Raw genomic sequence first — 115,343 nt, 5'->3', positions numbered from 1 at the left:
GATCGCTGATCACGTTGTGCCCGGCGTAGCGGCCCATCGGCCGGCTGTGCTGGCAGGACATCACTGACTGATGCTGATCGTCCATCTTCGCGGTGGCGACGTCGCCGGCAGCGAACACGCCTGGCACACCGATCACCCGTAGATAGTCGTCGACGGGGAGCCGCCCGAGCCGATCACGCTCGACCGGGAACTGCGAGGTCAACGGGTTTGCCTTCATTCCAGCGCACCAGATGACCGTCGCGGCGGGCACCACCTCACCGGACGACAGCGTCACCCCGCCCTGGTCCACAGCGGCCACGCCCACCCCGGTCAGTGCCTCGACACCGGTGTTGGACAACGCGGCTTCGATGACCGGCCGCGCCGACTCGCCCATATCCGATCCGACGGTGGGGTTGTGGTCCACCAGCACCACGCGCGACGTCACGTCGGCGCCGAACAAGGCCGCGAGCCGGCCCGGCAGCTCGCATGCGGTCTCGATGCCCGTCAGACCGGCCCCGACCACCACCACGGTCGTTGCGGCGGGCGTGGCGGATCCGTCGGCCAGCGCGGCTAGATGGGCCTCGAGTTTCATTGCGCCGTCGTAGGTGTCGACGTCGAACCCGAACTCCCGCAGACCCGGGATATCGGGCCGCACTACACGGCTACCTGCTGCCAGTACGAGGCGGTCGTAGCTATACGCCTGCGCCTGACCACCAACGTTGGTGGAGACCGTCCGTGCATCGGTGTCGATCGTGGTCACGTCCGCGGCGACGTACGCGATCCCGACCGGGTCGAGGACATCGGCCAGTGGGATGCGGCAGGCGCTGAGATCGGCCTCATAGTTGCGCACCCGGATGTCGTGGAAGGGCCGGGCACTGAGCACCGTGATCGACACCTGCCCGGCCGGTATCCCGAGTTCGTCGAGCTGCCGGGCAGCGCCGAGCGCGGCCCACAATCCGGCGAAGCCGGAACCGATGATGATGACATCGCTCATACGTTGAGGGTCTCACGGATCGCGGCGACAACGGGTGCGTGCGGCGTTGGAAAACTGCCTCGACAATCCGCATTTTTCAAGGTCGGGTCGCCTTTTTGTCCGAATCAGGGTTTCGAAGCGCTCAGTGTGAAAGCACGAGGCTAATGAAGTGTGGCCAGTAAGGTACGAATACTTGAGCCAGTTGTGCCGGCGAACTCGGACATGGGTTCGACCAATCGCCGGCGCACGCAACCTCGAGGAGTACAGATGCCACAGCTGTTGCACATCGATTCGTCCGCGGAGTTGGAAACCTCGGTTTCCCGAACATTGACGGGGCTGTTCGCCCAGACCTGGCGTGAACAGGGGGCGGATCACCGTGTCGTCAGACGAGATTTGCACCGCGCGCAACTGCCCCACCTTCCTGATGCAGAGTTGCATTACGCGAAGCGACTTCGGAAGCCGGGCAGTGCGCCCGACGCCCGAGCCGAGGCGCTGCAAGCTGAGTTGATTGCCGAGGTCGCTGCCTCCGATGTTCTTGTCATCGGCGCTCCGATGTACAACTGGTCGTTGCCTTCGACGCTGAAAGCGTGGATCGACTACATCCATGTACTGGGCACGACGGTTCCCTTCGACGAACCGAATCGGCCCTTCTCCGGTAAACCTGTTGTCATCGTGTCGAGTCGAGGCAATACGTACGCGCCGGGAAGTCACAATGCGGGTCTCGATTTTACGATTCCGCCTCTGCGCGAGGTGCTGGGAAGCTCCCTGGGCATGCAGGTTTCGGTTGTCACTGCAGAATTGACGTTGGCCGGGCGCATCCCGCCGATGGCACCTCTGGCAGAACGCGCATCCGCTAGCCTCGAACAAGCTGAGAATGCGGTGCGCGAGTTGGCAATTGAGCTCGGATCCTGATTGGATTCCGCGACTTCCCTTGTCCAAGCCGATGATCCCGTTGTTTACGGGCGGCGTTGTTGCGGTAGACGCGACTGCGGAGAAGGCAGGATTCGGGATCGCTGAAGAACTTGAGTTGCATGCCGGGGATCTCGAATTTTAGTGCTGATTCCACCGAAGGTACGGTCCTGTCATGGCTGACATTGCACAGGAAATTATCATGACGTACTCCTACGGACCAGGCGCCGAGGTGTTCAGCGAGCGACGCGGGTTTATCTCGATTATCACCATTAACCGGCCTAGCGCACGTAATGCTGTCAATGCTGCTGTTGCGGAGGGCATCGGCGACGCACTGGCCGATGCCGAATCCGACCCTCGCATCCGGGTGATCGTTCTGACCGGATCCGGCGACCTGTCATTCTGCGGCGGTGGCGATCTCAAAGCGATGGCAGCAGGAGAGGACCTGGTGCCCAATGACCCCGTGAAGCGGGCACGTGGATTCGGCGGTGTTTGTGAGCATGTGATCGAGAAACCGATCATTGCTGCTGTCAACGGATTTGCGATCGGTGGAGGCGCCGAAATTGCCCTGGCGTGCGATTTGGTTGTCGCCGACCCGAAGGCAGAATTCTCGCTGCCCGAGGTTCGCAACGGATTTATCGCCTCGGCCGGTGGTGCAATCCGGCTGGCGCAGTGGTTGCCGAAAGCGATTGCCATGGAAGTGCTCCTGATCGGAGATCACTTCGGTGCGCACCAGGCCAAGGAATGGGGACTGGTCAATCGGATCAGTGAGCCGGGTGCATCTCTCGAATCGGCACTCGAACTGGCTGCGTCGGTGGCTGCAAACGCGCCGTTGGCGGTGCAGTCCACCAAGCGGCTGGTGGCCGGAATTGTCGATGGCAGTCTTGTTGGCGAACAAGCGGCCTGGGGGCGTTCGTACGCGGAAATGGCGAGGGTGGGAGCGACCCGCGATTCTCGAGAGGGTCCGCTGGCCTTCGCTCAGAAACGTGAGCCCGTCTGGGAAGGGCGATAGCTCTGGCGGGTCCGCATCCATCTTCGCGGGCGCAGGGTAACTCGTGGATGTTGACCGCGCTGCGCACAATGACGGCTACGGGGTCGGAACGATCAATCGCTGCGCCGCAGTAACCGCCATGGAACCCAGCACGTCCGGGGCGATGGGCGTCGGCGCCGTTGCTGAAAGCTGTGTCAGAGTAGTACCGACCGCAGCAACGACAACATCGGCAACAAGTGTGAATCCTTCACTGGTAGTGATGATTCGGTACGAGAAGGACGCGTCGCCGACGCTCGGCTGGTGTCCCGCGCCGACTCGATAGGACACCGTTGTGCCGTCGGCGTCGGTACCGGAATACTCCGCGCAGCCGGCCAGGATATCCTGCATCGTGCGGAAAGCTGTTGCGGCAGTGGCACCGTCGGTAAACGAGGCGCTGTCCTGATCGATGCTCGTGAAATCCGGTCCGGCGAACGTTTTCGTGATCGAAGCGACCGATCCGGGGATCTGGGTGGAGATCGGTGCGAGCACGGCCGCACATGCGGCGGGGTCGGTAGTGGACTTGTCGGAGTCCGACGTCGACGGTGCCGGCGCGAGGCCCAAGTCTTCGACCGGGTCCGGCACGATGTCGAAATCGGCGGGAAGATCACTCAATGTGAGGACGGTCCGTTGCAGTGTCTCCTTGTCCAGAGGAGTGCCGCTGAGATCACCCGACTCGGCTGGGGTGAACGGAACGAGCGAAACTTCGGGAACCGCTGAAGCAATTGCCGAAGAGGGTTCCGCCGTGTCGGAACCGCACCCGCTGACGACGAGGACCGCTGCAACACCGAGTCCGAGTGCGATACGACGCGCCATTACTGCGTCCACCGAATGGTGTTCGTGATGCTCTGTTTGATGACGGACGATCCGTCCGGGTCGCTGTACGCCTGGTCGCCGCCGATCGACATGTCCCCGCTGACGGGAAGGGGCAGTGTCATGTCGACAGTGACAGTCCCGGAACCGGCCATCACGTACTGATCGATGTTGAGTATCCCGGCGTTGCCGGCCAGATTCCAGACACTGCTCTGCGGAGTCTGAGAGACCTCGACGGCGAGAGTGAGACGGTCGCCGTCGCGTGCGGTCAATGTGACGGTGGTGGTCTGATCCAGGAGGATCTCGCTGCTGACCTCCTGCTTGACGGTCCATCGCGCCCCGACTCCGACGGGAGCGTCGGGTAGCGCAACGGTGCGGTAGACAGCCTGACCGAAAGCCTGCTCGATAGCGGCACGGGCGGCGTTCGCGGAATCGCCGGCCGGACGTAGTCGCAGTGCCGTGATGGATCCGGACTCCGTGATGCTCAATCCGGCTCCCGAACCGTCGGCGCCACCGAGCGCTGCTTGCAGTGTCGCGTCGGGAGTGCTCATGTCCGACAGGGTGAGGTCGACCACCGTCGTCGGAGTTTGTGCCGACGCAGCAGTCGTGACAACTGCGTTCAGGGGAATCGTGATTTCGGGTGAGGAGAAGTCTTTGACCGGTTGCTGATCGATCTGCTGACTAACGACGGCAGAGGTGATCAGCGTCGCGGCTTGAGTTGTTCCGACCGGCGGGCTCATTCGAAGGCTTTGACGTGGTTCGATGCCGGCATCGAGCACCTCGACGGTGGAGGCGGTTACCGGAACGGTGAACTCGCTGGGCGTCGCCGAGGAGGTGTTGGGAGGTTGCTCCGAGCCACTACAGGCGGTGAGCAGAGTAGCGAGAGTGAGGGCGGCTGCGAACGCATACGGAACGCGCCTGCCGGACGTAGACAACTGTGGCACGCGCTCCAGGTTAACCGGTTCCCCGAAGTGCCCGGTCGAGGTCGGGGAGTGAGTGCAGGCCGAGCGCCGAACATAGGGGATGATGGTGGCGTGAGTACAGACCACCCAGAACGAGATGTCAACGCGGAGGATCAGCCGATTACCGATTTATCGAAGCCTGACTCGCCGCAGCCCGATGCTCCCCAGCGCCCGCTGCGGTTGGTGATGCTGATCGTGATTGCGGCAGTAATCCTAGTCGCGGACATCCTGACCAAGGTGTGGGCTGTTGCAGCGATCACGCCCGGTCAGCCGATCGAAATCATCGGTGACGTTGTCACTTTCACGTTGGTCCGAAACCCGGGCGCAGCATTCTCGATGGCGACGTCCATGACGTGGATCCTCACACTGGTGGCGATCGGTGTGGTGATCGGCGTGATCAAGATCGGCCGCACACTCCGCTCGCCGTGGTGGGCTCTGGGCCTCGGTCTCGTACTCGGCGGCGCTCTCGGCAATTTGATGGACCGGTTGTTCCGGACACCGGGGTTCATGCAGGGACACGTTGTCGACTTCATGTCCATCGGCTGGTGGCCGGTGTTCAACATCGCTGATTCCGCAATCGTGTGCGGCGCGATTCTCCTGGTCGTCTTGACTCTGTTCGGGTTCGAGCCCAACGGGGAGCGACTCCACAGCGGCAAGTCCGGCAGTGGCAAGTCCGGCACCGACAAGACCGGCGACAGCAAGTCTGAATCCCAAGGGGAAAACAAATGAGGGAATCTCGGTCGATGCCAGTGCCGGACGGACTTGATGCGATGCGCGTCGACGCCGGTTTGGCTCGTCTACTCGGACTTTCCCGCACCGTCGCGGCGACTCTCGCCGAGGAGGGTTCGGTGCTGCTCGACGGCGTTGCCGTCGGTAAGTCCGATCGGTTGCCCGCGGGTTCGTGGCTCGAGGTCACGTTGCCGGAGCCGCCGCGTCCGCTGACCGTCGAGGCGACTCCGGTCGAGGGCATGGAGATCCTGTACTCGGACGACGATGTTGTTGCCGTGAACAAGCCCGTCGGAGTCGCGGCGCACGCCAGCGTCGGATGGACGGGGCCGACGGTGATCGGCGGACTTGCTGCAGCGGGCTACCGGATCTCGACGTCCGGCGCACACGAGCGTCAGGGCATCGTCCACCGGCTCGACGTCGGGACGTCGGGTGTCATGGTGGTCGCTACGTCCGAGCGGGCGTACACAGTGCTCAAGCGTGCTTTCAAGGAACGGACCATCGACAAGCGCTACCACGCGCTGGTGCAGGGCCATCCGGATCCGAGTAGCGGAACCATCGACGCTCCCATCGGCCGCCACCACGGAAACGACTGGCGTTTTGCTGTGCGAGCTGATGGCAAGGCGAGTGTCACGCACTACGACACCATCGAGGCGTTTCAGGCCGCGAGTCTGTTGGACGTTCATCTCGAAACCGGTCGGACACACCAGATTCGGGTCCACTTCTCCGCACTGCGACATCCATGTTGCGGCGACTTGACCTACGGGGCAGACCCGCGGCTGGCCGAGCGTCTGGGTCTCGAGCGCCAGTGGTTGCACGCAGTGTCGCTCGGTTTCGCTCACCCGGCCGACGGCCGGTGGGTCGAGATCAAGAGTGAGTACCCGAAGGATCTCGCGGACGCGCTCGAGGTCCTTCGATCGACGTGACGCTGCGCGGAATCGGTTCCGCGTTGGCCGGCGTGGCAGTTGTCGTGCTGGTGGTTGGCGCAGGACTGATGAATCCGGTGCCGACGGCCCCGATCGGAACGGATTCGCTCGGCCCTGACGGCGGGGAACTGGTTGTCGATTATCTTGATCGGGCACAGGCGACACTGTCGAATGTGGACGGGCCGACCTGGGCGTTGGCGTCTTTCGCGGCACCGATGACTGCCGACGAGGTGATTGCTGCGACGCCCGGAATCAGGGTGTCGGAGGTGCTGTGGCGGGTGCCGATCGACCGCGTCCAGACGCCGTTGGTCTCGATTGCCGTACCGGACAACGACGTGGCGATCAAGCAGTCGCCGGGTGCTGCGGCGACTCGGCTTGCCTCGATGTCCGGGGTGGACGACCGGCAGAAGCTGATTGCCGCTGCGTCAGTTCGATCTCTCTCCGCGGACTGCTCCTGCGCGGTCGGTGTGGTCGTTCGTGGCGATGCCGGTGACCTGGCAGTGCTGGCAACAAATCCTGCAGTGCGGGCTCTCGAGGCGATGCCGGTCGACGGAACGCCGTGGCGCGCGGCAGTTCGGCCGTTGTTGCCCGAGTATGTGGACGTGGTTGTTCCCGGCCCGGACGATGGTCCGATTCCGTGAGTCCGGTCTCGTAACTCTCGTCACTACTACCTCGGATACAGATGCTCGGCCGCCGACCTTGTCGGTAGCGGGGCCTACACTCGATCAAGCTCCCAGACCTTCAGAGAGGCGCACGTGGCTGACTCGTTCGTTCACCTTCACAATCACACCGAGTACTCGATGCTCGACGGTGCGGCCAAAGTCGGCGCCATGTTCGAGGAGGCCGCACGTCTCGACATGACGGCCGTCGGCATGACCGACCACGGAAACATGTACGGCGCCAGCCAGTTCTACAACGAGGCTAAAAAGGCCGGCATCAAGCCGATCATCGGTATCGAGGCGTACATCGCTCCCGAGTCACGGTTCAACACCAAGCGCGTGCTGTGGGGCGATCGTAGCCAGAAGTCCGACGACGTCTCGGGTAGCGGCGCGTACACGCACATGACGATGGTCGCGGAGAACGCGACGGGTCTGCGTAACCTCTTCAAACTTTCGTCGCTCGCCTCCATCGAAGGTCAGCTCGGCAAGTGGCCGCGGATGGACGAGGAGCTCATCGCGACTCATTCCGAGGGCATCATCGCCACCACAGGGTGCCCGTCGGGGGAGATTCAGACTCGTTTGCGACTCGGTCATGATCGCGAGGCTCTCGAGGCTGCCGCGAAGTGGCAGGAGATCTGGGGCCCCGACAACTTCTTCCTGGAACTGATGGATCACGGTCTTTCGATCGAGCGTCGGGTTCGTGAAGGCTTGCTCGATATCGGTAAGCAACTCGGCATTCCGCCCCTCGCTACCAACGACTGCCATTACGTCACTAAGGACGCTGCCGAAAACCACGAGGCACTGCTCTGCATCCAGACCGGTAAGACACTCTCGGATCCCACTCGCTTCAAGTTCGACGGCGATGGTTACTACCTCAAGTCGGCTGCCGAGATGCGGGCGATCTGGGACAAGGAAGTTCCCGGGGCCTGCGACAACACGGTGGCCATCGGTGAGCGTGTCCAGTCCTACGAGGACGTCTGGGCATTCCACGATCGGATGCCGATCTTCCCGGTTCCCGAGGGACATACGCAGCAGAGCTTCCTGCGCGAGGAGGTCATGCGAGGTTTGGACCGCCGATTCCCCAGTGGTCCGCCGCAGGAGTATCTGGCGCGCGCCGATTACGAGATCGGCGTCATCAACGAGATGGGCTTCCCGGCCTACTTCCTCGTGGTCGGTGACCTCATCAACCACGCTAAGGACGTCGGAATCCGCGTCGGCCCCGGCCGTGGATCCGCAGCCGGTTCGTTGGTTGCGTACGCGATGGGCATCACCAACATCGACCCCATTCCGTACGGTCTGCTGTTCGAGCGATTCCTCAACCCCGAGCGTGTGTCGATGCCCGATATCGATATCGACTTCGATGATCGCCGTCGCGGCGAGATGGTTCGCTACGCGACGGACAAGTGGGGAAGCGACCGCGTCGCGCAGGTCATCACGTTCGGAACCATCAAGACCAAGGCAGCCATCAAGGACTCCGCACGTGTGCAGTTCGGTAAGCCTGGTTTTGCAATCGCCGACCAGATCACCAAGGCGCTGCCGCCCCCGATCATGGCCAAGGACATCTCGGTGTCCGGTATCACCGATCCCAAGCACGAGCGGTACAAGGAAGCGGCCGAGGTTCGGGCGCTCATCGACTCGAGCCCCGACGTCGCAAAGATCTACAAGACCGCAAAGGGTCTCGAAGGTCTGATCCGTAACGCCGGTGTGCACGCGTGTGCCGTCATCATGTCGTCCGAGCCGCTGATGGACGCTATTCCGGTGTGGAAGCGCGCCCAGGACGGTGCCATCATCACCGGCTGGGATTACCCGTCGTGTGAAGACATCGGTCTGCTCAAGATGGACTTCTTGGGTCTGCGTAACCTCACGGTCATCGGTGACACGCTCGAGAACATCAAGGCCAACCGCGGTATCGACATCGACCTCGATACCTTGCCGATGGATGATCCGGCTACCTACGAACTCCTCGCGCGCGGCGACACCCTGGGCGTGTTCCAGCTCGACGGCGGCGGTATGCGTGAACTGCTGAAACTGATGCAGCCCACCGGTTTCGGCGACATCGTGGCCGCTCTGGCGCTGTACCGACCGGGTCCGATGGGTGTGGATGCCCACATCTCGTACGCGAAACGTAAGAATGCACTCGAAGTGGTCAGTCCGATTCACCCCGAACTGGAAGAGCCGCTCGCGGAGATCCTTTCGGAGACATACGGTTTGATCATCTACCAGGAGCAGATCATGCAGCTGGCACAGAAGGTCGCCGGCTACACCCTCGGACAGGCCGACTTGCTGCGCCGCGCCATGGGTAAGAAGAAGCTCTCCGAACTTGAAAAGGCGTACGCCGGTTTCCGTCAGGGCATGTTGGACAACAACTTCAGTGAAGCTGCCATCAAGGCTCTCTGGGATACCGTGTTGCCCTTCGCCGGCTACGCGTTCAACAAGTCGCACTCCGCTGGGTACGGGCTGGTCTCGTACTGGACCGGGTACCTCAAGGCGAACTATCCGGCCGAGTACATGGCCGGCCTGCTCACCTCTGTCGGTGACGACAAGGACAAGTCCGCTATCTATCTCGCAGACTGCCGCAGAATGGGCATCACGGTGCTACCGCCGGACGTCAACGAGTCGCGCGTCGACTTCGCGACTGTCGGTGAGGACATCCGTTTCGGTATGGGGTCCGTGCGCAACGTCGGTGCCAACGTGGTGGCGTCCATCATCAAGGCGCGAACCGAAAAATCGAAGTTCACCGACTTCTCCGATTATCTCGGCAAGATCGACGCGATGGCATGCAACAAGAAGGTCACTGAATCTCTCATCAAGGCAGGAGGATTCGACTCTCTCGGGCATCCGCGTAAGGGCTTGATGTTGGTGCATGCCGACGCTATCGACGCTGTCATGAGCACCAAGAAGGCAGAGGCGATCGGCCAGTTCGATCTGTTCGGCGGGGCTGAGGCAGACGAATCCATCGCGTCGGTATTCGACGTCAAGATTCCGGACGAGGAGTGGGAAACCAAGCATCGTCTTGCACTCGAGCGGGAAATGCTGGGGCTCTACGTTTCCGGGCACCCGCTCAACGGCGTCGAACATATTCTCAAGCAGCAGTCCGACACCTCTATCGCCTCGATTCTCGAGGGCGGGGTCCAGGACGGCGCGCAGGTCACCTTGGGCGGCATCATCGCCTCGGTTGACCGCCGGGTGAACAAGAACGGCCTGACCTGGTGCATCGTGACTCTGGAGGATCTGGTCGGTGGCATCGAGGTGCTGTTCTTCCCGCAGGCCTACGCCGTCTACGGGATGGACATCGCGGAGGACGCGATCGTTCTGGTCAAGGCGCGCGTCTCCATCCGTGACGATCGGATGTCGCTGATCGGCAATGACCTTGCAGTTCCGGATCTTTCGGCAATCGGAGTGGCGCGGCCGCTCTCGGTGTCATTGCCGTTGCGTCAGTGCACCAAGGACAAGCTCGGTGCTCTCAAGCAGATTTTGACCCGCCATCCCGGAACGTCGGATGTGCACGTTCGACTGATCGGTGGCACGGAGGTCACGTTGTGGAAGGTTGACGACGTACTACGGGTAGAACCGTCGTCGGCGCTGATGGGTGATCTCAAGGCACTACTCGGGCCGGCTTGCCTGGCGGTGTAGCCCTGAGCCGCTCCGGCTGACAGACCCCGACAAACCCCGTCGAATATGGGTGGTGGAATCTTCCATCGCCGTCATTCGGTGGGGTTTGTCGTTATTGGTTTGGAGTGTTTCGACCTGGATTCAGGCGTAGCGAACCTGGGGCATGCGAGCGGCAGTCGGGAGGCTGCGGAGCTGGCTGCGGCGTTGCAAAGTCGGAACAATGGATTGAGTGCCGGACATGTTCCGCATGATCGCGATAGCTGCCATTCTGACCGGAGCTGCGTGGTGATGGTCAAATTTGAGATGCTTAGTGGGTCCGCAGATCGAGATGGCCGCGATCGCGCCACCGATCGGGCCGATGGGCACGGCGATGCCGCCTATGCCCGTGACATTTTCACCGGTTGCGAAGGCCATACCCTGTTGGCGAATCTTGTCGAGCTCGTCTGCGAGGGCGGGCGAGCCTGCCGCCGGCGCTGTGGCCGAGCAGGCGAGGAGTGCCTTCCCGATCGGTGACTTGTCCGCGGGGAATCGACCCCCGGCGCGGGACGGTAGTGCGGATGCGACGCGCCCACCGATCTTCTCTAGATAGATCACGTCCGAGTCATGGAGGATGCCGAGATGCACGACGTGGCCGGTTACCCGATGCAATTCGTGGAGGAAGGGCAATGCTGCGTGATGTAGGCGATCCTGATGGATGGCAAGAGATCCGAGCTCCATGAGGCGGAGTCCGAGTTCGTAGTTGCGGCCGTCTCGCCGCAGCCATCGCATCTGCACCAGTCGTTCGAGTATTCGATGCGCCGACGATCGCGGTAGCCCGGTCAGTGTGACTACTTGGGTAAGCGTGAGGAGCCCGGGTCCGTCGAAGGCGTCAAGGACCAGCGAGACCCTGTCCAGAATTGCAGTGGGGGCGGAATCGGTACTCCGGACCTGACCGGTCATGTCTTCTCCCTGTTGTAACTGTGTGTTCAGCGAAGCTGTCGATAACTGCCAGCAATGCTCTGATATTGGTATTTCATGAGGAATCGTGACGGATATGCGTCCGGCCTGCGGGGCGCTGACACGTCCCGCGGGCCGGAAGGTCTATTGGTCGTCAGTGCCCCAGATACGTTTCGCCACTCAAGATTCGGTGTCCTGCAATTCGGATTCGCGGCGAGCAATGATCTCGGCAACTTCCTGTTCCCAAGCTGTGATGGCGCGAGTCGTATCGATTTCGAATTCGAAACGGCGAGTCATGTCCGGGGTGATATCCGCGACGTCGACGTAGAACTGCTGATACCAGCGTCGCAGCTGATAAACAGGTCCGTCTTCTTCGCAGAGCAGGGGATTGTCGATGGGAGCCTTGTTCTTCCAGATCTCGACATCCTGTAGGAAACCGCTCTCGACGCCCGTGACGAACTGGACCGCCATCGCGGCGGACTCTTCGTCGGTCATGCCCGGCAGCTTCTTCATCGAGACGCCGTACATCAGGACAAATGAATTCTCGTCGATCGGATAGTGGCAGTTGATCAGCGCCGTCTCGACCTCTGCGCCATTGGCGTTGATCCAGAGTTTGTCGACCATGTACGACGGGCCGAAGTAGGACGCATCCGAGCGCAAATGCTGGTTCGGATCGTTGTAGGACGCCTCGACGTCGAGGCGGGGTGTCGACTCCTGGTACTGCGTCGCGATGTGACCCTCGAAAACGTTCTTAAAAAATCGAGGGAATGACTTGTGGACATAGAAGAAGTGCGCCATGTCTACAACATTGTCGATAATCTCGCGGCAGTGAGAGCCCTTGATGATCTGTGCGTTCCACGTCCAGTCAGTCCACTCGTCAGTGCCGACCCCCTCGATCTGAGGGATGGTGACCTCGTCGGTGGGCATGGAGCCCTCCGGGTCGTGCCAGACAAAAAGTTGGCAGTTGCGTTCGAGAGTGGTCCAGGCGCGAGTGCGAGCGAGCGGAGGTACGCGTCGTGCGTAGGGAATGTCGGTGCATTTCCCGTTGCCGCCCCAGCGCCAGTCGTGGAAAGGACACGCGATCGAGTCGCCCTTTACTTCTCCGAGTGCCAAGTTGCCACCCATGTGTCGGCAGTAGGCATCCAGCACTTTGATGTCGCCCTTGCTGTCGGCGAAGACGACGAGGCTCGTTCCGAATGCTTCGATCTGGTGTGGCTTGCCGTCTCGGAACGTCTCGCTCAGGCCGAGGCAATGCCACCCGCGGGCGAACCGAGACGGTGCGGGTGCAGCCTCGATCAAGCGGATCGCTTCGTCGGTGTCGGTGTCGGTGTCGGTGTTGATGGTGGGGGCGGTGTCGAGCGTCATGTTTCCTCCGTGCCGCGTCGATGTTGCGTCGAGCGCTCAGTCGTTTCCATGTGATCCACCTCATAGAATCTTGAAGTGTGGATGCGGGGAAGATCATCTCCCGGTAGGCGGAACATGGCAGCTGGCCTGTGTCTTTTCAGCCGAAATATGGCATGGGTCAATTTTGTGAGTGCCAGCGCATTGTGGGCTGGCGGCACTGCTCACGACTCCCGTTCACTGGACCGTGTGAATTGGAAATTGTGGCGCCGGTCATAATCGGAGCGTGGACAGTGTCAGTGATTCCCTTGCCGAAGCAATTGCTTCCTTGCTTCCCGAGATCGCCGTGCGTGCTACCGAAGCGGATCGCCGCGGGCGGTTGCATGAGGACACTGTGGACGCTTTGAGTGAAGCCGGGGCATTTGCGCTGTGTATCCCGAATCGATTCGGGGGATCGCAGGCTGATCCGTCTGTATTTCTACGGACGGTGCGTGAACTGGCAACGTCCTGCACATCAGCGGGCTGGGTTACTGCATCCTTCGGGATTGCCGCTTGGCAATTGGCGCTGTTCACCGATGAGGCGCAAGCCGACGTGTGGGGCGGTCTGAGCGGTCCCCGTGCCAGGTTGTGTGGATCGCTCACCCCAGGCGGCACTCTGACTTCGACCGGCAGAGGCCTTGTTCTGCGAGGCCGATGGAAGTACGTCGTGGGAAGCCGCGGATCGGAGTGGGCAATCGTCGGGGCAGTGCTATCGGATCAGTCCGGCGCGCCCGTCGACTTCGTCCTCGTATTGGTGAATGCCAAGGACTATCGGATTGAGGCGGGCACCGATGCCCTCGGGTTGCGTGGGGCGGACATGAACGACCTCGTTGTCGCTGGCGCCTCCGTACCGCAGCATCGAGTGTTCGGAACGGCCGAGCGCGCGAAGGTAAATAGTCGTCACGAACTTCTCTACAGATTCCCACAATCAGTCTTGTACGTGCACGCACTGACGGAACCGATCATCGGTGCAGCGCAGAGTGCGTTGAGTCATCACATCGAGAGTGTTCGGTCGGCTCACGAAACAAGAACGGGCCCACTGTCTTCGGCCGACCGCGACGGCTATGCGTCGATCTCGCGTGCGGCCGGCGACATCGATACCGCTGCTTTGCTTCTGGACCGCAGTATCGAGGTAGCGACGACGGCCACCGAAGAGCATCGAGAACTCGAAACGGGCGAGTGGGTTCGAGGTCGCCGAGATCAGATCCTGGCATTCGAGCGTGTTGTCGCAGCAGTCGAACTGATTTTCGCGACCGCGGGCAACGGTGCGATCGCCGTGGACGATCCGCGTCAGCGAGTGTGGCGAGATGCCCGCACAGCCAGGGTGTACACCGTCCACAGTGCGGAGCGTCCTCTCGAAGTGTATGGACAGTGGGCGACCGGACTGGACGTGAGCGCTGGGTTCCTGGCCATCTGATCGAGGCGACAAACACAGTGAGATATCGGACCAGCAGAGATATTGACCAGCAGGCGAGGAGAAAATGACTACCGGATCTCCGTCGATGATCGAGCGGATGACTCTGATCATGAGTGTCTTCGATACCGACACGTCGATGTTGCGCCTCGTGGACGTTACCGAGCGCACGGGGCTGGCACGGTCGACCACCCATCGGATTCTCGAACAGTTGGTGGGTTACGGGTGGCTTCGACACACGGGCGACTTCTATCTTCTGGGTGCTCGCTCCAAGGAGCTTGGTGCCAAGGTGGTCAACCATTCCCGACTGAGAACCGCCGCTGCACCGATATTGCATACGCTGCACGCCGAGACCGGTTTGGTTGCGCATCTCGGCTACCTGGACGAAACCGACGTAGTGTATCTCGACAAGGTAGGGGGACAGGCGTTTCCGCGAGTGCCGACGCGAGTGGGCATCCGGATTCCCGCGCATGCCACCGCGCTGGGAAAATCGGTGTTGTCGTTTTGGTCGCCTGAGCAGGTGGACACGGTACTTCCTGCGACGCTGTCTGCCCGTACCGCGTCGACGATAGTCGACCGCAGCTTTTTGCATCATGAGCTTGCCCGAATCCGTGCTCGCAACGGACTTGCGTTCGACCGTCAGGAGGTCGCCTTCGGAATCGGTTGTGTGGCCGCGGCATTGCGGGCGCCAACCGGTGTGCACGCCGGCTTCTCACTTTCCGGTGACCTCAGGCCTGGGGTTTTCGAACGCGCGGCACCGGTATTGCTTGCCGCATCGCGCCGCGCGACAGAGACACTGTTCCCCGATGCACCCAGCGATTCTGTTGTGCGCGAAGGTAACGCGGCACCGGCGAGCAGCCGGGTGTTGTCGTGGATGCTCGATATGAGTCGCGGGACCGAACGACTCTGACCTGAGGTACTCCGTCAGCGTTCGTTCTCCCGTTCAGCGGGAGAATGGTGTGACTCCGGCGCGCGGGCGCCTCTATCCTCACGGCACTGCCCGCAGTTGCGGCTACCGGGAAATCTCCTCTGCGACGTTCAACTGACGTCGAGGTGACTCACAATGTGTCTAATCAGTTGCAATGCAACATTTTTCAGAACATTTCCTTCCATTCGTGAGCTCCGGTCAATGTTCATGTGTCGACCCGTCTGCCGATGTGCGCGCGGGTTTTCGAGGATGGTGAAGCTGATGGTGCGATTTATCAGGCAACGAGTGCTGCTTGCCATACCGACGATCCTCATCGTGACATTTCTAGTTTTTGTCCTGATGGAGTTGTCGCCTTCCGATCCTGCTCTGGCACTGGCCGGCGACAATCCGACGCCGGAGAAACTGGCAGAATCGCGAGCCGCGTTGGGACTGGATCGGCCCATGCTGGTCAGATACGTCGAATATCTGGGAAACGCCGTGCGTGGTGATTTCGGGACTTCGCCGATCACACACCAGTCGGTCCTGAGTGATCTGATGTTCCGCTTACCGATTACAGCCGCGTTGGTTCTGCTTTCGCTCATCTTTACGGTTGTCCTGGGTCTGACACTCGGAACCCTCGCTGCCGTCTACAAGGGAGGGGTCGTGGACTGGCTCGCAAATAGTGTTGCCGCGCTGTTGATGTCAGTCCCGCCGTTTGTCGCGGGAGTTCTACTCATCTTGTTTCTCGCAGTATCGTCGCAGATGTTCCCGGCAACCGGATACGCGACGCTGTCGGACGGACTGGTTCCTTGGCTCACGTACATGACCCTGCCTGCGTTGTCTCTCGCACTGATTCCTGCGGCATTGCTTACGCGCCAAGTGCGCAGCGCCATGGTCGACGCTCTCGAAGAGGATTACGTCCGAACCGCGCGGGCGAAAGGACTCCGGCGCGTCACCGTGGTCGGAAAACACGCGGCCAAGAATGCTGCCGTTCCAGTAGTGACTGTCTTGGGATTGGTAGTTACCCAAATGGTCGGTGGCGCAGTAGTGGTGGAGAAACTCTTTGCTATCCCCGGACTCGGGTCGGTGAGCGTAGACGCGGTACTGACTGGTGATCTGGTGACTTTGCAAGGCCTCGTGCTCTTCATTGCACTGGTGGTTACCGCGGTGAATCTACTTGTTGACGCCTCCTACGGCTACTTCAACCCGAGATTGAGAGTCCGATGACGATACCTGAGCTCGAAAAGTTCGAAGTTGTTGTGAATCGGCCGGATTCGCAGAAAGAGGCGCCGGTCGAGTCGAAGTCGTGGTTCCAGCGCAGCAGAGTCCTTCGAAGACTGCTCGCAGACAAGATCGCGATGACTGCCGTCGGAGTCATTACGCTCCTGATCGCAGTGGCGGTATGTGCGGATTGGCTTGCCCCGCAAGACCCGAACAAGGCGTCGATCGCGGATCGCCTGAAACCACCGTCGTCGGCGCACTGGCTGGGTACCGATGAACTCGGCCGGGACGTCCTCAGCCGGTTGATCGTGGCCACCCGACTCGATTTGCTCGCGTCCTTCGAAGCAGTGGGTATCGCACTGGCGATCGGCGTGCCACTCGGACTGTTGGCCGGGTACTTCGGCGGTGTCGGTGATGCCGTAACCAGTCGTGTCATCGATGCTCTGATGACCTTGCCGCCACTCATCCTGGCGGTGGTGATCATCGGCATTCTCGGCCCCGGACTGACTACGGCGATGCTGGCCATCGGCATCCTGATCATCCCGTCCATCTACCGAGTTGTCCGCGCGTCCACCCAGAGCACTCGGTCCGAGTTGTACATCGAAAGTGCCCGCGCCGCTGGATGCGGGCACGGTCGTATCATCTTCAGACACGTACTACCCGCAGTATCAGCGCCGTTGCTCGTCCAGGCTTCCTTCGCAGCTTCGGCAGCCATTGTCGCGGAGGCAAGTCTCTCGTACCTGGGCCTCGGAGCCCGTGCGCCGCAGGCGACCTGGGGTCTGATGCTCAAGGAAGCTGCGTCCTCGCTTGCTACCAGCAGCTACCTGCTGTTTCCTCCCGCAGTCATGATCTCGGTGACAATCTTGGCACTGTCACTGCTCGGTGACGGCCTGCGGGACGCCATGGGACGACAGAACAAGGAGGGAGGCAAGTGACTACTCTTGATCAGACGGTGGTCGTCGACAAGGCCGCCGGTTCGGACGTCGTTCTGCAGACCACCGGTCTCACAGTGGAAGTCAGTACTGAGCACGGTTGGGTTGAGGTCGTGTACGGCGTTGATCTGACGGTTCGGCGTAACGAGACCGTGGGACTGGTCGGTGAATCCGGATCCGGAAAGACACTGACCTCGCTCGCCGTCATGGGGTTGCTCCCGGAGAACGCACGAATCAGCCGCGGCGACGTCAGGCTGTCCGGACGAACCATCTCCGGGTTGTCGGAGAAGGCGCTCAGTGACATCCGCGGTGTTCAGGCCGCGATGATCTTCCAGGAGCCTCGGCGTTGTCTGAATCCGGCATTCACGGTGGGTGATCAAGTGGCTGAATCCTTACGTAGACACCGTGGTTGGTCACGCAAGCAGGCGAAGGCGCGAGTTATCGAACTGTTCGACCTTGTCGAGATCCCCGATGCGGCTCGTCGAATCGACCAATACCCGCACGAGTTCAGCGGTGGCATGTGCCAACGGGTCATGCTTGCAATGGCGTTGGCCTGTGATCCCGAACTGTTGATCGCAGACGAACCGACCACGGCTCTGGACGTGACCGTGCAGCGCCAGGTTCTCGAACTCATCCGAAGGTTGCAGGGAGAGTTGGGTCTGGGAGTCCTGCTCATCACCCACGATCTGAGTGTCGTTGCCGAGATGTGTGATCGGGTGACCGTCATGTACGCCGGACAAGTTGTGGAGTCGGCAGCAGTGGATCCCCTGTTCTATACGCCGAAGAACCCGTACACGAGTGCCTTGCTGCAATCGATGCTGGAGCCCTCCGGGCGCGGGGAACCGTTGGGCTACATCCCCGGATCCGTCCCGCCGCCCCATCTGTTTCCGTCGTCATGCCGTTTCCGAGAACGCTGCACACACGCAGTCGAATCCGTGTGTGGTCGAGAAGTGAATCTGGAAAATGTGAGTGCAGCGCACCTGACCCGGTGTGCCCGAGCTGCCGATCTGGCTTTACCAGGAGTGTCCGCATGACTGTGCAATCGAGCGAACGAGCAGTGTCGACGGGCCGGGCAACACTGTCCGTTCGGGGCCTGACAAAGACTTACGGGAACGGACCTACTCTGTTGCGTCGTAAGGGTTCTACCTTCACAGCTGTGGATTCGGTGGACCTCGAAATCGCGCCTGGCACAACTATGGGGTTGGTGGGGGAGAGCGGGGCCGGCAAATCCACAGTCGGGCGGTTGGTGCTTCGCCTCATCGAACCCGACTCGGGCTCGATCGAACTGCTCGGGACCGACATTGCAGAACTCGGGCGCCGCGAGCTCGAGAAGATGCGTTCGGATGCCACCATGATTTTCCAGGATCCGTACACTTCGCTCAATCCTCGTATGCTGATCAAGGATTCGGTGACCGAGCCGCTGTTGGTCAAGGGCGGAAGCTCTCGCGCCCAGCGATACGCCAAGGCCACGGACATGATCAAGCGAGTGGGTCTCACGGCGGCTCACCTCGAGCGTTACCCGTACGAAATGTCGGGTGGACAATTGCAGCGTGTGGCAATCGCACGGGCATTGATCACCGATCCGAGTTTCATGGTGTGTGATGAACCGGTGGCGGCTTTGGACGTCTCCACCCAGGCGCAGGTGATCAACCTGCTTCGAGACCTTCAAACCGAGCGAGGCTTGGCCTATCTGTTCATCTCACATGATCTTCGGTTGGTACGCCTTATTGCAGACAACGTTTCAGTGATGAAGCGGGGACGGATCATGGAGACGGGTGACGCGGTCGCGGTGTTCGATCACCCCAAGCACGAGTACACGCGAGAATTGCTCTCGGCGATTCCTGGTCGTAGTCCTCGTTTGAGACGCTTCTCGCGCTGAGCACGGGGTAGTAGGTACCGTCGACGAAATTGCAGGCGGTACCTACTACCTGGCTGAGATGTCGCTGCCCCGTCGGATGCCGCCGTCCAAGTAGACGGGTACTCTGCCAATGCCGCCGACCCGGTCCACAACTGGGGAACGGCTTCGATGCCCGACAATTCGCCGTCGAGTTGACGACCACCGTCGTTCGACACCACAATGCCGTCGGCCCCCAGTTCTACCGCTGCTGCAGCGTCCTCGGGATCGAGAATGCCTTTGAGTCGTTTCCCACCGTGGCCGGCGTGCTGCGTCGAGCACGCTGGTTGGTGTCAGGCTGGGCGGAATTCCCATGCCGCGCTTGCGTTCACCTTCTCGATTTCCGGGGACGGGTACGTCGACGGTGACAATCAATGCACTGTATCCGGCATTGCGTGCTCGGGCCACGAACTTCTTGGCCAAGGATTCTCCGGTACGGACGCCTGCCGACGGTCATTCCGTGGGGGAGAGGACGACCGGCAGGCTCAACGGTGTATTTCCTACCGTGACAGCGAGATCGGTTCCTTCTTTACCGGTGAGAACTCAAGGCTGCAGTGTCCACTGGTCGTGATCAGCTTCGTTCGCGACGAGCGGCTGAATTTAGAGACGAACATGGCAATACCCAGTGATCGAGGCGGTTGTTCGGCTTGCGCCGAACAACCGCCTCGATTCTTGCGGCAGAACTACCTACTTGGTGATGTACACGTTTCTGAGATCACTGACTCCGAACGGAGTGAAGGGAAGATTGCCCGTGCCGGTTCCGCCGACCTTCGGGGTGATCAGCATGCCCGTGACGCCCTGCATCAGCGGTGCATAGAGGGCATTATCGACCGAGAACTTGTTCACGGCTTCAGCTTTCGCCTTGCGCTCGGTGTCCGAGAGTGAAGAGTCGTCGACGCCGACAAGGAGCGGTTTCATGGCTTCGGGAGTGCCGCCGGGAAGGGTGAGCGGGCTGGTGTAGAGCCAGGTGAACCAGGCGGAAGGATCAAGAGACGCGGAGGTCATGTACGTGAACATGCCGGGTGCGTTGGACTTGCTGTATTCAGTGGTCAACTGCAGGATATCGACCGAGCGCAGTCCGATCTGGATGCCGATCTCTGCCAATCCTGCCTGGATGGCCTGAGCCTGGGCCGGCATCCTGCCGTTGTTGGCTACCAGGAACTCGCCGAGGTCCAGCCCGTTCGGGTATCCGGCCTCTGCGAGAAGTTTCTTGGCTGCGTCGACATCGTAGGCGTAGGACTTTTCGCCGGCCTCGTAGAATCCGGGCAAAGTGCTCGGGAAGGGTTGCACACGTGCTGCCTGGCCTTCGCCGAACGCCGCCACCAAAGCCTCCCGATCGAGGGCAGTGTTGATAGCCTGACGGACCTTGATGTTGGCCAGCGCGGGAATCGTGCTGTTCAAGAACATTCCGGAAACCGTCGAGGCAGTCGGTTGGCGTCGGACGATCACCTTGCCCGAGTCGATCTCACTCTGCAGCTGCGTGGTGCCGCCGCCGGCCTGCGCAACGTCCAACTGTCCGGTGCGAATGGCGTTGTTGCTGGCATCGGGCGCGTAGGCACCGATTTGTACTTCTGCGGGTTTTCCGGCATTGGTATCCCAGATATTCCCGTCGGAGCGCCGCTTGTAGGTGATCTTCTGTCCGGGCTCGAATGATTCGAGGACGTACGCACCGGTGCCAACCGGTTTTGTTGCGAGATCGGAGTTTCCGAGTGCTTTGGGACTGATCATCGCGCCACCGATCGGGATGGCGATGGTGTTGAGGATGGTTGTGGTGGGGCGGCTCAATCGAAGCTTCACTTCGTTGGGCGCCACTACGTCTACCGAACTGATGGCTGCGGTCGCGGTTGCGGAGGCAGATCCTGCTGCCGACCGATACCGGTCGATGTTCGCCTTTACCGCATCACCGTTGAACGGTGTGCCGTCGGTGAACGTAACCCCTTCTCGCAGTTTCAGATCCAGCGTTGACCCGTTGTCCGAGAAGGTCCACTCGGTGGCGAGCATCGGGGCATACTGGCCGTCTTCGGTGACTTGGAGAAGTCGGTCGTAGACGGGCCATGTCGACATCAGGGTCCGCACCGCCTCGGGGGCCGCGATTGGATCGAGCGACGTGGCGACAGTTGCCCCGACGCGCATCGTGGCGTTGGTATCGACTTCGCCGGTGCTGCCTTGACTTCCCGTGCCGGCCGCTGCGCCTCCGACAGCCGCACTCGGGCTGCCACAGCCGGTCAAGGCCACCGCTCCTGCAGCCGCGACGGCCGCCACAGACAGCCAACGCTGTTCACGTTTCGATCTCATGAGAGTTCCTTCCAGAGGTGACGCGAATGCGTCCGGATGGCGAAGTTCTGAGATGACCGTAGTGTGCGGTGTGCGTGGAGGTCGCTACGTCTTCCCGTTCACTGGGAGAAGTGTATTTCTTTGCAGCCCTATTGATTTGGCGCTCTGGATGCATCCATTCGGGTACTCAGAAGCGGGGGATGCTGAGCCTGGAGTGGGCGGCTCCGTCTACCGGAACCAGAGTGCCGTTGATGTACGCGGACTCGTCGCTCACCAGAAATGACGCTACCGACGCGATATCCTCGGCAGTGCCCAGACGCCCTGACGGGATCTGCGCCGCATAGGCTTCGGGACCGTCGGGATGGGTTTCGAGCCATCGACGTAGACCGGGGGTGTCCATTGATCCGGGTGAGATCACGTTTGCGCGAATGCCCAAGGCTCCGTATTCGACTGCGATACTTCGGGTGAGGCTGATCATCCCGGCTTTGGCTGCTCCGTATGCCGCCAGGCCCGGGACCGCTCCGATACCTGCTCCCGAGGTCGTCGAGAGGAATACTCCTGATTTCTGTTCGAGCATGAATGGCAGTGCAGCTGATATTCCGTAGTACATGGAATTCAGGTTGAGCACAACAGTATTGGCGAAGGCGGCGGGAGTGACCTCGAGGGTGGGTTTGGGTTGCTGCCCACCGGCATTGCTGTAGAGGATATCGAGCCGTCCGTAGCTCTCGACGGTACCGGTCACGAGGGATGAAACAGCCTCGGCGTCGGTGACGTCTGTCGTGACGGCTGTAGCTTTGCCGCCGGCGTCGGTGATCAGATCAGCTGTGGCAGTCGCAGAATCGCCGTTGATATCGCTGACCACGACGGTTGCTCCGTCGGCAGCGAACCGTATCGCAGATGCCCGTCCGATGCCGCTGCCGGCGCCGGTGATAACAGCAATTTTGTTGCTGAGCTTTCTGCCCATGGTCTTCTCGATTCTCTCTGGGATTGCAGGGTATTTACGTCGCTGACGACATCTTTCGGAATCGCTCGGCAGCTTCGAGAAGCAGTGCGCTGCGGTCGAAGCCGCTTTGCTTCTGTGCCGTCTCGAAGTGGCCGGTGGTAATCCAGATCGGGCCCTGATCGAGGTGCTCCAGGCCTTCGCGGGCTACCTCTTCGGGATCTGCCAGGACCAAGCCCGGCATGTCGAGATTCAATCCCAGACGGCCCAACGCCGGTGTTCGTGTTGCGCCGGGAATTACTTCGAGTACGTGAACACCGAGCGGAGCCAGTTCGAGCCACAAACCCTCGGCAAAAATTCTTCCGAAAGCTTTTGCTGCAGCATAGAAACTGATGTGCTCGGTTCCGAGGTACCCGGAGATCGACCCCATCAGGATGATGCCGCCACTACCGCGTTCTTTCATCCGGCCACCGAAGTGGTGGGTGAGGGCCAGTTGGCTCTTGATGTTCAGATCGATAGTGCGCTGCACAGCCGCGAGGTCACTGCTGACGAATTCGCTGGCATATGATCCTGCGCCGGCGTTGAATACGAGCAATCCCACGTCGAGTAGGTCCGTGACCGCTCGCAGGCGATCGAGCGCATCGTCTTCGAGTAGATCGAGTTCGAGTGTCGTGACCTCGACACCCAGGGCGCGCGCCTCGGATGCGGTCTCTTCGAGTGGGCCACTCTTGCGGGCCAGAAGTACGAGATTAATACCGACAGTGGCTAATTGGCGGGCGTATGCACTGCCCACGCCTTCGGATCCGCCGGCAATGACAGCCCAGGGGCCGTAGTAATTCTTGTCGATCATAGTGCACCTTTCGGGGGCGTATCAAACATTTGCTACATGGGAGAATGTAGACGGTGGTGTGAACTGTGCGGGGTCGGTTACTTTTGTGGTTCGATGCCTTCGAGGAAGACTGAGATCAAGGTGTCTCCGAACTGTTCGATCGAATAGTTCTTGGTGGGGGAGAACCACCGGAGCGACAACCAGACCGCGTCGCGCATCAATCCGTAGATGACGTCTGCGGGTAGATCCGCGCGCAGCTGTCCGGCTTCGATTCCGGAGGCGATCGCATCCATCCACGTTGCCTTGGTGGTGCGGGCAGCGGAACGAATAGTGTTGTTCCCCGGAAGTTTTCGAAGATACTCGGAATTGTTCTGATAGATCTCCGAGGCATGTGGGTGCGCAACGCTTGCGGCCAGTGAGGCGTGGACGATCGAGCTAAGCCGATCCCGCGGATCGGCGTCGGCAATCGCTTCGTATCGAGCAGTCAGATCGTCGAGATACCTCGACACGATCATGTACGCGATAGCATCCTTGGATTCGAAGTAGTGATAAAGGCTGCCGGAGAGGATGCCGACTCCGTCGGCGATATCCCGCACCGGGGTGCCTGCGATTCCCTTGGTGGCAAACAGCGATGCTGCCTGCCCGAGAATCAGGTCGTGGCGCTCAGACCACTCCATGCCTACCTCCGATGTTTGTGCAAGGATCGCGTCGCGAATTCTACGACAGTTGAACAAAGGTTTGATGCGCGCCCGGCGAAAAGGGCACCGCTGCGTTTCACGCGAGGTTCTGTGCGCACGACCAGGCCTGTGCCGCCAGACGCTGCGCCTGGACGCCGAACGATTCGGGGGTGCGGTCGGTGCGGCCCATCGACCCGCGCGATACGCGGGTGTAGACGCCTTCGACAATGCAGGCCGTTTTCCACCAGTTGAATGCCAGGTAGTACTCCAAGTCGTCGCCAGGCATACCGGTCGCGGTCAGGTAGCGATCAGCCAGTTCGTCTCGAGTGGGTAGACCGGCCGCGAACGTCGGGGGCGTCTCGAGCGCGGTTACCTCGTCGCCAGGTTGCGCCCAGTACATCAAGAACTGCCCCAGGTCCGCCAGTGGGTCACCGACTGTCGACAGTTCCCAGTCGAGGACTCCGAGCACCTGGCCCTGTGTACCCATCAGAGCGTTGTCGAGGCGATAGTCACCGTGTACGACGCTCGAGCGAAATTGGGGTGGGATCCGGCGACTCAATGCGTCACGGGTGCGACTGATGTCCTCGAGGACTCGCACACGATCTCCTTCCCAGCTGGCGGACCAGCGTGAGAGTTGCCGTTCGACATACCCTCCCGATGCCGAGCGCTGAGACCAACCATGAGCGGCGGGGTCCAACGAGTGCAGGCGCGCGAGAGTGTCGACGAGCGAATCGCCGAGTGCGCGGCGTTCGGCGAGAGGGAGGAAAGCCTCCACCGCGTCCGAGTCCCGCAGGATTTCTCCGTCCAGGAATTCCATGACGAAAAATGGAGATCCGTTGATCTCGAGATCGGTACAGACACCGACGACCGTTGGAACCGGAACCCCGGTATCTGAGAGTCGAGACAAGATGCCTGCCTCGCGGACGACGTCGTGGGCGGTGGCCACGATCTTTCCCAACGGGGGTCGGCGGAGTACCCAACGAGTACCCGCGGTGTCGGTGACCAGGTACGTCAGATTTGACCGGCCCCCGGCTATCTGTTCGAAGCTGAACGGAGCGAGAGCATTCGGGACGGCGCGCTCGAACCAGGCGGTGACCGCGAGACGCTCGATACCGAGCGTGGCCGTGGTTCTGGTAGCAGTGGATCTATCGGTCATGTGCGGTCCTTGTTCATGCGTAGGCCTACTTTGTCATCGCAAGATGGCGAAGATCGTAGATTCCGACGTTGACCCACGGGACGTCGTCGGCGCCGACCACTTTGTTGCTCGAGAGCGTGGCGTTGGTCTGGTTGCAGATCGGGACCCACAGGGCCTTCTCCAGCGTCTTCGCCGAGATCTTGTGGTACAGCTCGGCACGGTCGTTCTCGGACATCGTCGGATCGGCAGCCTGCTCGATCATGCCCAGGATTTCCGGGTCGTCGGCAGCGAACTTGAAGTTGTTGACCAAGTAGAAGTTCACGGTTTCCGCAGGATCGACTTTAGGTGTGAACGAGTTGGCGACCATCTGATCGAATTCACCGGCAATGTAGCGTGGTTCGAGTTGGTTGAGCGGAACGGGATTGAGCTCGGCATCGAAGCCCGAAGTGGACAGGGCAGACTGGATGACGTTGGTGGGCTTTTCGGTGTTGCTCCCGGCACCGAACGTTAGCGTGACCTTGGTGTTTCCATTCTTCTGGACCAATGCCTTGGCCGCCTCCGGATCGAAGGCGTACGGATACTTGTAGTCGGGATCGAATGCCGAGCTCGTCTTCGGGAACATCTGGTTGTGTGGTGTGCAGTTCCCGGAGAACAGCGCGTTGATCTCATCCGGATTGATCGACTGTGCAACCGCTTGACGTATTTCCTGATCGGCCAGCTGACCCGTCGGACGCAGATAGACACCGAGGGTGCTTCGGAATGGAACCTTGTCGATAGCGAAGGCGCCGCGGTCGGCAAGCGTATTTGCCTGCACCACTTCGCTGGCCGAACTGACCCACGTGAGATCCAGTGCTCCGGTCTGGATGGCATTCAGACGCGTCGACGCGTCGGGGACAAGCGTGATATCGATGCCGCCGAGGCGTCCGCCCTCCGCGTCCCAGTACGGACGATCGGACCGCTTCATTACAAGCGACTCTCCGGGAACGTATTTGGTGACGACGTAGGCGCCGGAACCTGCAAGTCCCGGATCGTTGCGGATATCGGTTCCGGCGGCGATCATTGCGGGACTGATCATCATGCCTACCGGAGTGGTGAATACTCCGGGTAGTTCGACACCGGCTCCCGGGGCCAGTTCGATGCGCGCGGTGTACATGTCAGTCGCAGTGATATCGATGACGCCCGCGAGCGCCGCAGCCGAGGTACTGCCCGCGAGTGTTTTGCCTCGTTTCAGGGTGGCGGCAACCGCCTCGGCGTCGAAGCGGGTGCCATCGTTGAAGGTGACGTCGTCACGCAGCTTCAGCTCCAGATACTTGCCGTCCGAGCTGAATTCCCACGACTTGGCAAGTCCGGGAACAATTTTGTCGTTGCTGTCGACGGTCATGAGTCGATCGAAGAGTGCCGTGAGATGGCTCCAGCCACCGATGGTCATCTGTTGCTGGGGGTCGAGATTGTTGGACGTGCCGGCGGAGGCAATCCGTATCACTGCAGCGGGGTCGACCTCACCGCCGACGCTTCCACTGTTCGTCGTGCCGCTTGCGCCTCCGCCACAGGCGGACAGTGACAGCGCTGCCACGGCAAGAGCAGTGACGAGCTTTCCCTTGCCGAACCGGGTGTGTGTCATGGTTTACCTCTCTTCGATTGCGTTCGAAGGAATGTTGTCGATCAGGCGTACGTGTATTTTCAGTCAAGCGTGACGGTGACTTTGTCGAGTACTCCGTCGAAGATGAACGGCAGCTGGTACTGCTCGGACACCGGGGTTCCGGTATCCCGCCCGACGCTCAGGCCTTCGATGTAGTTGAGGCGGAACGGGGCAGTGTTCGCCACCGTTCCGTATCCAACCTTCTCGTCATCGCAGAGCAGGGTTATCGCTGCCGATCCGCCGCGCTGCGTGGGATCGATATCGACCACGGCCGTGAGTTGGTGTCGACCGACCGGAAGCGCGAATTCAGAAGTGACCGTAGAGCGCTCGCGACCCAAGAGGTTGTAATGGTAGGTGAGGACACCGTCTGCCAGATACAGGGCATGGCCACCGAATCGTCCACCTTGGGACAGGAGCATGCCGTGTGCGTGGTTCGAAGTCAACACTACGTCCGCGGAAATGCTGAACGGCTTGTTGGTGACATCGGGTGCACTGCCGGGAGTCACTCGCGTCACCCCGTCGTAGTAGACGAACGTGGTCAGGCCGAAAGTCGGGTTCGGCTTGGGCGGGCCAGGATTGAGCGCTTTGACGATGACGGGAAGAACCTGGTTTGCTTCGGCCTCCCCCCAGAACAGGTCGACCAGCGCGCTGAGTTTGTCGGGGTACTGCGCCGACAGGTCGTCGGATTGGCTGTAGTCGTTCTCGACGTGGTACAACTCCCAGTTCGCATCGTCGAGAGAGTCTGCGCCGGTGGCGAATTCCCACGGCATTTCCCGGGGCGTAGTAGCGGCAACCCACCCGTCGGAATAGATTGCGAGGTTGCCCATCAATTCGAAGTATTGTGTCGTTCGGGTAGAAGGTGCAGCCGGATCAGCGAAGGTGTAGGTCATCGGGACTCCGCACAGCGGCATCTGTTCTACGCCCCGAATCTGTTTGGGTGCTTCTATTCCGATGGCATCGAGGATGGTGGGAACGACGTCGATGACGTGGTGGAATTGCGTGCGGATCCCGCCGGCGTCGGTGATTCGCGCAGTGTGAGAGAGCACCATCCCGTTGCGAGTGCCTCCGAAATGCGACGCGACCATCTTGAACCACTTGAACGGGGTGTCGGTCGCGTGGGCCCAACCGGCTGGAAAGTGGTTGTAGTGCAGGGGGCCGCCCAGTTCGTCGAGGTGTTCGAGGAGGGATTCGGTGCTGTCTTCCAGACGGTTGACGTAGCTCATCTCGTTGAGAGAGCCGTTGGCTCCACCTTCGGGACTGGCTCCGTTGTCGCCTTGGATGTAGAAGACCAGCGTGTTGTCGAGTTCGCCGATGCGTTCCAATTCTTCGAGAACACGGCCTATCTGGGAGTCGGCGTAAGCGAGAGCGCCGGCGTAGACCTCCATCATGCGGGCTGCCACTTTTTGATGGTCGGCGGTGAGGGAGTCCCATGATGCGATCTGTTCGGGACGTTCGGTCAGTTCGGTGTCTGTGGGTACAACACCGAGTTGTTTCTGCCGAGCGATCGTTTCTTCGCGAATGGCATCCCATCCTTGATCGAACTGCCCGCGGAATCGATCGATCCACTCTCGTGGTGCATGGTGCGGAGCGTGAGTGGCGGCATTGCTGTATTGGATGTAGACAGGCTTGTTCGGTGCTGCCGACTTTTGCCGACGAATCCAGGTAATTGCCTTGTCTGCCAGGTCTTTTTCGAGGTGGTAGGTGGCATCGTCCGTCGGTGGTTCCACCGGACTGGTGCCCTCGTACAGTGCGGGGGCCCAATTGTCGGTGCTGCCGCCGAGGTAGCCGTAGAAATGTTGGAATCCCATGTTCGTGGGCCAATGATCGAACGGTCCGGCCGGCCCGGTCTCGTAGACGGGGACGTTGTGGTACTTACCGAACTGTGCGGTGGAATATCCGTTGCACCGCAGCATTTCGGCAATCGTGGCAGCGCTGTCGGGGATGATGCTGGTGTATCCGTCGTAGGCAAGCGCCATCTCGGTGACGCGCCCCGCACCGACCTTGTGGTGGTTGCGACCGGTCATGAGTGCCGCGCGGGTCGGGGAACACATCGCAGTTGTATGGAACTGCGTGTAGCGCAAACCGGTTTCGGCGAGTCCGTCGAGCGCCGGAGTGGGAATCGGTCCACCGAAAGTGCTGCTTGCCCCGTAACCGACGTCATCGGTCATGATCACGAGAACGTTCGGTGCGCCTGCGGGCGCCGACACGGGAACCGGCCATTTCGGTGCATCGGATTCGCTGGGTTCGCGGCGCTGTGAACCCGAGGTACTCGTGCGGGTATCGACGTTCATATGTGCACTCCTGGAATGGATTCTGAAGGCAGTATGCACCGTATCAAGCATTTGCTACGCAATGTTTCAAATTGGGATTACGGTGTGATTCACGGTCAATCGAGGAAAGCAGGAGCGACTATGGATCACAACGACAAATCCCGCCAGATGGACCTGGTGCGAGGCCCATTTCCTTCCGTCAGTCTGATTACGACCGCGAGTTGGGCACTGCGTGACGAGTTGGCGCTCTGCCGACGTCTCGGGATTTCCGCCGTGGCACTGTCCGCGTACAAAGCGGGTCGAACCGGTTGGCCGGAAACGGTATCGCTGGCCCATGAGTTCGGCGTCGCGGTCGGCTGTATCGCGCACGGAATCACAGCCGATCCGGACGATGGAACTGCCTGGGAGAGGGAGATTGCGGCACTCGACGCAGCAGTGGTCGGCGCGGCAGGTCTGGGAGCATCGACGGTGCTGTTCACAACGGGACCGTCCGGACGTCTCAGCTGGGAAGCTGCAGCAGACCGATTGATCGATCGCGTGTCGCCAGTGGCCGAGCGGGCCAAACAGTTGGGGGTTCGGCTCGCCCTGGAGAACACCATGCAGATGCGTTCGGATCTGAGTTTCGTTCATACAGTTCGCGATGCGGCGGTAATCGCACGGCGTCTGGACATCGGAATGGTCGTCGACCTCTATTGCGCATTCCAGGAACCGGATCTACTCGGTACCTTGCGGGCTGAACTCGATCGGGTGCAGATCGTGCAGGTAAGCGATTTCCGGGTAGGAACGCTCGCGGTTCCCAACCGGTGGGTACCCGGCGACGGAGATCTTCCGATGGATCGACTGTTACGTGAAGTGCTCGGTCTCGGCTACTGCGGTGCTGTTGAGCTGGAGATACTCGGTCCTGCGATTGAGGAGGAAGGGCCGGAGAGTGCGCTCAGGCGAGCGTATTCCTGGCTCACCGCGCAGTTGGCGGTTGACGCGGAGATGAAACCATGATGATGTGAATCAAACGTTTGCTACGCGACGATGACGCGCCAGAGCAACGTTTCCCCGAATTCGAAAGGGTGGACCCATTGAGTGACAAGACGATGACCGAGGACGATGTCGTACGTCGGCTGCGGTCCGGTATGACGATCGGTATCGGTGGTTGGGGGTCACGGCGCAAGCCGATGTCCCTCGTGCGTGCAATTCTTCGATCCGACCTGAAGGATCTGACCATCGTGTCCTACGGTGGACCTGACGTCGGATTGCTCTGTGCAGCAGGGAAGGTCAAGAAGGTGATTTTCGGGTTCGTTTCGTTGGACTCGATTGCCCTCGATCCGCATTTCCGGGCCGTCCGTCAGGCCGGAGCGGTGGAAGTGGCCGAGTACGACGAGGGAATGCTGCAGTGGGGTTTGTATGCTGCCGGCATCCGGATGCCCTTCTTGCCGACCCGAGCTGGACTGGGATCGGACGTCATGACGGTCAACCCCGATATGCGTACCGTGTCCGACCCGTACGGAGACGAGATTTTTGCAGCGATGCCCGCATTGAATCTTGACGCGGCACTGGTGCACATGAACCGTGCAGACAGGCATGGCAATGCCCAATTCTTGGGCCCTGACCTGTATTTCGACGATCTGTTCTGCATGGCAGCCGAGGACGCCTATGTGTCGTGCGAGGAAATCGTGCCCACCAAGGACTTGACGGCCGATGCTCATCCGTCGACGCTGCGGATCGCCCGTCTCCTGGTCTCCGGTGTGGTCGAAGCACCGAACGGCGCACATTTCACCTCGTGCGTGCCGAACTACGAACGCGACGAATCCTTCCAGCGGGAATATGCGGCCGCCGCCCGCGATCCACAACAGTGGAAAGCCTTTGTCGGCGAGTACCTTTCCGGTAGCGAAGCGGACTACCAGCGCGCTGTCGCGATGCGCGATTCCCAGGCGGTGTCGGCATGAGCGAGTCGAGTGCGAACGTGGCTCCTGCTACCCGAGCCGAAGTGTGCGTCATTGCCTGCGCCGAAGCGTATCGCGGCAACGGTGAGGTCATCGCGAGTGCCTTCGGAACCATTCCGGCCATCGGAGTTCGGTTGGCACGACACACCTTCGAACAGGATCTGGTGATCTCCGACGGCGAGGCGCATGGAGTTCGTGGCACCTGGGCCGTCGGCGGGCCGGCAGAGGGGGAGATCGAAGCGTGGATGCCGTTCAGTGCGATCTTCAATCTGGTGTGGAACGGCAAGCGCCACATCATGATGATCCCCACCCAACTCGACGTCTACGGCAACAGCAATATCTCGGCGATCGGTGATCACGCGGCGCCCAAGGTGCAGCTTCTGGGTGTGCGGGGTGCACCGGGAAACAGTGTTTACCACCCCACCAGCTACTGGGTTCCCGCACACAGCACCCGTGTGTTCGTGCCTCGTGTAGATATGGTCTCGGGAGTCGGTAACGACAACGCGGCCAAGGCAGGTCCGGCTGCGAGCAAGCACCACGATCTGCGCCAAGTCGTAACAAACTTGGCGGTGCTCGATTACGCAGACTCGGGTCGACTTCGACTTGTGTCGGTGCATCCGGGGGTCAGCGTCGACGACGTGGTGGCAGCGACCGGATTCGATCTCGAGATTCCCCAGTCGGTTCCACAGACTCGGCTTCCGAGCGCCGAAGAGCTACAGCTCATTCGGGACGTCATCGATCCCAAGGGACTGCGTAACAAGGAGGTTTCGGCATGACTGACCTTGCTGCAGACCACCGGGCCCTGCACACGCGGGCCTGCGACCTCTTCGGGGTCAAATACCCGATCGTGCAGACCGGAATGGGCTACGTCTCCAACTCGACGCTGACCGCTGCCACAGCGGCGGCCGGCGGGCTCGGCATAATCGCCGGCGGAATGTTGACCTACGAGGAACTCGCTGCGGCGATCGCGGAAGTTCAAGCCCAGACCGATAATCCATTCGGGGTGAATCTGAGAGCAGATCAGGCGGACATCGACAAGCGAATCGATCTGCTGATCCGATCCGGTGTCAAGGTTGCGTCGTTCGCTCTGGCGCCCAAGCAGGCTCTCATCGGCCGATTGAAAGACGCCGGGCTGGTGGTGGTTCCGTCTATCGGGGCACGCCGTCACGCGGAAAAAGTTGCTTCGTGGGGCGTTGACGCGGTTATCGTTCAGGGTGGTGAGGGCGGCGGCCACACCGGTGCTGTGCCGACCTCATTGCTTCTGCCTCAGGTAGTAGATGCCGTGGACATCCCGGTGATCGCGGCGGGCGGTTACTTCGACGGCCGGGGCCTGGTCTCGGCACTGTCCTATGGCGCCGCCGGAATCGCGATGGGTACACGATTCATGATGACGAGCGATTCCCCGGTGGCGCAGCAAGTCAAGGATGTGTACCTGTCGAAGTCGGTCAACGACACCGTGGTCACACTCGAGATCGACGGTGTGCCGCAACGTGTTCTGCGCGCGGGGACCATTGATCAGCTGGAGTCCACAACGGGTCCGGGTCGGATGATCCGTGCGGGCCGCAACGCTCTGGCATTCCAGAAGCTCTCCGGCACACCGTGGCGCGACATGATCCGTGAGGGTCTCGCAATGAAGAAGAGTCACGAACTCGGCTGGAGTCAGGTGGTGATGGCTGCTAACGCTCCGATGCTGTACCGGTCCGCATTGGTGGACGGTCGCGTCGACGTCGGCGTCATGGCAACAGGGCAGGTAGTCGGGCTGATCGAGGACGTGCCCAGTTGCAGCGAATTGATCAACAGAATTGTGGCCGAGGCAAATTCGGTTCTCACTCGACTCTCTGCTTGACATGTTTGATACACGTATTCGAAAGGGACTTTGATGAATCAGCTTGAAGGTCGTGTTGTTGTCGTCACCGGAGCCGGCCGTGGAATCGGGCGCGAACACGCGCTCCTTGCTGCAGCGGAAGGCGCGCACGTCGTAGTCAACGACACCGGCGCCGCCGCCGACGGCTCGGGAACGGATGACGCTCTGGCCGCAGCGGTCACTGCTGAGATCACAGCTCTCGGTGGCAGCGCAATCGCCAGTACCGCGGACGTCACCACAGTCGCCGGAGCTCAGGCCCTTCTCGATCTGGCAGTGGAGAACTTCGGCGCAGTTCACGGACTGGTCAATAATGCGGGTGTTCTCCGCGACCGGATGTTCGTGAACATGAGTGAAGAAGAATGGGACACCGTGATCGCTGGTCAGCTTCGCGCGACGTTTGCTCCCTGCCGCGTGTTCGGCGCGCACTGGCGTGATCGTTCCAAGGCCGGCGACGCCGTCGCAGCATCCATCGTGAACGTCTCGTCCACGTCGGGGCTTCTCGGTGCAGTCGGGCAGAGCAACTACGGCGCCGCCAAAGCGGGGATTGCCGCGCTCACTGTGATTTTGGCGCAGGAAATCAGCCGCTATGGAGTGCGCGTCAATGCCATCACCCCGGTCGCGCGCACTCGAATGACAGAGAACGTCCCCGGAATCGCCGAGATGGTGGCGGTTCCGGCGGATCCGAACGACTTCGACGTCTACCACCCGGGCAACGTGTCTCCGGTGGTCGCGCACCTGCTCACCGCCGACTGCGACACCAACGGCTCGGTCTTCTATGCGAAGGGCGGCGAGATCAAGCAGTTCCTCGGCTGGTCGTACGGCAAGAGCATCGTGAAGGACGCACGCTGGACACTCGAAGAGCTGGCGACGGAAATGAAGACCTTCGCGTAAGCGACCCTACGACAAAGAAACTCGGAGTGAGCTATGGCAAACAAAGATGCCGTGGGTGTAACGGGAACACCGTTCCGGCTCGACGTGGAACGCGGAAAGGTCCGCGAATTCGCCCACGCGATCCGCAGCACCAATCCTGAGTACCTCGACTCGGAAAACCCGGTCAGTCCGCCGACCTTCTTGACCACCACGTTCTTCTGGCAGTCCGGCGATCAGAACCCTTGGAGCGCAGTCGAACTGAATCAGCAGCGAGGTCTGCATGCTGAACAGGAATACACCTTCTTCGGTCCGCCGCCGCGAGCGGGAACCAAACTCGAGGCCCGCTCACGGATCACCGACGTCTTCACCAAGGAAGGTCGACGAGGCGGCGAAATGACCTTCGCAGTCATGGTCACCGACTTCGTGGACGAAAACGGAACCTTGGTGGCGCAGGCGAAGATGACCGGCGTCGAGACCGGACGAGCACCGTCGGAGGAATCATGACCATGACAGCACAGCCCACCGCAATGACGGCACCGCGGCCGTGGACCATCGGACCGGTAACCCGCACGGACTTCGTTCGCTACCAAGGTGCGTCGGGGGATATGAACCCGATTCATCATGACGAGACCTTCGCCAAGGCCGCAGGATTCGAGAGTCCGTTCTCCGTGGGAATGTTCCAGGCCGGAGTGCTGGGCACCTATGCGACGGACTGGCTCGGTGCCGAGAACGTACGGTCCTTCCGTATTCGATTCCTCGAGCAAGTGTGGCCCGGAGACGTCCTGACGTGTACCGCCAAGGTTGTCAAGGAATATCAGGACAACACCGAGAGCAAGGTCGACGTGGAACTCGAGTGCGCCCGCCAGACGGGCGGCGTCGCGGTGCGGGTGTGGGCAACCTTCGTCATCGCTCCCGGTGTGGTGTCGGGGTGAAGGCGCACCAGTGCCACACGCTCGGTGAGCCGGATGTCCTCCGGCTTACCGATGTGCCGGACCCGGTTGCGGCACCGGGAACTGTGGTCGTGGATGTCCGGGCTTGCGGCATCAACTTCCCGGACGGACTGATGGTCGCCGGAAACTACCAGACTAAGCCGCCCCTGCCCTTCACTCCGGGATCCGAAGTGGCCGGCGTAATCCGGGCAGTCGGAGACGGTGTCGAAGGTTTGAACGTGGGGACTCGTGTCCTGGCGTTCTGTGGAATCGGCGGTTACGCCGAGCAGGTCCCGGTACCAGCGTCACAAGTATTCGCGATTCCCGACGCGATGCCCTTCCCTGACGCCGCAGGATTCTCCGTGACATACGGAACCTCCTACCACGGCCTCGTAGACCGAGCGGGACTTGCAGCCGGAGAACGACTTCTGGTGCTCGGTGCGGCTGGCGGTGTCGGGCTCACTGCTGTCGAGATCGGTCGAGCCTTGGGAGCCGAGGTCATTGCCGCGGCATCCACCGCCGAGAAGTTGGCGCTGTGCCAAGAGCACGGTGCGTCGACACTGATCAACTACGCAGAGTGTGATCTGGCATCCGAACTGAAGACACGCGAACGCGTCGACGTCGTCTACGACCCGGTCGGCGGCGACGCGGCGCAGGCTGCAATCAGGGCGCTCCAATGGGGCGGCCGGTACCTGACCGTCGGATACGCGAGTGGCGACATTCCGAAGGTGGGAATGAACCGTCTACTCATCTCGTCGGCCTCACTTCTCGGTGTGTTGTGGGGCGTGTGGGCGAAACGGAACCCGGCCGAGAATGCGAGCAACATGCGTCAGTTGCTGGACTGGTACGAGCAGGGGCTGCTGGTGCCGCACGTGTCTCGGACCTTGCCGTTCGACGACGCGTCCGAAGCCCTGAACATCGTGATGAATCGGCAGGCTGCCGGCAAGGTGATTTTGGTCCGCGACTGATCGGTTCGGAATCGATCTCCCGTGCATACACACGCATTCATATTGTGAGAACTGAGAGGACTTCTATCGTGGACCTAGCTCCCAGCCCGGCAGCCCAGGAGATCATGGACCGCTTGAACGCGTTCATGGTCGATCATGTGTATCCGGCCGAGTCGGTGTACGCGCAGCAGATGGAAGAGATGGGGCCGCGTAATCACACGTTGCCGCCTGTGGTCGAAGAACTGAAGGCCGAGGCTCGGCGTCAGGGGATGTGGAATCTGTTCCTTCCCTCGCTGTCCGGGCTCTCACACCTCGACTATGCGCACATCGCCGAGATCACCGGACGGTCGCCTTACATCGCGCCGGAAGCGCTGAATTGCGCGGCACCGGACACCGGCAACATGGAGATCCTTCATATGTTCGGCACGCCCGAGCAGAAGGAGCAGTGGCTCGAGCCTCTGCTGGACGGCCGTATGCGTTCCGGGTTCTCCATGACCGAGCCTGCTGTCGCGTCGTCGGATGCTCGAAACATCAGCACCTCCATCGTTCGTGACGGCGACGAATACGTCATCAACGGTCGCAAGTGGTGGACAACGGGCGCCGCCGACCCACGTTGCGAGATCTTGGTTTTGATGGGCAAGACCGACCCTGAGGCGGCGCCCCACCGCCAGCAGTCGATGGTCCTGGTACCGGTGAACACGCCGGGCGTCGAGATCATCCGGTCACTACCGATCTTCGGTTACCACGATCAGCACGGACACTGCGAAATTACGTTCACGGACGTGCGAGTGCCCGTAACCAACATTCTCGCTGGTGAAGGTGAAGGATTTGCCATTGCACAAGCTCGGTTGGGTCCGGGCCGAATCCATCACGCGATGCGTTGCATCGGAATGGCGGAACGTGGACTGGAATTGATGGTCCGGCGAACGTTGTCGCGCGACGCTTTCGGTGGTCCGATTTCTGACCAAGGTGTTGTTCGGACGTGGATTGCGGAGTCCCGCATGGAGATCGAGCAGGCGCGTCTGCTGGTTCTCAAGACCGCGTGGATCATCGACCAGATGGGTGTCAAGGAAGCCGCGATCGAAATTGCCGCGGTCAAGGTCATCGCTCCGCGAGTGGCACGCTCTGTTCTCGAACGGTCCATCCAATGCCACGGTGGCGGGGGAGTCACCGAGGATTTCCCCATTGCCCGGATGTGGGCCAGTGCCAGGATTTTGGGAATTGCCGACGGACCGGACGAAGTCCATATCCGCAGTGTCGCGCGGACCGAGATCCGCAAGTATCGCTGACAAGAACAGAGGCACTAGATGTTGGGTCGAAGTACGTTCGCAGACAACCCTGAAGCCTTTTCGGACGTCAGTATCAGCGAGGTCGTCCGTCACCGGGCCGCGAGCAAGCCCGACTCGGTAGCCTTCGTCACCGGGGACCGCCGCTACACCTGGCGCGACTACGATCTGACCGCCGACCGAATCGCCGCAGCACTCGCTGCCGCAGAATCGGTCGGCGGTTCCGGTGTGGCGATCTATCTCCCCGACACCATGGCAGTGCATGCCGCATTGTGTGGCGCCTATCGGGCCGGCCGGGTCGCAGCTGGAATCGGTTTTCGTTCCGGGACACGAGAAATCGCGCACCTGATGGTCAAAGCCGACTGCCGGGTTCTGATCACCACCGCAACAGTCCGCGGCCGCAGCTGTTACGACGTTGTCGATGACCTGCAGCGAAGTGGGGCGACGGTTCTCAGCGTCATTGTGGTCGATGACGACGGCGTGGTGGAGCTGGGTACCACCGATCGCACGGAGGCGCGCAGTAGCGTCGAGTCATCTGAGTCGTCCAACAGTGTCGGAGTCTTCACTACGTCCGACACCACGCTGCTGAACTCGACCTCGGGCACCACCGGACTGCCGAAAGTAGTGGCGCACAACGAGAAGAAGTGGATCGAATTCGCACGATTGGCGATGGTGGGTGCGCGGATCACCGACGTCGATGTTTTCTGCTCGGCAGTACCGGCGCCGTTCGGCTTCGGGCTGTGGTCTGCCCATTTTTTGCCCACTCTGCTCGGTGCACGCACCGCCGTCCTGGAGAAGTTCGACGTCGAGGTGATGATAGATCTGATCGAGCGCGAACGAGTCACCGTGCTGTGTTGTGTCAGTACACAATTCAAGATGTTGCTTCGATCGGAACGGGCGCGTAAAGCAGACCTGTCCAGTCTCCGAGTGCTCTACACGGGTGGCGAAGCGGTTCCCTACTCCGAGGCGCTGGCATTCGAACAGCGAACGGGTGCCAAGGTTTTGCAGTTCTACGGTTCGAACGAAGCCGGTGCTGTCAGTCAGACCACGCTCGATGACGACCGTGAGACTCGGTTGAGAACCTGCGGGCATGTCATCGAGTCCATGAACGTGCGGATTTTCTCTGACAATGGCGGTGAGGGTGAGCCTCGGCGTGGACAACCTGCTGTCCACGGGCCGCTCGAATCGCTGGGCTACTGGCAGGACGAAGACGCGAACGCCGAGCTTTACACGGTAGATGGATGGATGTTGCTCGGGGACATAGTGGATATCGACGCTGCCGGTCGGGTACGGGTTGTCGGACGCATTGCCGACATCATCATCCGCGGAGGTAAGAACATCTCCGCAGTCGACGTCGAAGAACTGATGTGCGCGCATCCGTCAGTTCGAGCTGTTTCCGTGGTCGGGGTGCGTGACGACGTTTTCGGGGAGCGGGTGTGCGCCGTGGTGGTCGCCGAATCCGGTGTCGAACTTTCCACGGCGATACTGTCGGAATGGATGCGCGCGAAGGGAATTAGCACCGAATACATTCCGGAATATGTGGTCTTTGTCGACGACCTTCCCACTGGGCCCGGTGGGAAAGTTGCCAAGGGCGAGGTGCGAAAGTTGGCCCTCTCGCGAGTGTGAGACGGCCAACTTCCACGCGACTTCTGATGTCATCTGGACAGCAGTGCCAATGCCTGCCGGGTGACGCCCTCGGCTGTAATGCCGTAGTGGGCAAGTAGGTCCGCAGGAACGCCGACCTCGAGATCCTCGTCTGGTAGTGCAACGATTCCGAGTCGGGTGGAGACGCCATTGCGGCCGAGTACTTCGGCCACCGCAGAACCCAGACCGCCGATTACGTTGTGCTCCTCCACCGTCAGGATCGCGCCGGTCCACGTCTACAACCGGGCGCTCGCGGAGCGCTCGCGGGCGTGGCAGCAGGAGCAACGACGTGTCTCGTATGCCGATACGTCGAAGATGCTGACCGGCTGGAAACGGGATCCTTCTCTGCACTAAGCAAGCCTTCTCGTCTGAAACAAGGCGGAACCGTTCGACAGTCTGGAGATTGTCGCCCGGCTACCGAGGCGGATTGTTTGTTGGCGTCGGAAACGTACGTGTCGGGGCGTGTCGGTAGGTTGTCGGGAGGTTTGTCGGGAGGTTTCGGAAACGGGGAGTGGTTGTGGCTGATGACGTTTGGACCAGTCTGTTTGAGGACATCCAACTGGTGCTGTACCCGGACTGGGATGACAACGAGACGCTGATTTCGCCGACGGATGGCGACAGCCTTCAACTGCGAGACACGTTGACCGGGCAGCGGATCCTGTTCCGAGAAGACGACAAAGGACTTGATATCAGGGTGACGGTGCCCGATGAACCAGTGACGGCTGCCCGATTACGGGCGGTGATCCAGTCGCAGCGGACCACCTTGTTTTCCCAGGTCCGTGACCGTGAGTCCGGTCGTTGGGTGCCACTCGACCAGCCGTTGTGGAAGTCTGTCGAAATCCGTATCGGCCGCGATCACGACGTCGAACACGGGGGCCGGCGTGTCGAGGAGTACGCGCGGGAGTGGAGAACGGGATGGCGCCACAATGCCGACGACCAACGATACGAGATCGCCGCTGCAATCGTCGCGGTGTTGCGCGACGGACTGGGTACGACTCCTGACCGGCTCCGTGTCAGCTCTTACAACAACTTCGGCCCCACCCGCACACAGCGGGTGGGCGAGGTCGCTTCCGACCGTCCGACGTTGTCCGGCCTTCCGGCACGGTGCTCAGGGTGGGACGAGTTCGTCACGCGGTTCGAGTGGGTTCTGGCCACTTTGCCGTGGCTGGGCAATGTCATCCTGGATGCCCCTCAAAAAGGATCGAACAACCAGGTTGACGTACAGTTCTACAACTCCGGTGGTGACATCGACAGCGAGTGTGGTTTCGGGGATGCTGCAAGATCGGACCTGAAGGAAATCAACCGGCTGATGAGCGTTCTCGGGTGGCAGTGGACGCCCGATCATCACGGGGCTGTCGACGCGCCGATCTGGCTGGGCCCGCCGACCGGAATGGACACGACGCATCCCACCATGCACGAACTGGCCGTTCGGACGATGGTGACCTTGCGCGATGTCGCGGGAGTGGCACATCCCAACGAGCTTGTTTTCCAGGCATTCTCGAATGCCCAGGGCGTCGACGACATGTCGTACGTGGGTGTGGAACTCGGTATCGCCCCGGCCTGAGGACGGCGCTCGCCGAGGTTTCTTCTGACGCAGCGGCGCACGTCGAAACTGAGGTACCTGGGCGAGCGGGCTGCGGTGTCCCAGCAAGCGTCGTACGTCGTCCATCGCGCACCCCTGTCGTTGGCGGCAGGATACCCATCTCTAGTGCAGTTAACTGGCCGGACACCACATGGTTGGCGGAGCCGTCGAAAGGCCCACTGCAGGAATCGTTACGGCAACTGCAGAGTGCGTTCGACAAGTTCTGGCGTAAGCAGACCCGGTATCCGACGTTCAAGAAGCGGGGTGTCTCGAAGGATTCGGCAACATATTTTTCGAACTGCTTCACCTACCGGGGCGGTGTCATTCGGTTGGCGAAGCAGTCGGAGCCGTTGGACATCCGATGGTCGCGACCATTGCCCCACGGTGCCATTCCTTCGCAGGTGACGGTGTCCCGTAATTCTCGTGGGCAGTACCATATTTCGATTCTCGTCGAGACCGAAATCGCTGCACTGACGCCGACGGACCACTGTCGGCGTGGATGCCGGGATCACGAGCCTGTTCACGTTGTCGTCGGGGGAGAAGATCGACAACCCGCGTCATGAGGCGAAGGATCGTGTCCGGTTGGCGAAAGCGCAACGGGCGCTGGCGAAAAAACAGAAGGGATCGGCGAACCGGGCGAAGGCCCGGTTGAAGGTAGCGAAAATCTATGGGCGTGTTGCTGATCGGCGGCGCGATCATTTGCATAAACTCTCCACTCGACTGGTACGCGAAAACCAAGTGATCGCCGTCGAGACTTTGAGTGTGCAGAACATGCTGAAGAACCGCAGTTTGTCGCGGGCGATTTCGGATGCGGCGTGGTCGGAGTTCCGGTCGATGCTCGACTACCAAGCCGATTGGTACGGGCGGCAGGTAATCGCGATCGACCGGTTTTATCCGTCGTCGAAAACCTGCTCGGTATGTGGTGTTGTGGTCGAGTCGTTGCCGTTGGACGTGCGGGTGTGGACGTGCCGGTGCGGTGCCCATCACGATCGGGATATCAATGCTGCGATCAACATTTTGGCCGTCGGACTGGCGGTTTCAGCCTGTGGAGATGGTGTGAGTCCTCTGCTCGCGTAAGCGTGTAGAGGCAACTGTCTGTGAAACAGGAACTCTGGGACGCGAGTTTCAGGGGCAACTACGGGGTGTGAGTCCTGTAGGGAATCTCGGTCGGTTCACGGCCGAGAGGAAGTCAAGTCACGCCACCACTGCTGGGTCGTTCTTCGAGTTGTTGTCGACAAGTCGTCCAGGCGCCAACACTAACCGGTGTATCAAACATTTGCTACATTTCGGCCGCTTGGCAATCTGTACCGTCGAGCACTGGGGGACAGGGGGATTCAGACCTCCCTGGGAAGCGGATCTGACCGCATCGCAGATCGAGTGAGCGCGTGTGCCGGGCTCAGTCACGATCGGGACCGAAGGTCCGCTAGGCGGGATGATTTCTTGCGGAATGCGGTTCGATCGGGTGATCTCGGCTGCACTTCAAGTAGCAAACATTTCATTAATGAACCAGAGGGAGATTCCATGAAATTCGGCGAAGCTGTAGCCCGAATTCTCGAAGCAGAAGGTATCGAGATCGTGTGCGGGTACCCACTGAACTACGTCTTCGAATATGCGGCGGATGCGGATATTCGGCCGGTCATCACGCGAGCTGAACGAACCGGCGGCCATATCGCAGATGCAATTTCACGGGTTACGAGCGGTCGAAAGATCGGCGTCTATGCCACACAGCACGGACCTGGAATCGAGAACGGTCTGGGAGCAGTTGCGCAAGCGTACGGTGAGTCCGTGCCGATTCTGGTTCTCCCGATGGGCTATCGGAGAGACGAAGCCCACCTCGCGCCGAATTTCAACTCCACGATCAGCCTGCGTTCAATTTCGAAGTCGGTCGAACCGATCAACGATCCCAACCAGGTCGTTCCTGTTTTCCGTCGAGCGTTCAGCCGATTGAAGAACGGAAGAGGCGGGCCGGTTGTGGTCGAGATTCCCCGCGACCTGTGGTTCGAAGACGTCACTGTGCCCTTCGATTATCAGCCAGTTGTCAGAACCCGATCCGGTCCGGACCCGGTCGCTGTGCGACGCGCGGCAGAACTGCTTGTCGCGGCTGAGCGTCCCGTCATCTATGTCGGTCAGGGTGTGCACTACGCGCAGGCCTGGTCGCAGCTGCAGCAGTGTGCAGAAATGCTGGCCATCCCGGTCCTGACGACCCAGGAAGGCAAGAGTGCATTCCCGGAGAACCACCCTCTGTCTCTCGGGACGGGCGGACGAGCAATGCCTCGTACTGTCCATCACTTCCTCGAGAAAGCGGATGTGATTCTCGGCGTCGGATGCAGTTTCACTCCAACCGATTTCGGCGTCGCGATTCCCAAGGGTAAGCGGGTGATTCATGCGACGCTGGATCCGGCACACCTCGATAATTCGGTCGTAACCGAGATCGGGTTGGTCGGCGACGCCGCGCTCACCCTCGACGCGCTGCTGGCGGCGGTGACAGAATTGACCGACGGCACCGTTCGAGACAGTGAAGCCGTCGTGAGCGAAATTCGTGAGGTGTACGACGCGTGGCTGGCGGAATGGATGCCACTTCTCACCTCCGACGAGAATCCTGTTTCCGCATATCGAGTGATCTGGGAACTCATCCAGGCGACTGATCCCGCAGACACCGTCATCACGCACGACGCGGGCTCGCCACGGGATCAGCTGTCACCGTTCTGGAAGTCTGTCGCGCCCCTGTCCTACCTCGGGTGGGGAAAGACCACTCAACTCGGTTACGGGCTCGGCCTCGCGATGGGCGCGAAACTGGTTCACCCCGAGAAGTTGTGCATCAATGTCTGGGGTGACGCTGCCATCGGATTCACCGGGCTCGAGCTGGAAACCTGCGTGCGAGAGCAGATCCCCATCTTGTCGATCCTCTTGAACAACTCGTACATGGCGATGGAGACCAACGCGATGGGGTTGTCCCAGAAGAAGTTCGGCACGATGAACATCTCGGGTGACTACACCGCGATGGCCCGCTCGTTGGGTGCATACGCCGAGCGTATCGACGATCCAAGTGAGATTGCCGGCGCCCTGAAGCGCGGAATCGCACAGACGGAGGCCGGTCGCCCCGTGCTCCTGGAGTTCATCACCTCGCGAGAGCTGCGCATCTCCACACACGGCGGCGACACGTACATATCGCCGGTACCCGACAACTTTCGCTGACGGCCTCCTGGTAGTTGAATGATTCTCACGTCCCGAGGTTGCGCTGCAATGGAGCCAGAGCCGCCATCTCGACATGGATGAGCGTCGGACCGTCGTGTCCGAGTGCCTCGGTGAACGCCGATTCGAACTGGCCGACATCGGAAACCCGACGGGCCTGGGCGCCGAATGCCGATGCCAGGGCAGTGAAGTCGGGGGTTGCCAGATCGACGTGATGATGTGAACCGTCGCCGATGGTGCTCTGGATTCCACGCAGCATTCCGTATCCGTGATCGTCGAAAAGGCACACGATCACCTTCGCGGAAGACTGTACGGCGGTGGCTAATTCGGCTACACCCAACATGAATCCGCCGTCGCCCTGTAACAGGACCGTGTGTTGGTCGGCGGCAAGAGCTGCGCCCACCGCCATCGCCATGCCAGGTCCGATGCCGGCTGCCGTCGAACGAACAGAGGTTCCGGCATCCGTGACGGGGACCAGTCGATCGCCCCACACGTACGCGGGAACTGTAGCGTCGCAGACCAACGCGCCGTCGTTGGGCTTCAGTCTCGTGATGATCTCACTGATCGCAAGGTGATCTGTGCCGGCCTGACGTGCCACCAGTTCGCGTGCTGCCGCCGCAGCGTCGCGGCCGGCCTCGAGGTGGGCGGCTCTGGTTGGGGCATCGACGGTCGACGGCATGGATTTTGTGAGACTGTCGAGTCCGGCCGCGGCGTCGGCAATCACGGAAGCTGCAGCCGGATAGTTCAATCCGATCATCGTTGGATCGATGTCGAGATGAACCACGGTGGGCGGTAGTTTCAGATTCCATTGCGCCGTCGGATACATCTGGAACCGTGTGCCCACTGCGAGCATCACATCGCACGTATCCAAGAACTCACGCATTGGCGGAAGTGTCGCATAGCCGCCGAGACTGCGAGGATCCAATTCCGAGATGGCGCCGCGACCCTCGCGGCTGGTGATCACCGGTGCATCCCAGCGCTCCGCGAAGAGCTTCAACGCAGCGCCGGCGTCGGAGCGGACCACGCCGCCTCCCGCCCAGATGATCGGCGTCTGTGCCTGGGACAGCAACGCCACGGCTTCCTCGATGCTGACTGCATCGGGGGCCTTGCGAACTAGCGGACGGATATCTGTGTCAAGGCAGTCGAGCGCGTGCGGGTCACCGATGACCGCGTCCTGAAGGTCCAACGGAATCTCGACACACGTCGGCCGTGGACGGCCCGAACGGGCGGCGCGGCCAAGTCTCAGGACAGTCGTCGCGATGTCATCCACTGATTCGACCGTCACCGTCTCCTTGGATGCGGTGCGCAACATCTCGCTCTGATGCTCGGCCTCGTGAACGTAGCCGCGCCCGCGGCCGAGATGGCCGGTTTCAACCTGGCTGGTGATCAGAAGGACGGGTGAAGACGCATGATGAGCCTCGTACAATCCGCCCATCGTATTGGCGGTGCCCGGACCCCCACTGACTATCGCCACGCCTAGTCCGCCACTGACCCGGGCGTAGGCGTCGGCGCTGTGAAGGACACCTTGTTCGTGGCGGCAACCGACAACCCTGATGGTCCCGAGGTCTTCGATCGATCGCAGAATCGTCATGTTGTGTGCGCTGGGAATGGTGAAGACGGTGGTGACGTCCATTGCTTGGAGCGCCAACGCGACACTCATTCCGCCGGTGATCTCATCTGTCGTCTCGAACATATTCATCGACAATCTCTTTCCCTGGGTGTATCTGCTGCGGATCTCGAGTAACCCACTGGCCGGGAGAATGCGTTCCGCATCGGGGCGCATCACTTGTAGCGTCCCGTCCATGAACTCGGCTGCCCCTGTGGCGGTCAGTGTGTTTCACACGAAAGGAATAAGGACTATGAGTAAACCGTCCCCGGGACATTCGCGAGAAGCTGCAACAGTCGACGTGGTGCTGGTCGGCGCCGGAGTTTCCGGTATGTACGCGATGCACAAGTTACGCCAAAGTGGCTTGACAGTCCAGGGTTTCGAAGCTGGATCCGATGTCGGTGGGACCTGGTACTTCAATCGCTACCCGGGCGCACGCTGCGATGTGGAGAGCGTCGACTACTCATTCTCGTTCTCCGAAGAGGTTCAGCAGGAATGGGATTGGAGCGAGAAGTACGCTACCCAGCCTGAGATTCTCTCGTACATCAACTTCGTTGCGGAGCGTTTCGATCTGCGCAGTGACTTCGCCTTCGACACCCGAGTTCTCAGCGCTGAATTCGACGAGGAGGCTTCACTGTGGCGCGTGACCACGGATCAAGGACACGACATCACTTCGAGGTTCTGCATCTTTGCCACGGGTTGCCTTTCGGCCGCGAATGTTCCGAACATCGAGGGGCGAGACACCTTTGCGGGCAACACTTATCACACCGGGCATTGGCCGCACGAGGGTGTGGACTTCACCGGACGACGAGTCGGGGTCATCGGAACAGGCTCGTCCGGAATTCAATCGATCCCGCTTCTGGCTGAGCAAGCTGATCAACTCTATGTTTTTCAGCGCAGCGCGAACTACAGCGTGCCGGCTGGGAACGCGGTACTCGACGAAGCAACCCGTCGGGAGCAGAAAGCCAATTACGCAGAGCGCCGACGGTTGTCGAGGCTCAGCGGCGGCGGGTCACCGTTCACGGCGGATCCCCGTAGTGCATTGGAAGTATCGGAAGAAGAACGCATCGAGGCCTACAACAAGCGTTGGACGCTCGGCGGTGTGCTGTTCGGCAAGACGTTCGCCGACCAAACCAGCAACATCGAAGCCAATGACACTGCTCGACGGTTTGCCGAGGACAAGATCCGCTCGGTGATCGACGATCCCGCGGTCGCGGAAGTGCTGATTCCCAAGGATCATCCGATCGGGACAAAGCGAATCGTCACCGACACCAACTATTACGAGACGTATAACCGGGACAACGTCACCCTGGTGGATCTCAAGTCCGATCCGATCGAGGCGATCGACGAGGCTGGGATCAAGACTATGTCCGAGCATTACGAACTCGACGACATAGTCTTTGCTACGGGCTTCGACGCCATGACGGGCGCATTGGAACGAATCTCCGTGACCGGCAGGGGTGGGGTAACCCTCAAGCAGGCTTGGGAAGCGGGTCCGAGAACGTATCTGGGACTGGGTGTTCCGGGATTTCCGAACCTGTTCATCATGACCGGGCCGGGTAGCCCCGGTGTGCTCGCGAACGTGATTCTGGCCGGTGAGCAGCATGCGGACTGGATCTCCGATTTCATCACCTACCTCGATGATCATGGCCTGCGCACAGTCGAAGCCACGACCTCCGCCACCGATGCGTGGGTGGAGGAGTGCTCCGAACGGGCCTCTCGTACCCTCTTCCCTTCGGCCAACTCGTGGTATCTGGGCGCGAACATTCCGGGTAAGCCGCGGGTGTTCATGCCGTTCATCGGCGGGTTCGGCACCTACCGGCAAATCTGTGAAGACGTCAGTGCTTCCGGGTACAAGGGGTTTGAAATGGTCGCATCAGACGACTGATCTACCGCCGGCTTCTCGATAGATGGCTGTACCCCGTCACCCAAGGTGGCGGGGTACAGCCATTTTGTTTCGAATCTGTGAGGGTGGAGTAAGCAACGACAAACGAATTGGCGCCCCGGTGAGGGCGCCAATTCATTTGAGCAGGTTGTGTGTGGAAGGTACCGTCGACCGCTAGTGTGCGAGTTGTGCTGCCGAGACCGAGTTTTCGGTCTGGTTCGAGCTGACACCACCGGTCGCCGGTGTGCGTCCGTGGCGCATGATAAGCGCGACGCCGATACCCACGACGAGCACGGCCGCGCAGATGAGATATCCGTATTCGAAGCCTTGCACGGAGGAAATCGGCTGCTGCGTAGTCGGATTGAGCATGAGGACGTAGTTTGCGGCCAAGGCTCCCAAGAATGCGCTCGAGAGTGCTCCGGAGACCTGCTCCGACGTGAACTTCATCGAACCGGTGACTGCTTGGGTGTTGGCAGGAACCGCTTCGATCAGGAGATTGGTGGAGGCGACGAAGTACAGTCCCATTCCGGTGCCGGCCACCATAGCGACCAGGATTGTCATGGAGGGGGTATCCACTGCGCCGACTCCGATAAGGACGGCGGTGAGCAGACACATGGTGAGCGCGAAGATCATCACGAAACGCGGTGAGTACCTACGGGCCAACCACCCGCCGAGGATGCCGCAGATCGCTGCGGCCAGTCCGGACGGTAAGCCGTAGTGCATAGCGTATCCGGTGGCAGTGAATCCCAGACCCGACTCGTCGTTGCCGGGAATAGCGGGGGTGCGGAGCATCTGGGGCATCAGCGCGCCGTTTGCGCCGTTGTACACGCCGTAGCAGGCGGCAATCAGCAGTGTCATCCAGACCCCGGGCCGTGAGAGGAGCCCCATCGAGATCAGAGGCTGGTCGATGCGGCGTTCGGCGACGATGAACGCGATGATCATCGCTACACCGACGGTGAAGGCGACCGCCCGATAATCAGGCCGGATCGCTCCGAAGATCAGTGAACTGGCACCGAGTCCGAGCAACGCTGCGCCGAGGTAGTCGATGGTGTGATTGATGCGGACCTTCGACTCGGGGACGAACACCGCAGTGGCGAGGATGACTACTGCGGAGTAGACGAAGAGAAACCAGAAGGCTGATCGGAAGCCGTGATTGTCGATGAGCCAGCCACCGATCAGTGGTCCGCCGAGGGACGATGCGCCAATTCCTACACCAATTCCGCCTACGCCCAAAGGGACCCAGCGAGCGGGGATCAAGTCGCGGATCAATCCGTAGCAGATAACCGCCGATGCCAGACCGACTGCCTGCAGGCCACGCCCGACGAGGAAGAAGTTGAAGTTGGTGACGGTTGCGCAGATTGCGGTGCCGAGGAGGAAGAACGCGCTCGCCCACATCAGCATCTTCTTCTTACCGTGGACATCGGCAAGTTTTCCGAGGATCGGAACGACCACACCACCGACGAGCAAGGGAACGGTCATGACCAGTCCCACTTGATTGGTCTTGAACGCGATGGCCATGTCAGTGAGCCCGGGACTGATGAGAGTGAATTCGAAGGCGACGATTTCGGTCATCAATGCGATGAGCGCGATGATGAGAATCGACTGTTTTTTGGAGCGCGATTCGGTATCGGAGTCAAAGCCCGAAGGTGTAGCTGCTGGCACGGCGTTTGCCATGGCATCTCCAAGGTTGGTAGGTGACGTGATGTCAGTCACTTTCCGTGTAGCACGCGATCTTCGTCTAGGAGTTCTCCCAGTCATCGGGAGGAATCGTACTCCGACGAATCCGGCGCCCAGGGCCTTCCTGTGGGTGCGGCCGTGTGCGATCTGTCAATCAAACCATTCGGTCCGGTTGGCGCCTGAAGTGTGCTGGGGGAGAAGGTGTTCGGGACCTGTGTGGTCAGTGTCGTCCACGTGTGGGGGGTTACGCCTCCGGTGTGATCGGTTGTGAGACGAGCCTGCCGACCAGGAGGGCAAGTCGTTCGTCGATGTCACTCTTGTTGTCCGGACTGTTTCCGAAGGCGTCGACAAGTTGTTCGCCGAAGACGGTCCATCCGTAGGTGAGGGCAAAAGCGCCGATCAGGTCGATGTGGGAACCGGCTCCGAGTCGGCGCTTGAGTTCTTCGATCGCCGGGAACTGGACCGGAAACTTGTCGCGGTCCTCGTCCGAAAGCAGTAGCCAGGCCAGCGTTCGAACGGACAAGCCGTTGGCGATGGTGGCACGAAAGATCTCCGACATCGCGTCGCTGGGATCGGCTGTCGATTCGACGATCTGAAGCCCGGATTGACTGCGGGATTCCAGTACTGCGCGCAACAAGTCGTCCTTGTTGCCGATGTGGCGGTGGATGAGTCCCAGGTTGACCCGTGCCTCGGCCGCGATGTCGCGTAGCGACGCTCTGGTGCCCACTTTTGCGAAATGCCGGCCCGCGACCTCGATTACGGCAGCTCTGACCTCTTCTGCGCCGGTCGGTTTCGGGATGGATTCAGGTGCCATTGGTCCACCCTATCGTGGGCGAGAAATGTTGGGTGGCAACAAACTTGCTCTTGACATGACCGACAGAATGCCTAATCTGTAGACATGCGTCTACAGTCACTGGTAAACCCAGCCGTCCGCCCGCTCACCTCTGTCATCGGTGCCGAAATTTCCGGGATCGATCTTGCCCGCACTTCCGCCGCGGACATCGAATTCGTGTCGATGGCACTGCTCGAACACAAAGTGCTGTTCTTCCGCGATCAAGAACTCGACGATCGCGCACATGCGGACTTCGCTGCACACTTCGGAGTTTCTCAGCATTTCGCCTTCCTGCCGCCGGTAGCCGAGGACGTACCCGAGGTTCACGCGCTCGCCAGTGGTGGAACCAAGCCGAAGCGCTCCAATGCCGATATCTGGCACTCCGACGCGACCTTCCAGGCCACTCCACCGATGGGATCGATTCTGCGTTCGCTGATCTCGCCGTCCACTGGCGGAGATACCTTGTGGGCCAACATGGAAGCTGCCTACGAAGCATTGTCACCTCGATTGCAGGAGATGCTCGACGGTATGACGGCGACACACGATTTCAAGAATTCGAGTACGCACCGTAACCATCCTCTCGGTGACGTCTACCCGCCGATCTCACAACCGGTAGTCCGGACGCATCCGGTAACGGGACGAAAGTCGTTGTACGTCAACCGGACGTTCACCACGCGAATCGACGGACTCAGTGAACGTGAGAACGAAATGCTGTTGCCCTTCCTGTGTGATCACGTTCGCGGCCCCGAGTTCCAGTGCCGATTCACCTGGACGGCAGGTTCCGTCGCTTTCTGGGACAACCGCTGCACCCAGCACTATGCGGTAGCGGACTACACGCAGCCGCGACTGATGCACCGCGTAGTGATCGACGGGGATCGACCGTTCTAGTCCAGCGGGTTCGACCGATCTGTTTGCCGATATTGCAATAAAACCTCCCGTCTCGTGAGACGGGGAGTAACGGCACGTGGTTCCCCCGGTCCATAGTGGAGCGACATCACAGACGGAGGAGCGAAATGACGGTGAACGAGCAAGGCACGCAGAGTTCAGTTGTGTTCACGCCGGGTCGAATTGGACCGCTGACTCTTCGAAACCGCATCATCAAAGCTGCGACGTTCGAGGGTCGAACGCCCGACGCATTGGTTACCGACGAGTTGATCGCTTTCCATGCCGAGGTGGCAGCAGGTGGCGCTGCAATGACCACTGTCGCCTACTGCGCCGTGCAGCCTGAGGGGCGCACGCAGGGGGGACAGATCTGGATGCGCCCGGATGCCGTTCCGGGCCTCCGAAAGCTCACCGATGCCGTGCACGCACAGGGCGCCGCAGCTCAGGCTCAGATCGGTCATGCGGGAATCGTCGCAAATTCGACGTCCACCGGGTTGCCGGCGCTGGGGCCCACGAACAGATGGGATCCGGCCAAGGCAAAATTCTCCCGTAGTGCAACGGTTGACGACATCGCCCGCATCGCGCGATCGCACGGGACTGCCGCCGAACTTGCACTGGAGTCGGGCTTCGATTCGGTCGAGGTCCACTTGGGGCACAACTATTTTGCGAGTTCGTTCCTCAGCCCCAAGATCAACAAGCGCAAGGATGAATACGGCGGATCCTTCGAAAATCGGTCGAAGGTAGCGCTCAACTCCTTGCGTGCGGTGCGGGACCGAGTCGGGGACCGCATGGCCGTCACCGCGAAAATGAACATGGATGACGGTGTCGCCGGCGGGTTCTGGATCGAAGAGGCCGTACGCCTGGCGCAGCTTCTCGAAGCGGAGGGGTTGGTCGACGCTCTGCAGATGACGGTGGGAAGTTCGCCTCTCAATCCGATGTACCTCTTCCGCGGCGAGGCGCCGATCCGAGAAATGGCAGCGTTGATGCCCCCGGTTCGTAAGCTCGGGCTCAAGGTGGTCGGTAAGTACATGCTGCACAGCTATCCGTACGAACCGCTGTTCATGCTCGAGCAGGCGCGTCAGATCAGGGCGGCAGTCAAGATTCCGCTCATTTTGCTCGGCGGTGTCACTGACCTGGCGGGAATGAACACCGCGATGGAGTCCGGCTTCGAGTTTGTCGCGATGGGTCGCGCGCTGCTTCGGGAACCCGACCTGGTTCGAAAACTGCAGGCAGACAATGCCACACGTTCACTGTGTATTCACTGCAACAAATGCATGCCGACCAATTTCTTCAATACCCACTGTGTACTGCGCCCGGAGTCGCCGTCGATGCCGACAATGCTTGCGATGCCGACAATGGCTGCAGCAGGCGAAGGAGCGATGGTTCCATGACTGTAAACCGTTTCACAATTCCGATCGTCAACAACGTGGCACAGCCCAAACCGGCTGTGTTTGTCCAAGATCAGGTTCCGAAATTCAATCGGGTGGATCCAGTGCGACCGCCGGAAGACGCACCCAACGTACTTCTCGTCATGATCGATGACGTGGGATTTGGTGCCGCGTCAACCTTCGGTGGACCGTGCCATACGCCGACTGCAGACCGGTTGGCCTCGGAGGGATTGAAGTACAACAAGTTTCACACAACAGCTCTGTGCTCACCGACCCGCGCCGCCACACTGACCGGTCGCAACCACCACAGTGTCGGCTTCGGCAATATTGCCGAGGTCTCCACGACGTCGCCCGGCTACAACGGAATGCGTCCCGCCAGTGCAGCGACCGTCGCACGGGTGTTGCAGGGCAACGGATATGCTACCGGCGCCTTCGGCAAGATGCACCAGACGCCGCCGTGGGAAACAACCGCAGCCGGCCCGTTCGACCACTGGCCGCTGCGTGAAGGCTTCGACAAGTTCTACGGATTCCTCGGAGCCGAGGCAGATCAGTTCGCGCCGGTACTCTACGACGGCTACACCATGATCGCCCCGCCGAAGACCGCGGCCGAGGGCTACCACCTCTCCGAAGACCTCGTGGACCAGTCGATCAAGTGGATCGACGGCGTCAATACGATGGACCCGGACAAGCCGTGGTTCTGCTACGTACCGTTCGGAGCGGTTCATGCGCCGTTGCAGATTCCCGACTCGTACCAGGAAAAATACCGCGGCAAGTTTGATCACGGTTGGGACGAGCAGCGCGAGATCACCCTCGCTCGGCAAAAGGAACTCGGCGTTGTCGGCGAGGACACCGAGTTGGCGCCGTGGGCACCGGGGGTGCCGCATTGGGACACATTGACCGACGTCCAACGCACGGTTTCCGCACGTCTGATGGAAACCTATGCGGCGTTCCTCGAGCACACCGACGATCAGGTCGGACGCCTCGTCGATCACCTCGAGAAGCGTGAATTGCTGGATAACACGCTGGTCATCTACATGATCGGCGACAACGGCGCGTCCGCGGAAGGCGGCCTGGACGGTTCGTTCAACTACATGGCCACTCTCAACGGGTATCCGCAGACGCCGGAGGAGATCAACGCGCGCCTCGACGACATCGGAACCGAGGACAGCTACGCGCACTATCCCGTGGGATGGGCGCTCGCGCTGGACACTCCGTACCAGTGGGCCAAGCAGGTTGCGTCGCACTACGGCGGAACGCGCAACGGGCTGGTTATGCATTGGCCCGACGGAATCGGGGCCAGAGGCGAGGTTCGCAATCAGTGGCATCACTGCGTGGACATCACTCCGACGATTCTCGAGGCGGTCGGCATCCCGTCGCCGACGATGGTGGACGGTGTTCCGCAGCAGCCGATCGAGGGCACCGCGATGAACTACACGTTCGACGACGCCGAAGCGGCAGATCAGCATGTGACCCAGTACTTCGAGATTTTCGGAAATCGAGGCCTCTACGATCACGGCTGGACGGCTGTGACAGCGCACCGCCGGCCGTGGGAGTTGGCGCTGCCCGGCCAGGACTACGCCGATGACACGTGGGAGCTGTACGACACCTCGGTAGACTGGTCGCAGGCCCGAAACCTTGCGGACGAGCGTCCGGCCAAACTGCGTGAGCTACAAGAGAAATTCCTTCTCGAAGGTGCTCGCTACCAGGTGTTCCCGATCGACGACCGCACCAGAACTCGAAACATCGACCCGGCAACACGCGCTCCGCACGTTTTGCGCGGCAGGACCGGACTGACCCTGTATCCACATATGAACGGGTTGGTCGAGACGGCAGCGCCGCGAGTATTCAGCAGTTCGTACACGATCACCGCGAAGATTGATGTCGGAGACAAGATTCTGAATGGCGTCCTGATGAGTTTCGGCGGACGCTTCGGCGGGTTGGCGCTGTACGTGCGCGATTCGGTTCCGGTGTTCTGCTACAACAACTCCTATGTTTCGCACACGTATCTTCGTGGTGCAACACAGCTCGAACCCGGGATGCGTGAGGTCACCATCGATTTCGACTACGACGGCGGCGGAATGGGCCTGGGCGGAATGTTCACCCTCCTTGTCGACGGACTACCCGTGAGCAAGGAACGAGTGTCGCAGACGACGCCGGCAATGTTCAGCCTGAACGAGCATCTCGATGTCGGGCTGAGTCGAGGAACGCCGGTAACGCCTGAAATTCCTGTTGGCGGTGACGCTTTCGACGGTGTGCTCGAGCACGTACGAATCGATGTCGAAGCTGCGCGTCCTCCACAGGAGGCGAAGGCGCTCGAGGATATCGTTCGAGCAACTCAGTAACAGAACAGATAAAGGAGCGCCCCGCGTGGATAACACGCGGGGCGCTCGGGTGTGTGAGGTCAGAACGGTTTGTCGCCGAGAATGGTGACGCGTTCCATGACCCGAGGGTCGGGGAAGTAGTCACCGCACGCGTAGTGCTGGGTGGCGCGGTTGTCCCAGAACGCCACGGACCCCGGCTTCCAGTGGAACCGGCACTGGTATTCCGGATGTGTGGCCTCGTGCATCAAGATCTTCAGCAGTTCGTCACTCTCGTCCTTGGGAATGTCGACGATGTGTGTGGTGAAAATTTTGTTGACGTAGATCAGCTTCTGCCCGGTCTCCGGATGAATCCGAACCACCGGGTGTTCCTGGGGCGGGTACTCCAAGGCCTTCTGTGCCTTGACATCTGGCGGCAGTCGGCGACCGAATGTCTGCATGAAGTCGTGCACCGCGACCTTGCCGTCGATGCGTGCCTTGACCTCGTCCGAGAGTCCGTCGTAGGCGACGGCCATATCGGACCAGAGCGTGTCGCCGCCGGTCGTGGGAACGCTGACGGCCTTCAGGATCGAGCCCATCGGCGGTGTCTGCTCGAAGGAGGCGTCACTGTGCCAGACGTTTTCGACCGGAATATCGGCGGGCCCGCGCGCGAGACGCACAACCTCCGGAATATCTGCTTTCGGGATGAAAGGGTGAATCTCGGGCGTGCCCCATAGCTGGGCCATATCACGATGAGCGTGAGAGTCGAGGCTCTGGTCGCGGAAGAAGATCACTTTCCATTCGAGCAGGCAGCGATGCAGTTCAGCTTGGAGTTCCGGGCCGATCGGCTTCGACAAATCCACGCCACTGATTTCGGCACCGATAGTTCGTGAGTACGGGGTGATGTCGAACATCGCGTACGGCTTCTGCGCCGAGTCGTCGGCGGTCCGATGCAGCGGACGAACATACACGGCGGACATCGGGTTTCGGGTTCCTTGTGGGACCGGAACAACAGCGCGGTCTTCGATCTCTGCAGTCATCGTGCCTCCTGAGTAGTTGTGAATGGAGTAGATAGTCGTGGAGTGTTTACTCAGCTGCCAGAGCCATCGCCCGCAGGCGCGCCACGGCGTCAGTGCCGATATTTCGCAGGGGAGTTCCGGGCAGGTACTGCACAGCAATCAAAGTTCCGGTGTAACCGAAGGTTCCGTCTGTGATGTGTCTGTCCCAGGAGACCGGCGAACGTCGGTCGATACCGATGTCGATTCCCTGGAAGAGTGCCTGACCGGCCATCGACGAGACCGAGCTGAGCTCACCGGCACACTCGCCGGCGACGTCGAGGTGCACCGTGAGTGTGGACGCGTCGTGCGCGCACACATCGATCGTCAGTTCCTGCCTACCGGGATTCAACGGCTCGGATGTGATCCGATGGACCGTTCCGTAAGCATTGTGCAGGTAGGTAACTCGGTCGTTGTCGATGTAGAGCGAGTATCCGCTGCTCTGTCCGCCGTGGGCTACCAGGGTCCCGCGGTCGCCCGGATGAAAATCGACTTCGACGACGATGTGATAGGAACGTAGAGCGACCAACTGGGCAGACCGATACCGCTCCAGGGTAGGAGTTCCGGGCAGTATCCGTACGGGGAGGGACAGGCGCTCTTCTCGCTGCGGACGCAATGCCCGCTTCAGCCCGGAGCCTTCATCGAGTGGAAACACTTGATTCTCCCAGGCAGCTTGCTCCCACCGTTTCGATAGTTCAGCCACCTTGTCGGGGTGCTCGGCAGCGAGGTTGCGACATTCAGTCGGATCTTCGTCGAGGTGATAGAGCTCGTACTCTGCGTCGTCGAACGGAGTGAGCGGAATATGTCGGCTGACGATCTCCCAGCCGTCCTCGTAATAGCCGCGATGACCGAACATTTCGTAGATTTGTCCACCGCGTTCGTGTGGTGCTTCAGCGTCGAGCATAGTTTGTGCGAAGCTGGAGCCGTCTTCAGGTTTGAGCGGAACTCCCTGTCGGTGAGTCGGATTCGCAATCCCGATCAGCTCGAGCAATGTGGGAAAGAGATCGGTGACGTGGACGTACTGCCGCCGGATCCCGCCGCCGAACTCACGAAGCCTGGCCGGCCACGACATCACTGCGGGCACGGAATGCCCTCCGGCGTGTGTGTTGACCTTGTACAGGCGGAACGGGGTATTAGATGCCATTGCCCACCCGCGCGGATAGTGCGGCATCGAGCGGGGTCCGCCTACCAGGTCGATAGTCTCGAGATCGCGAGCGAAGCCGTCGGTTCGGACTCCCTTGTCGTGGAATCGACGCAGCGCATCGAAGTACTGCATCGTACCGTCGGCCTCGCCCTCGCGGGACGCGCCGTTGTCGGACGTGAACAACACAATGGTGTTGTCCCATTCTCCCAAGTCCTCCAAAGTTTTCCGAATGCGGCCGAGGCTCTGATCGACGCTGTCGACCATCGCCGCGTAGACCTCCATGTATCGGGCGAAAACCATCTGCTCGTCCGCAGTGAGACTGTCCCAGGCGACAACGTTGTCGCCTTCCTCGGTATTGCGCGGCGCAAGTCGGGTTCCGTCACGTATGACACCGAGATGCAGTTGCTTCGCGAAACGCGATTCCCGCAGCGCATCCCAGCCCTGCGAATAGGTGCCGCGATACTTCTCGATATCTACAGGCTTGGCGTGCAACGGTGCATGAACTGCTCCGTGTGCGACGTAGAGAAACGCGGGCTTGGTGGGATCGGACGCTTTGACGGACTTCAGCATTCGGATTGCTTCGTCGGTGATGTCGTCGGTGAAGTAGTAACCGGGCGGGTACTCATCGGGGCTGACCTGCTCGTTTCCGCGCAAGATCGCCGGCGGGTTGTGTAGGTCGGTCATGCCGCCAAGAAATCCGTAGAAGCGCTCGAAACCTCGTTGTAGCGGCCATGACTGCATCGGTGCGCCGTCGTGATCGTCATTGTCCTTGCAGAGGTGCCACTTTCCCACCGCCATCGTTGCGTAGCCGGCGTCGCGGAGTGTCTCGGCAAGAGTGGGGACATCGTCACCGAGTTCCATTGCGAGCGAAGGGAATCCAGGATCTGCGTGTGCGACATAGCCGACTCCGGCAGCGTGAGCGTTACGGCCGGTCAGCAGTGCGGCACGAGTAGGAGAGCACATCGGGGTGACATGGAAATTGCTGTACCGCAGCCCTTCTTGCGCCAGTAGGTCGATGTTCGGTGTATCGATCTCGGATCCGAAACAGCCCACGTCGGAGAATCCGAGATCATCACACATGACAACGACGACGTTGGGTGCGCCGGCAGGGGAAGTGGCACGCTCCGGCCACCACGACTCGGATTCGGCCAGTGTGCGTCCGATACGGCCCCGGAAGTCTTGATAGGCGCGACGTTCCGGCGCGATATCGGTGGGGATCCCTCGTTCATCTGAGCTGGACATGGTGGCGACATTACGAGTGCTATGCAGATCGTGCCGAGGGGGAATCCCGCTCCCCGGGAGATGCCCTGATGATCGCGACGCGGAATCAATAGTGTCCCGAAGGACGAGACGGAGCAAAGGACAATGTATGTCACGAATGACTGACAAGGTCGTACTGATCACGGGTGCCGCCGCTGGTATGGGGCGAAGTCACGCAGTGCGACTGGCCGAAGAAGGCGCCGATATCATCGCTGTCGATCTGCCCGGTGCGGTTGGCGAACAAGGGTTGGCTGAGACGTCCAGATTGGTGCAGGCACTCGGCCGCCGCATTGTCACCGCAACCGCTGATGTGCGCGATCACGGTGCGCTCGATGATGCTGTGGCTACCGGTGTCGCACTACTGGGTTCAGTGGACGTGATTGTTGCCAACGCGGGCATCTGCGAGACACCAGGGCCTTCCTGGACCATAGATGAAGAGGTCTGGAACCGGGCGATCGACATCAATCTGACGGGAGCCTGGAATACGGTGAAAGCCGGAGTGTCCGCGTTGAGTCCGGCGGGAGGCTCGGTGATCATCATCAGTTCTACCGCCGGTATCTCCGGCGCAGCCGGCCGGTCTCAATACGCCGCATCCAAGCATGCCGTTGTCGGTCTTGCCCGCACATTGGCCAATGAACTCGGGCGACAATCCATCCGCGTCAATACCGTTCATCCCGGAGCCGTAGGAACTGACATGGTGCTCAACCCGGAAACCTTTGCCAGACTTCGACCAGACCTCGTAGCGCCCACAGCGGCTGATGCGGCCGAAGTGCTCCGAGCGAATACGTTGTTGCCCGTGCCTTGGGTCGAATCCGTCGATGTGAGCAACGCAGTACTGTTCCTCGCCTCGGACGAATCCCGTTACGTCACAGGCCTACAGATGGTTGTCGACGCCGGCCAGACCCAGAAGGTGGCGTGATGAGTGGGCGGTTGGCAGGCAAAGTTGCACTGATCACCGGTGGTGCGAGGGGAATCGGCCGCGCCCAAGCGGTTCGATTCGCCGAGGAAGGTGCCGACATCATCGTCGTGGATATCTGTGAGGCGGTGGAACATTCGACGACGCCCGGTTCCCGTAGTGCAGACCTGGCCGAGACCGTGAGTTTGGTAGAAGATCTCGGCCGCAAGATCGCCGCGTTCGAAGCGGACGTTCGCGATCAGAAGGCGCTGGACGCTGCAGTTGCCGAAGGTGTTGCTGCGCTTGGTCGGTTGGACATCATCTGCGGTACGGCCGGCGTCAGCTCCGCGGGAAAGGCTCTCGAACTGTCCGCAGAGCGTTGGCAGACCATGCTCGACGTCAACCTGACCGGCGTGTGGCGCACGTGCAAGGCTGGTATTCCACACGTGATCGACGGCGGCGCCGGTGGGTCCATCGTCTTGATCAGCTCGATCGCCGGATTGCGCGGTTTGGTGAGCGTCGGCCACTACACGGCCGCAAAGCACGGCGTCGTCGGATTGATGCGGTCCCTCTCGCAAGAACTTGCGCCGCACAGTATTCGGGTGAATACGGTTCACCCCGCCAACACACGTACGACGATGCTTCAGAACCCCGGAACCATGAAGACCGTGCGACCTGATCTGGAGAACCCCACGCAGGAAGACTTCGAGGCGGGTCTACAGTCCATGCACATGTTGCCGGTCGCGATGCTCGATCCCCGAGACATAGCGAATGCCAGCTTGTTCCTAGCTTCGGACGAGGCGCGATACATCACCGGCGTAACTCTGCCCGTTGACGCCGGTCACTGCCAAAAGTAGGAGAGCTGTGAAACTTGAAGAATTGCGCGGCGGAACAGCCGTCATCACCGGTGCCGGAAGCGGAATCGGTGAAGCGCTGGCACACGAAGCAGCGTCACTCGGAATGAATCTGGTACTTGCAGATATTTCGGCTGACCGGCTGGATGCGGTAGCGGTGAACCTGCGCGCGGACGGCCATCACGTGCTCGCCGTACCGACCGATGTCCGAGTGGCAGCCCAAGTGGATGCGCTCGCCGAAGCGGCGTATGCCGAATTCGGTTCTGTTGCACTGTTAGCCAATAACGCTGGTCTCGAATCGGTCGGATACACCTGGGACATTCCGGCAGACGAATGGCAACGTGTCATCGACGTCAATCTCACCGGGGTCTTTCACGGTATCCGTTCGTTCATTCCTCGAATGGGAGCGGATCCGCAGCGTTCGCATCTGGTCAACACTGTGTCGGTGGGCGGTGTCTCGATCACTCCACGGATGACGGCGTACGCGGCGTCGAAGCATGGAGTGCAGGCGCTCAGTGAGTGCGTGTATCTGGAATGCGCCGAGAAGTTTCCGCAGATACAGGTGTCGGTATTCAGTCCGGCGCAGGTGGCCACCAGAATCTTCGACGATATCGAAGTACGCCACGACTCCGATCAGGACACCGAATTCTGGCGAGAGAACATTCGCGGCGGAATGACACCGCAGACCGCTGCGAAGCTGTACTTCGACGGTCTCTCACGAGATGAATTCTGGATACTCACTCATCCCGAGGCTTTCGAACGACTTGCCGGCAAACGGGCGAAGGTCCTCGCCGGAAAGCTGCGTCCGGACGCGGTGTTCGACGGACGGAACTGAAGTGGAGGAGTGGCTCCTCTACAGGCGAGAGTAATGGAAGCGTCGTACCCACCAGGTTATGACCGCCACTGAAGCTGCGGTCAGTACAGCGACCTGCATGGACGTCGTCACAGCGAGGATGACCACGAACAGAATCAAGCCGAGGATCACGGCTTCGATCTTGTACAGCGGCCACGGTGTACCGGCGATGTCGACGCAGTTGTCGGTGGTCCGGCGTGATCCGCGGGTGGAGATTTCTGCGGTTGTCATGCCGTCACCTGCCTTTGCTGTGTCCTGTTGTGGACTTTCAGGGTATCCAGATACTTGGTTTCGGGCAAGCGAACTTTATTGATCGGCAGCTCACTTTCTCGATTCACCGGCAGATCTGTTCTTTCGGTGGCAATGGGATGGGAGTGGGTGTTCACTGGACCCATGCCAATTACAGGTGAATATGAACCCAGTCCCGCAACATGGGCTGCCGACCAGGTTGAACTCATCGAAAAGTCCGGCGGCACCGAGGGCAATGAACTGAACGGCATGGCCGTTGTCATTCTCACGACCGTGGGTGCAAAGTCTGGAAAGGTACGCAAGACGCCGTTGATGCGCGTCGAGCACGACGGAAAGTATGCCGTCGTCGCGTCTTTGGGTGGCGCTCCCAAGAACCCGGTCTGGTACTACAACGTCAAAGCGAATCCGAATGTCACCCTGCGTGACGCGACGCAGGTTTCCGACATGGTTGCGCGTGAAGTAACCGGTGACGAGAAGGCAATCTGGTGGGAACGCGCTGTTGCGGCGTTTCCCGACTACGCGGAATATCAGAAGAAGACCGATCGAGAGATTCCAGTATTCGTGCTCGAACCCAAGTAGCTCTACGGAGGCCGCATGAGTCCGAAAACCGTTGCAGATCAATTGGTTCAGCAGTTGCTTGATGCCGGCGTCAGTCGAATCTACGGCATCGTCGGAGACAGTCTCAACCCCATCGTGGACGCAGTGCGGCGCACCGGCGGATCTGCGAAGGATGGTATCGACTGGATTCATGTCCGGCATGAGGAAGCAGCAGCCTTTGCTGCAGCAGCGGATGCGCAGATCACGGGACGGTTGGCGGTCTGTGCCGGTTCGTGCGGCCCCGGAAACCTGCATCTGATCAACGGGCTTTACGACGCACATCGCTCGGGCGCGCCGGTCCTTGCGATTGCGTCGCACATTCCGAGTGCACAGATTGGGATGGGTTACTTTCAGGAAACCCATCCCGAGCGCATCTTCATCGAATGTTCGAGTTACACCGAGCTGATCAGCACGGCAGTGCAGTCGCCGCGCGTCGTGCAGTCTGCAATTCAACATTCGGTGGCCGGCAATGGTGTCTCGGTGATCGTCTTGCCGGGTGACATTGCGGATTGTCCTGCGGAAGGAACGCCGCCGACTCTGGTGGAAACGCGCAGGCCGGCACTGGTTCCGGATGCGGGCGACGTCACGGCGTTGGCCGAGGTGATCAACGCGTCGAAAAAGGTGGCGATCTTCGCCGGCGTCGGGGTGCGAGGTGCCCGCGACGAAGTCCTGGAATTGGCTGAAACTGTTGGCGCGCCCATCGGCCACACCTTGCGGGGCAAAGAGTGGATTCAATACGACAACCCGTACGACGTCGGGATGACGGGTCTTCTGGGTTACGGTGCTGCACACGACGGTATACACGGGGCTGATCTGTTGCTCCTGATCGGAACGGATTTTCCGTACGATCAGTTTCTGCCACACACTGTGCGGACCGCTCAGATCGATTCTGCAGCAGAGAAATTGGGCCGTCGAACCAGCTTGGATCTTGCGGTGCACGGAGATGTTGCAGCCACACTCGCGGCGTTGATTCCCCAATTGGACCGCAAGGAAGACCAGGTTTTCCTCGAGGACATGCTCGCTACGCACAACACACTCATGACCAAAGTTGTCGGGGCATATACCGATCCGGTAAAACAGCGAACGCCAATTCACCCCGAATATGCCGCATCGATCCTCGACGACCTTGCCGCCGACGACGCGATCTTCACCGCTGATACCGGCATGTGCAATGTGTGGACGGCACGCTATCTCAATCCCAACGGTTCCCGGCGATTTCTTTCGTCGGCCTTGCACGGTTCCATGGCCAATGCATTGCCACACGCTATGGGTGCGCAATGGGCAAGCCCAGGCCGGCAGGTCATTTCGGTCTCCGGAGACGGGGGACTGTCGATGTTGCTCGGCGAACTGGTGACGGTTGCGATGTACCGACTGCCGGTCAAGATCGTTGTGTTCAACAATTCAACCTTGGGAATGGTCAAACTCGAGATGTTGGTGGATGGTCTACCCGATTTCGGCGTCGACGTTCCACGAGTCGACTACGCAGCGGTTGCTGCGGCCTTGGGGATCTTCTCGCGTCGTATCGAAAACCCCGCTGATATCGAATCCGGTATTCGCGCTGCGCTCGGTCACGACGGTCCGGCATTGGTCGATCTTGTGACGGATCCGCTGGCATTGTCGTTGCCGCCCACCATCACCGGAGGCCAGGTCAAGGGGTTCGCGCTTGCTATGTCGAAGATGGTGATGAACGGCGGGGTAGGGGAGGCCGTGCAGATGGCGAAGTCCAATCTGCGGAATGTGCCGCGCCCGTCGCAATTCAACCCACGGGGCTGAGAAGGCGCAATCTCAGCTTTTCAGTTTCAGTACCTTGCGGGCGTTTTCGTGGAGGAACTTCGGCCACACGTCGGTGTTGAACGGAACCTGTTGCATGTCGTCGAAGATCCGGTCCAGCGTTAGTCCAGCCGGAAAGTATCCGGCGTAGATGATTTTGTCGGCGCCGCGAGTGTTGGCGTAGTCGACGATTGCCTTTGGGTAGTGCTTGGGCGCGAATGCCGAGGTGGAGTAGTACAGATTCGGCCATTTGAGCATCAGCTTGACGGCCAGATCCTCCCAGGGCTCGCAGCCGTGCCGGGTGACAAAAACCAGGTCCGGAAAATCGAACATCACATCGTCGATCAATTCGACGTGCTGGACCGCGGATTTGAGCCTGGGCCCGGCGATGCCCGCGCACGCGAAGATCGGGATATCCAGTTCGACGCACTTGGCGTAGATCGGGTACATCTGCGGCGCGTTGAGAGCCACCTGCGGGAACGTTCCAGCCGCAAAGGAACTCACCGAGACGATGCCGAATTCTTCGTACTCGCGGGTCATTCGGTTGAGTGTGCCCATGATGTCGTTGGGGTCGACCGCGGAACCCTGCGGAACGAACCGGTCCGGGAAGAGTGTGACCGCGCGCTTTCCCGACTCCTTTGCCATGCTGACCATGCCGATCTCGATGCCGTGCTTGTCCATCTCCTTCAGGGTCACGGAGACGGGATCGTCGGTGGAAAGGTTGTCGGGCACGCCCTTGAACATGTACTGCGCCGGCATGCTGAATTCGTTGAGGCTCTGCTGGTCCTTGGTCTGCCGCGTGATGAACGCGTACTCGTCGTAGCCGGACTCGCGAAATCCGATGTGTGTGTCGATGATCGGGACTCCGTCGTAGGGGGTCATTCGGTGCACTCCTCGGGTTTCGTTGCGTCTGATGCGCGTGAAGCTAGGTGTCGCGTTGAGGGCCGTGGACTATTGAACTTCGTTCTATTTTCGGCTTCTGATGAGCGTAGGTGAGTGCGCACCCAGCGTCTTCGAATCGGCGCGAACGTTCTGCGGTGACCGCGGTGGGAGGGTTGGCGTCGGACGTGCAAAAATGGCGGGGTGTCTAACTCGCCCGAGGTCGTAGCTACCAAGTCCACCCTGCCAGCGCTCGACGCGCGGGAAATTGACGCGGCTATCGAGCGAATTCAAGACGTTATTGCGGCGACGCCTTTGCAGTACAGCGAGAGGCTGTCAGCGCTGACCGGTGCCAAGGTGTACCTCAAGCGTGAAGACCTGCAAAGTGTTCGCTCGTACAAGATCCGTGGTGCGTTCAACCTGATCGCACAGTTGACCGACGAAGAACTTGCCGCGGGCGTCGTGGCTGCCAGTGCCGGAAACCACGCCCAGGGTGTCGCGTATGCCTGCCGACGGATGCAGATCCAGGGCCGGATCTACGTGCCGGCCAACACGCCGAAGCAGAAGCGCGACCGGATTCGCGCTCACGGCGGCGAATTTGTCGAACTTTTCATGATCGGTGAAACGTACGACGCGGCTGCTGCGGCCGCTGTGGAGGATGTCGCGCGAACGGGCGCCACCATGGTTGCTCCCTTTGACGACCCGCGTACCGCGGCCGGTCAGGGGACAATCGCCGCAGAGATCCTGCAGCAGCTGGATGCACCGCTCGACGCGATTGTTGTCCCGGTCGGCGGCGGCGGGTGCATCGCGGGAATCGCAACCTACCTGCATGAGCGTTCGCCGAAGACATCCATTGTCGGCATCGAGCCGTCCGGTGCGGCGTCGATGACGGCCGCCCTGGTGGCTGGCGCCCCCGTGACGCTGCCGGTGGTGGATCCGTTTGTGGACGGCGCTGCAGTCAAGCGAATCGGTGATCTTCCGTACGAAGTGGTCTCGCGCTTGGGTGCTGCCGTGGTTTCCCATGCGTCGTTGCCTTTGGTGGCCCGTCAGCTGTCCGGGCTTCCGGGTTCGGGCTCGTTTGTGGTGAACCAGATCGATGAAGGCGCTATCTGCACCGCGATGCTCGAGATCTATCAGAACGAAGGCATCATCGCTGAACCGGCAGGCGCGCTTTCTGTTGCAGCGCTTCAGAATTTGACTCTCGAGCCGGGGTCGACCGTCGTGTGCCTGATCTCCGGTGGAAACAACGACGTCTCGCGCTACGGAGAAATCCTCGAGCGTTCATTGGTGCATCTGGGGCTCAAGCATTACTTCCTGGTGGATTTCCCGCAGGAGCCGGGAGCGTTGCGCCGGTTCCTCTCCGAGGTGCTGGGCCCGGACGACGACATCTCGTTGTTCGAGTACGTCAAGCGCAACAACCGGGAGACTGGCGCTGCGTTGGTCGGTATCGAACTGGGCTCCGCCGACGGATTGTCGTCGTTGCTCGAACGTATGGAGCGCGCACCGATGAAGTCCGAGCGGCTCGAGCCGGGAAGCCCGGCGTACCGCTATCTGACGTAGGGAACATTCCGTCAGGTGGTCACGGCATCAGTCGCTCGATCACCTGACGGTGCAGTTCGGGATCCGGTTGGGGGAGTCCGAGCATTGCGGCGAGGTAGATGCCGTCGCCGACGAGGCGGATGATTTCGGCTTGGACGGGATCGGAATTCTCCGTCTGCAGACCCTGGTCCCAGCTGCGCATCACTTCGATGACCGCTTTCTGGATTTCGTCGTGCTGGCCGTCGACGGTACGTAGGGCGGCGATGATCGAGCGGAACAACACCATTTCTTCAGCTGTGCTCGAATCCGGAATCTGAAGATAGAACTCGGTTGCGGAAGTGCCACCGGCGACGGCGTCGGCCAGTTGCTGATCGGAGCGTTCGCCGAGCCGGCGGACCATCGCCGCAAGGAGAGCTTCCTTACTGGGGAAGTGGTACAGAAGTCCGCCTTTTGATACCCCGGCTTCGGTCGCAACACCTTCGAGCGTGACCTGTGCGACGCTGCTGACCAGCAGCAATTTCTCCAGTGCGTCGAGAATGCGATCACGTGTGCCTTGAGCCATGTGATGGAACTGTACCGGGAAATAACTTTACCGCCGAGACGGTTCACTGTTAGTGTCAAACAGTCACTGTACCGGCTGGACGGTTCAGTGAAATTCGTATACGACTCACGGAAAGTTGCAGAAGAGCAATGTCAGTGTCGGCAGATCAGACGTCTGCAATCAATCCCGAGGATGTTCGGGCAACCAAGCGCGACTGGGCGGGCCTGGTGGTCCTCGCGTTTGCGGTGTTGCTCATCGCGGTCGACGGCACGGTGCTCGATCTGGCCCTGCCGTTCATCAGCGCGGACCTGGAACCGAGCAGCACGCAGTTGCTCTGGATCATCGACGTCTACTCGTTCATTCTCGCGGGTCTCCTCATCACGATGGGCACGCTCGGTGACCGCATCGGTAGGCGAAAGCTCCTACTCATCGGCGCGGTGGGCTTCGGTCTCGCGTCGATCATCGCGGCTATGGCCACTACCCCGGAAATGTTGATCGCAGCCCGTGTGCTGCAAGGTATTTCCGGTGCGACGCTTATGCCCGCGACACTGGGTCTGATCCGCACCATCTTCGTCAACCCTCGTCAGCGCACCGAGGCCATCGGCGTCTGGGGCGCCATGGCCGGCGGCGGCACTGCAGCCGGCCCGCTGATCGGCGGTTGGATGCTCGAGCACTACTGGTGGGGTTCCGTGTTCCTCATCAACATCCCCGTCATGATCGCCTTGGTCGTCCTCGGCCCGATCCTGATCCCGGAGTCCAAGGACCCCAACCCCGGTCGATTCGACCTGATCAGTGCGGCTCTGTCGATGGCAGCCATGCTTCCGTTGGTCTACGCGATCAAGGAATCCGTTGTTCACGGTGTCAGCTTCACGCTGTTCGCTATCGCCCTGGTCGGCCTGGCAGCGGGTGTCGCGTTCGTTCGTCGCCAGCGGAGCCTGAAGGATCCGATGCTGGATCTGAAGCTGTTCTCCAATGCAGCCTTCTCCACAGCTGTTCTCACCAATCTGTTGTCGGTCTTCGCGCTTGCCGGTGTCCTGTTCTTCGGGTCGCAGTACCTGCAGTTGGTCCTTGGCAACGGCGCCTTCAACGCCGGCCTGTTGATGCTGCCCGGCATGTTGCTGAGCGCCTTGACTGCCGTCGCGGGTGCCTGGTTGATCCGCCGGTGGACGGTGTCACAGGTGCTCAGCGTCGGGTTGATTGTCGCCGGAATCGGTGCGGGTATGTTGCTGGCGCTCGGTGTCGACAGTGGTCCGGTGATGTTCGTGATCGGCTTCGGTTTAGTCGGCGCCGGAGTTGGCGTTGCACTGACTTTGACTAACGACCTCGTGGTCAGTGCGGTCGAGCCCGAGCGCGCCGGTGCCGCGTCGGCGGTGTCCGAGACTGCCTACGAACTCGGTATCGCGCTGGGCGTGGCAATCCTCGGTAGCGTCGTCATGGCGATCTTCCGAAAGGGAATCGACGTCTCTATGCTCGACGGCGATCAAGTACACGCAGCGCAGGGCACCCTCGGCGGCGCGCTCGAAGAAGCCAAGCACCTGCCCGCCGAGGCGGGGTCGGCGCTGGTGGATTCTGCGAAGTCGGCCTTTGTCGACGGTATGCACGTCGCCTCCGGTGCCACTGCTCTCGTGCTGTTCATCAGCGCTGCGTTGGTGCTGCGGATGCTGCGGAGTACACCGGAGAACGCGAAGCGTTAGTTAGTCAGTTCTCCAGCACTACAAATGAATGCCCGGGCACGACAGTTGCGGACGCGGTCTCGTCCTGCGTCGGTAGATCCCACCAGAGAATGGGGGTTCCGCCGGCCGGGACGTGGGCCGCGTTCGTTCCCAGATTGCAGACGATCTGTAATGCGCCGCGTCGCAGCGTGATCCACTGCTTGTCCTCGTCGTAGTCGACGTGCAGGTGCCCCAGCCAGGGGTCGGTGAGTTCGATTCGCTTCTTGCGCAATGCAAGTAGATCCCGGTAACAGGATAGAAGGCGTGGGTGGGGGCCCGCGTCGAGCTCATCCCAGTTCAACTTCGATCGCAGAAACGTCTGTGGGTCTTGGGGATCGGGGATGTCGTCGGTGTTCCAGCCGTGGGCCGCGAATTCGGCCTTACGTCCGCGTGCAGTAGCCGCGCCCAGTTCCGGTTCCGGATGTGACGTGAAGAATTGGAATGGCGTCGACGCGCCCCATTCCTCGCCCATGAACAGCATCGGCGTGTATGGAGAGAGCAGGACGAGGGCCGCTTTGACTGCCAGCTGCCCCGGCGTCAGATAGGCGCTGGGACGGTCGCCGATTGCACGGTTTCCGATCTGATCGTGAGTGCAGGTGTACGCCAGCAGAGCGCTGGCAGCCTGCTGCGAAACGTCGAGCGGACGGCCATGAACCCGTCCGCGGAACGACGAGTACGTGCCCGCATGAAAGAAGCCGCGCCGCAAAGTGTTCGCTAGTGATTCCAGAGATCCGAAGTCCGCGTAGTAACCCTGCCGCTCACCGGAAACCGCAGTATGGATCGCGTGGTGGATGTCGTCGTCCCATTGCGCGTGAAGACCGAATCCGCCCGCTGCTCGGGGAGTGATGAGAGTGGCGTCGTTGAGATCGCTTTCGGCGATCAGCGTCAGCGGCCGGCCGACATGGGCAGACAGTGTTTCGGTGCGGACTGCCAGTTCCTCGAGAATGTGCGTTCCGCTGTGGTCGACCAACGCATGGACGGCGTCGAGGCGCAGACCGTCGATGTGGAAATCACGCATCCAGCGCAACGCGTTTCCGATGATGTATTCACGTACTTCGCCGGACTGCGGACCGCCGATGTTGATGGTTCGGCCCCAGGTGTTTGCACCGTCGGCAATGTACGGACCGAATCGCTCGAGATAGTTTCCCGACGGACCGAGATGGTTGTAGACGACATCCAGGATTACTCCGAGTCCGCGATCGTGGGCGGCATTTACCAAGCGCTGCAACCCGTCCGGACCGCCGTACCCTTCGTGAACCGTGTACCAGAGCACGCCGTCGTAGCCCCAGTTGTGGGTGCCGTTGAAACCGTTGACCGGCATCAGTTCCACGAACCCGACACCGAGATCGACGAGGTGATCGAGGCGGGAGATTGCGGAGTCGAATGTTCCCTCGGGGGTGAATGTTCCGACGTGGAGTTCGTACACCGATGATCCGGCGAGTTGGCGGCCGGTCCACCTTGTATCCGTCCACACCGACTCATCGAGAACGTGGAGTTGGGAGACTTGGTGCACGCCTTCGGGTTGGCGCGGTGACCGCGGGTCGGGGAGTGTGTTGCCGTCGACCACAAATCCGTAGCGCGCGTCTTCACGGCATTCGATTTCGCTGCGCCACCAACCGTCGGCGGCTCGCGTCATCTCGTGAACTATGCCGTCGACGTCAACCTGAACTGATTCTGGCGTGGGCGCCCAGACCTCGAAAGTGTGCACCCGATCAGCATGCCTGGTTCAGTGCTGATGTGCATTCACGCGCGCGTCGGTGCAAGGGCTTCGTCGAGTGGAACGTTGAAGTCGACCGATGTCGATTGTGCAATCACGGCAATCTGTCGAGCCTGTGAACCCATACCGCCAGGTGCGAGAGCGGTGAGGATGTACCGCCCGGAAGCCGGCAGTGCAATTCCGTAGTACCCGGTCTCATCAGTGAGAGTCGAGGCGATGAATTCACCGGTCGGTTTGGTCAGCGTGATAACGGTTCCCGCGATGGAAAGTCCGTCGACGCTGACTGTGCCGGAGATCGTGAGCCGCTGGCCCAACGTCACGGTGTGCGTCGATTGTGAGTCTTCGAAGGTGAGGACCTGCGATGTGGGGGACCACCCGTCGGCGCTGGTGATCACGAGGTAGCGTCCGGCTTCCGGTAGGGCCAACGAGAACACGCCCTCGTTGTCGGCGCGGCTCCAATCCACGGGCTGACCGTCCATATCCATGACGGTGACCACGGCATGTTTGACCGGCCGCTGATCACTGCGGATTACACGACCGGCTACAACGATTTGATTCTCGGCGGAGGGGATTTCGAATCCCTCGGGCGTGACTGGCGGTAGTGCGGATTCAGGTTTGGCGCCGTACCGCGGAATGAATGCCGCTGCAATGACTGCGCCTACTGCGGCGAGGGCGGCGAGCCAGAAGATGTTCTTGAATGCGCCGAGCGCCGGCAACCCTTCGCCGGGCCCGGAGGGAATGACTATCGCGGTGAGCATGGCCGCGACCACGGCGCTGGACATGGAAGTACCGACCGAGCGGAGCAGTGAGTTGAGACCGTTGGCGGACGCTGTTTCGGTGATCGGCACAGATCGCATGATCAGCATCGGCATTGCCGAATATGCGATGGCGGTACCGATACTCACGACGGCAGCACTGATCACGATCAACGGAATCGAACCGGTGAGGAAAACACGGGCGACATACGCGAGGGCGAGGACTGCGCCGCCGACCATGAGCGTGATCTTCGCGCCGAACCCTTTGGTGATCTTGGCCGAGACAGGTGCAAAGAAGACCATCGCGAGGCCAGCGGGAATCATGCACAGACCGGCTGCCATGACGCCGAGTTCGAACCCGTAGCCGGAAATCTTGGGCATCTGCAACTGCTGCGTCGTCGAAAGGTTGTTGGCGTACATCGAGAATCCGACCAGAGCGGAGGCAAGGTTGGTCAGGAGGACCGGCCGTTTTGCCGATGTTCGTAGATCGACCATGGGTTGGGTCACGCGAAGTTCGTACGGGAACCATAGTGCCAGTACTGCGAACCCGAGGCCGAACATCAAGATTGTCGGCTCACTGGTCCAACCCCAGCGCGCACCTTTGGAGATCGCCAGAAGGAGGGCGGTCAGGGCAATGGAGAGCAGGATGGCACCCAGGAAATCGAATTTCCCACGGGTTCGGACACTCGATTCCGGGATGACCACGGCGACTGCGACTATGAGCAGTACACCGACCACGGCCGAGAGCCAGAAGATCGCTTCCCAGCCGAACTGTTCGAAGATGAAGCCGGACAGTGGTAGACCCAGGGCGCTACCGATTCCGAGAGTCGCACTCATCAAGGCGGTTGCCGACGCGACCTTTTCCTTGGGCAGTTCGTCGCGCATGATGCTGATACCGACGGGGATCATCGAGATCGCGAACCCTTGCAATCCGCGTCCGATCAGGAGCGTGACAAACGTGCCGCCGACGGCAGCGATCAGTGACCCGATGACGATCATCGTCATCGAGATCAACATCATTCGACGTTTCCCGAACATGTCCGCGAGTCGCGACACGATCGGTGTTGCCACGGCACTGGTCAACAGGGTCACGGTGACGAGCCACGACGCGTTGTCCGAGCTGACTCCGAGAATTTTCGGGAAGTCGGGGAGTAGCGGAATCACCATGGTCTGCTGCAGTGCAACGACAGTTCCGGCCAGGCAGAGAATGGCGGTGATGAGTCCGCTTGAACGACGAGTGGCCGGAGCGACGGGGGGTGTCGCCGGGGCGAGCGGAGCGACGGGGGGTGTCGCCGGGGCGAGCGGAGCGACGGGGGGTGTCTCAGGGGCTGAGTGCAGAGCCAAGAGGTGTGCCTTCCCTCCAGTGTGGTGAATGATTGTTCACCTCCAAGTGAACCACTGTTCACCACGTGGGCGCCATATCCGAGTGGTGTGGATTCAGTCACCGCTAGGTCGGCGGGTTATGTGGCGCCTCCGTGGGGAACACGCAAGGAGAGTGTTCGCTCGAGGGAGGAAATTCATGCATGCCCAGGTAGGTGATCGTCTACATGTTCAAGGTCGGGTTGTCGGTCAGGCTGAGACGTCGGCCGAAGTAATCGAAGTACACGGGGAGAACGGTGCTCCGCCGTATCTTGTGCGCTACGACGACGGCCATGAAGTTTTGGTGTTTCCGGGCAGTGACGGTTGGATAGATCATCCGAAGAAATAGCTACTGAACTGCAAGTTTCTTTCTTTGCGTCAAGACTGCATTGAATGCGTATAGAGTGCCCCGCGTGAGCGAGAAACGGCACTACAGTTCGCAAGTGAGGATCGATGCGGCCCGTCGGACGCGTGAGTTAATCCGTGACGCCGGGGCTGCACTCTTTGTCGAGAAGGGCTACGTCGGGGCGACAGCCAAGGACATTGCCTCGGTCGCGGGAGTTGCGCCGCGAACGGTGTTCACCGCGTATCCGGGTGGCAAGCTCGAGATTTTCGAAGCGGCGTTGGCGCATGCGCTCGACGCGGACTTGGACACATCGGGTTCCGGTGTGCGTACCAACGCGTCGGATCCCGATGATGTTCGCAGGCTGGTGTCGCAGATCGTCGAACAAGGCATCGGACTGCTCGAGCGTGCGGGCATGTTGATGATGGTGGCGGTGGAATCGTCGGGGGCCGATGCAGATATGCGTCGACTGGCTCTCGAGACGTCCGATCAGTCGTCGGTCAATGCGATGTCGATTGCCGAAGGGCTCGCAGAACACGGGTTGATCCGTCGTGACATCTCGGTGGAGAAGGCGGCCGGAGTACTCACGGCGCTGGTCTCGCCTCAACTGCATCAGCAACTTCGTCGCACTAGTGGGTGGGGTATCGACGACTATCGAAGCTGGCTCGAGTTCAATATTCGCGCCAATCTTATGTACTAATTGGTCTGTTCTCGTTAGCATGACGAGAGTTTTCGAACCCAGGAGGAAAAGAAGCGTGCCTTACGCATTATTCGGATTGATCACGATGTTGCTGTGGATCTTCTGCATCGTGGACGCCATCACTCGCGATGATGCGTACATCCAGCACTTGCCCAAAGTTGTATGGATTCTCGTGATTATCCTACTTCCCACATTGGGTTCGGTTCTGTGGCTGATCGTCGGGCGCGGGCACAACGCGCCGGCTGGATACGTCGGACCCACCGGATACGGCGAATACGAGCGTCCGGGACGGGCATTGGCACAGGATCCGGCTGCCGACGAAGAGTTCTTGCGCCAGTGCCGTGAGCGAGCTGAGGCGCAGCGTCGGATCGGCAAGCAGCAGCGCCTCGACGGCGAAGCCGGCGGAGCCTGACTCAGCGGTACTTCATCAGTCGATCCAACACGAGCCGAAGCGGTGGCCACGACGATCTTCCGCGTCGTGTCACGGCATAAGCCGTGAGGATGACGGGCGGGTCGGTGAGAGGCATGATCCGTACGCCCGGGCGGGTTTTGCGTTCGGCGGGCAGGAGTCCAACGCCGTGTCCGTCGAGGATCAATAGTTCGACCAGATCGAGGCTGTCGATCTGATGAGTGATCCTCGGTGTGAACCCGGCCAGAGATGCCAGAGTGCGGACGGCTCGCTCGTCGGCGGTGTTCCGCGAGTTCACGATCCACGGAGTCTCGGCATACGAGCCGAGTTCGACGTGTGACACCGTCGCGTTATCGGGAATGCCCAGGCCCCAGGGCGTCGACCACAGGGGGATGGCATCCAAGAGCGGACTCGGTGACGCGGGTGCGAGGTTGTAGTCGTAGGTCAAGGCGAGATCGAGATCGTCGCGTTCGAGTAGTGCAAATGCCTCCAGTGGTTCGAACTCGCTCATGACGACATCCACTGTGGGATGTGTGCGACCGAGCTCCCGAACGACGGGAAGAAGTGCTGTTCGGATCGCGGTCGCAAACCCGCCGACGCGCAAAGTTCCGACGGGTTCGGCGTCTGGATCGAGATCGAGCCACGCTGCTTCGAGCGCTGCAAGAATCGTGACCGCATGGTCGGCGAGCCGCTGACCCGCGGGAGTGAGACGAACGCGTCGACCTTGTGGTTCGATCAACTGAGTGCCGATTTCGGCCGTCAAAGCGGCCAGTTGTTGCGACACCGTCGACGTGGTCAGGTTGTGGGTTTCGGCAACCGCGCGCATGGATCCGAGGCGTGAAAGTTCGAGCAGAAGATGCAGCCGTCGAGTTTCCATCCGTTGATCATTCACGATTCCTGAACGTTATGTCGGTCAGAATCGCGTGGACGCGAACGGTTGCCGTCCCGTTCACTAGGGGGCATGGATCTTCGAGTGCGCGCGGGCGTCGGTTTGGCTGTTGTGTCGATGCTGTGTGTTCAGCTCGGCCTCGCTGTGTCGGTCGGTCTGATCGACCAGCTGGGCGCCGACGGAGCCGCGTGGCTGCGACTTGCGTGGGCGGGAGTCGTTCTTCTACTCATCGTCAGGCCGCGGCCGTCGGCATTCACTCGGAACGCTTTTCTAACCTGCCTGATTCTGGGTGTTGTTACCGCCGCCATGACGCTCTTGTTCATGGCTGCTGTCGAGCGCCTTCCCTTGGGTACCGCGAGTGCATTGGAGTTCCTGGGGCCACTGACGCTTGCGCTGATCCGGGGCCGCGGTCGAATCCTCTGGCCGGTACTGGCGGGCATCGGCGTGGTTTTTCTGACCGAACCGTGGGCGGGAGCCGTCGATCTGGTGGGTGTTGGCTACGCTCTCGGCGCCGCAGTGTGTTGGGCGCTGTACATTCTGCTCACACAACGTGTCGGCGACGAGGTGGCCGGGATTAACGGATTAGCCGTCTCGATGGCCGTGGCCGGGTTGGTTGCGACAGTTGCCGTCGGTCCGTCAGCCGTCGATCGTTTGACACCGCACCTCATCCTGGTGGGCCTTGGGCTCGCGATTTTGCTGCCCGTCGTCCCCTTTGCCTTGGAAATGGTTTCGCTGCGAAGGCTCTCAGCAGCGGCGTTCGGGACCCTGATGAGTCTGGAACCAGCCTTCGCGCAGTTGATCGGTTTTGTTGTGCTGCAGCAGGTGCCGAGCCTCTTGGCGGTGGCCGGAATTGGGTGCGTCGTCGTGGCCGGCGTCGGCGCAGCACGCGGCGGTGGGCGTAAGCAGGCCGAGGTTGCGCAGGCGGTGCAGCCACCCGAATCTGAGCGAACGTACCTTTCGTCGCCTTAGATAGAACGAAAGGCACGTTCGCTCAGCGGCGAGGCGTGCTCGCTGTCAGGATCCGAAAATTGGGCCGAGGAAATCGAGAGACCCGGTCGACGGAAGGGCGGCTTCGGTGATCTCGACGGTAACCGGCAAGGGATTGGCCTCGCCCTCGCTGTTGGAGGCCATGACGGTGAAGGTGAATGATCCTGTCTTGGTGGGGGTTCCGGACAGCACTCCGGCCTCGGTGAGTATCAGTCCTTCAGGCAATGTCCCGGTGGAGGTGACAGTGAAGGCGGGGTATCCGGTCACGGTAAAGGCGTAACTGTAAGGCTGGTCGATCGAACCGGCCGGCGGTGTCCCGGTGACGGTGGGAGCCGACAGCGGGTTCAGCGCGAGGGCATGTGCGCCGCCGGCAGAGATAGCGGTGTGGCCGATACCGGCGGCCGCCTGCCCGACGTCGTTGAGTCCCCAGGTGACGATCTGGCCGTCGGCGGTGAGCGCGGTGGAGTACCAGGTGCCAGCCGATATCGCGATGTAGCCGCCGTCAGTGGGTGCGTCCCAGCGCTGCCCCATGGTGACATCTCCCCAGATGGTGATGTGGCCGTCGTTGGTGAGTGCGAGGGAATGATTGCCGCCGGCGGAGATGGCGGTGTAGCCGCCGTTAGTCGGCATTCCATCGGCCTGTCTGTAGTCGTTGTTTCCCCATTGGCCGCTTCTGGCCACTATTTGATGCAAATCATGGTGGCCACAAATGCCCCTGTGACGAGGGGCCTCGTCACGACTTGGCGGGGATACTTACGGAATCAGGATGAATTTTTCCGGCTGGGTGTGAATTCTGCAATTCGGTATGTGCCTCTGCGGCATCGGAAAGCGGAAAAGTCTTAGCTATCTTCACATTCAAACGTCCGGATCCGGCAAGCTCGGCCAGCCCGGCTCGCGCATTCAGGCGGGCCTGCGCGCTCTCCGGCGTTCCTCCGCCGACGGAGAGGAAGCCATCTTCCTGGGCGCGTCCGAATGCCACGATCGTGACGATGCGAGATTTGTCCGCCACCAGCGCCAGGGAGGCGTCGACGGCTTCGTCCGTGCCCGCGGTATCGAAAGCGGCATCGACAGAACCCAATTCGCGAACCCGCGCTTCGAGTCCGTCGCCGTAGAGGACCGGCGTCGCGCCCAGAGAGCGGACGTACGCCTGATTGGCGGGTCCTGCTGTTCCGATCACGTTGGCACCGCGGGCCACCGCAAGTTGAACTGCTAGTGCTCCGACACCACCGGATGCGCCATGGATCAGGACGTTGTCGCCGGAGCCAACCCGGATCGTGTCGAGTGCGTCGACGGCTGTCCCGCCAACGAGGAGGAGGCCAGCGGCCTGTTCCCAACTGATCGAGGCAGGTTTCGGTGTGAGTGATGTGGCCGGGACAACTACCTGTTCGGCGTACAGGCCGTTCCCGGGGCTGACGATTACCCCGTCGCCGACGGCAACAGTGGTGACGTTTTCGCCGATCGCGGAGACGATTCCAGCAGCCTCACCGCCGAGGTGGATGGGCAACTTGCTCGGGTCGGTTCCGAATGCACCGCTGTAAAGCTTGTAGTCGAAAGGATTGACGCCGATTGCTTTGACGTCGACTAATACTTCCCCTGGCCCGGGCGACGGAACCTCCACGTCGATCAGCTTCAGAATTTCGGGCGTTCCGTATGTCTGCGCTACAACAGTTTTGGTCATGTGTTGTGCAACGAGCCTGGCGGGAAACGATATTCCCGTCAGGCTCGCAGCATTTCGCTTTGTTTCAGATCATCGAATCGCGTCTGTTTCAGATCATCGAATCGCGTCTGTTTCAGATCATCGAATCGCGTCTGTTTCAGATCATCGAATCAAGGTACCCAGATCGAGCGGCATGGCAATGCCGGTGATGTGGTGTGCCTCGTCGGATCCGAGGAAGGCGACAGCGGCAGCGATGTCCTCGGGCTGGCTGACGGGATCGGGAAGGGTTGCCATGAAGATGGGGCCGAGGGTTCCGGCGTTGGCAGCGATGAGGGGATTCATATCATTGACCAGCATGCCGGTTGCCACACCGTGGGGGTGAATGGTGTTGACACGAATGTTGTACTGCCCCAACTCCGATGCCATAGTCTTCGCGAGGCCGGTGACACCGTGCTTGCTGGCGACGTAGTGGCCGAGGAAGGGGAGGCCACGAAGGCCGGCGACGGAGCTGGTGAAAATAATCGATCCACCGGTGCCCTGCTTGATCAGGTGCGGAATCGCGGCCTTGGCCGTGTGGAAGGTGCCGGTTAGGTTGACATCCAGAGTTTCCTGCCACTGTTCGGGCGTGATCTCCCAGGACATGTTGGCGGAACAGATGCCGGCGTTGGCGACGACGACGTCGAGGCGGCCGAGCTCGGCGATACCGGCATCGAGCGCAGCTGACAGTGCCGCGAAGTCGCGGACGTCGGTCTTCGTGGCGACGATTCGACGGTCGAGCGCCTTGACCAGTTCGACAGTCTCAGCGAGGTCCTCCTCGGTGGCACCGTCATACGCAGTCGAGCCGAACGTGACGCACGCGTCGACGGCAATGATGTCGGCGCCTTCCTGGGCAAGGCGAACTGCTTCGGCGCGGCCCTGACCACGTGCAGCGCCCGTAATAAATGCAACCTTGCCGGTGTACCGATCTGCGGACATGTTCTGCAACCTCCGAGTTGGCGAAATGAATATGTCCTTGAAAGTTAGCGTGTCGAACGACGCTGCGGATGCGTTTTGCCCGTTCAGCGGGAAGGGGTTCGACTGACCTCGATGGCCGATCGGTCGTTCATCGGCGTCTCTGTATGCGTGCTCTGCTCGCCGAGCTGTCGCGGACTGGGTTGGGGCAGTGTGCAATTTAATCAATGCTTTGGGAATTACTGCACCGCTGCGGATTCGATGATTGAATCCAAAATTGTATGGGCCAGTGCCATCTCCGATGTTGGTATTTACAGGTAGGTCCATGCAGTGTGGAACCGGAGGATGAACTCGCGGTCCTTCCGGCAATGGCGGGGCGACCACATTTGAGATCCGGACGTTGCGGACTTGATCGACAGGAAGTTGACCGCGAGCCTTTTCAGGGGTGTTGAGGAACCGCCTCGAGGTATATCCGGAATCTTCTGCTTTGGTTTTGGCCTCGATGGCCTAGGGAATCTCTGGCTTCAGCCACAAATCGATGCCTCCCGAGGCCGGGTGGGATGGCGCAACATCCACGAGGTAATTCGCCGCACTTTCGGCACTTTCGGCACTTTCGGCGTAGGTGGTGGCGGTTGAACCTATCCCGCGGAACGGACGGAGGTAATTGCGGACGGTTCCGTAGCTGGCTCGATATCCCAATGCTCGAAGCTCTTCGTACAGTGCAGCAGCGGAGGTGTGTCCAGCCAATCTTCGCTGCATCTCGACAGCAGGGCGTTCGACTGATCAGGGCCCGTGGTCTGGTTAACCGGATGGCGGAACGGATCAGAGGGCTCGCCCAGGTTGTCGATCGGCCACCCCGACAAGGTGGGTGCGGAGGGCATCGGCAACGATCTCGGGATTCTCCAGCATCGGAATGTGGCCGACGCCCGAGAGGGTGACCTCTTCGACGTGACCGGGCAATTGATTGATCAGTCGCTGCATGCATTTTTTCCGGGTGAGGAAGGTGTCGAACTCGGACAGTATCAACGATGTCGGCGCGGTGACACGCCGGATGTCCTGGTCTGTGAGCGGTCCATCGCGGAGATAGGCGAGTTGCATAGGAAGGTAGATGGGACAGTGAGAGACTGCGCGGATCGTGTTTGCAGCGTCATCGGGGGTGACCGCAGTCATGTCATTGACGCAGTTTCGGATGATCGGGCGTTGAAAGATTTCGCGAGTCGCCACTCGATCACCGAACACGCGGGCAGCAGCGGCGAGCGGAAACTGTGCGACAAATATCAGGCCAAGTCTAAATTCGTTGTAGGAGAATCGTTTCCATCCTCCGCTGGGGTTTATTGCAGCGAGGGATCTTGCGCGGCCGCGACGTTCGAGTTCGAATCCGATCTCTCCGCCTAGTGAGCTTCCGGCTATATGGCAGGTTTCCCAACCGAGCTTGTCGAGTTCACGTTCGACGCCGTCGGCGATCCCGCGGACCCCTGTGTCGCGCAGTCGTAGACGAGGTCCGCCCCAGTGTCCTGGCATTGTCATCGCGAGGACGTCGTAGTCACGGGAAAGGTTGTCGACAACTCTGTGCCATGAATGGTGGGACAAGGTGTATCCGTGCAGCAGCAGTACAGGCTCACCCGATCCAGCCCGGTTCATGGATTTCACAAAGCCTCCGTCGTGTCTTTGCACTAGCTAGTAGTGACACGCAGGATACGGAAGTGTCTAGAGCCTGCGTGTGGGAATGGTGCGCGTTGACGCTGCCAGTTGGGTAGATCTGTGGCCGCCCTGCGGTGCCGGGCCGCCAGGCCTGTAGCGCGATCCTCCAGTAGGAAAGCCCCCAGCCTCCGTCGGGTAACACGATCCGCTGCTCGAACAGGCCGACTGGCCCCTGTCCGTTATCGGCTCCGGCGAGCCTCAGTCGGCATCCGGCATGTCAGAATCTGAGTGGAGATCGGTGAACAGGACGGAGTCTCAGCTGGTCTACGAGGAGTGATCGATTCCCGGTGGTCGATCCGTGCAACACCCAGCGTCTTCGGGTCCCTTCCGGCGTGCACACGACGTCGCGCGCGTGCGCAGCCTCAGTGGTGGGAGTTCGCCGACAGTTGGTCGAAGTAGATCTTTGTATCGTTCACGGTCCGGCGCAAGGCGCTCGTGATGATGGTGGAGCCAAGCGTGAGCGGCGCGCGGAGCGGGGGGTTTCGGTTCGATGGCGAATGTCCAGGTGAGTCTGCATCCTGTGGCGATTTCCTCGACGAGCATGTCCTCGGCGAACCGCTGCAGTCCTGGCACCGTGAACGCGGCGGCATAGAAAGTGTTGCGGTATCGGATGTTTGGTTCTTCTTCCCACCGGAAGTAGTGCTCTCGTGCTTTGATCGCGGAGGGTCGCATCGACAATTCCCTCACGGTATCGATGCCCTGTGGTGGTGTGAGGTAGCGCGATCCGGTGATGAGTGTGCACCACGACAGTGCTCCGGGGCGGGTGCATTCGGACCAGGCGGTGGCGGAGGTGACGGGTAGGTCGATCGAGAATCGGTTGAGCAGGGGTGCGGTGGTGAGGAAGGTGTCGTCGCAGGGCTGCATCTCGAACCATCTCGGCATCGCCGGATTGTATCTGTGTGCTCCTGCCGTGTGATCGACTTTCACTGCGAGGCCAATGACGTTGGGGCGGGTAGGTCAGTGAGTGTGATGTCTGGCGAAATCGGACCAGCCGTAGCCTGCCGGGTCGACGCCTGAGCCCACCTAACAAGATGCGCAGCACATGGGCAACGGAATGTGTCTGTCGCCATAGCGTTCTGGTGTGTGTGCTCTATACCGTCGGAAACAAGATCTTGCCTCTATCCGCGTCAACGGTGAAATGGGGAAGTATGGGCACGCATGTTGTCATTATCGGTGCAGGCTACGCAGGAGTGATGGCCGCAAAGCGTCTGCTGCGCGGATCGTCGGGAATCTCGGTGACCATCGTGAATCCACGGAATTGTTTCGTGCAGCGGATTCGGCTTCATCAGATGGTCGCGGGGGACTACGACGCGACGGTGTCCCTCGCTAGGGCGCTGCCACAGCGGGCAACCCTCGTCGTCGCAACTGTCGCTGATATCGACGCCGCCACAAAGCATCTCGTTCTCGATGGCGGCAGGACACTGCACTACGACTACCTGGTCTACGCCGTAGGAAGTCGCCAGAGTCGCAGTGCGATCGCGGGCGCTACTGAGTACGGTTTCGCCATCTCAGAATTCGAGGACGCGATACGTCTCAAATCGAAGCTCGCGACACTGGCACATGACGCCTCGATCAGCGTCGTCGGCGGTGGGCTCACAGGCATCGAGACCGCCGCCGAACTTGCCGAGAAGCGAGGTGGTCGAATCACGTTGCTCACCGGAGGTGTTCTTGCTCCGGAGCTTTCGGAGAAGGCACGATCGATGATCGTTCGCACATTGACGACTCTTGGCGTCGAGATCATCACCGGATCGCGGGTCACGCGGATCGGGAAGCGGTCGTGTGAGCTTTCCGACGGCCGTGCCATTCCAACTGATTGCGCGGTACTCACCACGGAATTCGGCGTCCCCGACCTTGCCCGACGGAGTGGTCTTCCTGTCGACGGTATCGGCCGACTGAAGGTGGACCGCCAATTGGAATGCATCACCCACCCCGACATCGTGGGAGCCGGCGACGCCGTCGCGATCAGCGATCTCTCGTTCCGGATGAGTTGCCAGGCCGCACGTCCTACGGGAGTTCATGCCGCAGAAACCATCAAGCGCAGACTAGACGGCTCCGCTCCGAAACCGGTTGCAGCGAAGTTTGTCGGGCAGTGTGTCAGTCTGGGACGACAAGCGGGGGTGTTTCAACGCACGACCAGCGCTGACCTGGTGACGAGGTTGGTCGTCGGCGGCCGGGTAGGTGCGTTCGTTAAGGAGCGAATCTGCTCGTCGACCACGGACTGGGGCATCCTGCCGCGCCGTCCGATCTTCTACAGTTGGACGTGAGTATCGTTGAGATTTAACGCAATTGATTTCGCGTGTCGGGTGAGGGTCTTCGAAATCCGTTGCTGCACTTTAAGGTCGGTAGTCGATGTGGGCGGATGTGTGACCAGTCATCGCTGGTACTCCCGCCGCCTCAGAGGAAGACGGACGTCCTCACCGGATCAACCGACAGACCAGGAGCATTTCATGCCCGACGAGCACGTTGTCGACGAGGGCGCAGCTCGTGGAGACAGGAATCCATGGACACGGTGACGGAATAGCGCACTATGACGACACCGAGACTCCGCTGATCCGGAGACCGAGCAGCAGCGCGTCTGCGGAAACGGGTCAGTGGGCATTCCCGTACCAGTGACGGCTCACGAACTCGAAGGCGACGATCGCGAGGATGCGTGGCAGCAGGTGTCCACCGCGCAACCCGCGAATCGCCAAGTATCAGAGCAAGTCCGATCGCGAGTACCCACTCATTCGTCTCACCGTGGTGTGAGCCGAACCAGATTGCGCGATCACACCTTGCCCGCGAATATGCCGTTGCCCGCGAATGCACGTTTGGCAAAGCGTTCGCCGATCAGACGATGGGTTGCGGCGTCCGGATGGAGTTGATCGGGAAGCGGCAACTCCGCGTTCTCGGCAGCACCGTAGAGATCACACCCGTCGACGTAATGCAGATTGGGATCATCGACGGCTCGCTGGGTTACGATGCGCGCCAACTCTTCCCGAACAATGCGCAGCGTCAACTTGCCGGCTGCGCGCTCGGCGGGATCTCCGGTGGCAACGAACCGCATTTCGCCTCTGGCGAGCGCTTCGAAATCGAAGGCGCCAGGTCCTGGCGTGTCCTCGTGGATAGGGCAATAGAGAGGCGAAACGACCAACAGTGGAGACGCCGGATGGCCGTCGCGGACCGTGTCGAGGAAACCGTGCACTGCTGATGTGAAGGCCCGCAGCCGCATCACGTCGGAGTTGACCAGATTGATGCCCATCTTGATGCTGATCAGGTCAGCTGGAGTGTCTCGCATCGCGCGGGCGGCGTACTGGTCGAGCAGAGCGCTGCCACTGAACCCGAGGTTGATCAGATCCACGCCGCCGAGGGAGGCGGCTAGAGCAGGCCAAGTACCGGAGGGACTTTCAGCGCCGGAGCCTTGGCTGATCGAGCTACCGTAATGGAGCCACACGCGGCGCGCCGTGTCGACCTCGAGTTCGAGTGGAGCATCGGTCCGCAATGCGACAAGTTCGGTGGTTTCGTTGTGCGGCAACCAGATCTCGACGGTCTTTGATCGAGCGGGCAGGTCCGCGAAACGGATGGTGCTGACGGGTCCGGACTCTCTCTGGGCGATACCGGTAGCCATGTCGATCGTCACCGTGTTTCCGCCCGTGGCACTTGCGTGCCCGGCTAGTTCGCCGTCGACGATCAGGTCGTACACCCCTTGTGGTCGTGGCGGGGCACCCGTGTAGATCATTTTCGTGGGCAAAGTGTCGAGTTCGATGGCCGTAGCGCTGGTGCGGAACACCAGTCGCACTCCGGATGGTTGTGATTGCGCCATTGCCATCCGCCCGTCAGCGAATTGTGTGCGAGCCCGGGCGGGTAAACGGTGTGTCAGCACACCGCGTTCGGTCCGCTCGAGCTCGAGGGCTCCGCGCACGATGTCCTCGGAAATTACGGTAGTAGTCCAGTTGCTCTGGCTGTGCATGTTGTTCACCTGTACATAGTTCGCGTAGGTTTTGCTACAGTGCACAGTAATTTGCCTATGCTCTATAGGCAAACGGATTTTTCTTTTCCACGAACAGGACCAACGGATATGCCTCGCGCAGGACTCACGCCCGAACGCCTCGCCATGGCGGGTGCCGAATTGGCCGACGAAGTCGGCTTCGAGCAGGTCACCGTATCGGCAGTCGCCAGAGTGTTCGACGTCAAGGGTGCAAGCCTGTACTCCCACGTGAAGAGTTCGCACGACCTCAAAACCAGAATCACGCTGCTCGCATTGGAAGAGATGGCCGACCAGGCTGCCGACGCCGTGGCCGGTCGGTCCGGCCGTGACGCCTTGACCGCTTTCGCGAACGTCTATCGCAACTACGCGAGGACGCACCCCGGTCGGTACGCCGCGTCACAGATGCGCCTTACCCCGGAGATTGCGGCCGCGAGTGCGGGCTTCAGACACTCGCAGATGATGCGGTCAATTCTGCGCGGGTACAACCTTACCGACCTTGACCAGATTCATGCAGTTCGTCTGTTGGGCAGCGTTTTCCATGGATATGCCAGCCTCGAGTTGGGCGGATCGTTCAGCCACAGTGCACCGGACAGCGCCGAAAGTTGGTCCAGGATCCTCGAGGCACTCGATTCGATGTTGGCCAATTGGTCCGCTCCGCAGAATCGAGATTCGGACGAAGTGAACACCTCCATCCGCGAGGAGTGAGGGGGCATCCTCGAGGTCAGGATTCAGTCAACAAATAAGGTCGAGTGCTCGCCGAGCGCGAACGGCGATCGTCTCGGGGGCTGACCGTCACTGATCCACTGCTCGTGGAATCGGCCGCCCGGTTGCGAGAGCAGTTCCAGAACCCGGCACCGACTGCCGGCGATGCGGACCAGTTGGTCGGGGATCTGGGCGACTACGATCGAGCGTCGGAGTTGAATTCTGCTGCGCTGCATCATGTAATGATGATTGGGTGCAGGATGGGTGCCGTGGATCCGGTCAAGGACATCGAGCACTACGCCCAGGTGATGAAGGCGCCGCGTATTCGGGAATCGGCAGTACGGCTCGCGGAGCAGTCCCGCAGCGATGGATGGCGCCACGAGGATTATCTCGCTGCCGTCTTGTCGAGAGAAGTCGCGGTGAGGGAATCATCGGTTACCCAGATCAGGATCCGATCAGCCCGATTTCCGAATATGCGGCGCCAGCGCGGTCCGTCGGCTCTGGATGTGCTTACTCCCTCGGTTCGTTGTGGTCTGTGATCGCTGGTGCGGTCGCGGTGGTCATGTTCGGTCGGTCCGTATCTCGCCCTGCATCAGGTGGGGTTGCTGTGAATCGGTGGACTCAACTCACCCTGGCACGCACGGACCTAGCAAATGAAAAGCTCCCCACTCCCATATTGGAGTGGGGAGCTTTTTGTCTGTCAGAGGTAGAACACACGCTGGCTAACGCTGCCAACGATCCGTCCACTCAGGTGCCCGGCGTGGGTGACCCACTTGCCGCGTGGCAGACTTGTCAAAGCTTGTGGGACAAGAGGATTGAGAAGAAGAAGTCCTGCAACCTCAGTGGCGACTGAGCGAAAGGATGATCGGCGGAATCCATGGTGGCGATGTTTTGCGTACAGGATCGCGTCTGCGGTGCCGTACGCCTGTGCTTGCTTCCATACTGCCTTCAACCCTTCGCGTAAGCGGTATGCCACCAGCGCGCTCGGTTCGTAGGCAAATGTCATTCCGGCCTGCTGCATCCGCCAGGAAATATCCACATCTTCGCCGATCAGCATGTCTTCATCGCAGCCGCCGACTGCCTGGTAGGACGACTTCCATACGCCGAAATTGCAGCCCATCGCGTGGGGCAAGTATGTCGCGTACGAGTACGGTTCGTCCCGAGGCTCAAGGCGTCGCCACATCTGAACCTCATCCGAATTGATCGACGCCGTTTCCAGCGCGCCACTGACGAGGTCCGCTCCGGGGGCGGCATCGACCAATGCGCTCAGCCATGTCGGGTGAACCCGATCGTCCGCATCGCAGAATGCGACAAAATCGCCGGACGCTGCGGCTACTCCGATATTTCGCGCATGGGAAATTCCTTGCTTACAGGAAGCCGACACCCACCGCAGGTTCAGTCGGCCTGCCTGCGGATGATCCTCAATGAAGTTCCGCAACCCGTCTGTGGAGTTGTTGTCGCTGACAATCACTTCCATCGAACCGTCGTATTGCTGTGAAGACAGCGCTTGAAGTTGTTCGTCGATGACATCGACGCCGTTGTACGTGGGAATGACGACCGAGACGAGACTGGGGGGCACTTGTCGAATATACCGTTCAGTCTAAAGTTTTGCTAACTACCTCCGTGTTGAGAATAGAAGGCGAGGTTAGGCGTCAACTGCGATCAGGAGCGATACTTCTCGCAATGGAAACAATTGCGATCGACAAAATTCAGACCGCCACGCTGACGGTCCTGCGAACCCTTTTCGAGCCCGGGCAGAGTGTTGCGCTTCTTGATTTTCCGGATCACTTCAACGCGGGCGATCATCTGATCTGGCTCGGGCAGTTGAAGTACCTCAAGCAGTTGAGTGTTCAAGTCGACTACACCGCGGATCCTTTAAGGTACGACGCCGCGATACTTCGCGACTTAGTACCAGACGGGCCCATCCTTCTGACCGGTGGCGGAAACCTCGGCGATCGGTGGACTGTCGACCAAGATTTTCGAGAGCGCGTCATTCAGGATTTCCCGGATCGACAGATCATCCAACTGCCCCAGAGCGTGGACTTTTCCGACGAGTCGCCTCGCCTCACGGCGGCGAAGTCGATTTTCGGCGCTCATCCGGATCTGACCATTCTGATCAGAGACACTGTAAGCCTGCGCAAGGCACGTGCCTGGTTCCCCACCTGCAGGGTTGTGTTCTGTCCTGACTTGGCATTCGGGGTTGGCGCACTGAAACCCGCAGGCAAAGCTTCAGTAGATGTGTTGTACCTCAAGCGCGCCGATTCGGAGTCGATCCCAGAGAACGGATACCTGCCGAGCAGTGGGGTCACCGTCAGGCAGCGAGACTGGGAGATCGGTAGCGCGCCTCAGTGGCACTACCTGCATATCCCCGCCGCGTTTGCGATGCAGTTCCCGAAACTTGGCAGACGATTGCAGCCTACCGTCGCAAAGTTTTACGAGAAGATTTCCGCCGCAGCGGTTAATCGTGCAATCGCTAATCTGTCGGACGGAACGGTAGTAGTTACCGACAGACTCCACGCAACAATCCTGGCCGTGCTGATCGGACGTGAAGTAGCCGCATTCGACAACGCGAACGGCAAGGTCCGGGCGATCTACGAGGATTACTTGAACATAGCTCCGGGAGTGACATTTCTTGAGTCCCAGGCCGAAGCGACCGCATTCGTGGAATCTTCGATTTCTTGATTGCTGCACGACGAAACCCCCAGCTTGTTAGACAGTATGAGGGGGGAGGTTTCCGAGCACGGATCGACCACAATCAGCGCTTGATTGCTTAACGTGACAGTGCCATCAGGACCCACCTCCAGCACAATTTCGACAAGACCGGCACGCACCGCCAAGCCGAACTTGTGCGGCTTCTCCTGTCGTGACCCTTCGAGAACGGCGGATCGGTGCGTTGGCGCTGCGCGCTGCGCTGTCGACGCGGTGTGCGTGGCTCCCGGTCGGGACATGTGGATCGACGACGAGGGCATGTATGCGGTCGACCCTGGGAACTGGGTGAGATTACAGGTTCGTGTAGGGAAGTTGTGCCGTTTCAGGCTTGTGACCCGGGGTGATGACATGTCCCGGTCGTGGGTGATCGTCGAGTCGGTTGGGTGCCGGCTGGGTTCGGGTCGATTGTTCGGCGAGTGCCGGCGGCGGGTGGGGAGCTGCTGTTGCTCGGCGATGTGGGCGTGTGGCGGACCAACAGAGCCGTCGGGCTACCGGCAAGGATGGCCAGCATCCGATTCGACGTGACCGGGCGTCCGTTCAAGATATCGGTCCAGTCACCGTCCGGAAGATTGAGCGTTGTGTCGCCCCATCCGTGATCGGCCAGAATCACCGAGTGGCGTGTCGTCACCGCGATGACTGTGGGTTCCTCTCCCACCGGTCCCCGCGAGAACGCGATGACGTGGCCGGATCTGGCACCTGACGCCAGAATCGGCCGATAGGTTCCGCCCACGAACCAGTCGGGGTTCTTACGTCTGAGCTGCAAAGCTGTCCGGACGAGGTGCAACTTCGCGCCGCCGGTGGCGTCGACGGGAGTCACCGGACTTTGCAGCATCGATCGCCGGATGTCGAAGTTGACCAGGCGTCGGTTGTCCGGGTCGACGAGGGAGTCTTCCCACAGTTCGGTGCCCTGGTAGATATCCGGGATTCCGGGACCGCAGATCTGAAGGAGCTTCTGGCCCAACGAGTCTGACCAGGCGTGACGTGCGATGTGCAATACCAGTTCTGTAATCGACTGTCCGACCGGGCCGTCGATGACGTTGTCGATCCAGTGGTGAACGGCAGCCTCGAACGTCGAATCAGGAGAGTTCCACGAGGTCCGCACTGCGGCTTCGCGAATCGCTTTCTCCGCGTAAGCGTGAAACCGTGATCGGAAATCGGGCGCAGGTTCACCCACCGGCCAGGACCCGACGAGGTTCTGCCACAGGAACAACCCCGTCAAAGCGTCAGGACTGGGGGCCGACTCTTCCCAATCCCGAATCAGCCGAGACCACAGTGTCGGCATCTGAGATAGCACACTGATGCGCGCGCGAACGTCTTCTCCGCGTTTGGTGTCGTGAGTAGAGAGGGCAGTCATAGCTTTGGGCCACAGGCGTGCACGATCGGCATTGGCGAGGTGGAATTCGGCAACGGACACGGCAAACGCGGCGGGATTGCTGCCGACTTCCTGACGGGAGATCAACCGTGCTGTCCGGTAAAACAATCGATCCTCGACGGATTTTGCCATCACCGCGCCGCATATCTGTTGGAAGCGGATGGCAGCTTCCCCGCCGCGGGAAAGTGCTTGTGCCAGAGCGTTGAACGGTTCCTCGTAGCCGGGAGCAAGCTCGTGGATCTCACCAAAAATGCGAGCAGTCAGGCCGGCCAGTGGACTGTAGTCGGAGCGATACACGGGCATGCGTGCAACGGCTACAACGACGGCGTCGTTCAACGCCTTGTTGCTGCACAGACTTCCGGTTTCGAGTTGGATCGCACGCACCAGTCGGCGGATTTCAGGCGCAAGATCACTTCGTGCGGTCTCCCGTTTCAACTGACGTTCCGTGTGGTGGAGCCAGGCACGATCGCCGTCGTTTCCAGTCAAGGCTGCGGACAGTTCGGAAAGTTCGTGTTCGGCACGCGAATCGACAAAAACGCCGCCGAGTTGATTCAGAGCGTCGTAGCCGGTGGTGCCGTCGACGGGGAGTAGTGGATCGAGCGGTTCGGTGTGCCCGAGAATTTTCTCGATCACGATCCATTGGTCCGGGCCGATAAGTTCACGTAGTTGTGCGAGATAGCTTGCGGGATTGGCCAGTCCGTCGGGATGGTCGATCCGAACTCCGTCGATCAATCCCTCGTCGACCCAGGTTTTCAGTTCGCGATGGCACAGTTCGAATACGCGGGGGTCTTCCTGACGTAGTGCAGCCAGTTCATTGACCGTGAAGAACCTTCGGTAGGTACTGATTCCGGCGTTCCACGGGACCAGCCGGTAGGCCTGTCGCTCGTGAACCTCGCTCGGCGAACCCGATTCGGTTCCCGGCATGATCGGGAACCGGTGCTCGTAGAACGTGAGTAGCGGTGCGCCGCTGCTGTAGTCGATCTGCAGGGCATCAAGATCCGCCGGTTGTCCCAGGACCGGGAGTGCGAGCTTTCCGTCAGCGCCGTTGTCATGGTTCCAGTCGATGTCGAAGAAGTGTACGTACTCCGAAGACTGCCCGTGTGCGAGAACATCCCACCACCAGGCATTTTCCTGCGGCTTGGCGACGCCGACGTGATTGGGTACCAGATCGACGATCAACCCCATGCCGCGTTCACCGGCGCGACGAGCAAGTTCGACCACCGCACCTCGGCCGCCGAGCCCTTCGGAAACCGTCGTCGGATCGGTGACGTCGTAGCCATGCGTCGATCCGGAGGTAGCAGTCAGAATGGGGGAGAGATAGAGGTGCGAGACGCCTAGTCCGTCAAGGTAATCGACCAACTCTGCTGCATCATGGAGGGTGAAGGCGTCGGGCCGCAACTGCAATCGGTATGTACTGGTGATCGGCGCCATTGTGCTCTCCTTAGGCTGTTCTGCGAAGGACCATCAATGCGCGGGCTTTGACGTCGAGAACTGTCCCAGCGGTGATCACGACGCCACTCTCGCCCGTCGGCGCCGAGGTATCGAGTGCAACAGTCCATTCCGATGCGTAGTCCGAGTTCGGAGTCGAGAACTCCATAGATTCGTAATGCGCGTTGAAGCACAAAAGAAATGAATCTCCGATGACCCGTTCGCCGCGATAGTTGGGTTCGGGGATTGCCTCGCCATTGAGAAATACCGCCAACGACTTTCCGAAACCGCTGTCCCAGTCGGCCGGCGTCATTTCTTCGCCGGCCGGAGTGAGCCAGGCGATGTCGCGACTCTGATCACCGCTCCGGATGGGTTGTCCTTCGAAGAAGCGTCGACGCCGGAACACGGGGTTCTTTGCGCGTAATGCGATGGCGCGCTTGGTGAACTCGATAAGATCGGCATTGGTCTCCGCGAGTGACCAGTCCATCCACGACAGTTCGGAATCCTGGCAGTAGACGTTATTGTTGCCTTGCTGGGTGCGGCCCATCTCGTCGCCGTGTGCGAGCATCGGAGTGCCCTGGCTCAGCATCAGAGTGGCGAGGATATTGCGGCTTTGGCGGCCACGCAGTTCGAGGATTTCGGGGTCGTCCGTCGGACCTTCGACGCCGCAATTCCAGGATCGGTTGTGAGATTCGCCGTCGTTGTTGTTCTCCCCGTTGGCCTCGTTGTGCTTGTCGTTGTACGAGACGAGATCGTGGAGCGTGAACCCGTCGTGGGCGATCACGAAGTTGATGCTTGCACCCGGCCGTCGGCCGGTCGCCTCGTAGAGGTCCGAAGATCCGGTGAGGCGGGAGGCGAATTCGCCGAGCGTCGCGGGTTCTCCTCTCCAGTAGTCGCGGACAGTGTCGCGGTACTTGCCGTTCCACTCGGTCCACAATCCGGGGAAGTTGCCCACCTGGTAGCCGCCTTCGCCGACGTCCCAGGGTTCGGCGATCAGTTTGACCTGGCTCACGATCGGATCTTGTTGCACCAGATCGAAGAACGCGGACAGGCGATCGACGTCGTGCAGTTCTCGGGCGAGAGTCGACGCAAGATCGAAGCGGAATCCGTCGACATGCATTTCGGTGACCCAGTACCGCAATGAGTCCATGATCAACTGCAGGGTGTGCGGATGGCGGGCGTTGAGGCTGTTGCCGGTGCCTGTGTAGTCCATGTAGTGGGCCTCGTCGCCGTCGACGAGCCGGTAGTAGGCGGCATTGTCGATTCCGCGAAAACTGATGGTGGGGCCCAGGTGATTGCCCTCGGCGGTGTGGTTGTAGACCACGTCGAGGATGACTTCGATTCCGGCCTGATGGAAGCTGCGCACCATTGCCTTGAATTCTGCCACTGCCGCATCGGGTTTCACGGCCGACGAATAGTCGATGTGCGGGGCCATAAATCCGAAGGTGTTGTAACCCCAGTAGTTTCGCAGTCCCTGATCGCGTAGGACCTGATCGTGCATGAACTGATGGACGGGCATCAGTTCGATGGCGGTGATTCCGAGGTTGGTCAAATGCTCGATGATCACCGGATGTGCAAGTCCGGCATACGTTCCTCGAAGTTCTTCCGGGACACCAGGGTGGGTGGCCGTCATGCCTTTGACGTGCGCTTCGTAAATGACGGTCTCGTGGTACGGGCGCCCGGGTGAACGATCCGACGCCCAGTCGAAGAACGGGTTGATGACCACCGTCGACATCGTGTGACCGAGTGAATCATGTTGAGGGAAAGAGATTGTCGTAGGTTCGTCTACCAGTGCGTCCGCGTCGTCGACGCTGGGAGGGTCGACAGGAACCACGGAGTCTTCAGCGTCGTCGCCGGGTTCTGGCTCCGGCTCCGCAACAGCCTCGACGTCGTACGAAAACAGCGACCGATCTCCGTCGAAGTCTCCGGCAAATGCCTTGCCGTAGGGATCGAGCAACAGTTTGCTGGGATCACAGCGGTGTCCGGCAGTGGGATCGTACGGCCCGTGCACCCGATAGCCGTATCGCTGGCCGGGGGATACGGACGGTAGGTACGCATGCCAGACATACCCGTCCACCTCGTCCAGACGGATTCGGGTTTCGGTCCCGTCCTTCGCGATCAAGCACAGTTCGACGGCATCCGCGACCTCGGAGAACAGCGAGAAGTTGGTGCCCGCACCGTCGTAGGTTGCGCCGAGGGGATACGCGCTGCCGGGCCACACAGCAAGGGGAGTGAGTTCGCTCGGCGGGTGATCCATGAACGAACCCTATCGCCCGACGAGAGAGCGTTCCTGTTGACTGCGCGCTACTTCGAGCATTCCGGCTGTGATCTGTTCCACCTCCACCCCGGAACACAGGTACGGCGGCATCGTGTAGACGAGATTGCGGAAGGGACGCAGCCAGACTCCGGACCGGACGGCGGCGTCGGTAGCGGTCTGCATGTCTACCGGGTGATCCAGTTCGATGACTCCGATTCCGCCGAGCACTCGAACGTCCGCAACGCCAGGGATCGAGATGGCTTCGGCCAATCCGTGAGTGAGCCTGCGCCTCAGATTCTGGACGTCGCGTCGCCAGTCCATTGCCACTACGAGTTCGGTTGATGCGACGGCTATTGCACAGGCCAGCGGATTACCCATGAATGTCGGTCCGTGCATCAGCCCGCCGCCGTCACCGGCTGTGATGGTTTCGGCCATCTCGGTGGTGCACAGAGTGGCGGCCAAACTCATGTAACCACCGGTCAGTGCTTTGCCGACGCACATGACGTCGGGACTGACGCTGACATGATCGGCAGCGAACAGTTCGCCCGTTCGGCCGAATCCGGTTGCGATTTCGTCGAACACGAGCAAGACGTCGTACTTGTCGCAGAGCGTTCTGAGGTCGACGAGGTACTCCGGGTCGTGGAATCGCATGCCGCCCGCGCCCTGCACCACCGGTTCGACGATGACCGCTGCGAGTTCATCGTGGTGCGCGGCCAGCAGCATTTCCAGATGCCGGACGTACTCGGTCCGGTAGTCAGTCGGGGGAGCGTCGGCAAAGATCTGTGCCCGGAGGACGTCGGTCCAGAGTGAGTGCATGCCGCCGTCGGGATCACACACGCTCATCGGGGTAAAGGTGTCGCCGTGGTAGCCGCCACGCCAGGTCATCAGGCGATTTTTCGACGGTTTTCCGAGACTGCGCCAGTACTGCAGGCACATCTTGACCGCGACTTCGACGGCCACGGAGCCGGAATCGGAGAGGAATACCTTGTCGAGGCCGTCGGGGGTGATCTCGACGAGCAATTGCGCCAATCGGGCCGCTGGTTCGTGGGTGAGACCGCCGAACATGACGTGGCTCATCTTGTTCAGCTGCCTTGTCGCGGCGGCGTCGAGTACCGGATTGCGGTACCCGTGAATTGCGGCCCACCATGAGCTCATGCCGTCGACGAGTTGGCGCCCGTCAGCCAGTGTCAGCGTCGCGCCCTGGGCGCTGTCGATGACGAGAGGCGCAGTAGTGGCAGGAAATGCCCCGTACGGATGCCAGAGGTGCTCGGCGTCGATGGCGGAGACAGTTGTCGATTCCAGTCCGATTGTGTGCACCCGTGCACCTTAGCTAGTGGCTTGAACGGTGTTCAAGTATGGTCGAAAAAATGAACACGTCGTTGGACTGGCTCACCGCCGTCGAATCGGATCGCCGAGCGGCCGGGCTACGCCGCGAGCTTCGCCCACGGCCGGCGGAGTTCCCGTTGATCGACCTTGCATCGAATGATTACCTCGGGTTGGTCCGCCATCCCGAGGTGGTCGCGGGTGCGATCGCGGCGCTGCAACGCTGGGGCGCCGGCGCTACCGGGTCGCGCCTGGTCACCGGAACCACCACTGAACACGAATTGCTCGAACTCGAGCTCGCGGAGTTTGTCGGCGCTGACGCCGGGTTGGTTTTCTCTTCCGGATATACCGCCAATCTCGGCGCTGTAACGGCACTTTCGGGTCCTGGATCGCTGATAATTTCCGACGCCGGATCGCACGCCTCGTTGGTCGACGCCTGCCGGTTGTCCCGCGCCCGTGTCGTTGTGGCCCCGCATTCCGATGTGGATTTTCTTGCGGAGCAGTTGAGAACCAGAACCGAGGAGCGAGCGCTCGTAGTCACGGACTCCGTGTTCAGCGCGGATGGTGACCTGGCGCCGTTGCGTGAGATGCATAAGGCTGCGCGTGAATATGGCGCTCTTCTTCTCGTCGACGAGGCGCATGGGGTTGGGGTACGCGGAAATGGTGGCCGCGGGTTAGTGCACGAGGTCGGATTGGCCGGCGAACCGGACGTCGTGGTGACGGCAACCTTGTCGAAATCCCTCGCCAGCCAGGGCGGGGTTGTTTTGGGGCACGACAAGATTCGTGCCCATCTGATCGACGCCGCTCGTACCTTCATCTTCGATACCGGACTGGCACCGGCAGCAGTGGGAGCGGCCCGGGCAGCATTGGCAATTCTCCGCAGGGAGTCGACGCGAGCCCGAGACGTATTGGATCGGGCGTCGGAACTGGCAACGATCACCGGCGTCGGAAAACCGGAATCTGCCGTTGTGTCAGTGATTCTCGGTGACCCGCAGCGGGCGTACGACGCGGCCGCCGAATGCCGACGGTTGGGTTTGCATGTGGGATGCTTCCGTCCACCATCCGTCCCCGCGGGGACGTCGCGACTGCGTCTGACGGCTCGGGCAACCATCTCCGAAACAGAGATGGCTGTGATCAGCAGTGTGCTCGGTGAGGTCTTGGAAGGCGTGCGGGTATGAGCATTCTGATCGTGACGGGCACATCGACTGATGTCGGAAAGACTGTGGTGACAGCGGCATTGGCGTCGGCTGCATTGCAGTCGGGCAAGTCGGTGGCTGTTCTCAAGCCCGCGCAAACCGGGGTCGCACCAGGTGAGGCCGGGGATCTTGCCGAGATCGATCGACTGACCGGCGGCGGGGCGAGCTTGGTCGAACTAGCGCGGTATCCGGATCCGCTAGCCCCCGATACCGCGGCGCGGCGAAGTGGTTTGCCGATGCTCACACTCGACGAGATAGTGGACAAGGCCCGAGAGTTGGATGCTGCGTACGATCTGACGCTGGTCGAAGGTGCCGGCGGCGTGCTGGTCCGGCTCGGCGTCGGCGGATTCACGATTCGCGATGTCGCGGTGGAACTGTCGGCTCCGGCGCTCCTGGTGGTTGCATCCAGATTGGGCACGCTCAACCACAGTGCCCTGAGCGTCGAGGCACTGGCAACCCGGGGAGTGAGGTGCGCTGGACTGGTGATCGGATCCTGGCCCGTCGACCCGGATTTGGCCGAACGCTGTAATCGCGAAGACCTCGTGTCGGTTACCGGTGTGCCGCTACTCGGCTCGATGCCCGCTGGTACCGGCCAGGTGGGTTCCGAGGAATTTGCGCGTCGGGCATTCGAGAACTTTGAAGGCGCGCACGCGCGCTAGCCGATCTGCTCGAACAGGGACACGATGATCCCTTCGGGTCCACGCACGTAGGCCATTCGCACGCTGTTCTCGTACTCACCGATGCCGCCGATGAGCCCGTACCCGTCCGCAGCAACCGCGTCGACGGCCGCCTGGAGGTCGCCGACCTCGAAGGACACGTTACGAAGCCCAAGCTCGTTGGCCATCGCTGTTGGCGACCCGGGCACGTGGTCTGGTGCGACGAAGGCCGAAAGCTCCAGCCGGGACCCTTCACCGGGCGGTCGCAGCATGACGATCTCACAGTGCGCGCCGGGGATGCCGCACACGGTTTCCACGAACTCGCCCTCCACAGATCCGGTGCCCTCTACCTCGAGACCCAGTCCGACGAAGAACGCCGTTGCCGACGCGAGGTCCGCGACGGTGATTCCGATGTGGTCGAAACGTTGTACGTGGGCCATGGGATCCATCCTCCACTTGGTGTGTTGCCGATTCGATGCCGGGCCGGAGCCGGGGCAGGGGCAGGGATTTCGGTGACCGGCTGTGCGCCCTCATCCATGCTGTTTATCTTGACACGGCAGTTGCCTGTATGAATCGCAACGGCCACGGGTTGTCTCATTTTGGCCGGTTCTGAGGCGCTGATTTGTGAAGACAAGTCCACGACTCAACGTGGTCAGTATGTCGGCGCAGGCAGAAATCAACTGCCGAAGATAAATCCGAGGGATCAGTGCCCGATGTCTTCCATCGTCCGATGATGGTCTCGAACGGGCGCATGGTTTCTTTTGTGGACACAGCGATCGACGGTTACCTCAGGTAGACCGGACGCCGCTCGAAAACTCATCGGTTTCCGACTCTGCATTAGTACTCCGTTTGTTGAGGTGGTCACGGCGTCGCACGCCGCAACGTCGCCCAGGCCCCAGCGAGGCACCCGATTGCCAAGGTCAGGGGCAGCAGCGTCATCGGCACCACTCGGGGGACATCGACAAACCACGATCCGATCGCCGGCCACCATCGAGCCCAGGTGATTACGATCGCGGACAAGCCGAGCGTGCCGAAAAGCACGGTCAGGGCGGTGAGTAGGCCGCTCGTCCGCCATCGCTGGTAGATCGCACCCGTCAGCATTGCGACCGAACTGGTCAGCAGTAGCGTCGCGAACAGGGCAAGTAGCTGCTCGGCCGCGTTGTCGGTGAAATAGCGGGCGATACCGAACATGCGCATGTGCACGCCCCAGCCGTTCGTGGCGGATTCCACTATCGACAGCAGGAACAAGACGGTGGCGAAGACTGCGGACTGTGCCACCGCCATCACTGCGGTTGCGGTGAAGAACTCGCGGCGGGTCACGCTCAGCCCGAGAGCGAACGGGAACGTCTGAGCCATCGACTGGAGGTAGAACGCGAGCACGAAGCCGTAGGCGGAGAACACGCTGCCGGTGAATCCCTCGTCCTGTTCGTTTCCGACGATCGCGTAGATGGTGAAACTGATCAGGAACGAGACCAGCAGGATGCCGACAGGCCAGGCGATCAGCAGTGGCCAGGCGACCGTGTGCAGTCGGAGGACGGAGCCGATCCGGGACTGGGTGGGCGCCTTCGGAACGGCGCGCGATTGTGTTGTTGTGGTGGTCATTTGGTCGTCTCCCTGCGCTGTGTGGTGGTCGCGATCACGAGTTCCTGCAAGGACGCCGGCTCCAGTTCGACCCCGGCCTCCCGAAGTCGGTTCCGTGTTGTATCGGTCACGGAGGCCTGCACCGTGGTGCGGGTACGGGTGCCGAGCGTTTCACGGTGCAGGACGGTGCCGGACGTGGCGAAGGCATCCACCGCAGCGACTGGGCCGGTTGCCACGACGGCGCGGCTGCGCAGGGTGTCCGCGTCCTCGTCGACCACGATCCTGCCGCGGTCGACGACGATCACGTGCTCGAGTAGATTGGCTACCTCGTCGATCAGGTGAGTCGAAAGTACTACGGTGCGGGGATGTTCGGCGTAGTCGGCGAGCAGTCGGTCGTAGAACAGTTGGCGCGCAACGGCATCGAGGCCGAGATACGGTTCGTCGAAGAGTGTCAGCGGTGCGCGGGATGCGAGGCCGATGATGACCCCCAATGACGACCGCATGCCGCGCGAAAGCTTCTTGACCTTGCGGCCCAAGGGAAGTTGGAAGTCGTCGAGCAGTGCCTCAGCGAACGTGTGGTCCCAGTTCGGCAGTAAATGGCCCGCAGCAGCGAGTACATGCTTGACTCGGAGATCTTCGGGGTAGGTCTGGCTTTCCTTGATGAAGCATACGTTTGTCAACACGTCCGAGTTTTCGAACGGGGCGGCGCCGAACACCTTGACGTCGCCGCTGGTTTGCAGGTCCTGGCCGGTCAGGATCTGCATGATCGTGGTCTTGCCTGCGCCGTTACGGCCGAGCAAGCCATAGATTTTGTTGCGTCCGATTTCGAACGAGACGTCCTAGAGCGCATCGACGTCCCCGTATGTCCTGTTCACTCCGTGCATCGACGCAGCGAGGTCGGGTTCGGTGAAACGCCTGGCGGATTCGGTCGTGGTCATGCTCCCGTTCATTGGGTCACCTTCGTGTCGTTCAGCATGGATTTGAGTTCATCGAGGGAAATCTGGAGGCGGTCGGCCTCCGCGACGAGTGGCTCGATGTATTGGCGTGCGAACGCTTCGCGGCGCCTGAACCGGAGCGCGTTGCGTGCGCCGACAGTGACGAACATTCCGATTCCCCGTTTCTTGTAGAGGATCCCTGCGGCGAAGAGCTGATTGAGGCCCTTGGCTGCTGTCGCGGGGTTGATCCGGTGGAATGCCGCGAGTTCATTGGTCGAGGGCACTTGTCCGTCCTCAGGGAGTGATCCGTCGATGATCGAACTCTCGATCTGGTCGGCGATCTGCTGAAACAGTGGCCTGCCGTCGTCGATCATGTGGATTGCCACCTGAGGCTCACTGGTTCATTACTCATGTAATGAACCATAGAACTTGCTGGGGTGGGTTGGCAACCCTGGCGGCAGCGCGGCTGTTCGGGTGCCTGGGCGGAACATCGGCGACGATCAGTTGGTCGTGATCGAGTCGGTGATGGACCTGGTTGCCGGTATGGGGCAGCTACTTTCGCATGAACTCGGTGCGATTCCGCACCCTGGGTAGTCGTTATCAGCGTGAAAGCGGCAGGCGCGCGGGGTTGTTCGACAGTAGAGGTAACGTCTCATCGCTCATGGCCGACAGTAGGGGTACTTGCGAGTGAGAGGATCTACATTGAGAAGCACAGTTATCGGTGCAACACGTACGGCGACAGTCGTATCGGGGTTGGCCTTCGCCGCGATCGTCGGCTCCGGTACCGCTCAGGCGGATGCCCAGGACTGCGTCATACAGCGGGATGTCTTCAGTGCGGCGGCAACCTGTCATGACGCCGATGCGTCGCCGGGGCGGGAGTACGTGCTGATTGTGGAATGTTGGGGCGTTCACGGTATTCCCAACGCTTTTCCGCTTTATGCGATCGGTCCTTACAGTCAGTCCAGTCGCTCGTTTGTGCCGACAGGTCAGGGTGCGGGGGGATGCAGCACAAATTGGGGTGCTCCTTCGTTGAATGCCGGAGTGATTGTCAATGCCCGCGTGGAGATCTACCGCCAGTAGTGGATATGCGATAGCCGCGGCGAATAGTGCGACCGCAGTTCCAACCATTTTGTGTGGCTGCCTATTTCGTGTTCATTCGCCTATGTCCGAGTGGTGAACCGGCGTCCCGTGATGGTGACACGGGCTACCTGACTCGGCTAGCTAGCGCGCGGGCGATCTCCGCCGCTGGCGCTGAATCATTCGCGACCGCATGATGATTCCCGAACGGAAGACCTAACAGCCTCCGTGACTACACCGAAGTGGAGTCGGACTATGTCAGGCGCTCGAGTTTGCAATGGTGGAGAAGTGCGTGAATGAGCAGTTCCGGGTAGGGCCGTCTCGAAGGCATGGAGTCTTACCTGGTGGCGCCGATCCCTTTCGTCCGTTCCGACAAAGAGCGGCAGCTGTCGCGCACTTACATCTACGGTAGGCTGGCAGATTTTCAAGCTGGTGGATTCAGGGGGCTTTGCAACCGGGTGAATTGGTTCACTGGTCGTAGTAGATAACGCAGACGCTCGGCTGGGATATCCCAGCCGAGCGTCTGCGTAGACGACCGTTTAGTTCCTGAACTCGGCATCGGAACAGCGCAGATGCTGCTCAACTGGATCCCACGAGAGTAACTGGGAGAATCCGTCCGAGTCGGCGGGGACGCTGATGGTCGAGAGCAAACCGGCGGTGGCGTCGAATACTGCACCGACGTGAACTTATTTGTGGGTGTCTGTCCCGACAACACCATCGCTAGGGCGGTGGGCAGCAAATCTGGTTCAGCAGGGCCAGTAGTCGATACGCCGGGTTGGGTCAGAACAGGTTGATCAGGGCGGGCACGCTGAACAGGGCCACGTAGTAACCCATGAACAGAACGCCGCCGTGAATCTTGAACAGACGTCCCAGCAGTCCGCCGACCAGTCCGACGGTCACGGTGATCAGGAGGCCGAGGATGCCGCCTTCCCAGATGCTGATGACGACGACGAGGCCCGTGAACACGGCGATGACGGCCTCATGGCTGATGTGTTTGACCACGGCTGAGGCTGCCCGGTACGCGTAGTTCATCGCGAAGGGGTAGGCGATGACGGTCGCGGTGATGACGGCGAGCAGGCCGTAGAGCAGGAACTCCCACTGCGTCAGGTACGTGGAGAGGTTATTGATAACTCCGGTTTCCTGATTGGTCTCGAAGACCGGCGGTGCGTTGAACAGGGGAGCTGCCGGTCCGGCGGCCAGTGGGCTCAGCGGCAGACCGAAGGCCACCAGCGGAATGAGGGTTTCCGCGATGTACGTGGATTCCGTGGTGCCGTTCTTGGCCGAGACCATGGTGGTGAGTCGGTGGTAGCCGTTCTTGATGCGGGCACCGACCAGTTCACCCATCAGGACCGTCATGGCGACGGGGCTGAAGACGAAGGTTGCACTGGAGACGGTCGCCGCGGCTGCCGTGTACGCGGTCTGCTTCTTGTCGAGGACCTTGAGCGGGTTGGGAAAGTAACCCTTCCAGCCCTTGATATCTGGAGCGAGCGCGACGGTCTTGGGTTCGCTGCGTTCCATTTCCTTACGGCTGGAGGGGCCGAGGGTCAGGGCGAGATCAGCGATCAGAGGTCCGACGGCGATGGCAAGGAAGTAGCTGATGTTGAGCGATACGTCGTAGCTCTTCGTGAGTGCACGAACGCCGAGAATCAGGACGACGAAGGGAACGAGTGCGACGACGCCTGCCCAGCGGCCGGGGGATGCGTAGGCGATACCTATCGCCGCGACCAGGAACAGCCATGGTGCTATCGACTGCACGGTATCTGCGAAGGGCGCCAGAATGGTTGCGAACAGTACAGCGACCGGCACTGCTACGAAGGCGGAGACGACTGCGCCGGAGATCGCCTTGCGGAGCGCGATGTGCGGGATGCCGAGCGAGCGCATCATTTGGGCTTCGGGCAGCAGCGGGATCGCCATCGTGTCACCGGGAATGCCGAGGAGCATCGTCGGGACAGCGTGGGTCATGTGCTTGGCGATGGCACCGGAGAGGAAGAACGTGAAGACGGCCGCCGGGGGTGCGCCGAGGAGAATCACGAGCAGGGTCAGCGGTGCAATAGTGGCAGTTTCGTCGGTGCCGGAGATCAGACCGATGAACGTGAAGGCGACTGCGCCGATGATACCGAACAGTACGGCGATCAGGATTTCGTTGGTGAGCACGGAACTCATGAGGTCTTGCCCTCCTTCTGCGACGCCGCAGCTTCGGCGGCGGCAAAGTGCTCGTAGAGTCCGAGTTCGTGAAGCTCCTTCTGGCTCTGCTCCGGGATGTCAGCGAGAGTGCCGAGGCCTTGGCGTTGTTCGCTCATCATCGTGATGACACCGTCGATGGATTCCACGTCCGCAGCGGCCAGAGCAACGATGCGTTTGGGCTTGATGAAGATGCCGCAGATGATTCCGGCAACGAGGCACGCTGCGATCCCGACGAGCAGGCTGTAGGCCTGGGCGAGCGACGCTTCGCTGACCACACGCTCGAAGAACGCTTGTGCGGCGAGTAGGGCGGATGCGCCGATGACGCTGCCGACGACGACGGCGATCGCGAGGTGGCGGCCGTTGACGGTGTCACCCCAGACTTCGAGGTACGTCTCTTTCGCGGTTGCGCCGTCGTCTGGCGGGGTGGTCGGCGTCGTTGCCGACTGTGGTTCTGCCATGGGGGTTTCTCCAGTATCGAGCGGTGTGCAGAAGAAGTATGGGTCAGGTGCGCTGGGCGGCGCGGAGAGCATTGACGACGCGCGACGGACTGGTGTGGCCGATGTGTTCGGCCATCCAGGTGCTGGCCTCGGTCAGTGCGTCGAGATCGATCCCCGTGTCGATGCCGAGGCCGTGCAGCATCCACACCAGATCTTCTGTGGCCAGGTTTCCGGTCGCGCCCTTTGCGTAAGGGCAACGTCCCAGACCACCTGCAGCGCTGTCGAACTCGGTTATCCCCGCTGTCAGTGAGGCGTACACATTCGACAGTGCTTGCCCGTAGGTGTCGTGGAAGTGCATCGCAATCATCTCGGTTCCGATTCCTCGGGCACGGATCGCGTCGAGCAGAGCGAGGACGTGTCCGGGGGTTGCGACGCCGATGGTGTCGCCGAGGGAGAGTGACGTGGCGCCGCTGTCGACGAGGGCTTTCGCGATATCAGCGACGCGCTCGACGCTGACTGCGCCTTCCCATGGATCGCCGAAGCACATCGAGATGTAGCCGCGGACGGGAAGTCCCAGTGCCCGAGCAGATTCGGTGACCTCGGTAGCCGCGGCGAGGGCGCCGTCGACAGTGTTGTTGAGATTGCGCTTGGCAAATTCCTCGGTGGCGCTGACGAAGACGGCCACCTCGGTGGCGCCGGCGGCGAGTGCCCGCTCCAAACCGGTGAGATTCGGCACCAGTACGACAGTGCGCACCGAATCTGGCAGATTCAACCGGCTCATCAAGTCGGCGGCATCTGCGAGTTGCGGGATCCACCGCGGCGAGACGAAGCTGGTCAGCTCCACCGTGCGCAGTCCGGCTGCGACCAGACGCTCGATGAATTCGACTTTGGTCTCGGTCGGAATCACCTTCGTTTCGGCTTGCAGTCCGTCACGCGGTCCGACTTCGTACACACGCACCGAGGTGGGCAGCCCTGGGGCCGGCACCCGATGGGGCGCCGGCTTCCAGACAGGCGAGCCCGCAACTGATTCAGTCATGGCAGGTCAGTTTCCCGTGCGAATCTCGGCGAGAACCGTTTCCGCATGTTCGACACGAATGCTCTTGTCCGCGATGAGACGGGCGACAACAGCGTCGATCTCGTGTTTTTCGGCGCCGGCGGAAGCGGCGATGTTGCGGGCGTGCAAGCCCATGTGCCCACGCTGGACGCCTTCGCTGGCGAGAACCCGGACGGCGGCAAGGTTCTGGGCCAGTCCGACGGCGAGGATGATTCCGGCCAGTTCGTCGGCGCTCTCGACTCCGAGCATCTTGATCGCTGCCTGAGCTGCGGGGTGAACCTTGGTGGCGCCGCCGACGAGGCCGACCGGCATCGGAAGCTCGAGGGTGCCGACGATGTTGCCGTCGGCGTTCTTCTCGAAGTGAGACAGTGAGGAATAGATGCCGTCAGCGTTGATCGCGTGCGAATGGCAGCCGGCTTCGACTGCGCGCGTGTCGTTTCCGGTGGCAAGCACAACAGAGCTGATGCCGTTCATGATGCCCTTGTTGTGTGTGGCGGCGCGGTACGGATCGAGTTCGGCCATGCGGGCGGCGTGGATGAGGTTGTCCACGACCTCCGGGCCACCGATCAGTTCGGCGTCGAAGACTGCACGTGCGCGGGTCAGGCGAAGATCGGCCTTGTTGGTGAGGATACGCAGTACGACGTGTCCGCCACCGATTTCGGCGACGCGGTCGGCGATGGCTTCAGCCATCGTGTTGACGGCGTTGGCGCCCATCGCATCTCGGACATCCACATGAAGGTGGAGAACGACGTAGGTGGCTTCGGGGGAGGAAATGATGCGGACGGAGATGTCCTTGACTCCGCCGCCGACACTGACGAGCTTCGGATCCTGCTCGTTGGCCAGGGCCATGATCTCGTCGCGAGCTTCGAGCAACCGGATTCGGGCCGCTGCCGGATCAACGACGTCGACCAGCTGGATCTGTGCCTGCATGATCGGCGCGGTGCTCGAGACGTGGAAGCCGCCGAGGCCGCGGGCGATGCGCGCTGCGTTGCTTGCTGCTGCGACAACCGAGGCTTCTTCGGTAGCGAGGGGGATCAGGTAGTCGCGACCGTTGATCGTGAAGTTGGTGGCCACGCCGACGGGGATGCCGATGACACCGAGGACGTTCTCGACCATGCGGTCGGCCTGGTCGATGCCGAGTCCGCCGTCGTCGTACACCGCGATGTCGGCGTCGGTCAGGTCGGTCTGGCGGACTACCTCGGCGCGCCGTGCGGCGACGTCGTAGGACCTGAAGTTCGCGATGCGGCTGTTGATTGCCCGGCTGTTGGCCACGGGGGTCATCCTCCTGAAGTGGGTTTGTGCTCCGCTTCACAGTAGGAAAGTCAATGCGTGTTGGGCCATGTGTCAATGACACATGAATTGAATCAAATCATGGGACTAGCCACCATTCGACTTGTCTGAGATGTCGTTCTGGCGAAGTTCTTGCAGCCTCACGGCCATGGAAACCCGAAAGAAGGTTTCCTCGTCACGCCACGAGTCGCCGAGAAGCGTTCGGATGCGTTCGAGGCGCTGCACGACGGTGTTGGGATGGTAGTTGAGGGCGCGGGCTGCTTTGGTCGGGCTGCCTTCGTTGTGTACCAACGCGCGCAGTGTTGCCGTCAGATCCGTCTCGCGCTCGCGGTCGTAGTCGAGTACCGGGCCGACCACGTCGTCGATGAAATCGTGCAGTAATTCGGGATGATCGCCGAAGAGAACCGTGTACGGCAGATACGACGCCGTAGTGACCGCGCCGTCCGTAGTTCCCAGCGCGACAAGGAGGCGGGCAGTCCGGAGTGCCGAAGTAAAGCGCTGGGGGAGATGCTCGGGAAGGTCGGCGACAGCCGGTGCGATCACAACGGCACGGGGACCGACTGATCCTGCGATCTGGCGGTAAACGATTGTCGCCGCTGCCGCCGGATTGCCCGACGCGGACACCACCGCGATCAGTCCCGCATGTTCGGCCGCAATAGCTCCGCTGGGCAAATTCTGTTGCACCGCACGGAGAGTGGCAGGACGCAGCTCCGGTGGGACCGAGACGACGAGGACGGTATCGAGTTCGGCGAGAGTCACGCCGTGGTTGCGAGTGCGGCGGCCCAGATCGCGGCGTCGTTCGGGCGCAGCACTCAGAAGATCGGCAACCAGCTCGTCTCGCGCATGGCGGTCGGCCGCTGCGGCCGCGGTGTGTTGGAGGACAAGAATGGCGGTGACCTGGGCTGCACGCTCGACCGTGCGTTGTTCTACGGGCCCGATAGGCCCTTCGGAGCGGTCGAGCAGGATTGCGCCCAGAAATAATTCGCCGGCAGTGATGGCACTGACCAGTTCGATGGTGTTGTTGCCGCCCTGGACAGTCGAGCAACGTCCGCTTCGCCGGCTCTCGTCCACTGCATCCGACACAGCCTTGGTCAGGGTGAGGGGAGCGGTCGTGATCTGTTCACTCGACGACGTGACGAGGGCGCGCAATTCTGCGTCGACGATGGTGGTGCGGCGTTCGAGTGCTTTGCTCAAGGTTCGGGCAACTTGTGAGTACCCGCCGCCGCGCAGCACCGCGTGAATCAGATCTTGGTGGACGATGTTGGATTTGTCGCGGGCCGCGACGTGCTCACGCAGTTCATCGAGTGCGCGGCCGGTCTCGGCGGCGGATTCTTCCGCTCGGTCTAGAGCGCGCGCCGTCTGCAGGACGACGGAGGCGTGGTCGGCCAGGGCCGACAGGAGTGCGATCTGATCTGCGGTGAAACGGCGCTCACGTCGATCGGCAGCAAACAGAACACCGAGAATCTGGCCGTCCGACAGCATCGGGACACCGAGAATCGAGACCAGTCCTTCGGCAACGATGGCTGCGTCGACGGCGTCGTCGTGCCGAGACGCGGTGTAGTCGCTGTAGTTCTGGACCCATTGCGCTGATCGGGATTCTGCGATGGCACTGACCAGCCCGGCTCCGGCGGGAACTTGGAGCTCACGCAATTCGGGAGAGACGGCACCGGCCGTCTTACGCACATTCAGATCCCGCGTGACGACGTCGAACTCGGAAAGATAGGTGACGTCGGTACCCATCATTTCGTGGGCTCGGTTCACCAGGCGTTGCAGGAGGGAGTCGACATCGCGGACCTGCGCAAGCTCGCGTGCACTGGAGTAGAGGACCGCGAGCTCGTTCTCACGCCGGCGTAGCCGCAGGATTTCCGAGCGGCTACCACGGATCCGAGTCATGACTTCCGTGATATCTGTTGTGTCAAGCCCTAATTCGATCAAAATCTGTTCGGCACGCTCATCGCCGACGTTGTCGGTGGTGACATCGAACAATGACGCAATGTCGAGTGGTTCGGTGTCGGTCACATCAAATAAACTACAGCGTCGGACGATCTGGGGTTCGCGCTATGGTTCCAGGCCGGTCAGATTGATTATCCTTGGTAGTGACGGACTTTCGGTTTTCAGCAAGCTGGTCGTTCAGTCTGGCCACCTCGGCCTCCAGTGCGAGTAGGCGTCGTTGCAGCGCTTGAATGCTTGCCATGCAGACACCGTTGGCGTCGACGACAGCGATCTGCCTATTGTTCGAACCCAATCCGAAAGTTGCCGCGAAGTCTTGGGCCATCGGTCCGAGATGGCGGACTGATTCGTGATCGAAACCGTATGTCCACGTGCTGATGTGCAGGGTGCAGAGTCTTTCCAGTACATCCTCGGCGCTCGTCGGCGCCGGCGCTTCGGATCTCACGCCGCGGTGAACCCCGACGTGCGAGTGCAACCACCGCCCGGGGTGCCGGATACCGGCCCGGATACGCGTTCTTCGAGTTCGATTGTCAGCGACTTCGGTGCGCTCAGGCGCTGAGGTCACGTTTGTGGGTCTTGATTGTCGAGTCGCTGATCAGGATTCCGATTCCCGCGCCCAGCAGTCCGATACCCACTCCGATCGCGGCGCCGCCCAGACCGAGTGCGATTCCTAACATGATTCCTCCAAGAAGTTTATGGGATGCCTGTTTTATGCGGGCAAACGGCGGTCGTGGAGCCAAGTTTCGCGCACATTCAACCCACTCTTCGATCACCTTTTACGCTCCTCCGGTGCACAGCGGATGACAACCCGTGGAGACCGTATTTTTCGGCAAACGCGCGGCATGCAAGACTGGTTCATGAACCGCTGAGTCATCCGTGCCGGATAGGCGCTGTTTCGACGGCAAACAGGGTGAAAATCGCGGCGGATGAAAATCACAAGGGTGGCAGATGTACGAATCGAATTTGTTCTCCGACTCCAGTGCAACGGAGTCGGCCGAGATTGAGAAGACACCAGAGGAATTGGCGTCCGAGCGCACAGCGTCTGTTGTGGAACGTTCCAACGAGGACACCGCTGAACAGCGCCAGTCGCAACTGTTCAGCGGCTAACTGCGGTCAGGGTTCTTTCAGGACAGAGATCACGTTGCCGGCGGGATCGGTGAACCAGGCGATATCTGGTCCGTTACCTCGCATGACGCCGTTCTCTTCCTGAGGGAATCCGTCGTATTTGATGAACTCCACTCCACGTGAGGTCAGTTCGTCGACCGTTCCGTCGATATCGTCCACGAGGAAATTCAGGATCGTGTACGTCGCGGGTTCGTGATTCGGCTTGGGATAGACAAGTATCTCGGTCCCGCCCGCGAGATGCAGACGAATGAGTCCCATTTCCTCATCGGTGACTTTTAGTCCGAGAGTTTCGCTGTAGAAATTCTTCGCGGAAGCAATGTCGTCCACCGAGAATCCGCTGATGGCTTTGGTTGCTCCGAGCATCATGCGCCGCCCTCACTCATCGCGGACTCCATCTCGGCATGCGCTGCTTCACTGAACTCGATGATCTGAATGTAATTGCCGTCGGGGTCGATTGCGGTAGCAAACCAACTTCCGTCGCGCTCTTCGAGCGGCGCAAACCAGGCTCCACCGAGTTCGTCGACGCGCTTTGCCACCGAGCGTGCGTCGTCGGTTTCGACGTTCAGGAACATCCTGCCGGGTTGGGGATTGGTATCGCCGATGTCGTCGCGCTTGTCGATCATCATGTAGAAACCGTTGAAGTCGAGAACGTCATAGCCAGGTTCGCCGGGAGTTCGATCGACTTTCGGTGCGAAGGCAGCGGCGTACCAGTCGCGTAGTCGGTCAGGGTTGGTGCTGGAAAGCAAGATGCTTCCGATGCTGGATCCGGACATGGTTCCTCCTGCGAGCAGTCTTTTCGGCGAAAAGGTGTTTCGCCACTGATCTATAGACTGCCCAGAACCGTGAAAGTAATCGCTATCGGTGTTGCGTGTTCGTTGTTGCACGCAACTCGCCTTCAAGTGGCGCGATGCGGCGCCCCACGCACGGTTGTGTGCATTCATGCGTGGTGCGCCTGACCTGTCTCAGGAATTGTGGAGCGCAACGTGCGGGCTTGCCAGGCGGGCGCGGATCCCGTCGATAAACAGGTCCAGGCCGAATTGGAAGCGCACCGTGGGATCGCCGGCGAAAAGGTCCTCGTCGGATCCGCTGCCGATGACCTCGGGGGAGTCGGGGGAGATAGGTGCTCTGGTCAGAGCCCCGAATTCCTCCATCTGGGCGCGAGACTGCTCGTCGACGGTGTGGCCGAGCACGTAGTACAGCAAGGCGTAGGCGGCCAGTTCGGAGTGCTCGCGGGACAGTCCGGAATCGGTGCCCGCTGCGACGAAGTGTTCACGAACCTTGCTGCTGGTCATGCGTGACGCGAAGGTCGCGCTGACCAACTCGGCGCCGTCGCGGTGTGCCAAAAGGGCAGCCCGAAGTCTGTGTGCCAGTTCGGAATACGCCTCTCCCCAGCTGTCGGTATCGCTGGGGGCGTCGAGGTCTTCGAGGATCTTGTCGACGACGGCGCCGAGCAGAGTCTGCTTGTTGGGGAAGTGCCAGTACAGTGCGCCGGGTTGAACCCCGAGTGATGTTGCGAGTCTGCGCATCGTGAGGTCGGCCAACCCGAACTCGTCGAGTATCGCCATGGCGCCGTCCAAAACGTCGCCGCGTCGCAACTGCACTTGTTTCCCTCGTTCCGGGTAGGTGTGGATCGATCCTGCCTTTGACAGTATTCCACCACGTCTCTAACGTGAACACCGTTCAACTTGTACGGTGTTCAATTTTGCTTAATCGAAGGAGTCTCCTGTGACCTCGGCATCCGTGACCGTCGACATTCTCGACCAAGCCCGCGAGCAAGTCCTCGAACGCGGCGAAGGACTGAGCGAAAGCCAGGTGCTCGACGTACTCCGGCTGGGCGACGACAGGCTCGAAGATCTCCTGGCCCTCGCCCACGATGTGCGTATGAAATGGTGTGGACCGGAAGTCGAGGTCGAAGGCATCATCAGCCTCAAGACCGGCGGCTGCCCCGAAGACTGCCACTTCTGCTCTCAGTCGGGGTTGTTCCAGTCGCCCGTCCGCGCAGCCTGGCTCGACATCCCCAGCCTCGTGGAAGCCGCCAAGCAGACCGCAAAGTCGGGAGCTACCGAGTTCTGCATCGTCGCCGCGGTCCGTGGGCCTGACGAGAAGCTGCTCGCACAGGTGGCAGCCGGTATCGAGGCCATCCGCAACGAGGTCGACATCCAGATCGCCTGCTCATTGGGCATGCTGACGCAGGAACAGGTCGACCAACTCGCTGCGATGGGTGTGCACCGCTACAACCACAATCTGGAAACCTCGAAGTCCCATTTCCCCAACGTCGTGACTACTCACACGTGGGAGGAGCGGTGGGACACTCTGCGGATGGTCCGCGAAGCAGGCATGGAAGTGTGCTGCGGTGGAATCCTCGGAATGGGCGAAACATTGGAGCAGCGAGCAGAATTCGCTGCCAATTTGGCTGAACTCGAACCCGACGAGGTGCCGCTCAACTTCCTCAATCCGCGTCCGGGCACGCCGTTCGGTGATCTGGAAGTACTGCCGGCCAGTGAGGCGCTCAAGTCTATTGCGGCATTCCGACTTGCCTTGCCGCGCACCATCTTGCGCTTCGCAGGCGGCCGCGAGATCACGCTCGGTGATCTGGGGGCGAAGCAGGGAATTCTCGGCGGCATCAACGCCGTGATCGTCGGCAACTACCTCACCACACTCGGCCGTCCGGCAGAGAGCGACCTCGATCTGTTGATCGATCTGCAGATGCCGATCAAAGCACTCAACGACACACTGTGAGTGAGTCATTGACCGAGGAGCGGTACAACCCGTTCACGGGGCGTCGGATCGTCGACGGTGTTGACGATCCGACGCCGGCCGCTGCCTCGATGGGGCTCGAGCCACCACGGTTCTGTGAACACTGCGGCCGACGCATGATCGTCCAGATCAGTCCCGATGGCTGGTGGGCCAAGTGCTCCCGGCACGGAGTGACCGACTCGATCGACGCGAGGCTCCGATAGGTCACTCTGGTGCGCCGTCGAAGTCAGTTTCGTTGCCGGTCACTGGCTGAACATCGACAGTAGCGAGGTCGCGCGCCAACTCTGACGCCGCAATGGGGGACAGTGCAGGAGGATTGCGCTCGCCGGTGACGAATACGTGGATGATCTTTTGTTCCTCCCACTGGAGTGCGTTGGCTGCATTGAAACCGGGGAACACCATCATGGTCGCCTGGCGGCCGGTATCGACTTGCTTGCTCAGCGAAATTTGCGCGCCGCGGTCTTGAGGCTCCTCCCGTATCCAGCCGAATGCCTTCAAAGCCAACAGCTGTCGGGTGGGGGTCTTCCTTCCCTCTAGCGCAGCAAGGATCGGCCCGATCTCGCCGTCGAAGGTCGCACGCTCGGTCTGCTCGAATGGCTGAACCAGCCCGAGTTCGTGCAGGACATCGGCCCAAATGGATCTTGCAGGTCCCAGGTTCACCGGATGCGGCAATGAGACCTCGGTAGCGTCGTCGATAGTCAATTCGATCCCGTCGGCAGCGATGGGCGTCCGGAACTGTGAGAAACGGAAGGTCCTGTTCGGTTGGTCGGCGTCGGCGACCGTGGACCAGATCAGGCGACTGGTGAGATGCCACATCAATGGATGCTCGACCAGATGCGTGCGTAGATTCGCCATTGTCCAGCGTCTCCCCGAGATCATCGCATGTTCGAGTCGGGTGATCAGTTCGGCGGAAACCGCACCCAGGTCCTTCTTCAGGATTGTGTAACGCTTGTATTCGGCGGCGGCATGGGCGGAGTCGGCCGGACCTGGGCGAGGCAACCGAGCATATTGCCGTTCGTCGGAATCGAACACGAGGGGCCGGAGTTTTTCGTCGAAGGTCAGGAGGAAGGATCGTGAACCGTAGTCGAAAACGGTGGTTCCGTTCGCATCCAGATCGAGGTCCGGGACCAGCCTATCGGCGAGTTCGAGAGGGCTGAGTCCGAGTTCGTCCGCGATTCTTCTGATCCACCCGTCAGCCTTCTCTCGGAGCGCAGGAAACCGTAGCCCTTGCGAGATGCGCCATAATGCTCCGAGTGCTGCGTCGGTGCCGATGTTCGCCAGCACCTCCAACCCTGCGGCCGCCCTCCGATGCGCCGATTGCAGTGGCCACGTAAGGATCAGCGGAGTCAGTTTCCTTGCGGTGTCGTCATTTCCGACGATTCCCAGTGCGTCCAGTACCCATCCCTGAGCGGTGGGGAAGCCGGCGCCGGACCATCGTTCGAACAAACTCCACGCCATGTCGGCCAACGAATCGGAGTCCACGAGCTCTCGCAGGATTTCGATCCCGGCGTACACGTCGTCAGGTCGCGATAGCGCAAACATCGTGCAGATATGTAATATCGATTCGTCCGGAACTGCTCTGTCGGTGTCGCGAATTGTGACGGGCTGCAACAGAATCGGATTCAACCAGTCGGGAAGCGTCGGCATTCGCGATGGAAGCTGGGCCAAAGGATCAGCGTCGAGCAATCCCGTTACTGCGACCTCGGCAGGTTTGCCGTAGGAACGGGCTGTTTCGAGCAAAACTCCGCGGTGGCCTGTGCGGTCCAGTTCTCGTAGTGTTGTCTCGGCTCGGGAACGATCCGCTCCCGGTGTGCCGAGCGCAGTGACGACAACATCGGCAGCCGCACTCTGAATATGTCTGTCGAACCACTGCTGGGCGGTCGGGCGAAGTGACTTCGATCCGAGCCACCGCATCATGTGTGCCGATATTTCGCTGCCGTCGATCGGAAGTAGTAGGTGTGCATTGCTCGCCGGCCGGGCGACGGAAATCTGAAGAATGTACGGAGCGGCGTCCGAGTCGAATCGGCCGAGAATGCGACGCAGGTGATGCTCGGAGTGCCAGTAGCGTTGGGGTAGTGATTGATCGGTCAGCAAAGGGCTCACCAGATCTTCCGGCGCGTAGGCGAGTGCATCGAAACAGTGGGTGGGTCGCTGGGCCATGATGTCGGCGACAATGTCCTCCCAGGATCGATTGACCCACGGACGGTGCATCTCGCCGTACTCTTTCCAGGCCTCGCGTTCCCCGCTCTTCCAGGCTGTCGAGAGTGGCCTCACAGGTGCCTGCAGTGTCAGAACTATCGGAGGGGTTCGGCGGCGTCGATGTTTCCAGGGAGGGTCGGCGAGTAGAGGTGGTAGTTCGCTCGACGGCACCCGCGGCGCAGACACTGGCGGCGTGGACGCCTCGGTGACTTTCACTTCGGGCAGGACGGAGGCGAGGGTTGGGTGAACCTTCACGTGGTCGCTCAGAAGTGTTGCGGTAGCTGTAGTCGGCTTTCTGCTCGCCAAGAGACGCGCAGTCCGTTCAGGTGATCCTGCCATAGCCTCGAGAACAGCAGGTTCGATGTACTTTTGCCCCAACCGGTCCAGCAACAGTTCGAACGCTGCGTCGGTGTCGAATTGGGCGAGAATGCTGACGGCCTTCTTCTTGTGCTGAGCTGAGACATTGCCTTCGAATATCTCGGCCACTAGGTATTCGGAGCCTGGGCCGATGTTCGCACACATGCTGTACACGAGGTTGATTCGTTGGCCGATCATCCAGATCGTGTGATCGCGTGACGGGCCGAGGTCGAAGAAGTGTTCTGCCTGTTCGAGAGCGGTGGTGCCGGCCAGGAGTGGCAGGCCTACCTGATAGTGGTGCTCGTCGACTGTCGACAGCGTTCCGACGTCTTCGCTCAGCCAGTCTTGTTCGGTCGGCAGGAGAAATGACGTTGTGAGATTCTGGGCGAACACGGAACCTCGATGCGTGCCCAGTGTGTGGGTAAGAGCGATGTACTCGGCATCGTCAAGCCCGGCGACCATCGAGCGTAATCGGCTGTGAGGCTCGTAGATTCCGAAGTTCATGGTGTCTGCCGGGGAACGAGGTCCGACGGAACTGGCGGCCACGGTAGGGGCTTCACGGGAGGGTTGGTGATAGCTGATGGTCAACCCGGCACCGAGCACGGCAGTCTCTGCTGCGAACGAGACACCGAATCTGTGAACCAGGTCGTCCACGAACGGCACCCGCATCATGTACTCGGCATAGTTAGGGGCGACAGCCCACAACACCGCAGCGCCCAGCACCGGGGGCGTTCCCCCGTTTGTCCGAGCGTCCAGAAACTCCCGTGCGGCTGACGTCAAGGCGGGCGGCGTCAGCGAATGCCCCAACGTGCTCGTGATGTAGCCGGCTTGCCGTTCGAGCAGTTTATCGATCTGTGCACCGACCGATGCCGCAGGCCTGAGGGTCGGCCGAGGTCCGCGACCACGGAATGCCTCTGCCCGTCGCCACCAGGACACGGGTACCTGCCAGTCGAAATTTTCTCTCCTCACTCAATCGACTCTATGCAAAGGAAAGTTCAACCGTGTTCGTCGTCCGCAACTTGCTCGTCGGTCATGTCGGTACCTGTGGAAACTTGCGGGCTTTGATCGGACCTGTCGAGGGCGGTGGCAGGAACAGATTTCCGCGAAGGCTGCCACGAACGGTGTGGACTGCGACCAGACCCCACGTTCCCAGCAGGCCGATGTAAGCGACCGCGGCGGCATAGCGAAACGCCGGGAGTTCTGTGTGCAAGGCCAATTGTGTTGTGCCGGTGACGAAGGTGCCAACAGGAAAGGTCAAACTCCACCAGGTCAGAGCGAACGGCATTCCGCTGCGTGCAGTGCGCACGGTGAGTGCTGTGGCCAATCCGATCCACAACACCGCGAAACCCCAGACCGGCACTCCGTACACGATCGCGAAAATTCCCATCCCTGAGGCCAATTGCGGTGACACGGCAAGATGTGCGTTGGCGCCGAGAAGCCCAACGGCGGTGATCGATTGACCGAGTGGCCCCAACACGATCCACAGTGTCGGGACTCGGGCGGTGCCGGAGGTGCCGAAATGCGCCAGGCGACTCCACACCATGGTGATGATGATGAATGACGCGAACAGTGATAGCCCGAACATGGCGTAACAGCCGTAGAGCATGGTCGTCCGACCGGTTCCCGGCGCCATGTGAGGGATGAGCAGTGCGCCGGTCGCGGCGGAGACCATCGGCGGTACGACGGGCATCAGCCACCCGCCGAAGGCAGCGTCCGATTCCACTTTGTGCTGAGTGAACATCAGATAGGGAATCGTCATGGCGGTGAAGAGTCCGCCGACGGTTCCGAGTGTCCAGAGTATCCAATCGAGGTTCACGGCAGCGCGTTCCCCGATGAGAGATTTTCCGGCCAGGAGTGCTCCGGCGCCGACGGTCAGAAACGCCATGGGCGCGGCGCCGTAGAAGTGCGCCATCTGCGGGTTGTAGGCATGGCTGCGGGCCACGGTCGGATTACGCACCCAGTGCGCTGCTACTGCAACAACCACGACTGCCAGCAACGCAGCAGCCATAACCCACACCACCCGTGCAAACACCTGCTGGCCCGGAATCTGCACGGGAAGTGTTGCGCCCGCAGTGGCTACAATCCCGGTGCCCATCACGGATGCAAACCAATTGGGGCCTATGTTTCCGAAGATTTGCCCTCGTGATTGCAGGGAGGACAGTAGCCAAGGCTGACGGGCTGCAACCACGATCGCTCCTTGCTTGGCGCGCCGATTGGTGCCGGTATCGGATACTCAGTCAGCGTAGCCGCGTCGGTACCCGCTCGAGGGGCAATTTTCGGTGCCGCCAAGAAGGTACCGTCACACAGTGTGATCTCTCTACGGCAGACCCGACTGCGCACCGCACTCCTGATCGCGGCGACGACCGTTGGCGTCAGTGGACTGTTCGGTGTGTTGTGGGCATTCCTGGCTCCGGCCGAACATCTGTTGGTGGTTTCCGAAGGCCGCGGAGTTGCGTTGACTGGAGAAAGCGTTCATCAATTCGACTCTGTCGCCATCTTCTTCTGGCTTGCGCTGATCGTCGGAGTGCTCTCGGCGGTAGCAGCCTGGCTCCCTCGATTGGGTCGCGGGCCGTACGCACTCGGCGGGTTGATCATCGGTTCGGCACTCGGCACCGCCATGATGGCGGCGGTCGGGATCGGCGTTGCAAAGTTGCGATTCCCGACCGTCGACAATCCGCCGGTGGGGGACATCATCGCCTTTGCCCCCGGAATCGGAACACTTTTGGTGCTGATAGTCCAACCGTTTGCGGCGTGCATCACGACGTTGGTTCTTACGGCACTCAGTCCGTATGACGATCTCGGTGTCGGCGACCATTCGGATGAGCCGGATGCCGAGGATGCTGGGCAGCCTGAACCTTCGACGCCTGCCTTGCCGTGAGCATCGCTCTATCCGGTGCTGGCGGACGGCTTCATACGGCCGGTGAAGCCGCCGGCGGCTTTGCGGCGGGCGTTGCCTTCCATCGCGCGCAGCCGGATCAGTTCGGTCTCGAACTTGCTGAATGTTTTGGAAAGCATGTCGAAGACCGTTCGCCCGTTCAGGTCCCGAGGGTCGTGGACCTTCATGTCGAACATCAACACCACGTCCCGTTCAACAAGGTCAGTGGCAATCTGACCCAGGTCCGCGACGGAGCGAGCCAAATCGGTCGAGGGTCGTGACAACCAGGGTGTCGCGGGCCGAGAGCGCTGTCAGCGTCGCTGTCAGTGCAGGTCTGGGTCGGTCTGTCCGGGTCAGGCCGTGGTCGATGTGGATCGAAGCGGCATCAACACCAAACGTTTGGCGAGAGCCTTGCGTTGGCCCTGTTCGTCGTCTGTAGACGAGGCGCACCATGCGTATCCGATCAACATTCCACTATCGGATTCTACGAATAGACCTCTGTATGTATTGCATGGTGAGTAGGGCCGATCGGGCAGAAGCTGACCGAAGTCATTCCGATGACCGTGCCCGAGGCCGCGAAACAGGTACGCTGATCGGAAAATGGCCTGGTCAACACCGGTACATCGAAGATAAAGGGAGCCGCAGATGTCTACGGTCCCGTTGAAAGTCGTCCGGAAGAAACTCGTCCACGAAGCGGTCCTGGACAAGATCGACCGCGAACACCTCTCGATCAACACCGCCGAGGTGCGCACCAGATTGCAGACCAACCGTGAGCACGTTCACGGGAACATGCTCCGCAAGTGCCTGGACCAGTGGGAACGCATCATCGCGGACAACGACATCGACACCGTTCGCAAGATCAGCGTCTCCGATACCGAGACCGACCGTGAGATGCGAAACATGTCGCCTCTGTCGGTGTTGTTGAGCGAGAGCGAACGCCTACATGTACTCGACCTTCTCAAGAGAACTCGCGAGTGAACCGAAGTGACCTCGATGAAGCGGTGATCGCTGCGTGCGGGTAGGTGGAGGAATCGCAGGTGGTGATCTTCGGATCTCAATCGGCACTCGGAAGCTACGACGAAGACTCGCTGCCGGAAGAAGCTATACGTTCGATGGAAGTCTGTCAACGGCATCTGAATTTTGACCCCTTTCCGGCATCTGAAAATTGACCCCTGCATGCGTTTATGCGATCAGGTCTCGGTGTTCCGGTCGGTCATCGGACGGCCGAGATCACGATCCTTGAGGCG

At 60.7% G+C, this 115,343-nt stretch carries 102 protein-coding genes and 4 pseudogenes (1 of these 106 running past the window's edge); 53 read left to right on the top strand and 53 right to left on the bottom strand.

Annotated elements, in window-relative coordinates:
- On the bottom strand, positions 1-973 hold the 5' portion of the coding sequence (locus MTX36_RS09955; protein WP_243619575.1) for an NAD(P)/FAD-dependent oxidoreductase. The gene continues 248 nt to the left of window position 1, outside the view; only the first 973 of its 1,221 coding nucleotides appear in the window; it begins with the start codon at positions 971-973; its stop codon lies beyond the left edge, outside the window.
- Between the two features lie 246 nt (positions 974-1,219).
- Here MTX36_RS09955 and MTX36_RS09950 point away from each other — a divergent pair, with 246 nt between their 5' ends.
- Positions 1,220-1,864, top strand: coding sequence for an FMN-dependent NADH-azoreductase (locus tag MTX36_RS09950; RefSeq protein ID WP_243619574.1), 645 nt, complete (start codon positions 1,220-1,222; stop codon positions 1,862-1,864).
- Positions 1,865-2,036: 172 nt separating this feature from the next.
- The gene (locus MTX36_RS09945; RefSeq protein WP_374230459.1) at positions 2,037-2,873 is read left to right on the top strand and encodes a crotonase/enoyl-CoA hydratase family protein; all 837 of its coding nucleotides are present in this window, start codon (positions 2,037-2,039) and stop codon (positions 2,871-2,873) included.
- Positions 2,874-2,948: 75 nt separating this feature from the next.
- Here the strand turns inward: MTX36_RS09945 and MTX36_RS09940 are convergent, their stop codons facing one another.
- Positions 2,949-3,704 (bottom strand): sensor domain-containing protein, encoded by a 756-nt coding sequence (locus MTX36_RS09940; RefSeq protein ID WP_243619573.1) that lies wholly within the window; start codon positions 3,702-3,704, stop codon positions 2,949-2,951.
- On the bottom strand, positions 3,704-4,645 hold the full coding sequence (locus MTX36_RS09935) for a hypothetical protein (RefSeq protein WP_243619572.1): 942 nt from the start codon (positions 4,643-4,645) through the stop codon (positions 3,704-3,706). Before MTX36_RS09935 ends, MTX36_RS09940 begins: the two co-directional genes overlap by 1 nt.
- 90 nt (positions 4,646-4,735) lie before the next feature.
- On the opposite strand from MTX36_RS09935, the gene lspA reads away from it, so the two are divergent.
- The 4 genes from lspA to dnaE all read left to right on the top strand — a co-directional run bounded on the left by lspA (position 4,736) and on the right by dnaE (position 10,607).
- Positions 4,736-5,392 (top strand): signal peptidase II, encoded by a 657-nt coding sequence (gene lspA / locus MTX36_RS09930; RefSeq protein WP_243619571.1) that lies wholly within the window; start codon positions 4,736-4,738, stop codon positions 5,390-5,392.
- The gene (locus MTX36_RS09925; protein ID WP_243619570.1) at positions 5,389-6,315 is read left to right on the top strand and encodes an RluA family pseudouridine synthase; all 927 of its coding nucleotides are present in this window, start codon (positions 5,389-5,391) and stop codon (positions 6,313-6,315) included. The genes lspA and MTX36_RS09925 overlap by 4 nt, the downstream gene beginning before the upstream one ends.
- Positions 6,312-6,956, top strand: coding sequence for a hypothetical protein (locus MTX36_RS09920; protein WP_243619568.1), 645 nt, complete (start codon positions 6,312-6,314; stop codon positions 6,954-6,956). Before MTX36_RS09925 ends, MTX36_RS09920 begins: the two co-directional genes overlap by 4 nt.
- 114 nt (positions 6,957-7,070) lie before the next feature.
- Positions 7,071-10,607 carry a DNA polymerase III subunit alpha gene (dnaE, locus tag MTX36_RS09915; RefSeq protein WP_243619566.1) on the top strand — a complete coding sequence of 1,179 codons (3,537 nt, stop codon included), beginning with the start codon at positions 7,071-7,073 and terminating at the stop codon, positions 10,605-10,607.
- A gap of 120 nt (positions 10,608-10,727) precedes the next feature.
- On the opposite strand, the gene MTX36_RS09910 is transcribed toward dnaE, so the two are convergent.
- Positions 10,728-11,525 (bottom strand): IclR family transcriptional regulator, encoded by a 798-nt coding sequence (locus MTX36_RS09910; protein WP_243619564.1) that lies wholly within the window; start codon positions 11,523-11,525, stop codon positions 10,728-10,730.
- Between the two features lie 177 nt (positions 11,526-11,702).
- Positions 11,703-12,887, bottom strand: a complete 1,185-nt coding sequence (locus MTX36_RS09905) for a Rieske 2Fe-2S domain-containing protein (protein WP_279394421.1) — start codon at positions 12,885-12,887, stop codon at positions 11,703-11,705.
- A gap of 262 nt (positions 12,888-13,149) precedes the next feature.
- Between MTX36_RS09905 and MTX36_RS09900 the strand changes: the two genes are divergently transcribed.
- The 6 genes from MTX36_RS09900 to MTX36_RS09875 all read left to right on the top strand — a co-directional run bounded on the left by MTX36_RS09900 (position 13,150) and on the right by MTX36_RS09875 (position 19,255).
- Positions 13,150-14,319: an acyl-CoA dehydrogenase family protein gene (locus tag MTX36_RS09900; RefSeq protein ID WP_243619561.1), complete on the top strand. Its 1,170-nt coding sequence runs from the start codon at positions 13,150-13,152 to the stop codon at positions 14,317-14,319.
- Between the two features lie 64 nt (positions 14,320-14,383).
- A complete protein-coding gene (locus MTX36_RS09895) occupies positions 14,384-15,226 on the top strand; it encodes an IclR family transcriptional regulator (protein WP_243619560.1) in 843 nt (280 codons plus the stop codon).
- Positions 15,227-15,505: 279 nt separating this feature from the next.
- Positions 15,506-16,450 (top strand): ABC transporter permease, encoded by a 945-nt coding sequence (locus MTX36_RS09890; RefSeq protein ID WP_176459649.1) that lies wholly within the window; start codon positions 15,506-15,508, stop codon positions 16,448-16,450.
- Positions 16,447-17,379 carry an ABC transporter permease gene (locus MTX36_RS09885; protein WP_243619558.1) on the top strand — a complete coding sequence of 311 codons (933 nt, stop codon included), beginning with the start codon at positions 16,447-16,449 and terminating at the stop codon, positions 17,377-17,379. Before MTX36_RS09890 ends, MTX36_RS09885 begins: the two co-directional genes overlap by 4 nt.
- Positions 17,376-18,410 (top strand): ABC transporter ATP-binding protein, encoded by a 1,035-nt coding sequence (locus MTX36_RS09880; RefSeq protein ID WP_243619556.1) that lies wholly within the window; start codon positions 17,376-17,378, stop codon positions 18,408-18,410. The genes MTX36_RS09885 and MTX36_RS09880 overlap by 4 nt, the downstream gene beginning before the upstream one ends.
- Positions 18,407-19,255 carry an ATP-binding cassette domain-containing protein gene (locus MTX36_RS09875; protein WP_243619554.1) on the top strand — a complete coding sequence of 283 codons (849 nt, stop codon included), beginning with the start codon at positions 18,407-18,409 and terminating at the stop codon, positions 19,253-19,255. The genes MTX36_RS09880 and MTX36_RS09875 overlap by 4 nt, the downstream gene beginning before the upstream one ends.
- On the opposite strand, the pseudogene MTX36_RS09870 reads toward MTX36_RS09875, so the two are convergent.
- From MTX36_RS09870 to MTX36_RS09835, 8 genes and pseudogenes are all read right to left on the bottom strand, one after another.
- Positions 19,174-19,693, bottom strand: a pseudogene (locus MTX36_RS09870) (alpha-hydroxy-acid oxidizing protein). The gene MTX36_RS09875 and the pseudogene MTX36_RS09870 sit on opposite strands and share 82 nt — an antisense overlap.
- A 264-nt stretch (positions 19,694-19,957) precedes the next feature.
- Entirely contained in the window at positions 19,958-21,565 is a 1,608-nt protein-coding gene (locus tag MTX36_RS09865) for an ABC transporter substrate-binding protein (RefSeq protein WP_243619552.1), read from the bottom strand.
- A 166-nt stretch (positions 21,566-21,731) separates the two neighbouring features.
- Positions 21,732-22,508: an SDR family NAD(P)-dependent oxidoreductase gene (locus MTX36_RS09860; protein ID WP_243619551.1), complete on the bottom strand. Its 777-nt coding sequence runs from the start codon at positions 22,506-22,508 to the stop codon at positions 21,732-21,734.
- Between the two features lie 34 nt (positions 22,509-22,542).
- Positions 22,543-23,334, bottom strand: a complete 792-nt coding sequence (locus MTX36_RS09855) for an SDR family oxidoreductase (RefSeq protein WP_243619549.1) — start codon at positions 23,332-23,334, stop codon at positions 22,543-22,545.
- 77 nt (positions 23,335-23,411) lie between these two features.
- Positions 23,412-23,990, bottom strand: a complete 579-nt coding sequence (locus MTX36_RS09850; RefSeq protein ID WP_243619548.1) for a TetR/AcrR family transcriptional regulator — start codon at positions 23,988-23,990, stop codon at positions 23,412-23,414.
- A gap of 97 nt (positions 23,991-24,087) precedes the next feature.
- Positions 24,088-25,146 carry a phosphotransferase family protein gene (locus tag MTX36_RS09845; protein ID WP_243619547.1) on the bottom strand — a complete coding sequence of 353 codons (1,059 nt, stop codon included), beginning with the start codon at positions 25,144-25,146 and terminating at the stop codon, positions 24,088-24,090.
- A 25-nt stretch (positions 25,147-25,171) separates the two neighbouring features.
- Positions 25,172-26,746: an ABC transporter substrate-binding protein gene (locus MTX36_RS09840; protein ID WP_243619545.1), complete on the bottom strand. Its 1,575-nt coding sequence runs from the start codon at positions 26,744-26,746 to the stop codon at positions 25,172-25,174.
- A 59-nt stretch (positions 26,747-26,805) separates the two neighbouring features.
- Positions 26,806-29,055: an arylsulfatase gene (locus tag MTX36_RS09835; RefSeq protein ID WP_243619543.1), complete on the bottom strand. Its 2,250-nt coding sequence runs from the start codon at positions 29,053-29,055 to the stop codon at positions 26,806-26,808.
- A 120-nt stretch (positions 29,056-29,175) separates the two neighbouring features.
- Between MTX36_RS09835 and MTX36_RS09830 the strand changes: the two genes are divergently transcribed.
- The 10 genes from MTX36_RS09830 (at position 29,176) to MTX36_RS09785 (ending at position 38,493) form a co-directional block, all read left to right on the top strand.
- Positions 29,176-30,030 (top strand): sugar phosphate isomerase/epimerase, encoded by an 855-nt coding sequence (locus MTX36_RS09830; protein ID WP_243619542.1) that lies wholly within the window; start codon positions 29,176-29,178, stop codon positions 30,028-30,030.
- Positions 30,031-30,107: 77 nt separating this feature from the next.
- Positions 30,108-30,974, top strand: a complete 867-nt coding sequence (locus MTX36_RS09825) for a CoA transferase subunit A (RefSeq protein ID WP_243619541.1) — start codon at positions 30,108-30,110, stop codon at positions 30,972-30,974.
- A gap of 17 nt (positions 30,975-30,991) precedes the next feature.
- On the top strand, positions 30,992-31,747 hold the full coding sequence (locus MTX36_RS09820; protein WP_243619681.1) for a CoA-transferase subunit beta: 756 nt from the start codon (positions 30,992-30,994) through the stop codon (positions 31,745-31,747).
- Positions 31,744-32,817 (top strand): nitronate monooxygenase family protein, encoded by a 1,074-nt coding sequence (locus MTX36_RS09815; protein ID WP_243619540.1) that lies wholly within the window; start codon positions 31,744-31,746, stop codon positions 32,815-32,817. The genes MTX36_RS09820 and MTX36_RS09815 overlap by 4 nt, the downstream gene beginning before the upstream one ends.
- A 33-nt stretch (positions 32,818-32,850) precedes the next feature.
- Positions 32,851-33,726: an SDR family NAD(P)-dependent oxidoreductase gene (locus tag MTX36_RS09810; protein ID WP_243619538.1), complete on the top strand. Its 876-nt coding sequence runs from the start codon at positions 32,851-32,853 to the stop codon at positions 33,724-33,726.
- Between the two features lie 33 nt (positions 33,727-33,759).
- Entirely contained in the window at positions 33,760-34,209 is a 450-nt protein-coding gene (locus MTX36_RS09805) for a MaoC family dehydratase N-terminal domain-containing protein (protein WP_243619536.1), read from the top strand.
- On the top strand, positions 34,206-34,637 hold the full coding sequence (locus MTX36_RS09800; protein WP_243619534.1) for a MaoC/PaaZ C-terminal domain-containing protein: 432 nt from the start codon (positions 34,206-34,208) through the stop codon (positions 34,635-34,637). The genes MTX36_RS09805 and MTX36_RS09800 overlap by 4 nt, the downstream gene beginning before the upstream one ends.
- Entirely contained in the window at positions 34,634-35,602 is a 969-nt protein-coding gene (locus MTX36_RS09795) for an NADPH:quinone oxidoreductase family protein (RefSeq protein WP_243619532.1), read from the top strand. Before MTX36_RS09800 ends, MTX36_RS09795 begins: the two co-directional genes overlap by 4 nt.
- A 68-nt stretch (positions 35,603-35,670) precedes the next feature.
- On the top strand, positions 35,671-36,870 hold the full coding sequence (locus MTX36_RS09790) for an acyl-CoA dehydrogenase family protein (protein WP_243619531.1): 1,200 nt from the start codon (positions 35,671-35,673) through the stop codon (positions 36,868-36,870).
- 18 nt (positions 36,871-36,888) lie between these two features.
- Positions 36,889-38,493 (top strand): class I adenylate-forming enzyme family protein, encoded by a 1,605-nt coding sequence (locus MTX36_RS09785; protein ID WP_243619530.1) that lies wholly within the window; start codon positions 36,889-36,891, stop codon positions 38,491-38,493.
- A 29-nt stretch (positions 38,494-38,522) separates the two neighbouring features.
- On the opposite strand, the gene MTX36_RS09780 is transcribed toward MTX36_RS09785, so the two are convergent.
- Positions 38,523-38,729 (bottom strand): transketolase C-terminal domain-containing protein, encoded by a 207-nt coding sequence (locus MTX36_RS09780; protein ID WP_279394436.1) that lies wholly within the window; start codon positions 38,727-38,729, stop codon positions 38,523-38,525.
- 299 nt (positions 38,730-39,028) lie between these two features.
- Between MTX36_RS09780 and MTX36_RS09775 the strand changes: the two genes are divergently transcribed.
- The 3 genes and pseudogenes from MTX36_RS09775 (at position 39,029) to MTX36_RS09765 (ending at position 43,288) form a co-directional block, all read left to right on the top strand.
- A complete protein-coding gene (locus MTX36_RS09775) occupies positions 39,029-40,075 on the top strand; it encodes a hypothetical protein (protein ID WP_243619528.1) in 1,047 nt (348 codons plus the stop codon).
- Positions 40,076-40,236: 161 nt separating this feature from the next.
- Positions 40,237-41,170 (top strand): annotated as a pseudogene (locus tag MTX36_RS30235) (RNA-guided endonuclease InsQ/TnpB family protein); the annotation flags it as partial.
- A gap of 186 nt (positions 41,171-41,356) precedes the next feature.
- On the top strand, positions 41,357-43,288 hold the full coding sequence (locus MTX36_RS09765) for a thiamine pyrophosphate-requiring protein (RefSeq protein WP_308198211.1): 1,932 nt from the start codon (positions 41,357-41,359) through the stop codon (positions 43,286-43,288).
- 25 nt (positions 43,289-43,313) lie between these two features.
- On the opposite strand, the gene MTX36_RS09760 is transcribed toward MTX36_RS09765, so the two are convergent.
- Entirely contained in the window at positions 43,314-45,089 is a 1,776-nt protein-coding gene (locus MTX36_RS09760) for a thiamine pyrophosphate-binding protein (RefSeq protein ID WP_243619525.1), read from the bottom strand.
- A gap of 55 nt (positions 45,090-45,144) precedes the next feature.
- On the opposite strand from MTX36_RS09760, the gene MTX36_RS09755 reads away from it, so the two are divergent.
- Positions 45,145-46,779, top strand: coding sequence for an NAD(P)/FAD-dependent oxidoreductase (locus MTX36_RS09755; protein ID WP_243619524.1), 1,635 nt, complete (start codon positions 45,145-45,147; stop codon positions 46,777-46,779).
- Positions 46,780-46,950: 171 nt separating this feature from the next.
- Here the strand turns inward: MTX36_RS09755 and MTX36_RS09750 are convergent, their stop codons facing one another.
- Entirely contained in the window at positions 46,951-48,450 is a 1,500-nt protein-coding gene (locus tag MTX36_RS09750) for an MFS transporter (protein ID WP_243619523.1), read from the bottom strand.
- 247 nt (positions 48,451-48,697) lie between these two features.
- Positions 48,698-49,267 carry a TetR/AcrR family transcriptional regulator gene (locus MTX36_RS09745; protein WP_243619522.1) on the bottom strand — a complete coding sequence of 190 codons (570 nt, stop codon included), beginning with the start codon at positions 49,265-49,267 and terminating at the stop codon, positions 48,698-48,700.
- 84 nt (positions 49,268-49,351) lie between these two features.
- Here MTX36_RS09745 and MTX36_RS09740 point away from each other — a divergent pair, with 84 nt between their 5' ends.
- From MTX36_RS09740 to MTX36_RS09730, 3 genes are all read left to right on the top strand, one after another.
- On the top strand, positions 49,352-50,173 hold the full coding sequence (locus MTX36_RS09740; protein WP_243619521.1) for a TauD/TfdA family dioxygenase: 822 nt from the start codon (positions 49,352-49,354) through the stop codon (positions 50,171-50,173).
- 125 nt (positions 50,174-50,298) lie between these two features.
- A complete protein-coding gene (locus tag MTX36_RS09735) occupies positions 50,299-51,558 on the top strand; it encodes an NADH:flavin oxidoreductase (protein WP_243619520.1) in 1,260 nt (419 codons plus the stop codon).
- Positions 51,555-53,897 carry an arylsulfatase gene (locus MTX36_RS09730; protein WP_243619519.1) on the top strand — a complete coding sequence of 781 codons (2,343 nt, stop codon included), beginning with the start codon at positions 51,555-51,557 and terminating at the stop codon, positions 53,895-53,897. Before MTX36_RS09735 ends, MTX36_RS09730 begins: the two co-directional genes overlap by 4 nt.
- Positions 53,898-53,956: 59 nt before the next feature.
- On the opposite strand, the gene MTX36_RS09725 is transcribed toward MTX36_RS09730, so the two are convergent.
- Positions 53,957-54,892, bottom strand: coding sequence for a TauD/TfdA family dioxygenase (locus MTX36_RS09725; protein ID WP_243619518.1), 936 nt, complete (start codon positions 54,890-54,892; stop codon positions 53,957-53,959).
- Positions 54,893-54,938: 46 nt separating this feature from the next.
- Complete coding sequence (locus MTX36_RS09720; protein ID WP_243619517.1) at positions 54,939-57,293, bottom strand: arylsulfatase; 2,355 nt, start codon at positions 57,291-57,293, stop codon at positions 54,939-54,941.
- Between the two features lie 127 nt (positions 57,294-57,420).
- Here MTX36_RS09720 and MTX36_RS09715 point away from each other — a divergent pair, with 127 nt between their 5' ends.
- The 3 genes from MTX36_RS09715 to MTX36_RS09705 are packed head-to-tail and all read left to right on the top strand — an operon-like array spanning position 57,421 to position 59,895.
- Positions 57,421-58,230, top strand: a complete 810-nt coding sequence (locus MTX36_RS09715; RefSeq protein WP_243619516.1) for a mycofactocin-coupled SDR family oxidoreductase — start codon at positions 57,421-57,423, stop codon at positions 58,228-58,230.
- Entirely contained in the window at positions 58,230-59,063 is an 834-nt protein-coding gene (locus MTX36_RS09710) for a mycofactocin-coupled SDR family oxidoreductase (protein ID WP_243619515.1), read from the top strand. Before MTX36_RS09715 ends, MTX36_RS09710 begins: the two co-directional genes overlap by 1 nt.
- A gap of 7 nt (positions 59,064-59,070) precedes the next feature.
- Complete coding sequence (locus MTX36_RS09705; RefSeq protein ID WP_243619514.1) at positions 59,071-59,895, top strand: SDR family NAD(P)-dependent oxidoreductase; 825 nt, start codon at positions 59,071-59,073, stop codon at positions 59,893-59,895.
- Between the two features lie 18 nt (positions 59,896-59,913).
- On the opposite strand, the gene MTX36_RS09700 is transcribed toward MTX36_RS09705, so the two are convergent.
- A complete protein-coding gene (locus tag MTX36_RS09700) occupies positions 59,914-60,144 on the bottom strand; it encodes a hypothetical protein (protein ID WP_243619513.1) in 231 nt (76 codons plus the stop codon).
- A gap of 162 nt (positions 60,145-60,306) precedes the next feature.
- Here MTX36_RS09700 and MTX36_RS09695 point away from each other — a divergent pair, with 162 nt between their 5' ends.
- The gene (locus tag MTX36_RS09695; protein ID WP_094275091.1) at positions 60,307-60,741 is read left to right on the top strand and encodes a nitroreductase family deazaflavin-dependent oxidoreductase; all 435 of its coding nucleotides are present in this window, start codon (positions 60,307-60,309) and stop codon (positions 60,739-60,741) included.
- A 15-nt stretch (positions 60,742-60,756) separates the two neighbouring features.
- Entirely contained in the window at positions 60,757-62,532 is a 1,776-nt protein-coding gene (locus tag MTX36_RS09690; RefSeq protein WP_243619512.1) for a pyruvate dehydrogenase, read from the top strand.
- 12 nt (positions 62,533-62,544) lie between these two features.
- Here MTX36_RS09690 and MTX36_RS09685 read toward each other — a convergent pair whose 3' ends face one another.
- Positions 62,545-63,411: an amidohydrolase family protein gene (locus MTX36_RS09685; protein ID WP_243619511.1), complete on the bottom strand. Its 867-nt coding sequence runs from the start codon at positions 63,409-63,411 to the stop codon at positions 62,545-62,547.
- A 201-nt stretch (positions 63,412-63,612) separates the two neighbouring features.
- Between MTX36_RS09685 and ilvA the strand changes: the two genes are divergently transcribed.
- Positions 63,613-64,968 (top strand): threonine ammonia-lyase IlvA, encoded by a 1,356-nt coding sequence (gene ilvA / locus MTX36_RS09680; RefSeq protein WP_094273631.1) that lies wholly within the window; start codon positions 63,613-63,615, stop codon positions 64,966-64,968.
- A gap of 19 nt (positions 64,969-64,987) precedes the next feature.
- Here ilvA and MTX36_RS09675 read toward each other — a convergent pair whose 3' ends face one another.
- Positions 64,988-65,509 (bottom strand): TetR/AcrR family transcriptional regulator, encoded by a 522-nt coding sequence (locus MTX36_RS09675; RefSeq protein ID WP_243619510.1) that lies wholly within the window; start codon positions 65,507-65,509, stop codon positions 64,988-64,990.
- 128 nt (positions 65,510-65,637) lie between these two features.
- Here MTX36_RS09675 and MTX36_RS09670 point away from each other — a divergent pair, with 128 nt between their 5' ends.
- Positions 65,638-67,182, top strand: coding sequence for an MFS transporter (locus tag MTX36_RS09670; protein ID WP_243619509.1), 1,545 nt, complete (start codon positions 65,638-65,640; stop codon positions 67,180-67,182).
- Positions 67,183-67,186: 4 nt separating this feature from the next.
- On the opposite strand, the gene treZ is transcribed toward MTX36_RS09670, so the two are convergent.
- Positions 67,187-68,908: a malto-oligosyltrehalose trehalohydrolase gene (gene treZ / locus MTX36_RS09665; protein ID WP_243619508.1), complete on the bottom strand. Its 1,722-nt coding sequence runs from the start codon at positions 68,906-68,908 to the stop codon at positions 67,187-67,189.
- A gap of 35 nt (positions 68,909-68,943) precedes the next feature.
- Positions 68,944-71,016, bottom strand: a complete 2,073-nt coding sequence (locus MTX36_RS09660; RefSeq protein ID WP_243619507.1) for an MFS transporter — start codon at positions 71,014-71,016, stop codon at positions 68,944-68,946.
- A 175-nt stretch (positions 71,017-71,191) separates the two neighbouring features.
- Between MTX36_RS09660 and MTX36_RS09655 the strand changes: the two genes are divergently transcribed.
- Genes MTX36_RS09655 through MTX36_RS09645 form a run of 3 tightly spaced genes read left to right on the top strand, consistent with a single transcriptional unit; the run spans position 71,192 to position 72,486 of the window.
- The gene (locus tag MTX36_RS09655; RefSeq protein ID WP_094273627.1) at positions 71,192-71,380 is read left to right on the top strand and encodes a DUF1918 domain-containing protein; all 189 of its coding nucleotides are present in this window, start codon (positions 71,192-71,194) and stop codon (positions 71,378-71,380) included.
- 55 nt (positions 71,381-71,435) lie between these two features.
- On the top strand, positions 71,436-72,074 hold the full coding sequence (locus MTX36_RS09650; RefSeq protein ID WP_374230458.1) for a TetR/AcrR family transcriptional regulator: 639 nt from the start codon (positions 71,436-71,438) through the stop codon (positions 72,072-72,074).
- Between the two features lie 55 nt (positions 72,075-72,129).
- On the top strand, positions 72,130-72,486 hold the full coding sequence (locus tag MTX36_RS09645; protein WP_243619505.1) for a PLD nuclease N-terminal domain-containing protein: 357 nt from the start codon (positions 72,130-72,132) through the stop codon (positions 72,484-72,486).
- A gap of 1 nt (position 72,487) precedes the next feature.
- Here MTX36_RS09645 and MTX36_RS09640 read toward each other — a convergent pair whose 3' ends face one another.
- Complete coding sequence (locus MTX36_RS09640) at positions 72,488-73,360, bottom strand: LysR family transcriptional regulator (protein ID WP_243619504.1); 873 nt, start codon at positions 73,358-73,360, stop codon at positions 72,488-72,490.
- A gap of 84 nt (positions 73,361-73,444) precedes the next feature.
- On the opposite strand from MTX36_RS09640, the gene MTX36_RS09635 reads away from it, so the two are divergent.
- A complete protein-coding gene (locus MTX36_RS09635; protein WP_243619503.1) occupies positions 73,445-74,341 on the top strand; it encodes a DMT family transporter in 897 nt (298 codons plus the stop codon).
- 45 nt (positions 74,342-74,386) lie between these two features.
- Here the strand turns inward: MTX36_RS09635 and MTX36_RS09630 are convergent, their stop codons facing one another.
- From MTX36_RS09630 to MTX36_RS09605, 6 genes and pseudogenes are all read right to left on the bottom strand, one after another.
- Entirely contained in the window at positions 74,387-74,989 is a 603-nt protein-coding gene (locus MTX36_RS09630) for a putative Ig domain-containing protein (protein ID WP_243619502.1), read from the bottom strand.
- A 123-nt stretch (positions 74,990-75,112) separates the two neighbouring features.
- Positions 75,113-76,037: pseudogene (locus tag MTX36_RS09625) on the bottom strand (NADP-dependent oxidoreductase).
- A gap of 141 nt (positions 76,038-76,178) precedes the next feature.
- A complete protein-coding gene (locus MTX36_RS09620) occupies positions 76,179-76,991 on the bottom strand; it encodes a mycofactocin-coupled SDR family oxidoreductase (RefSeq protein ID WP_243619500.1) in 813 nt (270 codons plus the stop codon).
- A gap of 483 nt (positions 76,992-77,474) precedes the next feature.
- The gene (locus MTX36_RS09615; RefSeq protein WP_243619499.1) at positions 77,475-77,714 is read right to left on the bottom strand and encodes a hypothetical protein; all 240 of its coding nucleotides are present in this window, start codon (positions 77,712-77,714) and stop codon (positions 77,475-77,477) included.
- A 75-nt stretch (positions 77,715-77,789) separates the two neighbouring features.
- Entirely contained in the window at positions 77,790-78,608 is an 819-nt protein-coding gene (locus MTX36_RS09610; protein WP_243619680.1) for an alpha/beta fold hydrolase, read from the bottom strand.
- 324 nt (positions 78,609-78,932) lie between these two features.
- Positions 78,933-79,550, bottom strand: coding sequence for an SRPBCC family protein (locus MTX36_RS09605; protein WP_243619498.1), 618 nt, complete (start codon positions 79,548-79,550; stop codon positions 78,933-78,935).
- A 266-nt stretch (positions 79,551-79,816) separates the two neighbouring features.
- Here MTX36_RS09605 and MTX36_RS09600 point away from each other — a divergent pair, with 266 nt between their 5' ends.
- Positions 79,817-80,932, top strand: coding sequence for an NAD(P)/FAD-dependent oxidoreductase (locus MTX36_RS09600; protein ID WP_243619497.1), 1,116 nt, complete (start codon positions 79,817-79,819; stop codon positions 80,930-80,932).
- A gap of 500 nt (positions 80,933-81,432) precedes the next feature.
- Here MTX36_RS09600 and MTX36_RS09595 read toward each other — a convergent pair whose 3' ends face one another.
- On the bottom strand, positions 81,433-82,614 hold the full coding sequence (locus tag MTX36_RS09595) for a GDSL-type esterase/lipase family protein (protein ID WP_243619496.1): 1,182 nt from the start codon (positions 82,612-82,614) through the stop codon (positions 81,433-81,435).
- A gap of 108 nt (positions 82,615-82,722) precedes the next feature.
- Between MTX36_RS09595 and MTX36_RS09590 the strand changes: the two genes are divergently transcribed.
- Both MTX36_RS09590 and MTX36_RS09585 read left to right on the top strand, forming a co-directional pair.
- Positions 82,723-83,337: a TetR/AcrR family transcriptional regulator gene (locus tag MTX36_RS09590; protein ID WP_243619495.1), complete on the top strand. Its 615-nt coding sequence runs from the start codon at positions 82,723-82,725 to the stop codon at positions 83,335-83,337.
- 44 nt (positions 83,338-83,381) lie between these two features.
- A complete protein-coding gene (locus tag MTX36_RS09585) occupies positions 83,382-83,873 on the top strand; it encodes a hypothetical protein (protein ID WP_243619494.1) in 492 nt (163 codons plus the stop codon).
- 161 nt (positions 83,874-84,034) lie between these two features.
- Here the strand turns inward: MTX36_RS09585 and MTX36_RS09580 are convergent, their stop codons facing one another.
- Positions 84,035-84,913, bottom strand: a complete 879-nt coding sequence (locus tag MTX36_RS09580; protein ID WP_243619493.1) for a glycosyltransferase family 2 protein — start codon at positions 84,911-84,913, stop codon at positions 84,035-84,037.
- A 104-nt stretch (positions 84,914-85,017) separates the two neighbouring features.
- Here MTX36_RS09580 and MTX36_RS09575 point away from each other — a divergent pair, with 104 nt between their 5' ends.
- Entirely contained in the window at positions 85,018-86,016 is a 999-nt protein-coding gene (locus MTX36_RS09575) for a polysaccharide pyruvyl transferase family protein (RefSeq protein ID WP_243619492.1), read from the top strand.
- A gap of 349 nt (positions 86,017-86,365) precedes the next feature.
- On the opposite strand, the gene treY is transcribed toward MTX36_RS09575, so the two are convergent.
- From treY to MTX36_RS09560, 3 genes are read right to left on the bottom strand one after another with little or no spacing between them, the layout of a single operon-like run.
- Positions 86,366-88,846 carry a malto-oligosyltrehalose synthase gene (gene treY / locus MTX36_RS09570; RefSeq protein ID WP_243619491.1) on the bottom strand — a complete coding sequence of 827 codons (2,481 nt, stop codon included), beginning with the start codon at positions 88,844-88,846 and terminating at the stop codon, positions 86,366-86,368.
- A 10-nt stretch (positions 88,847-88,856) separates the two neighbouring features.
- Positions 88,857-91,100: a glycogen debranching protein GlgX gene (gene glgX, locus MTX36_RS09565; RefSeq protein WP_243619490.1), complete on the bottom strand. Its 2,244-nt coding sequence runs from the start codon at positions 91,098-91,100 to the stop codon at positions 88,857-88,859.
- A 9-nt stretch (positions 91,101-91,109) separates the two neighbouring features.
- A complete protein-coding gene (locus MTX36_RS09560; protein WP_374230460.1) occupies positions 91,110-92,408 on the bottom strand; it encodes an adenosylmethionine--8-amino-7-oxononanoate transaminase in 1,299 nt (432 codons plus the stop codon).
- A 47-nt stretch (positions 92,409-92,455) separates the two neighbouring features.
- On the opposite strand from MTX36_RS09560, the gene MTX36_RS09555 reads away from it, so the two are divergent.
- Together MTX36_RS09555 and bioD are read left to right on the top strand one after the other, a co-directional pair.
- Positions 92,456-93,601, top strand: coding sequence for an 8-amino-7-oxononanoate synthase (locus tag MTX36_RS09555; protein ID WP_243619488.1), 1,146 nt, complete (start codon positions 92,456-92,458; stop codon positions 93,599-93,601).
- Positions 93,598-94,278, top strand: a complete 681-nt coding sequence (gene bioD, locus MTX36_RS09550; protein ID WP_243619487.1) for a dethiobiotin synthase — start codon at positions 93,598-93,600, stop codon at positions 94,276-94,278. Before MTX36_RS09555 ends, bioD begins: the two co-directional genes overlap by 4 nt.
- Here bioD and MTX36_RS09545 read toward each other — a convergent pair.
- From MTX36_RS09545 to MTX36_RS09530, 4 genes and pseudogenes are all read right to left on the bottom strand, one after another.
- Positions 94,275-94,715 (bottom strand): VOC family protein, encoded by a 441-nt coding sequence (locus MTX36_RS09545; RefSeq protein ID WP_243619486.1) that lies wholly within the window; start codon positions 94,713-94,715, stop codon positions 94,275-94,277. The genes bioD and MTX36_RS09545 overlap by 4 nt on opposite strands.
- 421 nt (positions 94,716-95,136) lie before the next feature.
- Positions 95,137-95,877 (bottom strand): ABC transporter permease, encoded by a 741-nt coding sequence (locus MTX36_RS09540; protein ID WP_243619485.1) that lies wholly within the window; start codon positions 95,875-95,877, stop codon positions 95,137-95,139.
- A pseudogene (locus MTX36_RS09535) lies at positions 95,874-96,806 on the bottom strand (ABC transporter ATP-binding protein). The gene MTX36_RS09540 and the pseudogene MTX36_RS09535 overlap by 4 nt, the downstream one beginning before the upstream one ends.
- Positions 96,803-97,165, bottom strand: coding sequence for a GntR family transcriptional regulator (locus MTX36_RS09530; protein ID WP_243619679.1), 363 nt, complete (start codon positions 97,163-97,165; stop codon positions 96,803-96,805). Before MTX36_RS09530 ends, MTX36_RS09535 begins: the two are co-directional and overlap by 4 nt.
- Positions 97,166-97,220: 55 nt before the next feature.
- On the opposite strand from MTX36_RS09530, the gene MTX36_RS09525 reads away from it, so the two are divergent.
- Together MTX36_RS09525 and MTX36_RS09520 are read left to right on the top strand one after the other, a co-directional pair.
- Positions 97,221-97,385, top strand: a complete 165-nt coding sequence (locus tag MTX36_RS09525; RefSeq protein ID WP_243619484.1) for a hypothetical protein — start codon at positions 97,221-97,223, stop codon at positions 97,383-97,385.
- Between the two features lie 108 nt (positions 97,386-97,493).
- A complete protein-coding gene (locus tag MTX36_RS09520; RefSeq protein WP_243619483.1) occupies positions 97,494-97,871 on the top strand; it encodes a hypothetical protein in 378 nt (125 codons plus the stop codon).
- 777 nt (positions 97,872-98,648) lie between these two features.
- Here the strand turns inward: MTX36_RS09520 and MTX36_RS09515 are convergent.
- From MTX36_RS09515 to MTX36_RS29815, 7 genes are all read right to left on the bottom strand, one after another.
- The gene (locus tag MTX36_RS09515) at positions 98,649-100,031 is read right to left on the bottom strand and encodes a tripartite tricarboxylate transporter permease (RefSeq protein WP_243619482.1); all 1,383 of its coding nucleotides are present in this window, start codon (positions 100,029-100,031) and stop codon (positions 98,649-98,651) included.
- Positions 100,028-100,510: a hypothetical protein gene (locus tag MTX36_RS09510; RefSeq protein WP_243619481.1), complete on the bottom strand. Its 483-nt coding sequence runs from the start codon at positions 100,508-100,510 to the stop codon at positions 100,028-100,030. Before MTX36_RS09510 ends, MTX36_RS09515 begins: the two co-directional genes overlap by 4 nt.
- Before the next feature lie 43 nt (positions 100,511-100,553).
- Positions 100,554-101,525, bottom strand: a complete 972-nt coding sequence (locus MTX36_RS09505; RefSeq protein WP_243619480.1) for a hydroxymethylglutaryl-CoA lyase — start codon at positions 101,523-101,525, stop codon at positions 100,554-100,556.
- 6 nt (positions 101,526-101,531) lie between these two features.
- A complete protein-coding gene (locus tag MTX36_RS09500) occupies positions 101,532-102,815 on the bottom strand; it encodes a hydroxymethylglutaryl-CoA reductase, degradative (RefSeq protein ID WP_243619479.1) in 1,284 nt (427 codons plus the stop codon).
- Positions 102,816-102,920: 105 nt separating this feature from the next.
- Complete coding sequence (locus tag MTX36_RS09495) at positions 102,921-104,852, bottom strand: GAF domain-containing protein (protein WP_243619478.1); 1,932 nt, start codon at positions 104,850-104,852, stop codon at positions 102,921-102,923.
- Positions 104,853-104,862: 10 nt separating this feature from the next.
- A complete protein-coding gene (locus MTX36_RS09490; protein ID WP_243619477.1) occupies positions 104,863-105,228 on the bottom strand; it encodes a tail fiber domain-containing protein in 366 nt (121 codons plus the stop codon).
- Between the two features lie 103 nt (positions 105,229-105,331).
- Positions 105,332-105,460, bottom strand: a complete 129-nt coding sequence (locus tag MTX36_RS29815) for a hypothetical protein (RefSeq protein WP_279394416.1) — start codon at positions 105,458-105,460, stop codon at positions 105,332-105,334.
- Between the two features lie 271 nt (positions 105,461-105,731).
- On the opposite strand from MTX36_RS29815, the gene MTX36_RS09485 reads away from it, so the two are divergent.
- Complete coding sequence (locus MTX36_RS09485; protein ID WP_169632206.1) at positions 105,732-105,890, top strand: hypothetical protein; 159 nt, start codon at positions 105,732-105,734, stop codon at positions 105,888-105,890.
- A gap of 6 nt (positions 105,891-105,896) precedes the next feature.
- Here MTX36_RS09485 and MTX36_RS09480 read toward each other — a convergent pair whose 3' ends face one another.
- The 3 genes from MTX36_RS09480 to MTX36_RS09470 all read right to left on the bottom strand — a co-directional run bounded on the left by MTX36_RS09480 (position 105,897) and on the right by MTX36_RS09470 (position 107,509).
- A complete protein-coding gene (locus tag MTX36_RS09480; RefSeq protein WP_243619678.1) occupies positions 105,897-106,271 on the bottom strand; it encodes a VOC family protein in 375 nt (124 codons plus the stop codon).
- Positions 106,271-106,681 (bottom strand): VOC family protein, encoded by a 411-nt coding sequence (locus MTX36_RS09475; RefSeq protein WP_243619476.1) that lies wholly within the window; start codon positions 106,679-106,681, stop codon positions 106,271-106,273. The genes MTX36_RS09480 and MTX36_RS09475 overlap by 1 nt, the downstream gene beginning before the upstream one ends.
- A 189-nt stretch (positions 106,682-106,870) precedes the next feature.
- Positions 106,871-107,509, bottom strand: coding sequence for a TetR/AcrR family transcriptional regulator C-terminal domain-containing protein (locus tag MTX36_RS09470; RefSeq protein WP_243619475.1), 639 nt, complete (start codon positions 107,507-107,509; stop codon positions 106,871-106,873).
- A gap of 124 nt (positions 107,510-107,633) precedes the next feature.
- Here MTX36_RS09470 and bioB point away from each other — a divergent pair, with 124 nt between their 5' ends.
- Positions 107,634-108,647, top strand: a complete 1,014-nt coding sequence (gene bioB / locus MTX36_RS09465; protein WP_243619474.1) for a biotin synthase BioB — start codon at positions 107,634-107,636, stop codon at positions 108,645-108,647.
- The gene (locus MTX36_RS09460; RefSeq protein WP_243619473.1) at positions 108,644-108,868 is read left to right on the top strand and encodes a hypothetical protein; all 225 of its coding nucleotides are present in this window, start codon (positions 108,644-108,646) and stop codon (positions 108,866-108,868) included. The genes bioB and MTX36_RS09460 overlap by 4 nt, the downstream gene beginning before the upstream one ends.
- 1 nt (position 108,869) lies before the next feature.
- Here MTX36_RS09460 and MTX36_RS30230 read toward each other — a convergent pair whose 3' ends face one another.
- On the bottom strand, positions 108,870-112,190 hold the full coding sequence (locus MTX36_RS30230) for a DUF4132 domain-containing protein (RefSeq protein ID WP_243619472.1): 3,321 nt from the start codon (positions 112,188-112,190) through the stop codon (positions 108,870-108,872).
- A gap of 61 nt (positions 112,191-112,251) precedes the next feature.
- Positions 112,252-113,409 (bottom strand): TDT family transporter, encoded by a 1,158-nt coding sequence (locus tag MTX36_RS09450; RefSeq protein WP_308198210.1) that lies wholly within the window; start codon positions 113,407-113,409, stop codon positions 112,252-112,254.
- A 120-nt stretch (positions 113,410-113,529) separates the two neighbouring features.
- On the opposite strand from MTX36_RS09450, the gene MTX36_RS09445 reads away from it, so the two are divergent.
- The gene (locus MTX36_RS09445; RefSeq protein ID WP_243619471.1) at positions 113,530-114,099 is read left to right on the top strand and encodes a DUF2567 domain-containing protein; all 570 of its coding nucleotides are present in this window, start codon (positions 113,530-113,532) and stop codon (positions 114,097-114,099) included.
- Between the two features lie 8 nt (positions 114,100-114,107).
- On the opposite strand, the gene MTX36_RS09440 is transcribed toward MTX36_RS09445, so the two are convergent.
- A complete protein-coding gene (locus MTX36_RS09440) occupies positions 114,108-114,299 on the bottom strand; it encodes a recombinase family protein (RefSeq protein ID WP_243619676.1) in 192 nt (63 codons plus the stop codon).
- Between the two features lie 442 nt (positions 114,300-114,741).
- On the opposite strand from MTX36_RS09440, the gene MTX36_RS09435 reads away from it, so the two are divergent.
- The gene (locus tag MTX36_RS09435) at positions 114,742-115,074 is read left to right on the top strand and encodes a hypothetical protein (protein WP_243619470.1); all 333 of its coding nucleotides are present in this window, start codon (positions 114,742-114,744) and stop codon (positions 115,072-115,074) included.
- Positions 115,075-115,343 lie beyond the last annotated feature (269 nt).

The sequence above is a fragment of the Rhodococcus sp. ARC_M6 genome (genome assembly GCF_022810305.1).
Classification (GTDB): Bacteria; Actinomycetota; Actinomycetes; order Mycobacteriales; family Mycobacteriaceae; genus Rhodococcus_F.
This window is presented reverse-complemented; position numbering and strand designations above follow the sequence as displayed.

Bases quoted from the DNA above. Each gene is read 5' to 3' on its own strand.
- MTX36_RS09950 (WP_243619574.1), top strand. From the start codon at position 1,220: ATGCCACAGCTGTTGCACATCGATTCGTCCGCGGAGTTGGAAACCTCG.
- MTX36_RS09945 (WP_374230459.1), top strand. From the start codon at position 2,037: ATGGCTGACATTGCACAGGAAATTATCATGACGTACTCCTACGGACCA.
- MTX36_RS09940 (WP_243619573.1), bottom strand. From the start codon at position 3,704: ATGGCGCGTCGTATCGCACTCGGACTCGGTGTTGCAGCGGTCCTCGTC.
- MTX36_RS09925 (WP_243619570.1), top strand. From the start codon at position 5,389: ATGAGGGAATCTCGGTCGATGCCAGTGCCGGACGGACTTGATGCGATG.
- MTX36_RS09910 (WP_243619564.1), bottom strand. From the start codon at position 11,525: ATGACCGGTCAGGTCCGGAGTACCGATTCCGCCCCCACTGCAATTCTG.
- MTX36_RS09905 (WP_279394421.1), bottom strand. From the start codon at position 12,887: ATGACGCTCGACACCGCCCCCACCATCAACACCGACACCGACACCGAC.
- MTX36_RS09895 (WP_243619560.1), top strand. From the start codon at position 14,384: ATGACTACCGGATCTCCGTCGATGATCGAGCGGATGACTCTGATCATG.
- MTX36_RS09890 (WP_176459649.1), top strand. From the start codon at position 15,506: ATGGTGCGATTTATCAGGCAACGAGTGCTGCTTGCCATACCGACGATC.
- MTX36_RS09885 (WP_243619558.1), top strand. From the start codon at position 16,447: ATGACGATACCTGAGCTCGAAAAGTTCGAAGTTGTTGTGAATCGGCCG.
- MTX36_RS09875 (WP_243619554.1), top strand. From the start codon at position 18,407: ATGACTGTGCAATCGAGCGAACGAGCAGTGTCGACGGGCCGGGCAACA.
- MTX36_RS09865 (WP_243619552.1), bottom strand. From the start codon at position 21,565: ATGAGATCGAAACGTGAACAGCGTTGGCTGTCTGTGGCGGCCGTCGCG.
- MTX36_RS09860 (WP_243619551.1), bottom strand. From the start codon at position 22,508: ATGGGCAGAAAGCTCAGCAACAAAATTGCTGTTATCACCGGCGCCGGC.
- MTX36_RS09855 (WP_243619549.1), bottom strand. From the start codon at position 23,334: ATGATCGACAAGAATTACTACGGCCCCTGGGCTGTCATTGCCGGCGGA.
- MTX36_RS09850 (WP_243619548.1), bottom strand. From the start codon at position 23,990: ATGGAGTGGTCTGAGCGCCACGACCTGATTCTCGGGCAGGCAGCATCG.
- MTX36_RS09845 (WP_243619547.1), bottom strand. From the start codon at position 25,146: ATGACCGATAGATCCACTGCTACCAGAACCACGGCCACGCTCGGTATC.
- MTX36_RS09840 (WP_243619545.1), bottom strand. From the start codon at position 26,746: ATGACACACACCCGGTTCGGCAAGGGAAAGCTCGTCACTGCTCTTGCC.
- MTX36_RS09835 (WP_243619543.1), bottom strand. From the start codon at position 29,055: ATGAACGTCGATACCCGCACGAGTACCTCGGGTTCACAGCGCCGCGAA.
- MTX36_RS09830 (WP_243619542.1), top strand. From the start codon at position 29,176: ATGGATCACAACGACAAATCCCGCCAGATGGACCTGGTGCGAGGCCCA.
- MTX36_RS09815 (WP_243619540.1), top strand. From the start codon at position 31,744: ATGACTGACCTTGCTGCAGACCACCGGGCCCTGCACACGCGGGCCTGC.
- MTX36_RS09810 (WP_243619538.1), top strand. From the start codon at position 32,851: ATGAATCAGCTTGAAGGTCGTGTTGTTGTCGTCACCGGAGCCGGCCGT.
- MTX36_RS09805 (WP_243619536.1), top strand. From the start codon at position 33,760: ATGGCAAACAAAGATGCCGTGGGTGTAACGGGAACACCGTTCCGGCTC.
- MTX36_RS09800 (WP_243619534.1), top strand. From the start codon at position 34,206: ATGACCATGACAGCACAGCCCACCGCAATGACGGCACCGCGGCCGTGG.
- MTX36_RS09785 (WP_243619530.1), top strand. From the start codon at position 36,889: ATGTTGGGTCGAAGTACGTTCGCAGACAACCCTGAAGCCTTTTCGGAC.
- MTX36_RS09760 (WP_243619525.1), bottom strand. From the start codon at position 45,089: ATGGACGGGACGCTACAAGTGATGCGCCCCGATGCGGAACGCATTCTC.
- MTX36_RS09755 (WP_243619524.1), top strand. From the start codon at position 45,145: ATGAGTAAACCGTCCCCGGGACATTCGCGAGAAGCTGCAACAGTCGAC.
- MTX36_RS09750 (WP_243619523.1), bottom strand. From the start codon at position 48,450: ATGGCAAACGCCGTGCCAGCAGCTACACCTTCGGGCTTTGACTCCGAT.
- MTX36_RS09745 (WP_243619522.1), bottom strand. From the start codon at position 49,267: ATGGCACCTGAATCCATCCCGAAACCGACCGGCGCAGAAGAGGTCAGA.
- MTX36_RS09740 (WP_243619521.1), top strand. From the start codon at position 49,352: ATGCGTCTACAGTCACTGGTAAACCCAGCCGTCCGCCCGCTCACCTCT.
- MTX36_RS09735 (WP_243619520.1), top strand. From the start codon at position 50,299: ATGACGGTGAACGAGCAAGGCACGCAGAGTTCAGTTGTGTTCACGCCG.
- MTX36_RS09730 (WP_243619519.1), top strand. From the start codon at position 51,555: ATGACTGTAAACCGTTTCACAATTCCGATCGTCAACAACGTGGCACAG.
- MTX36_RS09725 (WP_243619518.1), bottom strand. From the start codon at position 54,892: ATGACTGCAGAGATCGAAGACCGCGCTGTTGTTCCGGTCCCACAAGGA.
- MTX36_RS09720 (WP_243619517.1), bottom strand. From the start codon at position 57,293: ATGTCCAGCTCAGATGAACGAGGGATCCCCACCGATATCGCGCCGGAA.
- MTX36_RS09715 (WP_243619516.1), top strand. From the start codon at position 57,421: ATGTCACGAATGACTGACAAGGTCGTACTGATCACGGGTGCCGCCGCT.
- MTX36_RS09710 (WP_243619515.1), top strand. From the start codon at position 58,230: ATGAGTGGGCGGTTGGCAGGCAAAGTTGCACTGATCACCGGTGGTGCG.
- MTX36_RS09700 (WP_243619513.1), bottom strand. From the start codon at position 60,144: ATGACAACCGCAGAAATCTCCACCCGCGGATCACGCCGGACCACCGAC.
- MTX36_RS09695 (WP_094275091.1), top strand. From the start codon at position 60,307: ATGCCAATTACAGGTGAATATGAACCCAGTCCCGCAACATGGGCTGCC.
- MTX36_RS09690 (WP_243619512.1), top strand. From the start codon at position 60,757: ATGAGTCCGAAAACCGTTGCAGATCAATTGGTTCAGCAGTTGCTTGAT.
- MTX36_RS09685 (WP_243619511.1), bottom strand. From the start codon at position 63,411: ATGACCCCCTACGACGGAGTCCCGATCATCGACACACACATCGGATTT.
- MTX36_RS09675 (WP_243619510.1), bottom strand. From the start codon at position 65,509: ATGGCTCAAGGCACACGTGATCGCATTCTCGACGCACTGGAGAAATTG.
- MTX36_RS09670 (WP_243619509.1), top strand. From the start codon at position 65,638: ATGTCAGTGTCGGCAGATCAGACGTCTGCAATCAATCCCGAGGATGTT.
- MTX36_RS09655 (WP_094273627.1), top strand. From the start codon at position 71,192: ATGCATGCCCAGGTAGGTGATCGTCTACATGTTCAAGGTCGGGTTGTC.
- MTX36_RS09640 (WP_243619504.1), bottom strand. From the start codon at position 73,360: ATGGAAACTCGACGGCTGCATCTTCTGCTCGAACTTTCACGCCTCGGA.
- MTX36_RS09635 (WP_243619503.1), top strand. From the start codon at position 73,445: ATGGATCTTCGAGTGCGCGCGGGCGTCGGTTTGGCTGTTGTGTCGATG.
- MTX36_RS09630 (WP_243619502.1), bottom strand. From the start codon at position 74,989: ATGCCGACTAACGGCGGCTACACCGCCATCTCCGCCGGCGGCAATCAT.
- MTX36_RS09620 (WP_243619500.1), bottom strand. From the start codon at position 76,991: ATGTCCGCAGATCGGTACACCGGCAAGGTTGCATTTATTACGGGCGCT.
- MTX36_RS09610 (WP_243619680.1), bottom strand. From the start codon at position 78,608: ATGAACCGGGCTGGATCGGGTGAGCCTGTACTGCTGCTGCACGGATAC.
- MTX36_RS09605 (WP_243619498.1), bottom strand. From the start codon at position 79,550: ATGCCGAGATGGTTCGAGATGCAGCCCTGCGACGACACCTTCCTCACC.
- MTX36_RS09600 (WP_243619497.1), top strand. From the start codon at position 79,817: ATGGGCACGCATGTTGTCATTATCGGTGCAGGCTACGCAGGAGTGATG.
- MTX36_RS09595 (WP_243619496.1), bottom strand. From the start codon at position 82,614: ATGCACAGCCAGAGCAACTGGACTACTACCGTAATTTCCGAGGACATC.
- MTX36_RS09590 (WP_243619495.1), top strand. From the start codon at position 82,723: ATGCCTCGCGCAGGACTCACGCCCGAACGCCTCGCCATGGCGGGTGCC.
- MTX36_RS09575 (WP_243619492.1), top strand. From the start codon at position 85,018: ATGGAAACAATTGCGATCGACAAAATTCAGACCGCCACGCTGACGGTC.
- treY (WP_243619491.1), bottom strand. From the start codon at position 88,846: ATGGCGCCGATCACCAGTACATACCGATTGCAGTTGCGGCCCGACGCC.
- glgX (WP_243619490.1), bottom strand. From the start codon at position 91,100: ATGGATCACCCGCCGAGCGAACTCACTCCCCTTGCTGTGTGGCCCGGC.
- MTX36_RS09555 (WP_243619488.1), top strand. From the start codon at position 92,456: ATGGTCGAAAAAATGAACACGTCGTTGGACTGGCTCACCGCCGTCGAA.
- bioD (WP_243619487.1), top strand. From the start codon at position 93,598: ATGAGCATTCTGATCGTGACGGGCACATCGACTGATGTCGGAAAGACT.
- MTX36_RS09545 (WP_243619486.1), bottom strand. From the start codon at position 94,715: ATGGCCCACGTACAACGTTTCGACCACATCGGAATCACCGTCGCGGAC.
- MTX36_RS09540 (WP_243619485.1), bottom strand. From the start codon at position 95,877: ATGACCACCACAACAACACAATCGCGCGCCGTTCCGAAGGCGCCCACC.
- MTX36_RS09530 (WP_243619679.1), bottom strand. From the start codon at position 97,165: ATGATCGACGACGGCAGGCCACTGTTTCAGCAGATCGCCGACCAGATC.
- MTX36_RS09515 (WP_243619482.1), bottom strand. From the start codon at position 100,031: ATGAGTTCCGTGCTCACCAACGAAATCCTGATCGCCGTACTGTTCGGT.
- MTX36_RS09510 (WP_243619481.1), bottom strand. From the start codon at position 100,510: ATGGCAGAACCACAGTCGGCAACGACGCCGACCACCCCGCCAGACGAC.
- MTX36_RS09505 (WP_243619480.1), bottom strand. From the start codon at position 101,525: ATGACTGAATCAGTTGCGGGCTCGCCTGTCTGGAAGCCGGCGCCCCAT.
- MTX36_RS29815 (WP_279394416.1), bottom strand. From the start codon at position 105,460: ATGTTAGGAATCGCACTCGGTCTGGGCGGCGCCGCGATCGGAGTGGGT.
- MTX36_RS09485 (WP_169632206.1), top strand. From the start codon at position 105,732: ATGTACGAATCGAATTTGTTCTCCGACTCCAGTGCAACGGAGTCGGCC.
- MTX36_RS09480 (WP_243619678.1), bottom strand. From the start codon at position 106,271: ATGCTCGGAGCAACCAAAGCCATCAGCGGATTCTCGGTGGACGACATT.
- MTX36_RS09475 (WP_243619476.1), bottom strand. From the start codon at position 106,681: ATGTCCGGATCCAGCATCGGAAGCATCTTGCTTTCCAGCACCAACCCT.
- MTX36_RS09435 (WP_243619470.1), top strand. From the start codon at position 114,742: ATGTCTACGGTCCCGTTGAAAGTCGTCCGGAAGAAACTCGTCCACGAA.